This window comes from Micromonospora sp. WMMA1923, assembly GCF_049179195.1.
GTDB lineage: Bacteria > Actinomycetota > Actinomycetes > Mycobacteriales > Micromonosporaceae > Micromonospora > Micromonospora yangpuensis.
Genome location: NZ_JBMHLZ010000001.1, coordinates 4,687,245 through 4,802,587 on the forward strand (window position 1 = coordinate 4,687,245; position 115,343 = coordinate 4,802,587).

97 protein-coding genes and 5 pseudogenes are annotated in these 115,343 nt (G+C 71.8%); 45 read left to right on the forward strand and 57 right to left on the reverse strand.

The window, feature by feature from the left end:
* Nucleotides 1-21: 21 nt before the first annotated feature.
* From ACN28G_RS21175 to ACN28G_RS21190, 4 genes are all read left to right on the forward strand, one after another.
* Nucleotides 22-279, forward strand: coding sequence for a hypothetical protein (locus tag ACN28G_RS21175; RefSeq protein ID WP_421480183.1), 258 nt, complete (start codon nucleotides 22-24; stop codon nucleotides 277-279).
* 43 nt (nucleotides 280-322) lie between these two features.
* Nucleotides 323-925, forward strand: coding sequence for a hypothetical protein (locus tag ACN28G_RS21180; protein ID WP_421480184.1), 603 nt, complete (start codon nucleotides 323-325; stop codon nucleotides 923-925).
* A gap of 29 nt (nucleotides 926-954) precedes the next feature.
* Nucleotides 955-1,539: a hypothetical protein gene (locus ACN28G_RS21185; protein ID WP_421480185.1), complete on the forward strand. Its 585-nt coding sequence runs from the start codon at nucleotides 955-957 to the stop codon at nucleotides 1,537-1,539.
* A 338-nt stretch (nucleotides 1,540-1,877) separates the two neighbouring features.
* A complete protein-coding gene (locus ACN28G_RS21190) occupies nucleotides 1,878-2,177 on the forward strand; it encodes a hypothetical protein (RefSeq protein WP_229688688.1) in 300 nt (99 codons plus the stop codon).
* Between the two features lie 178 nt (nucleotides 2,178-2,355).
* On the opposite strand, the gene ACN28G_RS21195 is transcribed toward ACN28G_RS21190, so the two are convergent.
* From ACN28G_RS21195 to ACN28G_RS21235, 9 genes are all read right to left on the reverse strand, one after another.
* Nucleotides 2,356-3,645, reverse strand: coding sequence for a hypothetical protein (locus tag ACN28G_RS21195; RefSeq protein ID WP_421480186.1), 1,290 nt, complete (start codon nucleotides 3,643-3,645; stop codon nucleotides 2,356-2,358).
* 133 nt (nucleotides 3,646-3,778) lie between these two features.
* Nucleotides 3,779-3,934, reverse strand: coding sequence for a hypothetical protein (locus ACN28G_RS21200; RefSeq protein ID WP_175440649.1), 156 nt, complete (start codon nucleotides 3,932-3,934; stop codon nucleotides 3,779-3,781).
* Nucleotides 3,935-3,953: 19 nt separating this feature from the next.
* Nucleotides 3,954-5,528, reverse strand: coding sequence for a hypothetical protein (locus ACN28G_RS21205; protein WP_421480187.1), 1,575 nt, complete (start codon nucleotides 5,526-5,528; stop codon nucleotides 3,954-3,956).
* A gap of 291 nt (nucleotides 5,529-5,819) precedes the next feature.
* Entirely contained in the window at nucleotides 5,820-7,403 is a 1,584-nt protein-coding gene (locus ACN28G_RS21210) for a hypothetical protein (protein ID WP_421480188.1), read from the reverse strand.
* A 132-nt stretch (nucleotides 7,404-7,535) separates the two neighbouring features.
* Nucleotides 7,536-7,691: a hypothetical protein gene (locus tag ACN28G_RS21215; protein ID WP_175440650.1), complete on the reverse strand. Its 156-nt coding sequence runs from the start codon at nucleotides 7,689-7,691 to the stop codon at nucleotides 7,536-7,538.
* Between the two features lie 19 nt (nucleotides 7,692-7,710).
* On the reverse strand, nucleotides 7,711-8,994 hold the full coding sequence (locus ACN28G_RS21220) for a hypothetical protein (RefSeq protein ID WP_421480189.1): 1,284 nt from the start codon (nucleotides 8,992-8,994) through the stop codon (nucleotides 7,711-7,713).
* A 132-nt stretch (nucleotides 8,995-9,126) separates the two neighbouring features.
* Nucleotides 9,127-10,140, reverse strand: coding sequence for an NAD(+) diphosphatase (gene nudC, locus ACN28G_RS21225; RefSeq protein WP_421480190.1), 1,014 nt, complete (start codon nucleotides 10,138-10,140; stop codon nucleotides 9,127-9,129).
* A complete protein-coding gene (locus ACN28G_RS21230; protein WP_421480191.1) occupies nucleotides 10,137-11,471 on the reverse strand; it encodes a M16 family metallopeptidase in 1,335 nt (444 codons plus the stop codon). Before ACN28G_RS21230 ends, nudC begins: the two co-directional genes overlap by 4 nt.
* Entirely contained in the window at nucleotides 11,468-12,760 is a 1,293-nt protein-coding gene (locus tag ACN28G_RS21235; RefSeq protein WP_091443383.1) for a M16 family metallopeptidase, read from the reverse strand. The genes ACN28G_RS21230 and ACN28G_RS21235 overlap by 4 nt, the downstream gene beginning before the upstream one ends.
* A gap of 274 nt (nucleotides 12,761-13,034) precedes the next feature.
* Between ACN28G_RS21235 and ACN28G_RS21240 the strand changes: the two genes are divergently transcribed.
* Genes ACN28G_RS21240 through ACN28G_RS21255 form a run of 4 tightly spaced genes read left to right on the forward strand, consistent with a single transcriptional unit; the run spans nucleotide 13,035 to nucleotide 16,341 of the window.
* Entirely contained in the window at nucleotides 13,035-13,487 is a 453-nt protein-coding gene (locus ACN28G_RS21240) for an RrF2 family transcriptional regulator (protein ID WP_091443387.1), read from the forward strand.
* Between the two features lie 52 nt (nucleotides 13,488-13,539).
* Entirely contained in the window at nucleotides 13,540-14,634 is a 1,095-nt protein-coding gene (locus tag ACN28G_RS21245; RefSeq protein WP_091443390.1) for an ABC transporter substrate-binding protein, read from the forward strand.
* Nucleotides 14,631-15,425 carry an ABC transporter ATP-binding protein gene (locus tag ACN28G_RS21250; RefSeq protein WP_373868447.1) on the forward strand — a complete coding sequence of 265 codons (795 nt, stop codon included), beginning with the start codon at nucleotides 14,631-14,633 and terminating at the stop codon, nucleotides 15,423-15,425. The genes ACN28G_RS21245 and ACN28G_RS21250 overlap by 4 nt, the downstream gene beginning before the upstream one ends.
* Entirely contained in the window at nucleotides 15,415-16,341 is a 927-nt protein-coding gene (locus ACN28G_RS21255) for an ABC transporter permease (RefSeq protein WP_091443393.1), read from the forward strand. Before ACN28G_RS21250 ends, ACN28G_RS21255 begins: the two co-directional genes overlap by 11 nt.
* A gap of 73 nt (nucleotides 16,342-16,414) precedes the next feature.
* Here ACN28G_RS21255 and ACN28G_RS21260 read toward each other — a convergent pair whose 3' ends face one another.
* From ACN28G_RS21260 to ACN28G_RS21280, 5 genes are all read right to left on the reverse strand, one after another.
* Nucleotides 16,415-17,719, reverse strand: a complete 1,305-nt coding sequence (locus ACN28G_RS21260) for a DEAD/DEAH box helicase (protein ID WP_091443397.1) — start codon at nucleotides 17,717-17,719, stop codon at nucleotides 16,415-16,417.
* 211 nt (nucleotides 17,720-17,930) lie between these two features.
* A complete protein-coding gene (locus ACN28G_RS21265; protein WP_091443400.1) occupies nucleotides 17,931-18,134 on the reverse strand; it encodes a cold-shock protein in 204 nt (67 codons plus the stop codon).
* A 200-nt stretch (nucleotides 18,135-18,334) separates the two neighbouring features.
* Nucleotides 18,335-21,790 (reverse strand): UvrD-helicase domain-containing protein, encoded by a 3,456-nt coding sequence (locus tag ACN28G_RS21270; RefSeq protein WP_421480192.1) that lies wholly within the window; start codon nucleotides 21,788-21,790, stop codon nucleotides 18,335-18,337.
* A 35-nt stretch (nucleotides 21,791-21,825) separates the two neighbouring features.
* On the reverse strand, nucleotides 21,826-25,545 hold the full coding sequence (locus ACN28G_RS21275; RefSeq protein WP_421480193.1) for an ATP-dependent helicase: 3,720 nt from the start codon (nucleotides 25,543-25,545) through the stop codon (nucleotides 21,826-21,828).
* Between the two features lie 519 nt (nucleotides 25,546-26,064).
* Nucleotides 26,065-26,910 carry a TIGR00730 family Rossman fold protein gene (locus tag ACN28G_RS21280; protein ID WP_091443411.1) on the reverse strand — a complete coding sequence of 282 codons (846 nt, stop codon included), beginning with the start codon at nucleotides 26,908-26,910 and terminating at the stop codon, nucleotides 26,065-26,067.
* Between the two features lie 153 nt (nucleotides 26,911-27,063).
* On the opposite strand from ACN28G_RS21280, the gene ACN28G_RS21285 reads away from it, so the two are divergent.
* The gene (locus tag ACN28G_RS21285) at nucleotides 27,064-27,231 is read left to right on the forward strand and encodes a hypothetical protein (protein WP_175440385.1); all 168 of its coding nucleotides are present in this window, start codon (nucleotides 27,064-27,066) and stop codon (nucleotides 27,229-27,231) included.
* Nucleotides 27,232-27,273: 42 nt separating this feature from the next.
* Here ACN28G_RS21285 and dapE read toward each other — a convergent pair whose 3' ends face one another.
* The gene (dapE, locus tag ACN28G_RS21290; protein ID WP_091443415.1) at nucleotides 27,274-28,347 is read right to left on the reverse strand and encodes a succinyl-diaminopimelate desuccinylase; all 1,074 of its coding nucleotides are present in this window, start codon (nucleotides 28,345-28,347) and stop codon (nucleotides 27,274-27,276) included.
* A gap of 142 nt (nucleotides 28,348-28,489) precedes the next feature.
* Between dapE and dapD the strand changes: the two genes are divergently transcribed.
* The gene (dapD, locus tag ACN28G_RS21295; protein WP_421480194.1) at nucleotides 28,490-29,449 is read left to right on the forward strand and encodes a 2,3,4,5-tetrahydropyridine-2,6-dicarboxylate N-succinyltransferase; all 960 of its coding nucleotides are present in this window, start codon (nucleotides 28,490-28,492) and stop codon (nucleotides 29,447-29,449) included.
* A gap of 118 nt (nucleotides 29,450-29,567) precedes the next feature.
* On the opposite strand, the gene ACN28G_RS21300 is transcribed toward dapD, so the two are convergent.
* On the reverse strand, nucleotides 29,568-32,966 hold the full coding sequence (locus ACN28G_RS21300) for a S8 family serine peptidase (protein WP_421480195.1): 3,399 nt from the start codon (nucleotides 32,964-32,966) through the stop codon (nucleotides 29,568-29,570).
* A gap of 137 nt (nucleotides 32,967-33,103) precedes the next feature.
* On the opposite strand from ACN28G_RS21300, the gene ACN28G_RS21305 reads away from it, so the two are divergent.
* Together ACN28G_RS21305 and ACN28G_RS21310 are read left to right on the forward strand one after the other, a co-directional pair.
* Entirely contained in the window at nucleotides 33,104-33,640 is a 537-nt protein-coding gene (locus ACN28G_RS21305) for a sugar O-acetyltransferase (protein ID WP_091443422.1), read from the forward strand.
* Between the two features lie 101 nt (nucleotides 33,641-33,741).
* Nucleotides 33,742-36,399: a hypothetical protein gene (locus tag ACN28G_RS21310; RefSeq protein WP_421480196.1), complete on the forward strand. Its 2,658-nt coding sequence runs from the start codon at nucleotides 33,742-33,744 to the stop codon at nucleotides 36,397-36,399.
* Between the two features lie 108 nt (nucleotides 36,400-36,507).
* Here ACN28G_RS21310 and ACN28G_RS21315 read toward each other — a convergent pair whose 3' ends face one another.
* From ACN28G_RS21315 to ACN28G_RS21330, 4 genes are all read right to left on the reverse strand, one after another.
* A complete protein-coding gene (locus ACN28G_RS21315) occupies nucleotides 36,508-37,185 on the reverse strand; it encodes a nucleoside/nucleotide kinase family protein (RefSeq protein WP_091443429.1) in 678 nt (225 codons plus the stop codon).
* Nucleotides 37,185-37,826 carry an SIMPL domain-containing protein gene (locus ACN28G_RS21320; protein ID WP_091443432.1) on the reverse strand — a complete coding sequence of 214 codons (642 nt, stop codon included), beginning with the start codon at nucleotides 37,824-37,826 and terminating at the stop codon, nucleotides 37,185-37,187. Before ACN28G_RS21320 ends, ACN28G_RS21315 begins: the two co-directional genes overlap by 1 nt.
* A 346-nt stretch (nucleotides 37,827-38,172) precedes the next feature.
* The gene (locus ACN28G_RS21325) at nucleotides 38,173-39,240 is read right to left on the reverse strand and encodes a prephenate dehydrogenase (protein WP_421480952.1); all 1,068 of its coding nucleotides are present in this window, start codon (nucleotides 39,238-39,240) and stop codon (nucleotides 38,173-38,175) included.
* A gap of 147 nt (nucleotides 39,241-39,387) precedes the next feature.
* Entirely contained in the window at nucleotides 39,388-40,362 is a 975-nt protein-coding gene (locus ACN28G_RS21330; protein WP_091443438.1) for a hypothetical protein, read from the reverse strand.
* 129 nt (nucleotides 40,363-40,491) lie between these two features.
* Here ACN28G_RS21330 and ACN28G_RS21335 point away from each other — a divergent pair, with 129 nt between their 5' ends.
* Nucleotides 40,492-42,333 carry a M48 family metallopeptidase gene (locus tag ACN28G_RS21335; RefSeq protein ID WP_421480197.1) on the forward strand — a complete coding sequence of 614 codons (1,842 nt, stop codon included), beginning with the start codon at nucleotides 40,492-40,494 and terminating at the stop codon, nucleotides 42,331-42,333.
* A gap of 157 nt (nucleotides 42,334-42,490) precedes the next feature.
* On the opposite strand, the gene dapC is transcribed toward ACN28G_RS21335, so the two are convergent.
* Both dapC and fdxA read right to left on the reverse strand, forming a co-directional pair.
* Nucleotides 42,491-43,597, reverse strand: a complete 1,107-nt coding sequence (gene dapC, locus ACN28G_RS21340; RefSeq protein WP_421480953.1) for a succinyldiaminopimelate transaminase — start codon at nucleotides 43,595-43,597, stop codon at nucleotides 42,491-42,493.
* Nucleotides 43,594-43,920, reverse strand: coding sequence for a ferredoxin (fdxA, locus tag ACN28G_RS21345; RefSeq protein WP_030490464.1), 327 nt, complete (start codon nucleotides 43,918-43,920; stop codon nucleotides 43,594-43,596). Before fdxA ends, dapC begins: the two co-directional genes overlap by 4 nt.
* 79 nt (nucleotides 43,921-43,999) lie before the next feature.
* Here fdxA and ACN28G_RS21350 point away from each other — a divergent pair, with 79 nt between their 5' ends.
* Nucleotides 44,000-44,974 (forward strand): GNAT family N-acetyltransferase, encoded by a 975-nt coding sequence (locus ACN28G_RS21350; protein WP_421480198.1) that lies wholly within the window; start codon nucleotides 44,000-44,002, stop codon nucleotides 44,972-44,974.
* Nucleotides 44,975-45,021: 47 nt separating this feature from the next.
* On the opposite strand, the gene ACN28G_RS21355 is transcribed toward ACN28G_RS21350, so the two are convergent.
* From ACN28G_RS21355 to mshB, 3 genes are all read right to left on the reverse strand, one after another.
* The gene (locus tag ACN28G_RS21355) at nucleotides 45,022-45,489 is read right to left on the reverse strand and encodes a hypothetical protein (protein ID WP_421480199.1); all 468 of its coding nucleotides are present in this window, start codon (nucleotides 45,487-45,489) and stop codon (nucleotides 45,022-45,024) included.
* 100 nt (nucleotides 45,490-45,589) lie between these two features.
* Nucleotides 45,590-46,060 carry a hypothetical protein gene (locus tag ACN28G_RS21360; protein WP_421480954.1) on the reverse strand — a complete coding sequence of 157 codons (471 nt, stop codon included), beginning with the start codon at nucleotides 46,058-46,060 and terminating at the stop codon, nucleotides 45,590-45,592.
* A gap of 17 nt (nucleotides 46,061-46,077) precedes the next feature.
* Nucleotides 46,078-47,046 carry an N-acetyl-1-D-myo-inositol-2-amino-2-deoxy-alpha-D-glucopyranoside deacetylase gene (gene mshB / locus ACN28G_RS21365; protein ID WP_091443454.1) on the reverse strand — a complete coding sequence of 323 codons (969 nt, stop codon included), beginning with the start codon at nucleotides 47,044-47,046 and terminating at the stop codon, nucleotides 46,078-46,080.
* An 85-nt stretch (nucleotides 47,047-47,131) separates the two neighbouring features.
* On the opposite strand from mshB, the gene ACN28G_RS21370 reads away from it, so the two are divergent.
* The 5 genes from ACN28G_RS21370 (at nucleotide 47,132) to ACN28G_RS21390 (ending at nucleotide 54,223) form a co-directional block, all read left to right on the forward strand.
* On the forward strand, nucleotides 47,132-49,273 hold the full coding sequence (locus ACN28G_RS21370) for a prolyl oligopeptidase family serine peptidase (protein ID WP_421480200.1): 2,142 nt from the start codon (nucleotides 47,132-47,134) through the stop codon (nucleotides 49,271-49,273).
* Nucleotides 49,274-49,513: 240 nt separating this feature from the next.
* Complete coding sequence (locus ACN28G_RS21375; RefSeq protein ID WP_421480955.1) at nucleotides 49,514-50,062, forward strand: Uma2 family endonuclease; 549 nt, start codon at nucleotides 49,514-49,516, stop codon at nucleotides 50,060-50,062.
* A 315-nt stretch (nucleotides 50,063-50,377) separates the two neighbouring features.
* Complete coding sequence (locus ACN28G_RS21380; RefSeq protein ID WP_421480201.1) at nucleotides 50,378-51,184, forward strand: hypothetical protein; 807 nt, start codon at nucleotides 50,378-50,380, stop codon at nucleotides 51,182-51,184.
* An 8-nt stretch (nucleotides 51,185-51,192) separates the two neighbouring features.
* Complete coding sequence (locus tag ACN28G_RS21385) at nucleotides 51,193-53,118, forward strand: fumarate reductase/succinate dehydrogenase flavoprotein subunit (RefSeq protein ID WP_421480202.1); 1,926 nt, start codon at nucleotides 51,193-51,195, stop codon at nucleotides 53,116-53,118.
* A 4-nt stretch (nucleotides 53,119-53,122) separates the two neighbouring features.
* Entirely contained in the window at nucleotides 53,123-54,223 is a 1,101-nt protein-coding gene (locus ACN28G_RS21390; protein ID WP_421480203.1) for a succinate dehydrogenase/fumarate reductase iron-sulfur subunit, read from the forward strand.
* 167 nt (nucleotides 54,224-54,390) lie between these two features.
* Here the strand turns inward: ACN28G_RS21390 and ACN28G_RS21395 are convergent, their stop codons facing one another.
* Entirely contained in the window at nucleotides 54,391-54,834 is a 444-nt protein-coding gene (locus ACN28G_RS21395) for a (deoxy)nucleoside triphosphate pyrophosphohydrolase (RefSeq protein WP_091443470.1), read from the reverse strand.
* Nucleotides 54,835-55,017: 183 nt separating this feature from the next.
* On the opposite strand from ACN28G_RS21395, the gene ACN28G_RS21400 reads away from it, so the two are divergent.
* The 3 genes from ACN28G_RS21400 (at nucleotide 55,018) to ACN28G_RS21410 (ending at nucleotide 57,021) form a co-directional block, all read left to right on the forward strand.
* Nucleotides 55,018-55,326 (forward strand): 4a-hydroxytetrahydrobiopterin dehydratase, encoded by a 309-nt coding sequence (locus ACN28G_RS21400; protein WP_421480204.1) that lies wholly within the window; start codon nucleotides 55,018-55,020, stop codon nucleotides 55,324-55,326.
* Between the two features lie 149 nt (nucleotides 55,327-55,475).
* Complete coding sequence (locus tag ACN28G_RS21405) at nucleotides 55,476-55,838, forward strand: PH domain-containing protein (RefSeq protein WP_091443475.1); 363 nt, start codon at nucleotides 55,476-55,478, stop codon at nucleotides 55,836-55,838.
* A gap of 451 nt (nucleotides 55,839-56,289) precedes the next feature.
* Nucleotides 56,290-57,021, forward strand: a complete 732-nt coding sequence (locus ACN28G_RS21410; RefSeq protein ID WP_421480205.1) for a SanA/YdcF family protein — start codon at nucleotides 56,290-56,292, stop codon at nucleotides 57,019-57,021.
* A 108-nt stretch (nucleotides 57,022-57,129) separates the two neighbouring features.
* Here ACN28G_RS21410 and ACN28G_RS21415 read toward each other — a convergent pair whose 3' ends face one another.
* The 4 genes from ACN28G_RS21415 to ACN28G_RS21430 form a co-directional block, all read right to left on the reverse strand.
* Nucleotides 57,130-57,816, reverse strand: coding sequence for a D-Ala-D-Ala carboxypeptidase family metallohydrolase (locus ACN28G_RS21415; RefSeq protein WP_421480206.1), 687 nt, complete (start codon nucleotides 57,814-57,816; stop codon nucleotides 57,130-57,132).
* Between the two features lie 372 nt (nucleotides 57,817-58,188).
* A complete protein-coding gene (locus ACN28G_RS21420; RefSeq protein ID WP_421480207.1) occupies nucleotides 58,189-60,228 on the reverse strand; it encodes a hypothetical protein in 2,040 nt (679 codons plus the stop codon).
* Nucleotides 60,225-60,476 (reverse strand): hypothetical protein, encoded by a 252-nt coding sequence (locus tag ACN28G_RS21425; protein WP_421480208.1) that lies wholly within the window; start codon nucleotides 60,474-60,476, stop codon nucleotides 60,225-60,227. The genes ACN28G_RS21420 and ACN28G_RS21425 overlap by 4 nt, the downstream gene beginning before the upstream one ends.
* Complete coding sequence (locus ACN28G_RS21430; protein WP_421480209.1) at nucleotides 60,476-60,778, reverse strand: DivIVA domain-containing protein; 303 nt, start codon at nucleotides 60,776-60,778, stop codon at nucleotides 60,476-60,478. Before ACN28G_RS21430 ends, ACN28G_RS21425 begins: the two co-directional genes overlap by 1 nt.
* Before the next feature lie 263 nt (nucleotides 60,779-61,041).
* On the opposite strand from ACN28G_RS21430, the gene ACN28G_RS21435 reads away from it, so the two are divergent.
* The 4 genes from ACN28G_RS21435 to ACN28G_RS21450 all read left to right on the forward strand — a co-directional run bounded on the left by ACN28G_RS21435 (nucleotide 61,042) and on the right by ACN28G_RS21450 (nucleotide 63,331).
* Nucleotides 61,042-61,452: a GntR family transcriptional regulator gene (locus ACN28G_RS21435; RefSeq protein WP_091443493.1), complete on the forward strand. Its 411-nt coding sequence runs from the start codon at nucleotides 61,042-61,044 to the stop codon at nucleotides 61,450-61,452.
* Nucleotides 61,453-61,776: 324 nt separating this feature from the next.
* On the forward strand, nucleotides 61,777-62,040 hold the full coding sequence (locus tag ACN28G_RS21440) for a DUF6244 family protein (protein ID WP_091443500.1): 264 nt from the start codon (nucleotides 61,777-61,779) through the stop codon (nucleotides 62,038-62,040).
* A 223-nt stretch (nucleotides 62,041-62,263) separates the two neighbouring features.
* The gene (locus ACN28G_RS21445; protein WP_421480210.1) at nucleotides 62,264-62,851 is read left to right on the forward strand and encodes a DUF6244 family protein; all 588 of its coding nucleotides are present in this window, start codon (nucleotides 62,264-62,266) and stop codon (nucleotides 62,849-62,851) included.
* A gap of 33 nt (nucleotides 62,852-62,884) precedes the next feature.
* The gene (locus ACN28G_RS21450; protein WP_091443509.1) at nucleotides 62,885-63,331 is read left to right on the forward strand and encodes a hypothetical protein; all 447 of its coding nucleotides are present in this window, start codon (nucleotides 62,885-62,887) and stop codon (nucleotides 63,329-63,331) included.
* Here ACN28G_RS21450 and ACN28G_RS21455 read toward each other — a convergent pair.
* Nucleotides 63,328-63,954: a hypothetical protein gene (locus ACN28G_RS21455; protein ID WP_421480211.1), complete on the reverse strand. Its 627-nt coding sequence runs from the start codon at nucleotides 63,952-63,954 to the stop codon at nucleotides 63,328-63,330. The genes ACN28G_RS21450 and ACN28G_RS21455 overlap by 4 nt on opposite strands.
* A gap of 226 nt (nucleotides 63,955-64,180) precedes the next feature.
* Between ACN28G_RS21455 and ACN28G_RS21460 the strand changes: the two genes are divergently transcribed.
* Complete coding sequence (locus ACN28G_RS21460) at nucleotides 64,181-64,483, forward strand: hypothetical protein (protein WP_421480212.1); 303 nt, start codon at nucleotides 64,181-64,183, stop codon at nucleotides 64,481-64,483.
* Between the two features lie 208 nt (nucleotides 64,484-64,691).
* Nucleotides 64,692-64,826 carry a hypothetical protein gene (locus tag ACN28G_RS21465; RefSeq protein WP_421480213.1) on the forward strand — a complete coding sequence of 45 codons (135 nt, stop codon included), beginning with the start codon at nucleotides 64,692-64,694 and terminating at the stop codon, nucleotides 64,824-64,826.
* A gap of 39 nt (nucleotides 64,827-64,865) precedes the next feature.
* Here the strand turns inward: ACN28G_RS21465 and ACN28G_RS21470 are convergent, their stop codons facing one another.
* The 4 genes and pseudogenes from ACN28G_RS21470 to ACN28G_RS21485 all read right to left on the reverse strand — a co-directional run.
* A complete protein-coding gene (locus ACN28G_RS21470; protein ID WP_091443515.1) occupies nucleotides 64,866-65,261 on the reverse strand; it encodes a PIN domain-containing protein in 396 nt (131 codons plus the stop codon).
* Nucleotides 65,258-65,497 (reverse strand): hypothetical protein, encoded by a 240-nt coding sequence (locus tag ACN28G_RS21475; RefSeq protein ID WP_091443518.1) that lies wholly within the window; start codon nucleotides 65,495-65,497, stop codon nucleotides 65,258-65,260. The genes ACN28G_RS21470 and ACN28G_RS21475 overlap by 4 nt, the downstream gene beginning before the upstream one ends.
* Before the next feature lie 51 nt (nucleotides 65,498-65,548).
* On the reverse strand, nucleotides 65,549-66,634 hold the full coding sequence (gene ychF / locus ACN28G_RS21480) for a redox-regulated ATPase YchF (RefSeq protein ID WP_421480214.1): 1,086 nt from the start codon (nucleotides 66,632-66,634) through the stop codon (nucleotides 65,549-65,551).
* Between the two features lie 195 nt (nucleotides 66,635-66,829).
* Nucleotides 66,830-67,252 (reverse strand): annotated as a pseudogene (locus tag ACN28G_RS21485) (hypothetical protein); the annotation flags it as partial.
* A 365-nt stretch (nucleotides 67,253-67,617) separates the two neighbouring features.
* Between ACN28G_RS21485 and ACN28G_RS21490 the strand changes: the two are divergent.
* From ACN28G_RS21490 to valS, 8 genes and pseudogenes are all read left to right on the forward strand, one after another.
* Nucleotides 67,618-68,031: pseudogene (locus ACN28G_RS21490) on the forward strand (Ada metal-binding domain-containing protein); the annotation flags it as partial.
* Nucleotides 68,032-68,157: 126 nt separating this feature from the next.
* A pseudogene (locus tag ACN28G_RS21495) lies at nucleotides 68,158-69,060 on the forward strand (DNA-3-methyladenine glycosylase family protein); the annotation flags it as partial.
* Between the two features lie 11 nt (nucleotides 69,061-69,071).
* Nucleotides 69,072-69,611 (forward strand): methylated-DNA--[protein]-cysteine S-methyltransferase, encoded by a 540-nt coding sequence (locus tag ACN28G_RS21500; RefSeq protein WP_421480956.1) that lies wholly within the window; start codon nucleotides 69,072-69,074, stop codon nucleotides 69,609-69,611.
* Nucleotides 69,612-69,747: 136 nt separating this feature from the next.
* Nucleotides 69,748-71,583, forward strand: a pseudogene (locus tag ACN28G_RS21505) (ABC transporter ATP-binding protein); the annotation flags it as partial.
* 116 nt (nucleotides 71,584-71,699) lie between these two features.
* A complete protein-coding gene (locus tag ACN28G_RS21510) occupies nucleotides 71,700-73,589 on the forward strand; it encodes an ABC transporter ATP-binding protein (protein WP_421480215.1) in 1,890 nt (629 codons plus the stop codon).
* A 107-nt stretch (nucleotides 73,590-73,696) separates the two neighbouring features.
* Nucleotides 73,697-73,996, forward strand: coding sequence for a hypothetical protein (locus ACN28G_RS21515; protein WP_091443539.1), 300 nt, complete (start codon nucleotides 73,697-73,699; stop codon nucleotides 73,994-73,996).
* The gene (locus ACN28G_RS21520) at nucleotides 73,996-75,636 is read left to right on the forward strand and encodes an amidase (RefSeq protein WP_229688557.1); all 1,641 of its coding nucleotides are present in this window, start codon (nucleotides 73,996-73,998) and stop codon (nucleotides 75,634-75,636) included. The genes ACN28G_RS21515 and ACN28G_RS21520 overlap by 1 nt, the downstream gene beginning before the upstream one ends.
* A 251-nt stretch (nucleotides 75,637-75,887) precedes the next feature.
* Nucleotides 75,888-78,590, forward strand: coding sequence for a valine--tRNA ligase (valS, locus tag ACN28G_RS21525; protein ID WP_421480216.1), 2,703 nt, complete (start codon nucleotides 75,888-75,890; stop codon nucleotides 78,588-78,590).
* Nucleotides 78,591-78,694: 104 nt separating this feature from the next.
* On the opposite strand, the gene ACN28G_RS21530 is transcribed toward valS, so the two are convergent.
* Genes ACN28G_RS21530 through ACN28G_RS21545 form a run of 4 tightly spaced genes read right to left on the reverse strand, consistent with a single transcriptional unit; the run spans nucleotide 78,695 to nucleotide 82,164 of the window.
* Nucleotides 78,695-79,405, reverse strand: coding sequence for an ABC transporter permease (locus tag ACN28G_RS21530; protein ID WP_421480217.1), 711 nt, complete (start codon nucleotides 79,403-79,405; stop codon nucleotides 78,695-78,697).
* A 5-nt stretch (nucleotides 79,406-79,410) separates the two neighbouring features.
* Nucleotides 79,411-80,379, reverse strand: a complete 969-nt coding sequence (locus ACN28G_RS21535) for an ABC transporter ATP-binding protein (RefSeq protein WP_421480218.1) — start codon at nucleotides 80,377-80,379, stop codon at nucleotides 79,411-79,413.
* Nucleotides 80,376-81,257: an ABC transporter permease subunit gene (locus ACN28G_RS21540; RefSeq protein WP_091443553.1), complete on the reverse strand. Its 882-nt coding sequence runs from the start codon at nucleotides 81,255-81,257 to the stop codon at nucleotides 80,376-80,378. The genes ACN28G_RS21535 and ACN28G_RS21540 overlap by 4 nt, the downstream gene beginning before the upstream one ends.
* Nucleotides 81,250-82,164: an ABC transporter ATP-binding protein gene (locus ACN28G_RS21545; protein WP_091443557.1), complete on the reverse strand. Its 915-nt coding sequence runs from the start codon at nucleotides 82,162-82,164 to the stop codon at nucleotides 81,250-81,252. The genes ACN28G_RS21540 and ACN28G_RS21545 overlap by 8 nt, the downstream gene beginning before the upstream one ends.
* A 241-nt stretch (nucleotides 82,165-82,405) precedes the next feature.
* Between ACN28G_RS21545 and cysC the strand changes: the two genes are divergently transcribed.
* A complete protein-coding gene (gene cysC, locus ACN28G_RS21550; RefSeq protein WP_091443560.1) occupies nucleotides 82,406-83,935 on the forward strand; it encodes an adenylyl-sulfate kinase in 1,530 nt (509 codons plus the stop codon).
* A gap of 29 nt (nucleotides 83,936-83,964) precedes the next feature.
* Nucleotides 83,965-85,038 (forward strand): galactose-1-phosphate uridylyltransferase, encoded by a 1,074-nt coding sequence (gene galT, locus ACN28G_RS21555; RefSeq protein WP_091443563.1) that lies wholly within the window; start codon nucleotides 83,965-83,967, stop codon nucleotides 85,036-85,038.
* Nucleotides 85,039-85,790: 752 nt separating this feature from the next.
* Here the strand turns inward: galT and ACN28G_RS21560 are convergent.
* From ACN28G_RS21560 to purN, 5 genes are all read right to left on the reverse strand, one after another.
* Nucleotides 85,791-87,005 (reverse strand): NADP-dependent isocitrate dehydrogenase, encoded by a 1,215-nt coding sequence (locus ACN28G_RS21560; protein WP_091443566.1) that lies wholly within the window; start codon nucleotides 87,003-87,005, stop codon nucleotides 85,791-85,793.
* Nucleotides 87,006-87,149: 144 nt separating this feature from the next.
* Nucleotides 87,150-88,100 (reverse strand): malate dehydrogenase, encoded by a 951-nt coding sequence (locus tag ACN28G_RS21565; RefSeq protein WP_091443568.1) that lies wholly within the window; start codon nucleotides 88,098-88,100, stop codon nucleotides 87,150-87,152.
* Between the two features lie 160 nt (nucleotides 88,101-88,260).
* Nucleotides 88,261-89,118, reverse strand: coding sequence for a bifunctional methylenetetrahydrofolate dehydrogenase/methenyltetrahydrofolate cyclohydrolase (locus tag ACN28G_RS21570; RefSeq protein WP_091443571.1), 858 nt, complete (start codon nucleotides 89,116-89,118; stop codon nucleotides 88,261-88,263).
* Between the two features lie 149 nt (nucleotides 89,119-89,267).
* Nucleotides 89,268-90,839: a bifunctional phosphoribosylaminoimidazolecarboxamide formyltransferase/IMP cyclohydrolase gene (gene purH / locus ACN28G_RS21575; RefSeq protein ID WP_421480219.1), complete on the reverse strand. Its 1,572-nt coding sequence runs from the start codon at nucleotides 90,837-90,839 to the stop codon at nucleotides 89,268-89,270.
* Complete coding sequence (gene purN / locus ACN28G_RS21580; RefSeq protein ID WP_091447327.1) at nucleotides 90,836-91,456, reverse strand: phosphoribosylglycinamide formyltransferase; 621 nt, start codon at nucleotides 91,454-91,456, stop codon at nucleotides 90,836-90,838. The genes purH and purN overlap by 4 nt, the downstream gene beginning before the upstream one ends.
* 308 nt (nucleotides 91,457-91,764) lie before the next feature.
* Here purN and ACN28G_RS21585 point away from each other — a divergent pair, with 308 nt between their 5' ends.
* Nucleotides 91,765-92,277: a hypothetical protein gene (locus ACN28G_RS21585; protein WP_421480220.1), complete on the forward strand. Its 513-nt coding sequence runs from the start codon at nucleotides 91,765-91,767 to the stop codon at nucleotides 92,275-92,277.
* A 56-nt stretch (nucleotides 92,278-92,333) separates the two neighbouring features.
* Here the strand turns inward: ACN28G_RS21585 and ACN28G_RS21590 are convergent, their stop codons facing one another.
* Entirely contained in the window at nucleotides 92,334-93,836 is a 1,503-nt protein-coding gene (locus ACN28G_RS21590; protein ID WP_421480221.1) for a DUF6350 family protein, read from the reverse strand.
* Nucleotides 93,837-94,032: 196 nt separating this feature from the next.
* On the opposite strand from ACN28G_RS21590, the gene ACN28G_RS21595 reads away from it, so the two are divergent.
* On the forward strand, nucleotides 94,033-94,293 hold the full coding sequence (locus tag ACN28G_RS21595) for a hypothetical protein (protein WP_091443582.1): 261 nt from the start codon (nucleotides 94,033-94,035) through the stop codon (nucleotides 94,291-94,293).
* A gap of 40 nt (nucleotides 94,294-94,333) precedes the next feature.
* Here ACN28G_RS21595 and sucD read toward each other — a convergent pair whose 3' ends face one another.
* The 3 genes from sucD to ACN28G_RS21610 form a co-directional block, all read right to left on the reverse strand.
* On the reverse strand, nucleotides 94,334-95,221 hold the full coding sequence (gene sucD / locus ACN28G_RS21600; protein ID WP_421480222.1) for a succinate--CoA ligase subunit alpha: 888 nt from the start codon (nucleotides 95,219-95,221) through the stop codon (nucleotides 94,334-94,336).
* Nucleotides 95,222-95,223: 2 nt separating this feature from the next.
* Nucleotides 95,224-96,402, reverse strand: coding sequence for an ADP-forming succinate--CoA ligase subunit beta (gene sucC, locus ACN28G_RS21605; RefSeq protein WP_091443589.1), 1,179 nt, complete (start codon nucleotides 96,400-96,402; stop codon nucleotides 95,224-95,226).
* 408 nt (nucleotides 96,403-96,810) lie between these two features.
* The gene (locus tag ACN28G_RS21610; RefSeq protein ID WP_091443594.1) at nucleotides 96,811-97,215 is read right to left on the reverse strand and encodes a cobalamin B12-binding domain-containing protein; all 405 of its coding nucleotides are present in this window, start codon (nucleotides 97,213-97,215) and stop codon (nucleotides 96,811-96,813) included.
* Between the two features lie 436 nt (nucleotides 97,216-97,651).
* Here ACN28G_RS21610 and ACN28G_RS21615 point away from each other — a divergent pair, with 436 nt between their 5' ends.
* Together ACN28G_RS21615 and ACN28G_RS21620 are read left to right on the forward strand one after the other, a co-directional pair.
* A complete protein-coding gene (locus tag ACN28G_RS21615; protein ID WP_091443597.1) occupies nucleotides 97,652-98,368 on the forward strand; it encodes a M23 family metallopeptidase in 717 nt (238 codons plus the stop codon).
* A gap of 274 nt (nucleotides 98,369-98,642) precedes the next feature.
* Complete coding sequence (locus ACN28G_RS21620; protein ID WP_091443601.1) at nucleotides 98,643-99,476, forward strand: M23 family metallopeptidase; 834 nt, start codon at nucleotides 98,643-98,645, stop codon at nucleotides 99,474-99,476.
* A gap of 30 nt (nucleotides 99,477-99,506) precedes the next feature.
* Here ACN28G_RS21620 and pcrA read toward each other — a convergent pair whose 3' ends face one another.
* Entirely contained in the window at nucleotides 99,507-101,942 is a 2,436-nt protein-coding gene (pcrA, locus tag ACN28G_RS21625) for a DNA helicase PcrA (protein WP_091443604.1), read from the reverse strand.
* Between the two features lie 323 nt (nucleotides 101,943-102,265).
* Here pcrA and ACN28G_RS21630 point away from each other — a divergent pair, with 323 nt between their 5' ends.
* Nucleotides 102,266-102,628, forward strand: coding sequence for a chorismate mutase (locus tag ACN28G_RS21630; RefSeq protein ID WP_091443607.1), 363 nt, complete (start codon nucleotides 102,266-102,268; stop codon nucleotides 102,626-102,628).
* Nucleotides 102,629-102,914: 286 nt separating this feature from the next.
* On the opposite strand, the gene ACN28G_RS21635 is transcribed toward ACN28G_RS21630, so the two are convergent.
* From ACN28G_RS21635 to ACN28G_RS21670, 8 genes are all read right to left on the reverse strand, one after another.
* The gene (locus ACN28G_RS21635; protein ID WP_421480223.1) at nucleotides 102,915-103,928 is read right to left on the reverse strand and encodes an ABC transporter ATP-binding protein; all 1,014 of its coding nucleotides are present in this window, start codon (nucleotides 103,926-103,928) and stop codon (nucleotides 102,915-102,917) included.
* The gene (locus ACN28G_RS21640) at nucleotides 103,921-104,943 is read right to left on the reverse strand and encodes an ABC transporter ATP-binding protein (protein ID WP_091443616.1); all 1,023 of its coding nucleotides are present in this window, start codon (nucleotides 104,941-104,943) and stop codon (nucleotides 103,921-103,923) included. The genes ACN28G_RS21635 and ACN28G_RS21640 overlap by 8 nt, the downstream gene beginning before the upstream one ends.
* Before the next feature lie 26 nt (nucleotides 104,944-104,969).
* Nucleotides 104,970-105,953, reverse strand: coding sequence for an ABC transporter permease (locus ACN28G_RS21645; RefSeq protein ID WP_421480224.1), 984 nt, complete (start codon nucleotides 105,951-105,953; stop codon nucleotides 104,970-104,972).
* 63 nt (nucleotides 105,954-106,016) lie between these two features.
* Entirely contained in the window at nucleotides 106,017-106,943 is a 927-nt protein-coding gene (locus tag ACN28G_RS21650; protein WP_091443692.1) for an ABC transporter permease, read from the reverse strand.
* Nucleotides 106,944-107,087: 144 nt separating this feature from the next.
* The gene (locus ACN28G_RS21655; protein WP_421480225.1) at nucleotides 107,088-108,725 is read right to left on the reverse strand and encodes a peptide ABC transporter substrate-binding protein; all 1,638 of its coding nucleotides are present in this window, start codon (nucleotides 108,723-108,725) and stop codon (nucleotides 107,088-107,090) included.
* Nucleotides 108,726-109,521: 796 nt separating this feature from the next.
* Entirely contained in the window at nucleotides 109,522-110,733 is a 1,212-nt protein-coding gene (locus tag ACN28G_RS21660) for a thioester domain-containing protein (protein ID WP_175440652.1), read from the reverse strand.
* A gap of 182 nt (nucleotides 110,734-110,915) precedes the next feature.
* Nucleotides 110,916-111,602, reverse strand: a complete 687-nt coding sequence (locus tag ACN28G_RS21665; RefSeq protein ID WP_091443703.1) for a response regulator — start codon at nucleotides 111,600-111,602, stop codon at nucleotides 110,916-110,918.
* A gap of 2 nt (nucleotides 111,603-111,604) precedes the next feature.
* Nucleotides 111,605-112,843: a PspC domain-containing protein gene (locus tag ACN28G_RS21670; RefSeq protein WP_373868396.1), complete on the reverse strand. Its 1,239-nt coding sequence runs from the start codon at nucleotides 112,841-112,843 to the stop codon at nucleotides 111,605-111,607.
* 185 nt (nucleotides 112,844-113,028) lie between these two features.
* Here ACN28G_RS21670 and ACN28G_RS21675 point away from each other — a divergent pair, with 185 nt between their 5' ends.
* Entirely contained in the window at nucleotides 113,029-114,942 is a 1,914-nt protein-coding gene (locus tag ACN28G_RS21675; protein WP_091443709.1) for a PspC domain-containing protein, read from the forward strand.
* Nucleotides 114,939-115,196 (forward strand): annotated as a pseudogene (locus ACN28G_RS21680) (hypothetical protein); the annotation flags it as partial. The gene ACN28G_RS21675 and the pseudogene ACN28G_RS21680, both read left to right, overlap by 4 nt.
* Between the last annotated feature and the right edge of the window lie 147 nt (nucleotides 115,197-115,343).

A 115,343-nucleotide genomic window follows, 5' to 3' on the forward strand; every position in this document is an offset into this window, starting at 1 on the left:
TACCGGATCGGCCGGCTGATCATGGTCGGTGAGCCGGTCACCGGCACGTCGGCCGATTTCGTGACCTACGCGGCCTGGATGCGTGAAGTGCCCAAGGCGCAGTGGCGTCGTATGGTCGAGGACGCGATGGAGATGGTCGACCTGGCTGATCAACGTCGAATGCGGATCCGCCAGAGGCTGCAGTTCCGAAAAATCATCTCGGGGCTCGGAGAGACAGTGGTGGTCCTCAGCACACATCTCAGCAACAACTGTGAGCGGGCTCTGGCTACACGTTCGTAACTCCCCGATCCGTTGGGCCCTTCCCCTGCTTGTCGTACTCGACGTGGCCGTGGTGTTTCTCCGGAACCGGCACTGGATCGGCGTCTGGCCGGAGACCGGTGCCGCAGCACAGGTGCCCGCGTACCTCCTGGGAGTGGTCGGTGCTGGTGCTGCCGCCTGGGCGGCGAGCGCCCCGGGACGGCACGGGGTCGAGGAACAACTCGGTGCGGCGAAGGTTCAGCCCTCGCAGGTCGAGGCCCATCGACTCACCGCCACTCTCCTCGTTCTGCTGATTCCGTACCTGGTAGGCCAGGCCATCGCTTTCGCCGTGACCGCCCGCACGTTTCCGCCGGGTGTACATCTCTGGTTGGGCTACGTCGTTGTCGGCCTGTTCGTGATCCTGTTGTCGGTCGCAATAGGCTGGACCTGCGGACGGCTCCTAGGGCCAGTCTTCTCCGCGCTCACCGCCGCACTGGGATTCCTGTTCTTGACTGTGTTACTGGACCGCGTCGGATTCGTTGTGGTCTCCGGACGGCCGGATGTGGCGGTCGATCCCGTGCCGGTCGCCCTGCGGCTGGCTGTGGTCATCGTCTTGCTACTGGCCCTTGTGTGGGCCGCGGGCACCGGTGCGGATCGGTCCGCAAAAAACGAAGAGCTGCCGCACTGATCCCCGCTGCGCTACTGCTTCTTCTCGTCATGGCAACGACCAATGTGATCACCGACCGCAGGCCTCCGGGCAACAGAGTTGCCTGCCTCGACGGTTCGACAAGACTGCGCGCCTGGCCCGAACACGAAAAGTACCTGCCGCAGCTGCGGGAGGTCAGTGCTCGGGTGGACGCCCTACCCGAGGTCTTCACTCGTCCGCCGCTCTTCAACGAGGTCGGCTTCACCAAAGAATTCGGCCCGGACGGCGTCCAATACCTCGGCGACTCGGGTCCACCCTCCTTCAACATCCTGGAAGGAAGCCCCTGGTCGTACGCGGCCGACATCGGCAAGGCGATCACCAGCAGCACCTTCGGCTTCATGGACCTGCAGAACTGCGACTGGATGTCGATCACCCAAACTGATCAGGAACGACTCGCGGCTGTCGACAAATGGCTGGAATCCTACCTCGTCGGCGGAGGTACCCCGGATTACCTCACCAACGCTCCGGAAGAGTTGCAACGGGCGTGGGCCAAGGGGCGCGCCGTCGCGGCGGACAACACCCGCAACGAACAGTTCCGCTGGGTCGAAGGCGAGGTGACCGAGCTCAGTGGACGTTACTGCCAGCCAGGAGACTGAGCGACACCCCGCGAGCGGCGACCCGCTGCGGCTGTATCTCGCCGCCAGACCGACCGGAGCCGTCCTGGCCGGTACGGTGCTACTCGGCGCGCTCACCGCCTGGTTCGGTCTGGTCAACACACCGATTCCCATGGCCGCTGGTTCGGACGGCACCACGATTCCCCTGTGGCGGATGATCGTCCTGGGTGCCGCCGTCCTGCCGATCCTCGCGCTGCACAGCTCGCTGGCCGATCTGGAACAGGTAGCGACGCGGCGACTGCGGTCCATGCAGCGCCGCTATCTTACCGGGCTGGTCATCGATATTCCTGGCGATCTGCGCGACTGTGTTGCGCCCCGCCGTGCTCGCCGTCATTGCCCGGTCCTGGCTGGCCTGGCTCGGGCTTGCGCTGCTCGCGGGGGCGATCCTGGGCTGGCGACTGGCCTGGACACTTCCGGCCGCGACCGCCGTCGTGCTCTGGTACTGGGGATACAGCGGCAACCAGGAGTACCGGTGGTGGGAGTTCAGCGCCCGACCGCACGACGACCTACCCAGCTTCCTGCTGAGCGTGGCACTCCTTGCCGTCGGCCTCACCGCCTATGCGGCGACCCCTTGGCGTCTTCGACGTTGGAAGTCGATGGCCGCCACCGGCCGCCGGTAGGCGTTCACGTGGCCGGTTGGACCAACCAGCCTCGGATCAGGAAGTGGGCGATGGAGCTGGCCATCGGCAGGGTCACCCCTCTCGGGTGAAACCGGCCAGGCAGGAGAAGCGCAACCGGCAGACCTGCCGGGGCCAGGCGGCGTCATTCCGTGCCGTCACGGCGAAGGGTTCGTCGCCGTCATCGGGGCGGTGAGAACGCCCTGGACGGCGTCGTCGGGAACGCGATGGAAGGAGACTGCGCCGAGCGCCCCCACAACTGTGGTGAGGTTCCCGGTGAGGTCAGGGCCGCGAGAAGGGAGACCTCCCGTGGATCGCCGTAGGCGCTACTGGACTCCGCTCCGACACCCGCCGTGAAGCCACCCGACGGCGCCTCCGACAGCATCGCCAAATAGTGGGGGCGACCTTTCACACCTTCCGGAAAGACGACCGAAGCCCAGCCGCCCGACAACGCCGAGAGAGCTCCGGCCTCCTCCGGCGAAATCTTGCAAACACCGTTCCGGAGATGTGCCAGGCGGGCATAGGTGGCTTCGTGTCCGACCGCCAGGGCCGCTCTCTGGCTGTTGGGTGGCGCGCCGCTGACGCGGGTGTGGTAATCGACGATACGATCCGCCCACTCCCGGGCACCACGGTGATGATGACTCTGCCGGGGCCGAGGCACCTCTGGTAAGCCTTCCAACGCCCGCAGATACTGAGGGCGACCTTTCGCATCTTCCGGAAAGACGACCGAAACCCAGCCGCCCGACAACGCCGACAGGACTCCGGCCTCCTCCGGCGAAATCTTGGTGCGACCGTTCCGGAGATGTACCAGGCGGTCATAGGTGGCTTCGTGTCCGACCGCCCGGGCCGCTTTCCGACTGTCGGGTAGCGCCCCGCTGACGCGGGTGTGGTAATCGACGATACGATCCGCCCACTCCCGGGCACCACGGTGATGATGACTCTGCCGGGGCCGAGGCACCTCTGGTAAGCCTGCCAACGCCCGCAGATACTGAGGGCGACCTTCTGCACCTTCCGGAAAGACGTCGGAAGCCCAGTCGCCCGACAACGCCGACAGGACTCCGGCCTCCTCCGGCGAAATCTTGCCATTACCGTTCCGGAGATTTACCAGGTGGTTATAGGTGGCTTCGTGTCCGACTGCCAGGGCCGCTTTCCGACTGTTGGGTAGCGCCCCACCGACGAGGGTGTGGTATTCGACGATACTTTCCGCCCACTCCTGGGCGCCACGGTAGTGACGACCTTCGTGCTGCCGGGGCCGGGGCACCTGCGACGGACCCGACAGTGCCACCTCGTTGTGGCCGTGACCCGCCGAGCCTTCGGACACGGCCGCTTCCTGCGGGCCGAATATTCCTTCGAGCCACTCCTCATCGAACGCGGCGTCTCCCAACCCTACAGCTGGGAAATCCTGGTCGCTGAACTGCCAGAAGGGGCCATCTGGCCCCGGCATATCCGCCGGACCCCACTCATCAGTCATGCTGCTGCTCCATCCCGGACGACTCAGCCTCACTACGTACGTCAACCGGACCGGGTTCAACCGAGCAGCGCATCGACTATGGCCCCGAACACACTCATGCCGCGTTCACCGACGGGGTGAAGCCGGTCGAGGGCTACGCCAACCAGTGCTCGATCAGGAAGTGAGCGATGGAGCTGGCCATCGGCAGAGTCACCCGGCGGCCGTCGCCCGCGTCGACCAGCCGGTCGACCAGCACGGCGGCAATCTCTGCACGGGTGAACCAGCGCGCGGTGGCGATCCCGGCCGTCACGGCGAAGGGTTCGTCGCCGTCATCGGGGCGGTGAGAACGCCCTGGACGGCGTCGTCGGGAACGCCGTGGAAGGAGACTGCGCCGAGCGCCCCCACAACTGTGGTGAGGTTCCCGGTGAGGTCAGGGCCGCGAGAAGGGAGACCTCCCGTGGATCGCCGTAGGCGCTACTGGACTCCGCTCCGACACCCGCCGTGAAGCCACCCGACGGTGCCTCCGACAGCATCGCCAAATAGTGGGGGCGACCTTTCGCACCTTCCGGAAAGACGACCGAAGCCCAGCCGCCCGACAACGCCGACAGGACTCCGGCCTCCTCCGGCGAAATCTTGCTTGTACCGTGCCGGAGCTTTCTCAGGCGATCATAGGTGGCTTCGTGTCCGACCGCCAGGGCCGCTTTCCGACTGTCGGGTAGCGCGCCGCCGACGAGGGTGTGGTATTCGACGATACGATCCGCCCACTCCCGGGCACCACGGAGATGCCTCTGCTGGGGCCGAGGCACCTCTGGTAAGCCTGCCAACGCCCGCAGATACTGAGGGCGACCTTTCGCACCTTCCGGAAAGACGACCGAAGCCCAGCCGCCCGACAACGCCGACAGGACTCCGGCCTCCTCCGGCGAAATCTTGCTAACACCGTTCCGGAAATGTGCCAGGCGGGCATAGGTGGCTTCGTGTCCGACCGCCAGGGCCGCTCTCTGGCTGTTGGGTAGCGCGCCGCCGACGAGGGTGTGGTATTCGACGATACGATCCGCCCACTCCCGGGCACCACGGAGATGCTGGCTCTGCCGGGGCCGAGGCACCTCTGGTAAGCCTGCCAACGCCCGCAGATACTGAGGGCGACCTTTCGCACCTTCCGGAAAGACGACCGAAGCCCAGCCGCCCGACAACGCCGACAGGACTCCGGCCTCCTCCGGCGAAATCTTGCTAACACCGTTCCGGAAATGTGCCAGGCGGGCATAGGTGGCTTCGTGTCCGACCGCCAGGGCCGCTCTCTGGCTGTTGGGTAGCGCGCCGCCGACGAGGGTGTGGTATTCGACGATACGATCCGCCCACTCCCGGGCACCACGGAGATGCTGGCTCTGCCGGGGCCGAGGCACCTCTGGTAAGCCTGCCAACGCCCGCAGATACTGAGGGCGACCTTCTGCACCTTCCGGAAAGACATCGGAAGCCCAGTCGCCCGACAACGCCGACAGGACTCCGGCCTCCTCCGGCGAAATCTTGGTGTGACCGTTCCGGAGACTTACCAGGTGCTTATAGGTGGCTTCGTGTCCGACCGCCCGGGCCGCTTTCCGACTGTCAGGTAGCGCCCCACCGACGAGGGTGTGGTATTCGACGATACGATCCGCCCACTCCCGGGCACCACGGTAGTGGCGACTCTGCCGGGGCCGGGGCACCTGCGACGGACCCGACAGTGCCACCTCGTCGTGGCGGCCCGCCGAGCCTTCGGACACGGCCGCTTCCTGCGGGCCAAATATTCCTTCGAGCCACTCCTCATCGAACGCGGCGTCTCCCAACCCTACAGCTGGGAAATCCTGGTCGCTGAACTGCCAGAAAGGATCATCTGGCCCCGGCAAATCCGCCAGACCCCACTCATCAGTCATGCTGCTCCATCCCAGACGACTCAGCCTCACTACGTACGTCAACCGGACCGGGTTCAACCGAGCAGCGCATCGACTACGGCCCCGAACACACTCATGCCGCGTTCACCGACAGAGCGGTGCCGGCCGAGGACTACGCCAACCAGTGCTCGATCAGGAAGCGGGCGATGGAGCTGGCCATCGGCAGGGCCACCCGCCTCGACGAAACCGGCCAGGCAGGAGAAGCGCAACCGGCAGACCTGCCGGGGCCAGACGGCTTCACCCCGTGCCGCCACGGCGAAGGGTTCGTGGCCGTCATCGGGGCGGTGAGAACGCCCTGGACGGCGTCGTCGGGAACGCGATGGAAGGAGACTGCGCCGAGCGCCCCCACAACTGTGGTGAGGTTCCCGGTGAGGTCAGGGCCGCGAGAAGGGAGACCTCCCGTGGATCGCCGTAGGCGCTACTGGACTCCGCTCCGACACCCGCCGTGAAGCCACCCGACGGTGCCTCCGACAGCATCGCCAAATAGTGGGGGCGACCTTTCGCACCTTCCGGAAAGACGACCGAAGCCCAGCCGCCCGACAACGCCGACAGGACTCCGGCCTCCTCCGGCGAAATCTTGCCATTACCGTTCCGGAGACTTACCAGGTGGTTATAGGTGGCTTCGTGTCCGACCGCCAGGGCCGCTTTCCGACTGTCGGGTAGCGCCCCACCGACGAGGGTGTGGTAATCGACGATACGATCCGCCCACTCCCGGGCACCACGGAGATGCTGGCTCTGCCGGGGCCGAGGCACCTCTGGTAAGCCTGCCAACGCCCGCAGATACTGAGGGCGACCTTTCGCACCTTCCGGAAAGACGACCGAAGCCCAGCCGCCCGACAACGCCGACAGGACTCCGGCCTCCTCCGGCGAAATCTTGCCATAACCGCTCCGGAAATGTGCCAGGCGGGCATAGGTGGCTTCGTGTCCGACCGCCAGGGCCGCTCTCGGACTGTCGGGTGGCGCCCCGCTGACGAGGGTGTGGTATTCGACGATACGATCCGCCCACTCCCGGGCACCACGGAGATGCTGGCTCTGCCGGGGCCGAGGCACCTCTGGTAAGCCTGCCAACGCCCGCAGATACTGAGGGCGACCTTCTGCACCTTCCGGAAAGACGACCGAAGCCCAGCCGCCCGACAACGCCGACAGGACTCCGGCCTCCTCCGGCGAAATCTTGCCATTACCGTTCCGGAGATTTACCAGGTGGTTATAGGTGGCTTCGTGTCCGACTGCCAGGGCCGCTTTCCGACTGTCGGGTAGCGCCCCACCGACGAGGGTGTGGTATTCGACGATACGATCCGCCCACTCCCGGGCACCACGGAGATGCTGGCTCTGCCGGAGCCGAGGCACCTCTGGTAAGCCTGCCAACGCCCGCAGATACTGAGGGCGACCTTCTGCACCTTCCGGAAAGACGACCGAAGCCCAGCCGCCCGACAACGCCGACAGGACTCCGGCCTCCTCCGGCGAAATCTTGCCATTACCGTTCCGGAGACTTACCAGGCGGGCATAGGTGGCTTCGTGTCCGACCGCCCGGGCCGCTTTCCGACTGTCAGGTAGCGCCCCACCGACGAGGGTGTGGTATTCGACGATACGATCCGCCCACTCCTGGGCGGCAGGGTAGCGACGACCTTCGTACTGCCGGGGCCGGGGCACCTGCGACGGACCCGACAGTGCCACCTCGTCGTGGCGGCCCGCCGAGCCTTCGGACACGGCCGCTTCCTGCGGGCCAAATATTCCTTCGAGCCACTCCTCATCGAACGCGGCGTCTCCCAACCCTACAGCTGGGAAATCCTGGTCGCTGAACTGCCAGAAAGGATCATCTGGCCCCGGCAAATCCGCCAGACCCCACTCATCAGTCATGCTGCTCCATCCCAGACGACTCAGCCTCACTACGTACCTCAGCCGGACCCGGTTCAAGCCAAGCAGAGCCTCGACTATGGTCCCCGAACACACCCGTGCCACCTCCACCGACAGAGCGGTGCCGGCCGAGGACTACGCCAACCAGCCCCGGATCAGGAAGTGAGCGATGGAGCTGGCCATCGGCAGAGTCACCCGGCGGCCGTCGCCCGCGTCGACCAGCCGGTCGACCAGCACGGCGGCAATCTCTGCACGGGTGAACCAGCGCGCGGTGGCGATCCCGGCCGTCACGGCGAAGGGTTCGTCGCCGTCATCGGGGCGGTGAGAACGCCCTGGACGGCGTCGTCGGGAACGCCGTGGAAGGAGACTGCGCCGAGCGCCCCCACAACTGTGGTGAGGTTCCCGGTGAGGTCAGGGCCGCGAGAAGGGAGACCTCCCGTGGATCGCCGTAGGCGCTACTGGACTCCGCTCCGACACCCGCCGTGAAGCCACCCGACGGTGCCTCCGACAGCATCGCCAAATAGTGGGGGCGACCTTTCGCACCTTCCGGAAAGACGACCGAAGCCCAGCCGCCCGACAACGCCGACAGGACTCCGGCCTCCTCCGGCGAAATCTTGCCATTACCGTTCCGGAGATTTACCAGGTGGTTATAGGTGGCTTCGTGTCCGACCGCCAGGGCCGCTTTCCGACTATTGGGTAGCGCGCCGCCGACGAGGGTGTGGTATTCGACGATACGATCCGCCCACTCCCGGGCACCACGGTGATGATGGCTCTGCTGGGGCCGAGGCACCTCTGGTAAGCCTGCCAACGCCCGCAGATACTGAGGGCGACCTTCTGCACCTTCCGGAAAGACGTCGGAAGCCCAGTCGCCGGACAACGTCGAGAGGACTCCGGCCTCCTCGGGCGAAATCTTGGTGTGACCGTTCCGGAGATTTGCCAGGCGATTATAGGTGGCTTCGTGTCCGACCGTCTGGGCCGCTCTCTGGCTGTTGGGTAGCGCGCCGCCAACGAGGGTGTGGTAATCGACGATACGATCCGCCCACTCCCGGGCACCACGGTGATGCCTCTGCCGGGGCCGAGGCACCTCTGGTCGGCCTTTCAGCGCCTGCAGGTAGTGAGGGCGACCTTTTGCGCCTTCCGGAAAGACGACGGAAACCCAGTCGCCGGACAACGTCGAGAGGACTCGGGCCTCCTCCGGCGAGATCTTGGTGTGACCGTTCCGGAGATGTGCCAGGCGGTCATAGGTGGCTTCGTGTCCGACCGCCCGGGCCGCTCCTTTACTGGAGGGCGGCGCACCATTGACGAGGGTGTGGTATGCGACGATACGGTCCGCCCACTCCTGGGCGGCAGGGTAGCGACGACCTTCGTACTGCCGGGGCCGGGGCACCTGCGACGGACCCGACAGTGCCACCTCGTCGTGGCGGCCCGCCGAGCCTTCGGACACGGCCGCTTCCTGCGGGCCAAATATTCCTTCGAGCCACTCCTCATCGAACGCGGCGTCTCCCAACCCTACAGCTGGGAAATCCTGGTCGCTGAACTGCCAGAAAGGATCATCTGGCCCCGGCAAATCCGCCAGACCCCACTCATCAGTCATGCTGCTCCATCCCAGACGACTCAGCCTCACTACGTACGTCAACCGGACCCGGTTCAAGCCAAGCAGAGCCTCGACTATGGTCCCCGAACACACCCGTGCCACCTTCACCGACAGAGCGGTGCCGGCCGAGGACTACGCCAACCAGCCCCGGATCAGGAAGTGAGCGATGGAGCTGGCCATCGGCAGAGTCACCCGGCGGCCGTCGCCCGCGTCGACCAGCCGGTCGACCAGCACGGCGGCAATCTCTGCACGGGTGAACCAGCGCGCGGTGGTGATCTCGGTGGGGTCGACGCGTACCGGCTGGGTGGCGTCGGCGCGGGCCAGGAAGCCGAGCATCAGCGAGCCGGGGAACGGCCAGGACTGGCTGCCGGCGTACCTGATGTCGTCGACGGTGACGCCGACCTCCTCGCGGACCTCGCGGAGCACGGCCGCCTCGGCCGACTCGCCCGCCTCGACGAAGCCGGCCAGGCAGGAGAAGCGCAACCGGCCGTCCTGCCGGGGCCAGGCGGCGTTGTTGCCGAGCAGGCAGCGTCCCGCCGGGCCGGGCACCCCGTCGTGGACCAGCACGATCATCGCCGGATCGGTGCGGGGCCAGGCCCGGCGGCCGGTCGGGTCGACCCGGGACCAGCCGGCCTCGTCCGGCTCGGTGGGCCGACCGGTGGTCGAGGAGTACCCGTGTCGCAGGTGCCAGTTGGTGAGCGCGACGGCGGTGGTGAGGATCCCCGCGTCCCGGTCGGCGAGCAGGTGACCCACGTCGCGCAGGTTGACCGGGCGGGTGCCGGCCAGGTCCGGCAGCGGCGCGTCCACCGCGAATACCGCCACCCCGTCCGGCTCGACCCCCAGGAAGAGCGGACTGACCTGCCCGTTCGCTGTGGGAGGCAGGTCGTCGGGGGTGAGCAGCACCAACTGCGGCGGGTCGCCGCTGACCAGGGCCCGACCGTCGGCGGCGGAGTCGAGCACCAGCACCCGCGAGCGCGGCCAGGCCTCGGCGAGCCACTGCTTGTCGGTACGCCGGTGCGCGGCCCGGTCCAGCGTGGTCCGGGCCAACGGCGGCGGCTCCCACGACAACGCACCCGCGCAGGCCGGGCCGGCGGCGTCGCCGGCCGCGCCGACCGGACCGGAGTCACCCGCGCCGGGGGTGGTCATGGTGTGGCGGTCTGGACCGGGGTGAGCACGTCGAGTTGGCTGCGGATCCGGGCGGCGTCGCCGAGCACCACCACCACGCCCCGGGCGGGGGCCAGGTAGCGGGCGCCGGCCTCGGCCACGTCGTCCACGGTGGCCTTGGCGAGTCGGGCCGCGTGCTCGGCCAGGAAGTCCAACCGCAGCCCGTTGCCGGCGTACGCGCTGGTCAGCGAGGCCAGCCCGGCCTGGGTGGACATGCCGAGCTGGAGGGTGCCCAGGGCGTACTGGCGGGCCTGCTCCAGCTCGTCGGGCTTCGGCGGCACCGAGGCCAACCGACCCAGCTCGTAGGTGGTCTCCAGCAGCGCCGGGCCGGTCACCTCGGTGGCCACGTCGGCGGCGGCGACCAGCACCGAACCGGCCACCGAGTGCTCCACCATCGAGTACGGACCGTACGTGTAGCCCTTGTCCTCCCGGATGTTCTCCGTCCAGCGGGAGGAGAAGTAGCCGCCGAAGATCAGGTTGGCGAGCTGCAACGCGGCGTGGTCCGGGTGGGTGCGCCCCACCGCCGGCAGCGCGATCCGCAGCGAGGACTGCACCGCGTCGGGACGGTCCACCAGCAGCAGCGGCCCCGGTTCCAGGGGCGGCGCGGGCGGCAGTTCGGCCCGGTGGCCCGCGCCCTGCCAGTCGCCCAGCGCCCGCTCGGCGGAGTCGAGCACCCGCTCCGGCTGGACGTCGCCGACAAGCACCAGGACCGCCTCGGCCGGATGCACCCGCTCGGCGTGCAGCCGGCGCAGCGCCGCGGGGCGTACCGCCCGGATCTGCTCCGGCTCGGGGGTCTGCACCGCGTACGGGTGCCGGCCGTAGATCCGCTTGAGCAACGCGGTCCGGGCCAGGTGGGCGGGTTGGCTCTGGGCCACCTGCACCCGGTCGATCAGCCGGTCCCGTTCGGTGGCCACCTCGGCGCTCGGATAGCTCGCCGAGGTGAGCACCGCGGCGAGGATCTCCAGCATCCGGTCCAGCCCGGTGACCAGGCCGGCACCGGAGACCATCAGCCGGTCCGGGTCGTGCCCGGCGGAGAACCCACCGCCGACCTTCTGCAGCTCGGCGGCGATCTGCACGCTGGACATGGTGTCGGTGCCGGAGAGCATGGTCTGCGACAGCAGCGCCGCCCGGGCCAGGTGGGGCCGCCCGAACGGCATCCAGAGCCGTACCTCGACCAGCGGGACGGCCGGCCGGCGGACCGCGATCACGGTCAGCCCGTTCGGCAACGTCCGTTCGGCCTGGCTGGGCAGCTTGAGCCGACGGTTCGGCCGCAGCGGCGGCAGCGTACGGTCGGCGGTCGCGACGGCGGTCACCTGGCACCTCCCGGAACGATCTCGATCGACGCCCGGCGGTGTGGCCGGAGCGTCGCGGCGGCGGCCCGGACCTGCTCCTCGGTGACCTCGCCGACCAGCCGGGGCAGCTCGTTGAGCAGGCCCGGCTCGCCGCGCTGCTGCTCCAGCACGGCCATCCGCAGCGCCCGGCCGAGCACCGCGTCGACGTCGCGCAGCAGGTGGGTCGCCATCCGGGCCTGGGTACGGGCCAGCTCCGAGTCGGTGAGCCCGTCGGTGGCCAGCCGGTCCAGCTCCTCGTCGACGGTGCGCAGCACCTTGTCCACGTCCCCGCCCGGCGGCAGGTGGGCGTCGAGCAGCAGCGCGGTGGGGTCCCGGACGTCGAAGGGGTCGCCCATGAAGCCGAGGTACCCGCCCAGGCCGGTGACCGTCCGGTCCCGCTGGATGAGCCGCTCGACCAGCCGGGACGCCTCCCCGTCGGTGAGCACCTCGGCCAGCACCACGTACGGCAGGTAGCCGGCGAAGTCGCCGATCGGGTCCGGTACCCGCCAGGCCGCGGAGACCGCCGGCAGCGGTGCCAACTTGTCGACGTACGACTGTCGTCGTTCGGCGGTCAGGTCCGGCTCGCCGAAGTCGGGCCGGACCGGGGCGGGTCGGGCCGGCACGTCGCCGAAGTGCCGTTCGATCAGGCCGGTGGCCTCGGCCACGTCGAGGTCCCCGCTGACCGCGAGGACGGCGTTGCCGCTTGCGTAGTAGCGCTGGAAGAAGTCGGTGGCCTCGGCGACGGTGGCCGACTCCAGGTCGGTGAAGGAGCCGTACCCGTCGTGGGCGTTGGGGAAGGTGTCGAACATGACCGGCGGCAGGGTGAGCCAGGGGAACCCGCCGTAGGGCCGGTTCAGCACGTTTACCCGGATCTCCTCCTTGACCACGTCGACCTGGTTGCGGAGGTTCTCCTCGGTCAGCCGGGGGCCGCGCATCCGGTCGGCCTCCAGGAACAGCGCCCGTTCCAGGGCGTTGCTCGGCAGGGTCATGTAGTAGTCGGTGTAGTCCAGGTGGGTGGTGCCGTTGAAGGTGCCACCGGCGCCCTGCACGTGCCGGAAGTGGGCCAGCTTCTCCAGGTTCTCCGAGCCCTGGAACATCAGGTGCTCGAAGAGGTGGGCGAAGCCGCTGCGCCCCTCGGGCTCGGAGCGGATGCCGACGTCGTAGACCACCGCGACCCCGATCACCGGGGCACTGCGGTCCGGGGCCAACACCACCCGCAGGCCGTTGTCGAGGGTGAACCGCTCGACCGGGTACCGGGTCGCCGGAATCACGGGCCGCCCCCCGGTGCCGTTGGCTGCCGACCTGGTTCCGGATCTCTGCGCCGCCACGGTGACGACCCTAGCGCGTCGGGATCCCGACTGTGCCGTCTCCCCTCGCGGTGTTCGTACTGGTCGGCACGTTCTGGTCGGGGCGCTTCCGCCCACCATCCGAACGGATGGTTGACCGCCAGCCGCCCATGCTCCACTATTCCCATCATTCAGGTAGGAGAACTCCGGTTTTCCTGCCGGTGGACCCGCGTCCGCCGGCACCCAGAGAGGACGGGACATGTACATCCTGGCTCGCGGCGACTACGCGCTCCGGGCCATGCTGGCCATCACCGCGGCCCGGGGCGAGTTGGTCAAGGCGGCCACCCTCGCCGCCGACCAGCACATCCCGCCCAGCTTCCTGCAGGACATCCTGCTGGAACTGCGCCGGGCCGACCTGCTCCTGAGCCACCGGGGCGTCGAGGGCGGCTACGCCCTCGCCCGACCCGCCACCGAGATCTCCGTCGGGGACGTCCTGCGCGCGGTCAGCGGCGTCCTCACCGTGGTCCGCGGCCTGCCCGCCGACACCACCCGATACCAGGGCCCCGCCGCCCGGCTGCGGGACGTCTGGCTGGCCGTGCAGCACGCGATCGGCGACATCGTCGACCGCACCAGCCTCGCCGACCTGCTCAACGACGACATCGGCACCTCGACCGGTTCCCCGGAGGCCGTCCGCAGCACGCCGGCCTCCTGACCCCTTTCCCCACACGATCACGGGTCCTCCCCTCACCCTTGGAGAAGACAGCATGAACTCGCGAACTCTGCGCGTACTGCGGGAACGCGGTGCCCGTACCCTCGCCGCGACCGTGGCCGCGCTGCTGGCGGTCACCGTCCTGGCCGCCTGCGGCGAGGACGAGGCGGCCGGCGGCGGCGCCGGCGGCGAGGCCACCGAACTGCGTCTCGGCCTCTTCCCGAACATCACCCACGCGCCGGCCCTGGTCGGGGTGCAGAACGGCATCTTCGCCGAGAAGCTGGGCGGCGACGTCAAGCTCAGCACCACCCCGTTCAACGCCGGACCGTCGGCCATCGAGGCGCTGTTCAACGGGGCCATCGACGCCACCTACATCGGCCCGAACCCGGCGATCAACGGCTGGGCGCAGTCCAAGGGCACCGCGCTGCACATCATCGCCGGCAGCACCTCGGGCGGGGCCGCGCTGGTCGTCAAGCCCGGCATCAACGGCGTACCGGACCTGCGCGGCAAGAAGATCGCCACCCCGCAGCTCGGCAACACCCAGGACGTGGCGCTGCGGTACTGGCTCAAGCAGCAGGGCCTGAAGACCGACACCAACGGCGGCGGCGACGTCTCGGTCCTGCCCACCCCCAACTCGGAGATCATCACCGCCTTCGGCAGCGGCGCGCTGGACGGCGCCTGGGTGCCCGAGCCGCACCTGAGCCGGCTGATCATCGAGCACGGGGCCAAGGTGCTCAAGGACGAGAAGGACGAGTGGCCCGGCGGACAGTTCGTCACCACCCACCTGATCGTGCGCAAGGAGTTCCTCGACAAGAACCCCGGGCTGGTCAAGAAGCTGCTGGAGGGGCACGTCGCCGCCGTCGACTTCGTCAACGGCAACCGGGAGGCCGCCGCGAAGGCCGCCAACGAGCAGCTCAAGGCGCTCAGCGGCAACACGTTGAAGGACGAGATCCTGACCGCCTCGTTCGCCAACCTGACCTTCACCGTCGACCCGATCGCGCCCTCGCTCTACGGCAGCGCCAAGCACGCCGAGGAGGTCGACCTGCTCGACCCGGTCGACCTGAACGGCATCTACCAGCTCGGCCCGCTCAACGAGATCCTCAAGGCCGCCGGCAAGCCCGAGGTCAGCGCCGAGGGTGGTAGCTCGTGAGTCTGCTCGACGCAGACGTCGCCGGGGCGGCCGGGTCCGGGAAGCGTCCCGGTCCGGTCCGCCTCGACGGCGTCTCCAAGGCCTACGGGCGGGGTCGGACCGCCCTGCTCGCCCTAGACCGGGTCTCGCTCGACGTACGACCTGGCGAGTTCGTCTGTCTGCTCGGCGCCTCCGGCTGCGGCAAGAGCACCCTGCTCTCGCTGGTCGCCGGGCTCGACCCGGTCACCGGGGGCAGCATCGACACCGGGGGCCACCGGGTGTCGATGATGTTCCAGGAGCCGGCCCTGTTCCCCTGGCTGACCGTGGCCCGCAACGTGGAGATCGCGATGCGGTTGCGGGGCGTGGGGCGCGAGGAACGCCGGGCCTCCGCCGCCGCGCTGCTGGAGACCGTCCGGTTGACCGGCTTCGGCCACAAGCGACCGCACGAACTTTCCGGCGGGATGCGGCAACGGGTGGCGCTGGCCCGCGCCCTGGCCCAGGACGCCGACCTGCTGCTGATGGACGAGCCGTTCGGCGCGCTGGACGCGATGACCCGCGACATCCTGCACGACGAGTTGGAACGCATCTGGCGGGAACGGTCGCTGACCGTGCTCTTCGTCACCCACAACGTGCGGGAGGCCGTCCGGCTGGGCGACCGGGTGATCCTGCTCAGCAGCCGGCCCGGCCGGATCATCGAGGAGTTCGGCGTCGACCAGCCCCGGCCGCGTCGGATCGACTCCACCGAGGTCGCCGGACTCGCCGCCACCATCACCGACCGGCTCCGTACGGAGGTGTCCCGCCATGCCCAGTGAGTCGAAGACCAGCCGCCCGGTGCTGACCGCGCCGGACGGCGGTGCCGAACGGCCGGACCGTACCGCCGCCGACGAGGTCACCGGCCTGGACGCCCTGGAACTCGGGCCGGCCCGCCAGGACGGCCGGGCCGGTGACCTCGGCCGGGCGGCGTGGCGCAACACCTGGCCGAAGCTGCTGGCCATCGCCCTGGTGATCGCCGGCTGGCAGCTGCTGTACCTGAGCGAGTGGAAACCGCCGTTCGCCCTGCCCTCCCCCGCGACCGTCCTCACCGACCTGCGGGAGCTGGTGGTCAGCCCGGACTTCCCCACCGCGCTGGCGATCACCGCCCAGCGGGCGCTCACCGGCTTCCTGCTGGCGGTGGTCATCGGTACGGTGATCGGCGCGGCGGTGGCCCGGTTCCGGCCGCTGCGCGCCGCGATCGGCTCGCTGATCACCGGCCTGCAGACCATGCCGTCGATCATCTGGTTCCCGTTCGCGATCCTGCTGTTCCAGATCAGCGAGACCGCGATCCTCTTCGTGGTGGTGATCGGCGCGGCACCGTCGATCGCCAACGGGCTGATCGGCGGGATCGACTACGTGCCGCCCACCTGGTTGCGGGTCGGCAAGGTGCTCGGCATGCGCGGCCTGTCGCTCTACCGGTTCCTGATCCTGCCCGCCTCGCTGCCGTCGTTCATCTCCGGACTCAAGCAGGGCTGGGCGTTCGCCTGGCGCAGCCTGATGGCCGGCGAACTGCTGGTGATCGTGGCCGGGCAGGGTTCCATCGGCTCGCTGATGCAGGGCGCGCGGGAGTTCAACAACGCGCCCCGGCTGCTCTCCTGGATCATCATCGTGCTGGTGCTCGGCATCCTGGTGGACATCCTGTTCAACGCCGCCGACAACGCGCTACGCCGCCGGTGGGGGCTCCAGCAGTCCTGACCCAGCAGCGGAAACGACGCCCGCCACCGCCGGAGAACGGCGGTGGCGGGCGTCGACTGTCAGCAGGTGCGGCTCAGGCGGTACGCGGGCGGCGCGGACGCCGGGACCGGCCGGAGGCCCGGTGCGAGGTACGTCCCGCACCGGCACCCGCACCGGTCGCGGCACGGGCCGGGGTGGCCGGCGGGGCGACGATGGTCACCGGCACACCGGAGGGCTCCCGGGCGCCGGTCACCCGGGCCAGCGCCTCGTCACCGGGGCGTACCTGGGTGGAGTGCGGCTTGATGCCGGCGACGCTCATCAGCTTGGAGACGTCCCGGCGCTGCTCGGGCAGGACCAGGGTGACCACGGTGCCGGACTCGCCGGCCCGGGCGGTCCGGCCGCCCCGGTGCAGGTAGTCCTTGGCCTCGGTCGGCGGGTCGACGTTGACCACCAGGTCGAGGCCGTCCACGTGGATGCCCCGGGCCGCCACGTCGGTGGCGACCAACGCGGTCACCTGCCCGTTGCGGAACTGCTCCAGGATCCGGGTGCGCTGCGGCTGCGACTTGCCACCGTGCAGCGCGGCGGCGCGTACCCCCTTGGACAGCAACTGCCGGGCCACCCGGTCGGCGCGGTGCTTGGTGCCCATGAACAGGATGGTCCGCCCCTCGCGGGCGGCGATCTGGGTGAGCGCGGCGGGCTTGTCCACCGCGTCGACGTGCAGCACGTGGTGGGCCATCGCGGTCACCGTGGCGGTGCCCGGGTCGACCGAGTGGGTGACCGGGTTCGACAGGTACCGGCGGACCAGCCGGTCCACGCCCCGGTCCAGGGTGGCCGAGAAGAGCATCCGCTGCCCGCCCCGGGCGACCTGCTCCAGCAGCTTGGTGACCTGCGGCAGGAAGCCCATGTCGGCCATCTGGTCGGCCTCGTCGAGGACGGTGATCGCCACCTGGTCCAGCCGGGCGTCACCCCGGTCGATCAGGTCGTGCAGCCGGCCGGGGGTGGCCACGACCACCTCGGCGCCGGCGCGCAGGGCGTCGGCCTGACGCTGCAGCGAGAGGCCGCCCACCACGGTGGCGATACGCAGTCCGACCGCGCGGGCGTACGGGGTGAGCGCGGTGGTGACCTGCTGGGCCAGCTCCCGGGTCGGCACCAGCACCAGCGCGAGCGGGCGGCCGGGCCGGGCCCGCTGACCGGCCGTACGGTGCAGCAGCGCGAGTCCGAAGGCGAGGGTCTTGCCGGAGCCGGTCCGACCCCGGCCGAGCACGTCCCGGCCGGCGAGCGAGTCCGGGAGGGTGGCCGACTGGATCGGGAACGGCTCGGCGATGCCCTGCGCGGTCAGGGCGGTCAGCAGCGCCGGGTCCAGCCCGGTGGTGCCGAACGAAGGAATGACAGTGGTCATGGTGAAGCCTCTCCTCGACGCGGCACGTGTCGAGGAGGGCGCCGGAGGGCGCTGCCACCGGGGCCTGGGCGCCGGTGGTCACAAGCACGAACCGAATGGGTACGGGCGGCCCACCCGCGCCGCGCCCGACGTCGGTCGGGCGCGGCACGGCGGACCTGCCACGTCACCGCCTCCTGGCGGAGGTGGTGGATGTCGCTGGTGGTGCGGTGAATCAGATCGGGCGGATGTTCTCCGCCTGCGGGCCCTTCTGGCCCTGGGTCACCTCGAACTCGACGCGCTGGTTCTCGTCCAGGCTCCGGTAGCCAGAAGTCTGGATGGCCGAGAAGTGGGCGAAGACGTCGGCTCCGCCGCCGTCCGGGGTGATGAAGCCGAAGCCCTTGTCAGCGTTGAACCACTTGACGGTACCAATTGCCATGTGTTTCGTCTCCTTGACGGAACGTGCTCACCCGCAACTGTTGCGGGCCGAGTGGGAGCGTCCCGCGCATCGCTGCGCGGGTCGCACGTCGCTGCTGGTCGCCCCGCCCGGAGAACTCCGGACACGACAAAATGCGCCTGGGCCACAATCCGCCAGGCGCACACAGAGTCTCTGGTAACCAAAACTGCAACCCGCACAGCCTAACACGGATCAGCCAACATGCAGCCCCCCGCCGAGATTTCCGGCAGCGCGGTGATCAACGCGGTCAGACCGGCGGCGTCCAGCAGGTCGGCCGGGCGCACGGTGACCCCGTCCCGGACGTGGTGGAACGCCGCACCCACCTGCTCGACCGGGACGCCGGCCAGCTCCGCCCAGGCCAGCCGGTAGACGGCCAACTGCACCGCGGCGGCCTGCGCGTCGTCGCCGGTGGGCTGCCGCCCGGTCTTCCAGTCGACCACGTCGAAGCGCCCACCCGGCCGGGCGAAGACCGCGTCCATCCGCCCCCGGACCACCACACCGGCGACGACGGTGGCGAAGGGCACCTCCACCTCGATCGGCACCCGGTCGGCCCACTCGCTGGCCAGGAAGCGCTCCTGCAACTCCACCAGGGCCTCGTCCGGCGCGGCCTCGGCGTCGGCGGCACCGGGCAGCTCGTCCAGGTCGAGCAGCCGGTCCGCGCCGAACCGCTGCTCCAGCCAGGTGTGGAAGGCGGTCCCCCGCCGGGCGTACGGGTTGGGCGCGCTGGGCATCGGCCGGCGCAACGTGCGGGCCAGCGCCTCCGGGTCCCGCCGCAGGGCCACCAACTGGGTCACCGACAGCTGCTCGGGCAGGACCACCTCGACCGCCGCCGCCCGCCGGAGCAACTCGGCCCGCTCGGCCAGCAGCAGGTCGGCCTCCCACCGCCACCGGGCCACCTCCGGATCGTCACCACCGGCGGGCGGACCGCCGCCCGGTGCCGCGCCGCCCGGTGCCGCGCCGCCGTCGGGCGGGTCACCAGCGCCGGCGGGGTCGCCGGGCGGACCGGCCGGGTCGGTCAGGAAGCGCCGGACCAGCGCGGCGGCCTCGGTCAACGCCGGCCGCCGCCCACCCAACGGATCGGCCGGCCACTCGGCGCGCAGCACCACCTCCGTGGTCGGGTTGACCGCGTCACCCGCCGGCTCCGGCGCCCACTCGTCGACCAGGAAGCCGGCCCCGCCGGCCAGGCAGGCGTCGTGCACCTCACGGAGGAACACCGACGGGCCCCGGGGACGCTTCGTCTGCTCCCCCCACCAGTACCCGGAACAGAGCAGCAGCCGGCGCGGCCGGGTCACCGCGACGTACGCCAGCCGGCGCTCCTCCCGCTCGTCGTGGGCCCGCCAGGCGTCGGTGAAGTCGGCAAAGGCCCGGGCCACCCCACGTTGGTCCTCCGCGTCGTCCAGGGAGAACTCCGGCAGGCCGTCGGCGTCCCCGCGCAACGGGAACGGCAGCACCCCCAGCCCACCGAGCCAGTGGTCGGAGTTGCGGACCACCCCCGGCCAGCCGCCCCGGGTCAGCCCGGCCACCGCCACCACGTCCCACTCCAGGCCCTTGGCGGCGTGTGCGGTGAGGATCTGCACCGCGCCCTCCACCACCTCCACCTCGCCGGGGGTCAGCCCCCGCTCGGAGTCCTCGGCGGCGGTGAGGAAGGCCAGGAAACCGGCGAGCGTCGCGCCCGGGGTCTCGCCGCTGAACCGGGCCGCGGTGTCACCGAGCGCGTCCAGGTGGCCCCGGGCCAGCCCGGCGTCGCCGGTGCCGTCCCGACCGGCCCGGACCGCGACCTCCACGTCCAGGCCGATAGTCCGCTCGACGTCCGCGATCAGCTCCGGCAGGCTCTGGTCCATCCGGTACCGCAACAACGCCAGCTCCCGGGAGTACGCGCGCAGCCGCGCGAACCCCTCCGCCGAGTACGCCTGCGCCGGCCCCAGGTCGGCCAGCGCCTCGACGAGCGTCGCCTCGTCCAACCGGTCGACGGTGATCTCCGGATCGTCGGCGCCGGTCAGCTGCTGCCGGGCGGTGGCCAGGGTCCGGGCCCGCCGGTGCAGCGCCACCAGGTCCCGTGGCCCGATCCGCCAACGGGCCCCGGTCAGCAGCCGCAGCAGCGCGGCACCGTCGGTCGGGTCGGCCAGCACCCGCAGCGTGCACACCACGTCCCGGACCTCCGGGGTGTCCAGCAGCCCGCCCAACCCGACCACCTCGACCGGCAGCCCCCGGTCCCGTAGGGCCGCCTCGATGGCCGGGATCTGGCTACGCAGCCGGACCAGCACGGCCGTGGTCGGCCGCCGCTCCACCGGAATGTGTTCCGGCGACGCGTCCGGTTGCCGGGCCGCACCCCGCCAGGCCGCGAGCACGCTGTCGGCGATCCAGGCGGCCTCGTCGACGTAGGTGGGCAGCAGCGCGCAGTGCAGCGTGCCCCCGGCGGCACCACGCGGACTGCGGTGCGCGACCGGCTCGGCCACGCTCATCGCCGCCCGCAGCTCGGGCACCCGGGCCCCGGCCGCCCGCAGCGGCGTGGCCAGGGCGTTGGCCACCGAGAGGATCTCCGGCCGGTTACGCCAGCTCGTGGTCAGGCCCAACACCCGCGCCGGTACGCCCACCGAGTCGACGAAGTCGCCGGGGAACCGGTCCAGGGTGCCCGCGCTCGCCCCCCGCCAGCCGTAGATGGACTGGCACGGGTCACCCACCGCGGTCACCGGATGGCCACCACCGAAGAGCGAGTGCAGCAGGACCACCTGCGCATGGCTGGTGTCCTGGTACTCGTCCAGCAGCACCACCCGGAACCGGTCCCGCTCGATCTCACCCACCCCGGGATGGTCCCGGGCCACCCGGGCCGCCCGGGCCAACTGGTCGGCGAAGTCCATCGCCTCGAAGTCGTCCTTGCGTCGGGCGTACGCCCGCACCAGCGGCAGCAGCCGCAGCCGGGTCTGCTGACGGGCCAACGCCCGGCGCACGTCGGCGTAGATCCGCCCCGGACGCGACTGCACCTCGGCGAAGAACCGGCCGGTCCAGGCGGCCAGGGTGTCCGGGTCCACCAGGTGCTCGTCCAACTCGCCGGCGAGCGCCAACACCGCGTCGGTGATGGTGCTCGGCATCCGCTCCACCTCGGACATGTCCCCGTCGTAGTTGCGCACCAGCAGGTCCACCAACTGCCAACGGGACGCCTCGGTGAGCAGCCGGGTGGCCGGCTCGTACCCGGCGCGCAGGCCGTGCTCGGTGACGATCCGGGCGGCGTACGAGTGGTACGTCGACACGGTCGGCTCACCGGCGAACGGATCGTCGAGCGGGTCCCGGCTGCGCCGGCCCAGCCGCCGGACCAGCTGGTCCAACCGGGTACGCACCCGGTGCCCCAGCTCACCGGCGGCCTTACGGGTGAAGGTGAGCCCGAGGACGTGCTCGGGCCGGACGTACGAGTTGGCCACCAGCCAGACCACCCGGGCGGCCATCGTCTCGGTCTTGCCCGACCCGGCGCCCGCGACCACCAGCAGCGGTTGCACCGGCGCGGCGATGATCGCCGCCTGTTCCCGGGTCGGTGCCGGCAGCCGGAGCAGCTTCGCCAGCTCGACCGGGGTGTACCGGGGACCGGCGTCGGCCGACCGGGGCGCCGGTGCCGGGGCGGCGGGGAAGAGCGCGGGCTGCGTCACCGGGGGGCCTCAGCTCGCACGGTCACTCCTCGCGGTCATGCCGGACCCGCAGACGTCGGAGGTTCGACCACCTGTCGGCCCTGGCCGGAGATCGGGCAGCTGGTGCGTACCGGGCAGACCCGGCACTTCGAGTTGGCGACCGCGGCGAACGTCGCCGCGGCCATCGTATCGGCGGTCCGCCTGACCAGCGCGGTCGCCCAGCCGGCCGCGGGCCCCTCACCGGCCGGGGCCTGGCTCTGCTCCCGGGCGTCCTGCCCGCCGGTGCCGAGCTGCACCAGGGCCGCCCCGCCGGAGGTCTCACCGAACTCGGCGAACGCCCCCGCCTCGACCGCCGCCTGGTACGCGCCCAGCTGCGGATGCTCGGCCAGGTCGGTCGCGTTGACCGCGGTGGACTTGCCGGTCTTCAGGTCGACCACGACGAGCCGGCCGTCCGCGTCGACCTCCAGCCGGTCCACCCGGCCATTCAGCTCGACCGGCCGGTCCGGGTCATCCAGGCGTACCGCGAACTCGTGTTCGATGGCGAGCAGTCGGCGCGGGTTGCCGGCCAGCCACCGCAGCAGCTTGTCCACCATGGCCTCGGCGCGGGCCTGCTCCGGCCCGGCCATCCAGCGGGCGGCCAGCTCGATGGCGTCGAACCGGGCGGTGACGTACTCCAGCAGGGCCGACCGGTCGACGCTGGCGTCCTCGGCGAGCATCGCCGCGGCGTGCACCAGGTTGCCGACGCCCTGCGCGGTACTGGCCGGCCCGCTGCCGCCGTGCCGTTCCAGCAGCCAACGCAGACTGCACCGCAGCGCGCTCTCCATCCCCGACGGGGTGACCCGCACCGGCTCGCCCTCGTCGACCAGCGGCCGGTCGTCGGAGAGCCCGCGCAACCCCCACCAGTCGTCCGGATGCGCGCCGGGCACCCCGGCGGCGGCGAGCCGGGCCAGCTCACCCGCCGCCGCCCGCCGCCGGGCCGCCGACGCCGAGGGGTCGGTGACCGCGGTACGCAGCTCCGCGACCAGGGCGGACAGGGTCAACGCCCGGGGCGGCCGCCCCACCGGCAGGACGGTCCCCGCCGGTCCCGCGTCGTCCGGTCCCGGCTGGTCGGGTGGTACGGCGTCGTCCGGGCCTGGCGGGGTCAGGCCGCCGGGGTCGTCCGGGTCGGTCGGTCCGGTGCTGGGGCCGAGTTCGTGGAGGAACCGGCTGGGCTGCTCCTCGTGGTCGTCCCCGCCGACCGAGGCCGAGGCGACGGCGCTGACCAGCAACCGTCGGCGGGCCCGGGTGACCGCCACGTGGAAGAGCCGCCGCTCCTCGTCCAGCATCGCCGAGGTCTGCCCGACCAGGCTGGCCAACCGGCCGGTCCCGGCGGCCCGGCCGGACAGCACGTCGACCAGGCGTTCCGAGCCGAGCAAACTGCCGCGCAGACGCAGGTCCGGCCAGACGCCCTCCTGCACCCCGACGACGGCGACCAGGTCCCACTCCAGGCCCTTCGCGGCGTGCGCGGTGAGCAGCCGGACCGCCTCACCCCGGTCGGCCCCGGCGGCCAGGGTGTCCGCCGGCAGATCCTGACCCAGGACGTGGTCGAGGAAGACCTCGGCCCGCGCGCCGGGCAGTCGGTCGGTGAACCGCGCCGCCGCGTCGAAGAGCACCAGTACCGCGTCCAGGTCCCGATCGGCCGCCTCGGCCCGCCAGCGCCGCGCGGTCTCGTGCTCACCGGTGGCCGTCCGACCCGCGACGATCGCACCGCCCCAGCGTTCGGCCAGGCCGCTGGCGTCCCAGGCCGCCCAGAGCACGTCCTCGACGGTGGCACCGGGCCGGTCGGCGGCCTCCCGGGTGACGGCCAGCAGCCCAGCCACGGTCTGCGCCGGCTCGGCCCACCGCCGGTCGATGGCGGCCAGCTCCTCTGGATCCCGCAGCGCGTCGACGATCAGCTCACCGGAGGGGCGACGGTCCCCCACGGCCAGCGCCAGGGCCCGCAGCCCCTGCCGCAGCCGCCGCTCGGCCAACGGATCGGCCCCGCCCAGCGGCGAGTGCAGCAACGCCACCGCGGCCTCCTCGTCCAGCCGCTCCGGCTCCAACGCGCACCGCAGCAGGAGCAGCAGCGGCGCGACGGCCGGCTGCAGGTGCAACGGCAGGTCCTCGCCGTGCACCACGGTCGGCACCCCGGCCGCGTGCAGCGCCCGCCGCAGCGACGGCAACTGCCGGGCGGTCGACCGGACCAGGACCGCCATCCTCGACCACGGCACCCCGTCGAGCAGGTGCGCCGCGCGCAGGGCGTGGGCCAGCCAGGCCGACTCACTGGTGGTGGAACGGAACGTCCGGACCTCGACCGTGCCGGCCGGGGTGTCGGGCAGCGGCGTCAACCGGCGGTGTGCCGCCGGACCACGCAGCCGGCGGGCCAACCGGCCGGCCGCGGTCACCAGCCCGGCCCCCGACCGGTACGAGGTGGTCAGCACCACCCGGGCCGCCGGTGCCCCCGAGGCGGTCCGGAACCGGTGCCCGAAGGAGCTCACCACCTGCGGATCGGCCCCCCGAAAGGCGTACGTCGACGAATCCGGGTCACCGAAGGCGACCAGGGGCTTGCCGCCGCCGGCGATCACCTCCAGCAGGTCCACCTGGGCGGGGTCGGTGTCGGCGAGCTCGTCGACGTACACGTACGACAACCGTCGGCGCTCGGCGGCCAGCAACTCCGGGTCGTCCAACAGCAACCCACGCGCCGCCCGAACCAGCTCGGCCGGGTCGTAGGCGACCGAGCCCCGGTTGGCCACGTCGCGCAGGGCGAGCACCGCGACGTACTCACGCAGGAAGCGCGCGGCCGCCGGCCAGTCGGCCCGGCCCAGCTGCTCACCCAGCCGGGCCAGCTCCGCCGGACCGACCCCGCGCTCCGCCGCCCGCATCAGCAGGTCCCGCAGCTGGGCCGCGAACGCCCGGGTACGCAACGCCGGCCAGAGGTCCTCCGGCCAACCGACCGGATCCACCAGCCCGTCCCCACCGGACGCACCACCCACCGGACCGCCCCCCAGGCCGGCCGCCGAACCCCCCGGACCAGACGCCGAACCCACCGGGCCAGACGCCGAACCAGCCGCCGGGCCGGACGCATCATCCGTCGGGCCACCGGACCGACCGCCCGCCGTCCCGCCGGCGCCATCCGACGCCTCGTGGTCACGGACGGTCGGTGCCCCGGTGGTCGGCGCGGCCCGTACCAGGTCGGCTCGGGCCCGGGCGGTCCGCGTGTCCGGGCCGGCCGCCGGCTCGCCCTCGGGGCTGCCGGCCGGCCCGTCACCTACCAGGTCGAGCAGCTCCCGGATGATCAGATCCTGCTCGGGCCCGGTGAGCAGCCTCGGCGACGGCTCACCCCGCTCGGCCGCGGCCCGCCGGAGCAGACCGAAGGCGTACGCCGGGAAGCTGCGGACCAGCGGCTCCCGCAGCACCAGACGGCCGTCCCGGGCGATGCGCGCCTCGATCCGGCGACGCAGGTCGGTGGCGCCCCGGCGGCCGAAGGTGAGCACCAGGATCCGTTCCGGGTCGACGCCCTCGGCCACCCGCGCGGCAACCGCCTCGATCAGGGTGCTGGTCTTGCCGGTACCCGGCCCTCCGACCACCAGCATCGGCCCGCCGATGTGCCCCACGACCTCGGCCTGCAACGGATCGTCGACCCGTCGTCGCCCATCCCCGCCGGCTGCGGACCGGGCGCCGATCCCGGCCTGCCCGACGGACGACTCCCGCTCGTCGCCGGCCGGCCCGGACGACCCACCGGCCTGCCCGGACCACACGCCGGCCGGCCCGGACGACCCACCGGCCTGCCCGGACCACACGCCGGCCGGCCCGGACGACCCACCGGCCTGCCCGGACCACACGCCGGCCGGCCCGGACGACCCGCCCGACTGCCCGGACCACGCGCCGGACTGCCCGGACCATGTGCCGGACTGGCCGGACCTTTCGCCGGACTGGCCGGGCGACGATTCGGGCCGGTCGCCGGCCGGCCCGGACGATGTGCCAGGCCGGTCGCTGAGCTGCCCGGACGACGGCTCCCGGCCGCCGGCCGCACCGGGACCTACCGACGGTGCGGCGGCACCCGGCTCACCCGGGGGTGCCACCGGGTCCGTCGTGCCCGCCGGTCGCACCAGCCGATAGACCTGCATGTCCCCATCCCACCATCCGGCTGTGACACCTGCTCCGCAGGACACCGGGGAGCGCCCACGGGCTGGCCGACTCCGGACGCGCCGGCCGGACAACCCGTGTGGTTAGAGGGGTTCCCTGCTATACCGAAAGCGTTAACAGGGGGCCCTTCCTTACCGGGAGGGGTCGGCGGCTTCTTGTTGGTCGGCGGCGGTGCGGGCGACGCTCTCGGCGCGTACCGCCTCCTGCTCGGCGGAGAGGGCGGCCTCGGCCTCCACGATGTGCCGTACCGCGGCGTGCACGTCGTCGGTGAGGCAGATCAGTTCCAGGTCGACCGGGCCGATCTTGCCATCGGCGGCCATCGTGTCACGCAGCCAGTCGAGCAGTCCGCGCCAGTACGCGGTGCCCATCAGCACCACCGGGAAGCGGGTGACCTTGCCGGTCTGGACCAGGGTGAGCGCCTCGAACAGCTCGTCCATGGTGCCGAAGCCACCGGGCAGCACCACGAACGCCTGGGCGTACTTGACGAACATGGTCTTGCGGGCGAAGAAGTAGCGGAAGTCGATGGCCAGGTCGACCCACTCGTTGATGCCCTGCTCGAAGGGGAGTTCGATGCCGAGTCCGACGGAGAGCCCGCCGGCCTCGCTGGCCCCCCGGTTGGCCGCCTCCATCACGCCCGGTCCACCGCCGGTGATGACCGCGTACCCGGCGTCGGCCAGGGCCGCGCCCAGCGACTCGGCCAACTGGCACTCGGGGCTGTCCGGCTTGCTGCGGGCGGAGCCGAAGACGCTGACCGCCGGCGGCAGGTCGGCCAGCGTGTCGAAGCCCTCCACGAACTCCGACAGGATGCGCAGCGCCCGCCAGGCGTCCTTGGTCTTCCAGTCGCTGCGTTCCCGGGAGTCCAGCAGGCGCTGATCGGCGGTACTGTTCGGAATGGCACCGCGACGCAGGGTGACGGCACCCCGGTGTCGTTCCCGACCGGGCCCCCGGCGTGCGTCGCGCCTGTCGCTGTTACTCATGGCAGCAACCGTAGTGGAGCAGCACCTTTGGGGTACGCGTGCCGGACATCCGACAAAGTTTTCGCGATCTTGGGCAACTAATTCGGTGGCCGGTACGTCTTACTATTCACATACCGGGTATGCCCGGCGCGCGCTTCGGGGGAGGAGCAGAGCGTGATCAGTAACAGCGAGATGCTCAGGATCAGGCGACAGATGCAGCGGCGGATCCGCGACGTGGTGGCCGAGCGCCGCCGCGCCCGCCTGATCGAGCACGCCGTCGCCGACGAACCGGCGGCTGCCCCGGCGGCCACCGACCCGGCCACCCTGACCCGTACCTCCTGACGACCGCCGCCCCACCCGGACGGGCGGGGCGGCGGCGACCGGTCAGGCCGGGGCCAGCCAGCGGTGCAGGGTGGCGGCACCGTCGCGGATCTTGCCGATCTCGACGTGCTCGTCCGGGTGGTGGGCCAGGTTGGGGTCACCCGGTCCGAAGTTGAGCGCCGGCACGCCCATGGCCGCGAAACGGGCCACGTCCGTCCAGCCCAGCTTGCCGATCGGCGCCGCGCCGACCGCCGCCACGAACTCCTTCGCCGGGGCCGCCTCCAGGCCGGGCAGGGCACCGGCCGCCGAGTCGGTCACGGTCAACTCGAACCCGGCGAAGACCTCCCGCAGGTGCGCCTCGGCGTCGGCCGGCGTCCGGTCCGGGGCGAACCGGTAGTTGACCTCGATCTCGCAGTGGTCCGGGACCACGTTGCCGGCCACCCCGCCGGAGATCCGGACCGCGTTCATCCCCTCCCGGTAGTCGCAGCCGTCGATGGTGACCCGCCGGGCCTCGTACGTCTGCAACCGGCGCAGCACCTCACCGGCGCCGTGGATGGCGTTCACCCCGTGCCAGGAACGCGCCGAGTGGGCGCGTACCCCGGTGGTGGTGACCCGGGCCCGCATCGTCCCCTGGCAGCCGGCCTCGACGATGCCGTACGTCGGCTCCAGCAGCAGCGCGAAGTCCGCCGTCAACCACTCCGGGTGCGCCTCGGCGACCAGGAAGAGCCCGTTGTACGTCGACTCGATCTCCTCCGCCTCGTAGAAGAAGTACGTCACGTCGTAGCGCGGCTCGGGCACGGTGACCGCCAGGTGCAGCGCGTACGCCACCCCGGACTTCATGTCGGAGGTGCCGCAGCCGTACATCAGGTCGCCCCGCAGGGTGGACGGGAAGTTGTTGTTCAACGGAACCGTGTCCAGGTGCCCGGCGAGCACCACCCGCTGGGCCCGACCCAGTTCGGTACGGGCCATCACCGTGTTGCCGTACCGGTGGGTGCTCAGGTGCCCGACCTTGCGCAGCACCTCCTCCACACAGTCGGCGATCGCCTTCTCGTTGCGGGAGACGGACTCTATGTCGACCAGGGCGCGGGTCAGGGCCACCGGATCGGCGAGGACCTCGGGGGTAAGCGGGTTCTCCATGATTGGCACGGTACCGTCAGATCCGGTGTGCGTGAGCAGCGAGCGTGCCGCGCGACGACCGCGTGGAGATCCGCCCGCCGCGCCCCGGCCACGGCGCTCCGTGCGTGGCCGCGCCACCGTCGACGAGGAGAAAGGTGCAGCAGTGACCTCCGCAGAACCCGCCTGGGGCATCGGCCTGGCCACCGTCACCGCCGAGGGACAGGTGCTCGACACCTGGTACCCGACCGGCAAGCTGGGGCTCGGCGAGTTGCCGTTGGTCCCCGGTGAGGACCAGGGCGACGTGCTCGACCTGCCACCGGGCGCGATCGGTGACCGGGTGCTGCCCGGTCTGCGTACCGTCGAGGTGGTGACCGTGATCGGGTCGCTGGAGGACCCGATCAAGGACACCTCCGACGCGTACCTGAGGTTGCACCTGCTCTCCCACCGCCTGGTCCGGCCCAACGAGCTGAACCTCGACGGCATCTTCGGCAAGCTGGCGAACGTGGCCTGGACCTCGGCCGGGCCGTGCCCGCCGGAGCGGGTCGACGAGCTGCGGGTGATCGAGCGGGCCGCCGGCCGCCACCTGGCCGTGTACGGGGTGGACAAGTTCCCCCGGATGACCGACTACGTAATCCCCTCCGGGGTCCGGATCGCCGACGCCGACCGGGTCCGGCTCGGCGCGTACCTCGCCCCCGGCACCACGGTCATGCACGAGGGCTTCGTGAACTTCAACGGCGGCACGCTGGGCACCTCGATGGTCGAGGGGCGCATCGTGCAGGGCGTGGTGGTGGGTGACGGCTCCGACATCGGCGGCGGCGCGTCGATCATGGGCACCCTCTCCGGCGGCGGCACCGACCGGGTACGCATCGGCGAGCGGAGCCTGATCGGCGCCAACGCGGGCGTCGGCATCTCGCTCGGTGACGACTGCGTGGTGGAGGCCGGCTGCTACATCACCGCCCCCTCCAAAATCAAGCTTCCGGACGGCAAGGTGGTCAAGGCCCGGGACCTCTCCGGGGTCGACGGCCTGCTCTTCTGGCGCAACTCGGTGACCGGCGCGCTGGAGGCCAAGCCCCGCACCGGCCAGGGCATCACCCTCAACGCCGCCCTGCACGCCAACGACTGACGTGCAAGGAAGGGCCCCTTCCTAACGCTTTCTGTATAGGAAGGGGCCCTTCCAAACGCTTCTGGCGCCCCGGTGGTCCCGGTGGTCCCGGCCGTCACGCCGGGACCACCGGGGAGGTTCACCGCAGGCGGTACGCCTGGATGATCTCCTGGGTCACCGTGTTGCCGGCGGTGTCCCGGGCGGTGGCCCGCAGCGAGGCGTACCCCTTGCCGGCGGGGTGGTGTGCCGCGACCATCCACTGCTTGCCTACCTGGTACACCCGCGCCGTGCGCCAGTGCTTCCCGCCGTCGTACGACAGCTCCACGCTCAGCGACTTGACCTTCGCCGCCGGCGCGCCGGGCTGGCGCTCCACCTCGACCGGGATGAGGAACGGCTTGCCGGCCGCCGCGCTGTTGTCGGCGCGCAGCGGCGGCTGGAAGCGGACCGCCATGGCGGGCAATCCGACCGGTTCGTCTCCCGGCACGTGCGTGGAGACGAAGGTCCACGCGGCGTCGACCCGGGTGCTCAGGTCGGTGAAGCCGCGGGTCGTGGACACCTCCAGCCGGTACGTGGCGCCACCGGCGGGCACGGGGAACTCGGCCCACCCCGCGTCGGAGGTCTCGTCGACCAGCTTGCCGTCGCGGTACAGCGCCACCCGGGCGGTGTCGGTGAGCGAGTAGCCCCGGTGGCCCGCCTGGTCGCTGTAGAGCGACAGGTCGACCAGGATGGTGTCACCGATGCGGCTCACCCCCTGCCCCGGCCAGCGTGGCTTCGCCAGTGACGGCCCGTACGGCGCGACGTTCCAGGTGTCCCGGTAGGTCCGACCGGCCCGGTAGGCGGTCGGGGCGGACTCCAGCATCGAGTGGGCGTCCAGCCAGCCATCCTCGGTCGGCTTCCCGAAGGACAGCACGGACGACCACTGCACCCCGTTGGTGTTGTGGTACTCGGTCCGCTCCCCCGGCACCGCGACGGGCAGGACGACCGCGGACGAGCCGACCGGGTACTTCGCGGACTCGCCGAAGGTCACCCGTTCGACGTCCAGCCCCGGGTCGGGACCCCGGAACCGGTGCACCGCCGTGGCCAGGTCCCGCTTGCGGTAGTCCTTGGTGAATCCGGTCGGGAAGCGACCCGGGACCGCCTCGGTGACCGCGTACAGGTAGGGAGTGCTCGACACGTCCGGGTCGGTCCACTGGGCGGCGACCGTGGCGACGAAGCGCTCGGCAGGCACCCGGGCACCGAGGTTGGCGGACCGCAGGCCGGTGAAGTCGTCGGTACCCAGGCCGAAGCCGAAGCCGTAGTCGTCGCCGAGCCAGTTCGCACCCAGGTCGACCATCACGGGGACGGCGGAGGGCTCCGGCACCGACATCCGGACCGGCTTCGCCTTGCGCGCGTCGATGGTCAACTCGGTCGGCCCGTCGACTGTCAACTCCGGCTGCACCAGGGCGCTCACCCCGGCCAACTCCTCGCCGTCGATCTCCAGGAGGTAGCTGACCAGCCCGTACCGGCCCTTGGGCAGCCGGGCCGTGGCGGTGCCGTCCTCGGCGTACAGGTCGTGGTAGGCGGGCCGGTCCAGGCCCACCAGGGTGGTCCACGGCTCGGCCGCCGGCGCCCCGGTGGAGTCCAGGTGCCGGACGGTCACCGGGTAGCTCTCCACCTCGCGGTGCACGGCCAACGCGGTGACCGCCCGGACCGTGCCGGAGCTGGCGACGATCCGGCCGGTGTAGTAGCCGTCCGGGCCGGTGACGCTGGTGTCGGCGGTGACGTCGGCCTTGGCCGTACCGCCGGCCGGCACGGTGACCCGGGTGGTGGAGAGGGTGACCGCACCCGCCGGGGCCGGCTCGCCGTCCGGGCCGGTGACCTCGGCGGCCAGGTCGAGGGTCAGCGCCGTGCTGCCGGCGTTGTGCCAGGTCACGGTCCGGTTGATCGGCTCGTCGTCGTCGTGCGGCCACTCGGTACGGCCGAACGAGACGCTTACCGGGTCGCTGGTGACCACCTGGGTGATCGCCTTGGCCACGTCGACCCGGCCAGCGCCCTGCTGGTACGCGGTCAACTCCGGGTGGGGCTTGGCCGAGGCGGTCAGGGTCGCCTTGAGCTGGCCGGCCTGCCAGTCCGGGTGCTGCTGGGCGAGCAGCGCCACCGAGCCGGCCACGTGCGGGGTGGCCATCGAGGTGCCGGAGGCGGCCACGTACTGGCCGGCGACCACGTCGCCCATGGTGGTGCCGCTGGCCCGGGCGGCCACGATGTCCACGCCGGGCGCGGTGATGTCCGGTTTGAGGGCGTCGTCACCGACCCGGGGGCCACGGCTGGAGAACTCGGCCAACTCGTCGTCGCGGTCCACCGCGCCGACGGTGAGCGCCGCGTCCGCCGAGCCGGGCGAGCCGACCGAGCCGTCGCTGCCGTCGTTGCCGGCGGCGATCACGAAGAGGGTGCCGGTCTCGGCGGTCAGGGTGTTGACCGCCTCCTCCAGCGGGTCGATCTCCGGGCCGTCCCACCCGCCGAGGCTCAGGTTGACCACGGTGGCCTGCTTCTCCTGGGCGGCCCACTGCATGCCGGCCAGGATCGCCGATTCGGTGCAGAAGGTGGACTCGCAGACCTTCCCGCTGAGCAGCGTCGCGTCCGGGGCGACGCCGCGGTACTTCCCGCCGGAGGCCGCGCCGCTGCCGGCGATGGTCGAGGCGACGTGCGTGCCGTGTCCGACGGTGTCGCCGGTCTCGGTCACCTCGCTGAAGTTGCGGCTCTCGGCGACCCGGCCGACGAGGTCGGGGTGGGCGGCGTCGATGCCGGTGTCCAGCACGGCGACGGTCACCCCCCGGCCGGTCCAGCCGGCCTGGTGGGCGGCCGGGACACCGATCTGGGCCACGCTGTGGTCGAGGGTGAGCTGTCGTTTGCCGTCCAACCAGATCCGGTCGACACCCCCCGCTGTGTCGGTACGGGCCCGGCTGGAGCCGGCGGTCAACGCCGACCAGACCGCTGCGGTCCGGGCCTTGGGCGCCGTGACCGCCGCCCCCTCGATGGCCGGCAGGTCACGGGTCACCCGGACCCCGCCGAGCGCGGGTGCGCCGCGCCGGGCCGGACCGCCCGGGGCGTACCCGAGCAGTAGCGGCACGTCGTCCCGCCGGGCGTCGTCGTAGCCGGCGGCGACCAGCCCGGTGACGTCGAAGAGCCGGTGGTCAAGCTTGCCGGCGCGGATCAGCGGCAGCGCGTCCTGGGGCAGCACGCTCACCCGCCCCTGGTCCCGGCGGGTCAGGAACCGCATGCCGGCCCGTCCCTCGCCGCGTCGGACGGCGACGTCACCGGCGGCGGTCAGGGTCACCCGGTCCCCGGTGATCAGGGTGACGGTGGCCGTCCGCGCCCCGCCGGGCGGTGCCGACGGCACGGTCCGGGTCGGCCCGGGGTGCTCCGGCTGCCCGGCCGGCGCGGCCGAGGCCGCCGCCGGAACCCCGAACACCAGACCGAGTACGAGACCGAGCGCGATCGATTTTCTACTTCCGTGCAACGGTGCCTCCTCCTGAAGCGTTGTTACTGTCGGGAGTCGCATCGACACCACGGTCGCATCGACACCGGCCAGAATTGCATACCGAGTAGGTATCAGGGAAGACAGAAACATGACCAGTTAGGTACAAAGTGGAGTCATCACCAGGCAACGGGCGGCCGCCGACCTCGATGCGGGAGCGCATGTTGGCAGGTGAGGCGTACCAGGCCGACGACCCGGAGATCACCGCCGACCAGGAGCGTGCCGCCCGACTGATGGAACGCTTCAACGCCAGCCGGGCCGACGACCCGGCCGGGCGACTGGCCGCGCTGCGCGAACTGCTCGGCTCGGTCGGCGACCAGAGCTGGGTCCGGCCGCCGCTGTACTGCGACTACGGCTACCGCATCCACCTCGGACCGCGCAGCTTCGTCAACTACCACGCGGTCCTGCTGGACGTCGCCCCGATCACCATCGGCGCGGACGTCCAACTGGGATCGAACGTCCAACTGCTCACCCCCACCCACCCGGTGGAACCCGGACCCCGCCGGGACAAGTGGGAGGGTTCGGCACCGATCACCATCGGCGACAACGTCTGGCTCGGCAGCGGGGTCATCGTGCTCGCCGGGGTCACCATCGGCGCGAACACGGTGGTCGGCGCCGGCACCGTGGTGACCCGCGACCTGCCGGCGAACGTGGTCGCGGTGGGTAATCCGGCCCGGGTGATCCGCACCTTCGACTGAGGCGATCACGGCATTCACCTGCGAAAACCACTCGATCAGGGGTGGTCGACACGAGCAAAGAGGTGCACTCTGGGTAGCGATACCGTCACCGGGAGGTAGCCATGGCCGGCCGGGTCCTCGAACTACGCGTACACGGGGTGTCCAACACACCCCCGGACCAGATCCTCGGCCTGCAGCCCGAACCCGGTGGTGACGGCCCCCGCCCCTGGTTGGTCGCCGGCGACGAGGTGACCGGCTTCTACCGGTCCACCGCCGCCGGTGCCGCCGACCCACCCACCGCCACACCGCCCGTCGTCGAGGCGTACAGCTGGGGGCAGTTGACCTCCGGCGCGCGGACCGCGCACGACGTCTACCGGGCCTTCTGGACGCTGGTGTTGCCCTTCGCCCTGGCCAACGTCGCACTGCACGCCCGACCGGGCATCCCGCCCGACCCGGACCAGGAACGCTGGGGCAGCCGCTCCGGGATCACCGCCTGGCTGCTGCGGCTGTTCTGCCTGAGCCTGACCGGCACCCTGGCACTGGCCGCCACCGGCATCGGCGTCGACCTGGTCGGCTGGCAGTGCGTCGACGAGGCCTGCCTCGGCCGCATCCCCGGCCCGTGGGAGTTCCTCGGCCACGGCTGGTGGAGCGAGGGCAGCCACCCGCTCGCCGTCGGACTGCTGCTCCCGATCGGCCTGCTGGTCGTCCTCGGCCTGCTGACCTGGCGGACCTACCAGTACGAGGCTCAGATGCCGGCCCAGCCCGCCGTGCCGTCCGGGGAGGACGCCGGCACCACCGCCACCGGCACCACCGCCACCGGGCCGGCACCATCGGACCAGCGACTGGACAACCCGTTGCAGGACCCCACCTTCTGGTGCGGGGAGGGGCAGCTGCGCCGGGCCGCGGTCCTGCACCTGTGCACCGGTACGGCGACCGCCGCGGCGGTGCCGCTCGGCGCGGTGCTCGCGATGGACCCGCCGCACGGGGCGAAAGCCGCCGTCGCCTGGCCCTCGGTTCTGCTCTTCGTCGCCGTGGCGGTCATCGCCGTGGTGGCCCTGGGCCGGCCGTGGCTGAGCCGACGCGCCGGCGCCACCCCGCTCGGGCGGTGGAGCCTGGCGGTCATCGTGCTCACCGGCGTCGGACTGGCCGGCACGGTGCTGTTCCTGCTGCTACCGGAGGGGCCGGCCGGCTCCGCACTGGCCGCGCTGCGCCCGCCGGCCGGCTGCGCCGAGAACCCCCGGCTGGCCGGCTGCCAGGCCGACCGGTCCCTGCCCGGGTACGACTGGATCATCTCCTGGTTCGGCACCGGGCAGGTGCTGCTGCTGATCACGATCGGGGTGGTGAGCCGCTCCGGCCGACGTGCACTGGCCGCTCCGGTCACCGCGGTCCTGCTGCTCGCGGCGGGGGTCGCGTGGATCTCCGGTTGGCTGCCCGGTGTCGCGCCGGCCCCACCGGGGCTGGCGATCTGGATGCTCGCCGTCCCGGCGGGTCTGCTCGCCGGGACCGGGCTGCTGCTGCCCCGTACCGGGCCGGCCAGCACGGCCGTTCCCCCGGCCGGCCACACCGACCTGGCCTGGGGTGGCCGGGGTGCGGCGCTCATCGCCGGCTTCGGCTGGCTGCTCATGATCGCCTACTGCGCCGGCGTCCTCTACTGGGCCGCCGACCGGCTGAACAACGGGGCCACCCCCAGCGGCCGGTCCGCTGTCGTCCCACCGATCCCGGTGATGTGGGCCGGACTGGCCTTCGCGATCGCGCTGCTGACGTTGCTGGTCGTCGTGGTCCACGGCGCGGTCCTGTTCAGCCGGATCCGCTGCCGGGAGTATGCCGGCCTGGTCCCGCCCGGCAACACGCTCTCCGCCCACGAGATCCGTCGCTGCCGGGACGTCAGCACCTACCGGGCGTTGCACCGGCTCGTCGGTGAGCACGGAATCCGGCTCGTCGGCCGGTACGGGGTGGTCGCTGCCCTGCTCGCCGTCAGCGGGTGTGCCGCCGCCCTGTCCCACACCCGCCCCCACCCCATGTCGGTGACCGGCTGGTCGGTGGTGGTCAAGGCGGTCTCCGACATCGGTGACTCCCTGCTCGGCTGGCTACCGGTGGCGATCGCCGGGCTGGGCCTGCTGGTCTACCGCAACGAGACGGTCCGCCGCAGCGTCGGGGTGATCTGGGACATCGCCACCTTCTGGCCCCGGGCCGCGCACCCGCTCGCGCCGCCCAGCTACGCCGAACGGGCGGTGCCGGAACTCCAGACCCGCGCCGCCGGCCTGCTGGCGCTGCCCGAGAACGACCCACGCCGGATGGACGGGATCATCCTCTCCGGCCACAGTCAGGGGACCGTGCTCTGCGCGGCGATGCTCCTGCAACTGCCGGCCCGCTGGCGGCAGCGGATCTGGTTCTTCTCCTACGGATGCCAGCTCACCCGCCTCTACGGGCGGATCTTCCCGGCGTACTTCGGACCGGACCGGCTGCCGGTCCTGGCCGACGCGCTGACCAGACCCGACGCACTGACCGAAGCTGGCGCGCGGACCGAAGCTGGCGCGCGGACCGGCTGGACGAACTTCTGGCGGGAGACCGACCCGCTCGGCTGGCCGGTCGGTGCCGGCGGGCAGGACCTGCCGGTACGCGACCCGGAGGCGCTGCACCCCAGCGACGGGGAGGTCGCCGACCCGCCGATCCGCAGCCACAGCGGCTACCCGGAGGCCGCCGAGTACCGCCGGGAACGGGCCCGGGTCACCTGGCTGCTCCGCCGGCCGGTCCCCGCCCCACGCCAGGGCGTCGACTGAGCAGCCCGCCGCCGGGGTCCGGCAACGCCCGGCAGCCGGACGCCGGCCGGGTCCGTTCCGGTGACCGGGCCGACCGGGCTCAGTCCGGGTCCGTTCCGGTGGCCGGGCTCAGTCCGGTGGCGGGTCGGTCAGCCGGACCACCAGGTCGGCGCGGTCGGCGGTGCCGGCCACCCGGGCCGCGTTGGCCTCGTCGCTGCCCAACGCCCAGGCCCGCGCCTGCTCCGGCGACTGCCCGTACCCCAGGCGTCGGTCGATCAGCCGACGGTGCCGTACCTCGGCGTCCAGGTCGAGGAACCACGCCTCGTGCAGCAGCGACCGCACCTCGTCCCACGGCGGATCGGAGAGCAGCAGGTAGTTGCCCTCGGTGACCACCAACCGGACCTCCGGCGGCACCTCGATCGCCCCGGCGACCGGCTCCTCCAGGTCACGGCGGAAGGTCGGGGCGTACACCGCGGTCATCTCCAGGCGGCGGAGTCGGCGCAGCAGCGAGACGTACCCGTTGGCGTCGAAGGTGTCCGCCGCGCCCTTGCGTTCGGCTCGGCCGAGCCGCCGCAGCTCGACCTGGGCCAGGTGGAAGCCGTCCATCGGCACCAGCCGGGCGGTCGGGCCCAGCTCGGCAACGATCCGCTCGGCCAGGGTGGACTTGCCCGCCCCGGGGGCGCCGGCGATGCCGAGCAACTGACGGGGACCGGCCTCGGCGAGGGCCCGGGCCCGACCGACCAGCTCGGCGACGGTGTACGAGGGCGTCGGTGGCGGTGGCGGTGGCGGCGACGGAGGTGGCGGCATCAGTTCAGGACCGGCTCGCTGATGGTGAACCGGGCCTCCACGCTGGCCTGCACGGACTGCGGCTGCGGATCGAGATCCAGCTCCGGCCGGCCGTCCTCGACGGCACCACCCATGGTGAACGCCGCGCGGGTCATCATCGGCTGCGGGTTCAGCCCGCTGTCGGCCAGCTCGACCAGGGCGGTCACCCGCGCGCCGAGCGCCTCGGCGTACTCCCGGGCGCGGACCAGGGCGTCGGTGATCGCGGCGTGCCGGGCCTGCCGGTACACCGGGCTGTCCGGCCGCAGTGACCACCACGGGCCGGCCACCTCGATCTGGTCCTGGTCGGCCAGGCGCAACATCAGCTCACCGAGGGCGGTGAAGTCGGTGACCGTCACCGTCGTGGTGACCCGCCCCTGGTAGGCCACCACCCGCTCACCGGAGCGTTTCGTCAGCGGGTACACCTGCACCTCACCGGTCTCCCGGCGGTCGACGTCGGCCGAGTCGAGCAGCGCCCGCACGGCGGCGGCCCGCTCGGCGAGCCGGGTCAGGGTGGTCTCCCGGTCGCGGTCCCGGGCCGACGCGGTCACCCGGAACCGGGCCAACTCCGGAGCCACCTCCCGGTACGCCTCGCCGCGCACCGCCACCACCGGTCCATCCACCATCCCCCCACCCTAGGTGAAAGGAAGGGCCCCCTGTTAACGCCTTTGGTAGAGCGGGGAACCCTTCTCACACCCCGACACCGCCACCACAGTGGAGCCGGCGCACGCCGGGGGAAGCCGGCGCACCCCGTGGGAAGCCGGCGCACCCCGTGGGAAGCCGGCGCACCCCGTGGGAAGCCGGCGCCACCCCGTGGGAAGCCGGCGCCACGCCGTGGGAAGCCGGGGCCACGCCGTGGGAAGCCGGCGCACGCCGGGGGAAGCCGGCACGCCCGGGAGGTCAGGCCGTGGGAGCCGGTGCCACGCCGTCGGGAGCCGGCGCACGCCGGGGAAAGCCAGCACGCCCGGGAGGTCAGGCCGGCTGCGGCAGCCGGGCGTCGTAGGTCACCAGCGCGGCCTCGACCCGGCAGCCGGTGAGGTGCCCGCCCGCCGCACCCAGGCCGGTCAGGTAGGATAGCTCGGCGACCGGGTCGGCGTCGACCGGGAACTCCCGCCGCTGGCCGGTGAACGGGCAACCGGCCAGGGTCGTCCGGGCCGCCCGGGCCTCGTCGTACCGGGCGGTGAGGGTGCCGGCGTCCCCGGCGGTCAGCGCGTCGGCGAGCTCGTCGAGGAAGGCCCGGACGGCGGCCAGCTCGGCCAGTACCCGCTCCCGGTTGCCGAGCAGCATGTTCGCCGTCCGCCCGGGTGGGCTGCCGGCCACCCGGGTGCCGTCGCGGAAGCTGCCGGCGGCCAGCGCGAGCACCGCGTCGCCCAGCTCTGCCCGGTGCGCCGCACCCGCCAGCGCGCCGGCCACCAGATGGGGTACGTGCGAGCAGAGCGCCACCACCGAGTCGTGCTGCCCCGCCGTCATCGGCACCACCCGGGACCGGAACACGTCCCGCAGCAGCCCGGCGAGCCACCGGAACGCCGGCAGTCCCGGGCCCGTCGGGCAGAGCACCCAGGCGGCGTCGGCGAACAACCCGGGTACGGCCGAGGTGAGCCCGGCCCGGTCGGTACCGGCCATCGGATGCCCGGCCACGAACCGGTGCCCCAGCGCGTGCCGCTCGGCGAAGTCCGCCAGCTCCGCCTTGGTGCTGCCGACGTCGGTGAGCACGCAGCGGTCGCCGGCCACCCGGGCCACCCGCAGCAGGGTGTCGGCGAGGGTGGGCAGCGGCCCGCAGAGGAAGACCACGTCGCGGTCGACCACCGCCTCGTCGAGCCGGTCGGGGCAGACCACCCCCTGCGTACGGAGCTGCTCCCGGGTCGCCGGGTCCGGATCCCAACCGGCCACGTCGAGACCGGCATGGCCCAGCCCGAGCAGGACCGAGCCGCCGATCAGCCCGGTACCGACAACCGCCGCCCGGACCGGACCGTCAGACGGTTGCGTACCGTGATGTGCCGCTCGGCGCGGGGGCGATGATCCCGGCTCGTCCACCGGCAGAGGATATCTCCCTCGGTAGGGCTCCTCCCCGCCCAGCCGCGAGCCAGCCGCCCAGCCGCGAGCCCGCAGGCCGGCCGCTAGCCCGCAGGCCCCGCGAGCCCGCAGGCCCCGCGAGCCCGCCTCCAGCCGGGAGCCCGACGGGCGCGGTCAGTCCTCCGCGCCCACCCGGTCCCGCTGGGCGAGGAACGAGCCGACCGGATCGCTGGAGTGGTACTGCCACGGGAAGGGCGTCACCAGGTCGCCGATCACCTCGAACTGCTCGGCGGCCGAGGAGAGGTCACCGGCCATGGCGAAGGCCATCGCGAAGGCGTTGTGCACGTTGGGCCAGCCGGGCCGGCGCCGGTAGTCGGGGTGCCGCACGGAGTGGTCGGCGGCCGCATTCAACTCAGCCAGCACCTCCGGCTGGCCGATGTAGTCGGCGTCCTCGCCGATCGGCAGGTCGACCCACATCTCCAGGTGCGCGACCATGACCAGCTTGCCCAGGGTGGAGCCGGCGGGCGCCTTCGCCGCCGCGCCTCGGGCGAACTCGAACATCTCCTCGTGGCTGCCGGACCACTTGCGGCAGAGGTACTGCAGCATCGCCTCGTGGGCGACCCGGTGCCACGGGTACCGTTCGACCACCGCGTCGAAGCGCCGCCGAGCCTCCGCCGGATCGACCTGCCGGCCCCGGGCCGACTGGACCAGGAGGGCTCGGGCGGTGACGTCCTCCGGATCCCGGTCGACCACCTCGTCCAGGCAGTTCTCGGCGAACTTGAGCCCCTTGTGAAACTCGCGGAACTGCTCCTGGCTGGTCTGCGCCGCTCGGGCCGAACCCCGGGCCTGGCCGGCCCGGTGCAACGCGTGTGCCCCCTTGACCAGCATCGGCAGGGTCGACCGGGGCTCGGCGTCGATCCACTCGCCGATCCAGTCCTGCACCCCGTCGACCTGGGCGACGACCCCGAGGCAGAACGCCCGGTCATCCGGGTCGGTGACCGGGGTGAGCAGGTCCCGGGCGGTGGGCCAGTCCCGCAGCTCGAAGGCCGCGATCAACGCCTCGGCGGTCGGATCGCCCTGGGCCGGATCGATCGACAACGCGGGGCTCTCCTGCTGCTCCTGCCGGGCCCGGCGCCGGAACGGCCACATGGTTCGTCCTCTCCACCATCGGTCGGTGGTCTCCGATCGACTGAACGGAGGGTTGCCGACAAAAGATCCACATCGTACTGTCCGTCAGCCATCCGCAGGAACCGGGTGGATCACGGGGAAGGACAACACATGGCTGCGACGTACCGGGCGCTCGCCTCCGTACTGATGCTTGTCGGTTTCTATCTGGTCGCGCTGCTGCAACTCGCGGTCGTCGTGGCCGCTTTCGGGTGGCTGACCCGGGAGCGCTCCGGCCTCTTCGCCACCAACGTGCTGTGGCCGCTGATCGCCGCGCTGGGTGCGGTGGTCGTCGGCCTGTGGCGGTCCCTGCGGACCAGGGACGAGCCCCTGCCCGGACTGGTCCTGACCGAGCAGGACGCGCCGCAGCTCTGGGCGACCGTGCGGGAGCTGGCCGACGCGGTGGCCACCCGGGCGCCCGACGAGATCCGGCTGGTGCCCGAGGTGAACGCGGCGGTCACCGAGCAGACCCGACTGTTGGGGCTCGTCGGTGGCCGGCGGACCCTGCTGGTGGGTATGCCGCTGCTCCAGGCCATGCGGGTCGACCAGCTTCGCTCGGTGCTCGCCCACGAGCTGGGTCACTTCTCCGGCCGGCACACCCGTCTGGGCGGGGTGGCGTACCGGGGACGGTTGGCCATCGGGACGACCATCAACCGGATCGGCCGGTGGAACCCGATCGGCATGGTCTTCCGGGGGTACGCCCGGCTCTACCTGCTGGTCGACAACGCCGCCTCGCGGCGTCAGGAGCTGGAAGCCGACCGGGCCTCGGTGCTGCTGGCCGGGCCGGAGGCGGCGACCTCCGCGCTGCGCAGCCTGCCGGCGATCGACGCCGCCTGGTCGTTCTACACGCAACGGTACGTTGAGTCGGGCTGGTCGGCCGGGCTCGCCCCGGACGACCTCTTCGGCGGCTTCGGGCAGTTGCTCGCCGCCCGGCAGGAGGAGATCGACCGGCTGCGGGAGGAGGCCCCGGAGGGCTCCGCCTCCCGGTGGGACACCCACCCGCCGATCGGCATCCGGGTCGCGGCCATGGCCGACGCCCCGGCCGGCGGGGCCGCGCCGGACGACCGCCCCGCCGGGGTACTGCTCGCCGACGTCGACGCGGCGGGTCGGGCCCTGCAGGCGGCGGTGGTCGAGCACGGCGACCGCACCCTGCTGCCCTGGCCGGAGTTCATCGCCGCGACGCTGGCCGCCTCGGTGCAGCACCGGGCCGACACCTTCTACCGGGCCGCCGGTCGGTTCACCGGCACCACGGAGCCCGGTCTGCCGACCGTGCTGGAGCTGGTCCGTGAGAACCGGCTCGGCGAGTTCGCCGAGCAGTTCTTCGACGACGCCACCCGCAAGGAGGCGGCACAGCGGTTCGCCGGTCCGCTGGAGACGCTGCTGATCAACGCCGCGATCCGCTCCGGGCGGGCCCGCTGGCAGCTGTCGTGGAGCGCCCCGGCCGAACTGGTCGGGGTCGACGGCGAGCCGCTGGACCTCGCCGAGGCCGCCAAGCTGGCGGTGTCGCCGCAGACCCTGGACGAGGCGTTGGCCCGGCTGACGGCACTCGGCATCGACCCAAGCGCGGCGACGGTGGTGCAGACCCGGGCCACCGGACGCAATGCCGGCCTGATCGGCGGGATGGCCAACGTCAAGTTGGACGGGCAGAAGCACGACCTGCTGATCCTCGACCGTGGTCTGGTTCTGGTCGGTAACCCGGGTTCGTCCGACGAGGGCAAGGAACGCCTGCGACGGCTGGCCGGTTCGACGACGTTGGAGGAGCTGGCCCAGAGCCACACCTTCGTACCGTTCGAGGAGGTCACCGGGGTCGAGGTGACCCGGGAGGTGCCGCTGAAGGCCACCCTGACGCTGCACGACGGACGGGCCGTGACGCTGCACGAGTCCTTCACCGGCGACCTGTTGGAGCCGAAGAGCCGGGACACCCTGCTGGAGGTCTTCAGGTCGCTCGACGACTGACCGCCCCCGCCGGTGGTGGCCCGGTCGGCGAACCGACCGGGCCACCACCGGTCACGAAGACGTCCCCGCCGGCATCCGGCTGGGCTGGCCCCCGCCGGCATCCGGCTGGTTAGCAGGGGACCCCTCTCGACCGTATGCGTTAAGAGGGGGCCCTTCCTTACCCGCTGAGGCGGTTGGTGACGGCGGCGACGTGCGCGTCGGAGGCGGTCAGCGCAACCCGGACGTGCTGGTTGCCCCCTGGGCCGTAGAACGCCCCGGCGGCGACCAGGATGCCCCGTCGGGCCAGCCAGTCGACGGTCTGCCAGCAGTCCTCACCCCGGGTCAGCCAGAGGTAGAGGCCGGCCTCGGAGTGCTCGATGGTGAAGCCGGCGGCGGTGAACGCGGCGGCCAGCGTCTCCCGGCGGGCCCGGTACCGCTCGCGCTGCTCGTCGGCGTGGGCCTGGTCACCGAGGGCGGCGACCATGGCGGCCTGCACCGGCGCGGGCACGATCATGCCGGCGTGCTTGCGCACCTTGAGCAGCTCGGCGACGAGCGCCGGGTCACCGGCGACCAGTCCGGCCCGGTAGCCGGCCAGGTTGGAACGCTTGGACAGCGAGTGCACCGCGAGGATGCCCTCGTACGACCCGCCGCAGACCTCCGGCGAGAGCACCGACACCGGCTCGGCCGTCCAGCCCAGCGGCAGGTAGCACTCGTCGCTGGCCACCACGGCACCGCGCTCCCGGGCCCAGTCGACCACCTTGCGCAGGTGGGCCGCCGGCAGCACCTGACCGGTCGGGTTGGCTGGCGAGTTCACCCAGACCAGACGTACCCGGCTGGTGGGCCCGACCGAGGTCAGCGAGTCGGCCCGCACGCTGGTGGCCCCGGCCAGCCGCACCCCGTCGTCGTACGTCGGGTAGCAGACCGAGGGGATCACCACGACGTCGCCGGGCCCGATCCCGAGCAGGGTCGGCAGCCAGGCCACCAACTCCTTCGAGCCGATGGTGGGCAGCACGCCGAGACCGTCGACACCGGCCCCGCAGGACCGGGCCACCCAGGCCGACATGGCCTGGCGCAGCCCGACGGTGCCGGCGGTCAACGGGTACCCGGGGGCGTCGGACGCGTCGGCCAGCGCCTGCCGGATCACCGGGGGCACCGGGTCGACCGGCGTACCCATGGAGAGGTTGATCGGCCCCCCGGGATACGCCGCGGCCAGGCTGGCCGCGGCGTCCAGGGTGTCCCAGGTGAACTCGGGCAGCCGCGCCGACAGCGGCGTGGGCCGGCTCAGTGGCCCTCTCCACGTGGCGGCTGGGCGGCGACGAAGGTGGCGTCCTTCTCCACCTTGCCGACCTTCGAGGCGCCGCCGGGCGAGCCGAGGTCCTCGAAGAACTCGTAGTTCGCCCCGGTGTAGTCCTTCCACTGCTCCGGTACGTCATCCTCGTAGAAGATCGCCTCCACCGGGCAGACCGGCTCACAGGCACCGCAGTCGACGCACTCGTCAGGGTGGATGTAGAGCATCCGGTTTCCCTCGTAGATGCAGTCGACCGGGCATTCTTCGATGCATGCCTTGTCGAGCACATCCACGCAGGGCTCGGCGATGATGTAGGTCACCGGTCTTCTCCTCCGCAAGACACGCCGCGATCACCCGCGACGGTTAGAGCCTAGTATCTCGCCGGGGAGGGGGTCGATCGTGCTCCGACAGCAGGATGTGGGATACCGGATCGTGGTCCGCCGGATTGTGGGGATTCGCGAGGGCCGGCCGCTCTTCTCCGACGCGCTCGGCGACCTGGTCGAGCTGACCGAGACCCATCTCACGATGACCACCGCCCGGGGCCGGCTGCGGATCCCGCTCACCGAGGTGCACCGGGCCAAACGGGTGCCGCCGACCCGCCGGCCGACCGCCGCCGCCGTGGTCGCCCTGGAACTCGCCGCCGACGAGGCCTGGCCGGCACCGGTACGCGGGCGGCTCGGCGACTGGCTGCTGCGCAGCGCCGACGGTTGGAGCGGGCGGGCCAACTCCGCGCTGCCGGTCGGCGACCCGGACCGTCCGCTACCGGCCGCCGTCGACGCGGTCGAACACTGGTACGCCCAGCGGGGCCGGCCGGCGCTTGTCAACACGCCGCTGCCGCTGGCCGCGCCGGTCGCCGCCGAGCTGGACGCCCGGGGCTGGACGGCCCGCCCGCCGGTGCTGGTGCAGACCGCCGAGCTGGCCCCCGGCCCGCCCTGGACGGCGCCGGCCGGGCAGCGGGACCGGCCGCCGGTGGAGTTGACCGGGACGCCGTCGGACGACTGGCTCGCCGTCGCCACCGACCGCAAGGGCGGCCTGCCACCGGCCGCCCGGCACGTGCTCACCGCCGTGGACCAGGTCCGCTTCGCCCACGGGTACGCCGACGGCACGCTGGTCGCGATCGGCCGGGGCACGATCACCGGTTCGGGCCGGTGGCTGGGGCTCAGTCTGATCGAGGTACTGCCCTCGGCCCGTCGGCAGGGGCTGGCCGGCCAGGTGATCCGGGCGTTCGCCGACTGGGCCCGGGCCAGCCGGGCGACGCACGCCTTCCTCCAGGTCGAGCAGCACAACGCGGCGGCGGTGAACCTCTACCGGCAGTTCGGGTTCACCACCCACCACACCTACCTGACCCGCGTCGCTCCCGCCCTCGGCGGCTAGCCGGGTGGGTCAGCGGCGCTCCCGCCCTCGGCGGCTGGCCGGGTGGGTCAGCGGCGGACGACCCGGCGGGGTTTGGCGTTGCCCCGCTCGGCGTACCGCTTGAGCTGCTGGGAACGGTGGTCCCGGCCCAGTGCGGTGAGCACCAGGTAGCCGACCAGCGTCCCGGCGCCGCTGGCGGCCAGGTAGAGCCAGATCTGCGCGAAGAACGTGCCGGCCCCGTTGGCGAACGGGTTGTTGCCGACCAGCAGCGGACCGACCAGGACGGTCAACAGCAGGGCGACCAGTACGGCAGCGGCCAGGTCGGCACCCCACCGGGCCACCGGACGGTCCCGGCCCCAGTGGAAGGCCAGCCCGGCGAGGATCACCCCGATCACCAGGAACATGCCCAGCGAGACGCGGTCGGCGGCGGCGCTCTGGTCACCGTCGACGCCGAACTCGATCACCAGCCGGGCGACCACGTTGACCGCGAACAGGGTTCCCGCGAGCGCACCGACTGTGCGCCACCGCTCGTTCATCGCACGCCTCCAGTCGTATCACCCGCCCGGTGGCGGGTTCCTGGCTGGAATGTCTACCACCTGGGCCGGGCTCCCGTCAGCACCTCGCCGCCCGCTCGGCTCAGCGCGGTGCGGCCGGGGCCGACGGCGGTGGCGGAGCCGAGGGCGGCGGTGGGGCGAGGATCTGCCGGAAACCCATCACCGCGAACGTCATCGCACCCGCCACGATCATCGCCAGGCCGACCCAGTTCTCCGCGGCCAGCAGCAGGTCACCCTCGGCGGTCCGGACCGCCGCCACCGACATGATCACGAACCACGGGGTCGCGGGCAGCACCACCGCCCAACGCCGGCCGACGGTGTCGTGGGCGAACCAGCTCAGCGCGATGTTGGCCGCGATGGCCACCAGCACCGACACCCCGATCAGGTGACCACCCACCCGAACCGCCGAGAGCAGCAGCTCCAGGATCGCGGTGAGCACCGCGGCGACCACCGCGACCGTCCCGCCCGCCACCCGCAGCGCGAGGTCGGCCCGCCGCGCCCAGCGGCCGGGTGGGGGCGGCGGGGCGGTGTCGTCCTGGTCGGTGGGGGCCATCGGCGCGGCGGGCAGGGTCACCGTTGGCCGACCGCCGGCACCACGGCGGACTCGGCGTCGTCCGGCCCGCGCTGCGCGCCGGCCTCCGTCGGGCCGGCCGCGTCGTCCGGGGCCAGGCCGGCGAAGAGATCGTCCTCCCAGCCGTACCGGCCGGTGCCCGACCCCTTCTCCCCCACCGCCAGGGTGAAGTACTCCACGCCCATGAACTCGGCGCCGAAGTTCCCGGCGATCGAGTAGAGCCAGGAGGTGGCCGGGATCTGGGTGGCGTGCGCCCGCATCGCCGCCTCCTTCGCGGCGTGCTGCTCGGTGGCGTCGACGCAGGCGGCGATCTGCTGGTCCGGAGTACCGAAGGGCAGCTCGGAGAGGTCGGTGATGCCGGCGAACGGGTTGTCCGACGCCTCGGCGAAGTGGGTCAGCCCGGCCTCCAGCACGCTGCGCGGCATCGCCGTCCAGTACACCTTCGCCGGGGCGATGCCCTCGGCGGCGGCCAGCTCGTGGGCGCGCATCGCGACCCGGTGCGCCTGGATGTGGTCCGGGTGCCCGTAGAAGCCGTTCTCGTCATAGGTGATCATGACCTGGGGGCGTACCTCGCGGATGATCTCCAGCAGGTGGCCGGCGGCGACGTCGAGGTCTGCCTGCCAGAAGGCCCGGGGGTGCTCGTTGGTCTCCAGGCCCATCATCCCGGAGTCGCGGTAGCGGCCCGCGCCGCCGAGGAACCGGTGGTCGGTGACGCCGAGCGCCGCGCAGGCCCCGGCCAGCTCCCCGATCCGGTACCCGCCGAGCTGGTCGGCCCGGTCGGCGGCGAGCTCGGCCAGCTCCGGCACGTGGATCTCACCCTCCTCGCCGAGGGTGCAGGTCACGAGGGTGACGTGCGCCCCGGTCGCGGCGTAGTGCGCCATCGTCGCGCCCGTACCGATGGACTCGTCGTCGGGATGCGCGTGGACCAGCAGGAGCCGGCGGGCGGGCAGCGTCGTCACGACGGTCACTCTAACCGGCGGTTCCGGGCCACCGTCGGGACGCGTCCGTCGCAGGTCCGCCACATCACCGCCGGGGCGGCTCTACGATCGCCCTGTGGACTATCCGGAGCTGGCCGCCCGTACCCGTAGCTTCAGCAACGGTGCGCCGCGGGCCGTCTCGGTGACCGGCGACGGCGCCCGGGTGGTCTTCCTGCGCTCGGCCGGCCCGGAGGATCCCGCCGACGCCCTCTGGCTGCTCGACGTCGACTCGGGCACGGAACGGCTGGTGGCCGAGCCGGCGCGGTTGCTCGGTCCGGACGCCGATCTCGGACAGATCTCCCCGGGCGAGCGGGCGATGCGGGAACGGCGGCGTCTCGACGCCGCCGGCATCGGCTCGTACGCGCTGGACAACGCCGGCCGGGTGGCCGCCTTCGCCCTCGCCGGTCGGCTGTTCCGGGCCGACCTGGTGCACGGCGACGTGGTCGAGGTGGCCACCGCCGGCCCGGTGCTCGACCCGCGCCCCGACCCCACCGGACAACGACTGGCGTACGTCACCGACGCCGCCGACGGGGTCCGCCGGGGCGAGCTGCGGGTGGTCGAGACCGACGGCACGGACGTCCTGCTGGCCGGCGAGGACGCCGGGGTGACCTGGGGGTTGGCCGAGCACATCGGCGCCGAGGAGTTCCACCGGTTCCGGGGCTACTGGTGGAGCCCGGACGGCCGGTCGATGCTCGCCGCCCGGGTCGACGAATCCCGGCTGCCCCGCTGGTACCTGCACGACCCCGCCCACCCGCAGACCCCGCCGACCCCGGTCGCGTACCCGGTCTCGGGTGGCCGCAACGCCGAGGTGAGTCTGCACCTGCTCGACCTCGACGGGGGCTGGGTGGACGTGCACTGGGACCGGGAGACCTACCCGTACCTGACCTCGGTGGTCTGGGCCGACGGCGGACCGCTGCTCACCGTGCTGCGCCGTACCCAGCAACACGGTCTGGTGCTCGCCGTCGACCCGCGTACCGGCGAGACCCAGGTGCACGCGGAGCTGGCCGACCCACGCTGGGTGGAGCCGATCCCGGGCACCCCGGCCCACCTGCCCGACGGGCGGGTGCTGGTCGGTGGCGAGCTGGCCCACGACGGGTACGACGCCCGGTGCCTCTTCGCCGACGGCACCCTGCTCACCCCGCCCTCGCTCTACGTACGCCGGGTGGTGGGGCGGCTGCCCGGCGAACACGCCCCACCTGACCTGCTGGTCGAGGCGAGCGACTCCGAGCCGAGCCAGCGGCACCTGTACCGGGTCCGGACGGTGATCGGCGGCGGGGTGGACGCCCGCCGGATCACCACCGACCCGGGCTGGCACAGCGCGGTCGTCGGCGGGAACGTGCTGGTGGTCGGGGCCACCGGGCTGGACCATCCGGGCACCCGCTGGACGGTGTGGCAGGGCGACCGGGAAGTCGCGGTGCTGCGGTCGTCGGCCGCCACGCCGCCGTACGCGCCCCGCCCGGTGCTGGAGCGGGTGACCGACCGGCGGCTACCCACCGCGGTGCTCTACCCGGGCTCGCACGTGGCCGGCCGCCGGCTCCCGGTGCTGCTCGACGTCTACGGCGGGCCGGGACACCAGGAGGTGGTCGCCGCCCGGGCGGCCTGGCTGGAGCGGCAGTGGTGGGCCGACGCCGGCTTCGCAGTGGTCACCGTGGACAACCGGGGTACGCCGGGCGTGGCCCCCTCGTTCGAGAAGGCGGTCCACCGACGGCTCGCCGACGTGGTCCTCACCGACCAGGTCGACGCGCTCACCGCCCTCGCCGGCAAGCACCCCGACCTGGACCTGGACCGGGTGGCGGTGCGCGGCTGGTCGTTCGGGGGCTGGCTGGCCGCCCTGGCGGTGCTGCGGCACCCGGAGCTGTTCCGGTGCGGGATCGTGGGCGCGCCGGTGACCGACTGGGCGCTGTACAACACCGCGTACACCGAGCGGTACCTGGGCCCGCCCGAGGACGGCCCAGACGTGTACGCCCACCACTCGCTGGTGGAGCTGGCCGCCGACCCGGTCGGCGACCCGGCCGAGGCCCGGCCGCTGCTGCTGATCCACGGACTGGCCGACGACAACGTGGTGGCCGCACACACCCTGCGGCTCTCCGCCGCCCTGCTGGCCACCGGCCGGCCGCACGCGGTGCTGCCACTGCCCGGCGCCACCCACCAGGCCGCCGGCGGACTCACCCAACGCCTGCTCCACCAGGAACTCACCTTCCTCCACACCCACCTGTAAGGAAGGGCCCCCTGTTAACGCTTTCGGTAGAGAAGGGTCCCCTTCTTACCGACCGGCCAGCGCGGGGCGGGCCAGCGCGGGGCGGGCCAGCGCGGCGTGGGGTGGGGTGGGGCGGCGCGGGGTGGGGTGGGGTGGGGCGGCGTGGGGTGGGGCGGCGCGGGGCGGGGTGGCCGCATGTGGGGTGCGACGATCGGGGTGGTCGGGCCGGGAACATCTCGCGGGACCGAGGAGGGGGTGACCATGAACGTGGCGGCGTACGAGCACGACGGACCGTGGACCGATGAGGAGTACATCGCCCTCGGCGAGACGTCGCAACGCGTCGAACTCTTCGACGGGAGCCTCCACGTGACCCCAGCCCCCACCCCCCGCCACCAGCGGATCTCCCGAAAGCTCGGGAACCTGCTGGAGGCTGCCGCCGAGCCCGCCGGCCTGGATCTGCTGGAGGCGGTGAACGTCCGGTTACGTCCCGGCCGGGTGGTCATCCCCGACCTGGTGATGGCCCGCATCATCGACTTCGACGAGGTGTACGTCGAGGCGGCTGACGTACGGCTGGTGTGCGAGATCGTCGCACCCGGCAACGCGACCACCGACCGGGTGCTCAAGATGCACTACCACGCCGCCGCGGGCATCGACTGGTACCTGCTGGTCGAGCAGGCGACCGGGGTGCTGCGGCTGTACCGCCGGCGCAACCGGCACTTCGTCGAGGACTCGACAGGCAAGCCGGGCGACCCGCTGACCCTGGTCGATCCGGTACGGGTGAGCGTCGACCCGGCGGATCTGCTCCCGTAAATACCCGCCGGGCTTCGTTTCTGCCCCTACGGAGGCCCCGGTTCGGCGTAACGTAGGTCACTACTTGGCTGGTGGTCGATGCAGGCCCCGGCACGACTTGGCGTGCACACACCAGGGCGGTTCGGTGTGCGTACACCAGGGCGGTTGGGTGGGTGCGGACCGGCGCGGCCTGGTCCGCGTGGACCGGGGCGGCCTGCGTGGAACGAGGCGGCCTGGTGTGTGCAGGAACGCGGCAGCGGGTGCGGGTTTCCGGGTCCGGCTGTCCGGCAGGGACGTGATCCGTTGCCCGCGAGGGCCCCGTCAGGGAGAGACACGATGACTTCGACGGCAACGAGACCGCGGGGGGCGCGGGCCCGCGCCGCCATCGCGGCCCGCACGTTGCGGACCGACCGCTGGTGGTTCCCACCGCTGATCACCGTGGTCCTGCTCAGCGCCTGGCTGGCGTACGGGACCGTGCGGATCTTCATGCACAAGTGGTACTGGGTGGCGGAGTACCACTACCTCACGCCGTTCTACTCGCCCTGCATCACCGACCGGTGCGTGCCGGAGGCCTCGCACTTCGGGCAGTTCCTCCCCGGCTGGTGGATCATCCCGGACGCCGCGCTGACCCTGCCGCTGCTGCTGCTGTTCCGGTTGACCTGCTACTACTACCGTAAGGCGTACTACCGGTCGTTCTGGTTGTCGCCACCGGCCTGCGCGGTGCCGGACGGGCACCAGAGCTACTCCGGTGAGACCCGCTTCCCGCTGCTCGGCCAGAACGCGCACCGGTACTTCTTCTACATCGCCGTGCTGATCTCGTTGATCAACACCTGGGACGCCGTGCTGGCCTTCCACTCCCCCGAGGGCTTCGGGTTCGGCCTGGGCAACCTCATCCTGGTCGGCAACGTGACCATGCTCTGGGCGTACACGATCTCCTGCCACTCATGCCGGCACATCGTCGGCGGCCGGTTGAGGCACTTCTCGAAGCATCCGGTGCGGTACAAGGCGTGGACCGGGGTGTCCTGGCTGAACGTACGGCACATGCAGCTCGCCTGGATCACCCTCGGCACCCTGGTGGTGACCGATTTCTACATCATGGCGCTGGCTGCCGGCTGGTTCTCCGACCTGCGGTTCATCAACTAGAGGGCGACATGACCACTACCGACACCAGCACCACTCGCATCGAACGACACCACTACGACGTCGTGGTCATCGGGGCCGGCGGGGCCGGGCTGCGCGCGGCGATCGAGGCCCGGCTGGCCGGCCGGAAGACCGCGATCATCTCGAAGTCGCTCTTCGGCAAGGCGCACACCGTGATGGCCGAGGGCGGCGCGGCGGCGGCGATGGGGAACGTGAACAGCCGGGACAGCTGGCAGGTGCACTTCCGCGACACCATGCGCGGCGGCAAGTTCCTCAACAACTTCCGGATGGCCGAGCTGCACGCCAAGGAGTCGCCGCAGCGGATCTGGGAGCTGGAGACGTACGGCGCGCTCTTCGACCGGACGAAGGACGGCAAGATCTCCCAGCGTAACTTCGGCGGGCACGAGTACCCGCGACTGGCGCACGTGGGCGACCGGACGGGCCTGGAGCTGATCCGTACCCTCCAGCAGAAGATCGTCTCGCTGCAGCAGGAGGACCGGCGGCAGTTCGGCAGCTACGACGCCCGGATCAAGGTCTTCTCCGAGACCACCGTCACCGAGCTGCTGCTCGACGGCGACCGGATCGCCGGGGCGTTCGGCTACTACCGGGAGTCCGGCGAGTTCGTCCTCTTCGAGGCCCCGGCGGTGGTGCTGGCCACCGGCGGCGTCGGCCGGTCCTACAAGGTCACCTCGAACTCCTGGGAGTACACCGGCGACGGGCACGCCCTGGCGCTGCGGGCCGGGGCGACGCTGATCAACATGGAGTTCCTGCAGTTCCATCCGACCGGCATGGTCTGGCCGCCGTCGGTGAAGGGCATCCTGGTCACCGAGAGCGTCCGGGGCGACGGCGGGGTCCTGAAGAACTCCGACGGCAGGCGGTTCATGTTCGACTACGTCCCCGACGTCTTCCGCAAGCAGTACGCGGAGACCGAGCAGGAGGCGGACCGCTGGTACACCGACCCGGACAACAACCGGCGTCCGCCCGAGCTGCTCCCCCGCGACGAGGTCGCCCGCGCGATCAACAGCGAGGTCAAGGCCGGCCGGGGTACGCCCGCCGGCGGCGTCTTCCTGGACATCGCCTCCCGGCGTCCGGCCGAGGAGATCCGTCGCCGCCTGCCGTCGATGTACCACCAGTTCAAGGAGCTGGCCGACGTCGACATCACCGCCGAGCCGATGGAGGTCGGGCCGACCTGTCACTACGTGATGGGTGGCGTCGAGGTGGACCCGGACACGGCCGCCGCGTACGGGCAGGTACGCGGGCTCTTCGCCGCCGGTGAGGTCTCCGGCGGGATGCACGGGTCGAACCGGCTGGGCGGCAACTCCCTGTCGGACCTGTTGGTCTTCGGCAAGCGGGCGGGCGGACACGCGGCCTCGTACGTCGAGGGTCTGGGAGCCCGGCCGAAGATCGCGGTGAGCGCGGTCGAGGTCGCGGTGGAGACGGCGTTGGCGCCGTTGCAGCGCGACACCGGGGAGAGCCCGTACACCCTGCAGCAGGACCTGCAGGCGGTGATGGGTGACCTGGTGGGGATCATCCGCCGGGAGCACGAGCTGGAGGACGCCCTGCGCCGGCTGGGCGAGCTGCGGGAGCGGGTGGCCAAGGTCAGCGCGGTCGGCGGCCGGCGCTACAACCCCGGCTGGCACCTGGCGCTGGACCTGCGCAACATGCTGGTGGTCTCGGAGTGCACCGCGCTGGCGGCGTTGGAACGCCGGGAGTCCCGGGGCGGGCACACCCGGGAGGACTTCCCGACGATGGAGCCGGCCTGGCGTCGGGTGAACCTGGTCTGCTCGCTCGACGGCGACACGGTACGGCTGGTGCACAAGCCGTTGCCGGCGATGCGGCCGGAGCTGGTCGACCTCTTCGACCCCGCCGAGCTGGCCAAGTACCTGACCGACGAGGAGTTGGCCGACGTCGACGCCCGCGCGGAGAAGGAGAGCTGACGACATGGGCGAACAGAACTCCCCCACCACCGGTACGCCGGGCGGGAAGCGACAGTTCCGGATCTGGCGGGGTGACGCCGGCGGCGGCGAGCTGACCGACTACCAGGTGGAGGTGAACGAGGGCGAGGTGGTCCTCGACGTGATCCACCGCCTGCAGGCCACCGACGCGCCGGATCTGGCCTGCCGGTGGAACTGCAAGGCCGGCAAGTGCGGTTCCTGCTCGATGGAGATCAACGGCAAGCCGCGGCTGGGCTGCATGACCCGGATGTCGACGTTCGGCGACGACGAGACCGTCACGGTCACCCCGTTGCGGACCTTCCCGATCATCCGGGACCTGGTCACCGACGTGTCGTTCAACTACGACAAGGCCCGGGAGACGCCGGCCTTCGCGCCGCCGGCCGACGTGGCTCCGGGTGACTACCGGATGCAGCAGGTGGACGTGGAGCGCTCGCAGGAGTTCCGCAAGTGCATCGAGTGCTTCCTGTGCCAGACGGTCTGCCACGTGATCCGCGACCACGAGGAGAACAAGCACGCCTTCGCCGGGCCCCGGTACTTCATCCGCGCCGCCGAGCTGGACATGCACCCCCTGGACACCCTGGGTGACCGCAAGGAGTACGCGCAGGCGGAGCAGGGCCTCGGCTTCTGCAACATCACCAAGTGCTGCACCGAGGTCTGCCCCGAGCACATCAAGATCACCGACAACGCGATCATCCCCATGAAGGAACGGGTCGTCGATCGCAGGTACGATCCCCTCGTATGGCTCGGTAACAAGATCTTTCGGAGGGGTCAGGTGCCTCAGACCAGCGTGACCAGCTCACCGCACGGCGGTGCCGTCCACTCCAGCGCGGAGCACGGCGGCGTGCACTCGCACGCGGGGGGCTCGCACGACCCGCAGGCCGAGGCGCAGGCGCAGCAGGGCGTCAACTGGCACCGCGAGGTGCCCCGACCGACCGCCCCGCCGGTCGACGACAACGGCAAGCTGCCGCTGACCGAGCTCACCTTCGACCGGGCCGCCGCGCCGTCGCCGTTCGGTGACGACGTAACGTTCCCGATCCCGCCGGAGCACCTCAACTTCGCCCACCCGAAGCAGGACGAACAGTACTGATCCGGACAACCCGGGGGCCGCGGCACACGCCGTCGGCCCCCGTGCCGTTTGCGGCCGGCAGCCTCGTGCCGTTTGTGGCCGGGCAGCTGGCAGCCTCGTGCCGTTTTCGGTCGCGAGGCGCGGTTCTGCGGTCGAGAGGCGCGGATTGACGGCCGAGCGGCCGGCGGTCAGCGGCCGGTCGCCAGGAGTGGGCGGAGGGCTTCGACGATGGGGGCATCGGCGGGCAGCCAGGTGACCGTGTCCAGCTCGGCGGCGGAGAGCCAGCGCATCGCCGAGTGCTCCAGCGCCTTCGGTTCGTCGCCGTACAACAGGCGGGCGGCATACACTTTCAGTACGCTCCGACCGTGGGCCATCCGGACGTTCCGACCCACCCGGTCGCCGATCTCGACCCGTACGGCGAGCTCCTCGGCGCACTCGCGGACCAGCGCCGCGGTCTCGCTCTCGCCCGGCTCGACCTTGCCACCGGGAAACTCCCACATCCCGGCGACCTCGGGCGGCGCGGTGCGGGCACAGGCGAGCACCCGCCCGTCGTGGATGATCGCCGCACCCACGACGACCTTCGGGCTCCGCCGCTCGGGCTGGCCGCTCGCACTGATCCGTTCGGTCCGCACGGGCGTCCAGCGTGCCAGATCAATAGGCGGTTTGGGTACCGTAGCCAGCCGCTCGTTCAGTAGATGAGGCAATTGTGGGCGTGGACACACCCGCCAAACGACGACAGACTAGTAGGCACAGACAAGACACGGGTGGGCGACGATTTGGCCACAAGCCGGCAACGACGCCTGGGAGGTGCGGTGATGCGTGTGCTGTTCAGCGGCCGGGCGAAGCGCGACTACCTCAGTGACGCGCTCACCCTGCTGTCCGGGTGGACCCGCGAGGGTGAGCAGATCCGCCGCACGCTGGTGATGGACGACGCCCAGCACGCGGCCCTGACCGAGCGGGTCAAGGTCGTCTCGGACGCGCTGCACCTGCGTCCGGAGATCAGCCGCCGGGCCGACGAGACGCAGATCTGCGTCGGGCACCCCGACGACCAGCCGTTGTCCGAGGGTGAGGTCCTGCTGGCCGCCCGCATCGAGGACGCGTACCGCGCCGTCACCGCGCCCTGAGCATCCACCTGCTCCCGCCTCCCCGGCTGGATCCGACCTGCCCCGTCAGGCTAGGACCTCAGGCCGCGCCACGCTGTCCCGGTGCCGACTCCCACCACCGGGTACGCCATGACTGGCCGCGTTGGCATGCCCCCTTTACCGTCGAAGACATGGCAAACGCGACGTACGACCGCAAGGAGCAGTTCCAGCAGATCCAGAGCGGGCTGCTCGACGGGGAACAGATCATCGCCGTCTACGACGCGGTGGGCACCGGGACCGGATTCATCGGCCTCACCGACCGGCGCGTGATCATCCAGGACCGCTCCTTCGTCGGGAAGCGGTACGCGATCACCAGCATCCCGTACTCGAAGATCACCAGCGTGAGCGTGGTGAGCAACAAGTCCTGGGGCGGCTCGTTCTTCTCCAGCGGGTCGATCGCCATCCACGTCGGTACCCACACCTACGAGGTGGAGTTCCGGGGCGACCAGAAGAGCCACCACGTACACAACGTAATCCTCCACTACATCTCCTGAGGTGTAAGGAAGGGCCCCCTGTTAACGCTTTCGGTAGAGAGGGGTTCCCCGCTCACCCCCGAGCCGGCGACCCGGCCCGACGGGCGCCACGGAGCCAGCACGGAGAGTGATTGGTGCAGCGCCTACGGCCCGGACCGACGGGCGGCGGCCCCGACCCGACGGACGCGGCACAAGCGGCCCGACCCGACGGACGCGGCACAAGCGGCCCGACCCGACGGACGCGGCACAAGCGGCCCGACCCGACGGACGCGGCACAAGCGGCCCGACCCGACGGACGCGGCACAAGCGGCCCGACCCGACGGACGCGGCACAAGCGGCCCGACCCGACGGACGCGGCACAAGCGGCCCGACCCGACGGACGCGGCACAAGCGGCCCGACCCGACGGACGCGGCGGAGGCAGCGCGGGGACGGTGACGTAGCGGGGTGGGCGGCGCTTGGGATACTCGACGTATGCGGAAGTGGATCTCCAGAACGTGGTCGGGTGCGTGGACGTTCTGGCGGTCCGACGGGCATCCGGTCCGGCGTCGCCTGCTCCGGGCCGGTCTCGCCCTCGCCCTGGCCGCCGGTCTCGGCGTGGGCGCGGTGGTGGCCAGCACCGGTTGGATCCGCACCGGCGCCGACGGGCACCTCTACGCCGAGCACGACGTCCCCGAGGCGCCGGTCGCGCTGGTGCTCGGCACCAGGGTGTACCCGGACGGGACGCCGTCGCCGTTTCTCGCCGGTCGGTTGGCGGTCGCCCAACGGCTGCTGGAAACCGGGAAGGTCCGGGCCATCCTGGTCTCCGGCGACAACATGAACCACGACTACAACGAGCCCGAGGCAATGCGGCGCTGGCTGGTCGAGCAGGGCGTACCCGCCGAGAAGGTGGTGCTCGACTACGCCGGTTACGACACGTACGACTCATGTGCCCGGGCCAAGCGGATCTTCGGCGTACAGCAGGCGACCGTGGTCACCCAGACCTTCCACCTGCCCCGCGCGGTGACGGTGTGCCGCCGGCTCGGCATCGACGCCGTCGGGGTCGGCGACGAGAGCGCCCGGACCTACGAGCGGACCTGGCGGATCAGCTCCAGCCGGGAGTACGGTGCCGCCCTCAAGGCCGCCGTCGACGTGCTCTCCGGCCGTGACCCGAGCCGCCTCGGCCCCAGCGAGAGCACCCTGGACGACGCGCTGCGCACCAGCTGACCAGCGGCCGAGCACCGCTCGGGCGGTCCGCCCCTCGGGTCCTCGGCCGCCCGGGTCCTCGGCCGCTCGGGCGGCCAGCAGAACAGCCGGTCGGCCCCGCTCGGGCGGTCAGCAGTTCGGGGCCCGCCAGAACTGGGTGTCCCGGTTGGCGACGTGGACGTGGTCGTCGTGGCCGGGATATCCGGGGCCGAGGATCTCCCGGAAGCCGCAGGTCCGGGCCGTCCGCCACAGTTGGCACTGGCTGGGCCGGCTGGCCAGCCCCAGGTCGGCCGCCTTGCCGAAGGTGTGCAGGCTGTTCGTGGCACCGCCGACCCGGCTGTTGCAGGAGACGCTCCGGAAGCCGGAGGTGATGACGATCGGCCGGTCGCCGAGCTTGTGGCGCAACGCCTCCAACTGCCACATCACCAACAGCAGATTCTGCCGTACGACACTGGCCGGAACCGCCCCACCTGAGAAGCCCGTCTCACCGCAACCGCCGGTGAATTCCGGGTACGAGAAATGCGTCGGCGTACAGTCCTGTTTTTGTAGGGAATAAATGATGTTGAACGTTTCCGGGCCGGCGGTCCCGGTGGTGTTCTGCAGCCCGTAGCCGGCCTTGAACCGGCGCACCGCCGCCGCCGTGGCCGGGCCGTAGACGCCGTCGACCGCGAGCGTCTCACCCTGCTCGACCCAGCCGGAGATGCGGATCTGCAACTGGGTGACGTCCGGGCCGGTAGCACCTTGCGACAGGGTGCGGGCCCAGGTGAAACAGGCGTCGCTCGGGCCGACCGCCGCGCTGGTGGCCGACTCCCCCACGGCGCTTCCTGAGGTACGGTCCGCAGCGGACGAACCCAGCGCACAATTGACTGAAAGCATTCTGAAGACACCATCGAACATGACCGACTCCAAGCGGTTGGGAACACGCCGTCCGAGGCTGCCAGCAGTGAGTCGACTGCACTGGAAAGCCGCCCTGAGTCCAGAATGCCGCGCCCTTTCGGCCATATCAAACAATTTCGCCTGCCGCAGGTCAACCGCAATTTTGACGCACCCGTGACGCATCGTGTGCCATTCTGTCGCCGGCCCTGCGGCGATCGCCTGACCGGGGACCGACAACCCCGGCAACCACCACACCGGACACCGAAAGGCGTCCGACCAGAAAGGCGTCCGACCAGGACCGAACGCGCCCCGTCAGCCGCTCAGGCCGAGGGCGGCGAGGGCGGCGGTGAGGCCGGCAGCCCGGACGACCGGGTTCCAGCCGTCGCGCTCGCGGAGCCCGACCACGCATCCGCCGGCCGCGAGGCGGACCCGGATGAACTGGTCCGGATAGCGGCGGGCCAGCCGCAACAACGCCGCCACCGGGTCGACGGCACCACCCGGCTCCGGGCCGGGCACCGGCACCTGCGGCACCGCGAGCGGCACCATCAGATCGGTCGGCACGGCGGCGTGCGCCGCGCCGTCCAGCATCCGCAGGCAGAACCCGACGGCCGCCTCGACCGAGGGCAGCCCGGGTGGGCTGATCCGCTCGTCCGGCGTACCCGGGGCCACCAACTCCACCGACCACCAGCAGCCACCTTCCCGCAGCGGCTGGTCGGGGTCGTACCGCTGGTCGGTGACGCTGACCGCCGCGTCGAGGCCGAGGCCGGCGGCGAGCCGGAGCAGCGCAGACAGCGGTGGGGCCGACGGTCGGACGGCCGCGACCATCAGCCGGGCGGCGGGCCGGCCCGCCGCCGCGTCGCGGACGAATCGGGTAAGCGCCGGATCGGTTGTCCCATCCCCGACGACCAGGCCTTCGCGCAGGTCACGGTGGATCGGCAGGCCACCGTCGGCGTCGGTCAGGTCGACCGGGCGTACGCCGAAGGCCGCCGCCCGATCCGCCAACCGGTACTGGTCACCGAGGCGCAGTACCGGCGGACCACCCGGCCACCCACCGACAGGTACGCCCGGGGCAAGGTCGTCGGCCGACCACAGCTCGTGGGTGGCGGCCCCGCTCAGGTCGGTCACGGTGACCACCGCCGCCTCGTGTACCCGGCCGCTGTCGCCGCAGCTCACGCAGGTGACGTCGGACGCCTCCAGGCCGGTGCCGGCACAGTGCTCGCAGTCGGGTCCGCCGTCGGCGTCGCAGCGGCAGCGGCGTAGCCGGGTGCCCGGCACACAGTCGGGACACCGGCGGTGGCCGATCGGCTGCCCCTGCCAGGACGGTGCCGGCGGTTCGCCGGCCCGGACCAGGGTGTCCCGTCGCGACCAGGTCACCTGCCCGGTGTCGGTGGCGTGGATCTCGTCGACCGGTGGGCCGGCCCGCAGCCGGACGTACCGCCACCGGCCGTCCCGCCACACGGCCTGCGCACCGGGTGCGCGGCGCAGCAACATCCGCAGCCACCACGCCGTCCAGCGCGGCCCGGCCGCCGTCCGGTCCGGTTCGACCGCAGTCCGAGGCGGTCCGGCACGCCTCGGGGTGATCGCGTAGGCCGGGGCGTCCCGGCCTCGCTCCCGCAGCCCGGCGAGGGCGGCGAACGGACCGGTGCCGGCGAGCGCCGCTGCCAGGTCGTCGAAGCCGCCGTCGGGCAGGTCGGGCACCCGTCCACCGGGCACCTCGAACCGGACGTACCAGCGCGGGCCGCCCGGCCCTCGGCGGGCCTCCACGACCAGGTCGAGGCAGAGCAGGTCGGCGAGCCCACGCAGCCGAGCCAACGCCCGCGCCGGCTCCGGGTCCGCCGGCCCGCCCGGGGTGCGCCCGACGAAGATCCGCCACGGCCGGTACGACCGCCACGCGATCGCCCTCGCCACCAGCGCGTCCCGCCGCTCTGCCGGCAGGTCCGGCCGGTACTCGTGGTGCAGTGGCAGCACCAGCGAGAACGGCTCGACCTGCGGCGGCGGCACCCCGACCTCGGCGGCCAACCCGGCGAGCAGCGGTCGCAGCGTCACCTGCCAGCCACCGGTACCGTCCGGGGTCGGCGCGATGCTGCCCGCCACCACACTGGCCGAGGCGACCGCGCCGGTGTCCAGGTTGGCCACCGTCAACACGAGCTGCGCCCGCCGCCGCCCCACCCCGTCGCAGTCGGCGCAGGCCCGCACCACGGTGCCGACCCCGGTGCAGCGCCGACAGTCCCGGTACGCCTCGCCGGCGAACTCCCCCGACCGGTAGACCAACCGGTCGCCGCCGATCCGGCACAGGCAGGGCAGCACGCTGAAGGTCAGCCCTTCGCAGGCCAGACACTCGACCACGTTCACCTGGGCACACTCCGGGCGCACGGCCCGTCGTGGCCGACCCGCAACGCGCAGCGCCGGCCGCCGCCCAGCCGGGCGTCACAGAAGACCCGATGGCGTACGCCCTGCTCGTCCTCGTACGACACGGTGATCTCCCCCGGGTCGGTCTGCGCCAGCACGGTCGACCAGCGGGCCACCACCCGGGCCAGCCGGACCGCGCCGGGCAGGTCCCCGGCGACCACCGGCAGGTGGATCACGAACCGGTCGGCCATCAGTACGCCCGCTGGTTCGTCTCGCGCCGGGCGTACTCGGACTGCCAGTCCCGCAGCGCGTCCCGGACCCGCCCGGCCTCCTCCCGACTGGAGTCCAGCCGGTCGTAGAGCACCGCCAGGTCGTCAGCGACCTGCCGCAGAAACTCGTGTACGTCGACCGGGTCGAGCCCCCGCCGGAACAACCCGACCGTCCGGAACCGCCGCCACCGCACCTGCCACGGCCGCACCGGCGCGTACCTCGACCGGTACACCCCCGGCCGCTCGGGCTGATCTCCCCACCAGCTCCTGAGCCCCTTACCCATCCCGCTCCCGCCTCTCCATCAGCACCTGGAGGGGCGGCCCGCCCGGTCCCGACGGGCCACCCCGGCCCTGTCCCCGCAGCCCAACCAGCAGTACGCAGACAGGACCCGCCTATGCGATCGCTTTGTCTCGTCCGAGGGACACCTGACTTCGTTACGGTCCGCAATCGCACGGTTGACTATAGGCACAGACGTGCAGGGGTGCAAGCCCCTAGACGGCTAGGGGCACAGGGGTGCCTTCCTGAAGGGGTCGCGAGGCTATCGGCATGACGATCGATCCGCGCTCGCATACGCCGGTCTACGTGCAGCTCGCCGACCTGCTACGCGAGCAGATCGAATCCGGAGAACTCGCCCCGGGGTCGACGCTCGCCAGCGAGAACCGCCTGACCCAGGAGTACGGCATCGGCCGCGAGGCCGTGCGAATGGCGATGGCAGCCCTACGCGCCGAGGGCCTCGTCAAAACGATCAAGGGACAGGGAACACTGGTCCGCGAACGACTACAGCGCCACGATGTCGAGTTGGGGCCGGGCGGCTCGGTCATCGCCCGCATGCCCACCGGCACTGAACGCCGCGAGATGGATCTCGACGAGGGCGTACCAATCCTGGAGATCCACAGCCCAACCGGTGAAGTCCAGATCCTCCCCGCCGACCAGACCCGGGTCACCCGAGCGAAGTAGGCCCGACATAAGGCCGCATATCGGGCCACCAGCCGGCTTGATCCACTCGGTTGTGCCGAAATGGCGGTATCCAGCGCCTCTGGATACCGCCATTTCCGCCCAACCGTGTTGATCGAGCGGATCCGGCACCCGTTGGCGCCGTGGGGAAGCGGTCAGGTCGGGGCGAAGGGCCGCCCGGGAGCACCCTTCGGGGCAACCCGCCCCTCAACGTCACCCAGGGTAGGTGCATGGTCGCGCATTGCTGTGACTTGCCGTACCCTCCCTTGTGTTCGCAAGCAGGTGGGCCGTACGACCAGGAACCGCGAGAACGAGCAGGGAGGTTCGATGAGCGCTGGGCAGGTTCTTGCCAGGCTGGCCGCAGCAGCACAGAAACTGGACGAGGCGAAGGCCAAGACCGTTGCCGCCGTCCAGGACGTCGAGGAGGCCCGGAATCTCACGGCCGGCGCGCTCGAAGGAATCGGCGGCGCACAACTCATCGGCATCATCGACGCCTGCCGGCAGGCACTCGGCCAGGCCGCTCAGGCCGCCGACCCCGCCAAGCAGCACGTCCAGGAGACCATGACCCGGGTGCAGGCCCTGGGCAGTTGAGCCGGGGCAGACTTCCCGGACGCACCATCCCACGACAAAGGAACGCTCGGACTTCTCCTCGTGGCCGGCCGCACCGAGCGTCCGCCTGAGTTTCGATCAGCACGAAACCAAGGAAGCCACTGTCGTCTATTTATCTTTCGGTGATCCAATAGTCGCTTTGCGTGCGGCAGCTCGAATACCCTCCCTCTGCCGGTGCCACTGACTGGGTCGCCCACGGTGACTCATGGACGAACCGGGAGGCTTGGTGAGCGTTGCTCAGATACTGGCCGGGCTGGCAGGGGCGTTACGGAAGCTCAACGACGCCCGAGCCAAGATCAGCGCCGCGGCTGAGGACACGGAGCAGGCCCGTACCCACACCGCGGCCGCCCTCGAAGGCGTGACCAGTGGGCGGCCGATGAGCGCCGTCACGGCGTACCAGATGGCTTTGACCGAGGCCGCCGAGAGCATCTCGCCGGCCATCCAGCACGTCGAGAAGACGGTGGGCCAGGTGTACGCCCTGGGAAACCACTCGGGGGTGGCGGTGGCGCGAACGGTCGTCCACCCCCCACGATCCGGCCGTCCGCACCGTACCCGGGCGATGTTGACCTTCCCGGTCAGGGCGAACGGCGGGCCGCGCGCTCTCGCGAGGAACAGGGCGCACCCGCGCCGAGACGGCGCCGGAAGGCCGTCGACTCCCAGCAACTCACGGTCGGCGCGTCGGTGGCGGCCTGGGGCTGGGGCAGCTTCTCCGAGTACCTGTCGGCCCACCCCAAGACATTCTTCAACATCATCATGGGCGGGGTCGTGGCCTGGGCGTCTGTCAAGGCGTTGAAGGAGAGCCGGGAGGCGAACAGGGGGGACCCCGATGGAGATCGACGACCAGGTTGAGGAGAAGGTCCGAGACACGCTCCACTGGGCGGTGAAGCGCCAGGACCGCGATTTCGACGCGGCACTGGCCCGCTTCTCGACCCGCGCCGAACGATCAGCGGCCCTGGAGTTGCTGGTCGCGATCAGCCGGTTCGTGACGTACGACCTCTGCGCCGGCACCCCGTCCCCGGGCCAGGTGGCGGCGCTGGCGGCCGAGATTGCGGTCGCGGAGTCCTGGTCGGGTCTGTCGAGCGACGAGGTGGGTTCCTATCTCGACCTGGTGACCCGGGGTGACCTGGCCCAGGACCAGCTCACCGGGGAGGCCTTCGTCGTCCTGTCCTTCGTCGTCAGCGCCAGCCTGTTGGCGATGCGCCCCAAGCAGGAGGGCGAGTGGTGGTTCGACTACCTCGACCGGGTGGAGTCGGCTCTCGAAGCAGCCGGCTAGCGCCGGCCGGGTGCCGGCTGCGGGGCCGTCGTCCCGCCCGGTCCCTGGTGCCGCGGGTCGCCGTGGGTGGCGGGTGCCCGGTAGCTGGTGGTGTCCACCGTGGATCCCGTGCCTGCACCTGCGCCTGCGCCGCCGTGCCGCAATCCGGCGACCGCCGCCGTACTGGGTGAGAGCGGCAGATCCTCGATCCGTACCCGTTTGGGTGCGGGCTGCTCCAGCAGATCCTCGATCCGTACCCGTTTGGGTGCGGGCTGCTCCAGCAGATCCTCGATCCGTACCCGTTTGGGTGCGGGCTGCGGGGTGCCGGTCCCAGCCTGCGGGTGGGGCTGCTGTGGGCCCCGCAGACTCGCCGCAGCCGCCGTGTCGACGGCCGTCTGCTGGCGGTTCATCGCCTCGTCGGCGGCCTGCATCGCAGCGGTGAGGCTGTTCGCGTACCTGAAAAGGTTCTGCGCGAACGCGTCGTACTTCGGGTTCTCTCCCGCTCGTTCGAGTTGCGGCAGACGCCAGCCCAGCTGCTTGTCCCAGCTGGCGAGCCTCCGCTCCATCTCAGCCCAGACCTGCGGATCCGCGAGGTTGCCGTACCTGGGGTGGTTGATCGGGTCGGTGATGTCCTTGCGGTCCATCGATCCTCCGCGAGCTGTCTTGATCCGCTCCGAACCCTCGCGAGCCTACCGGTCGAGCGCTTCACCTGCCCGGACGCGACGGACCAGACCACCGTTACCGATCATGCTCGACCTGGACCGGCTGGTCCTCGGGCCGGACGAGCTGACAGGCGTCCAACCCCTCCGGTTGCCCTGAGAAGTCGCCGTACGTGGGGTGGCTTCGGCCCGGATCCAACAGTGCCGCCGCGTGGCGCGCTGCATGTGCACGCCCGCATCATGCACCGACGAGAATAGTTGCAATGACCTTGACAAATGGATGCTATCCGACAGATCGCAATATCAGGGCTGCCTGCCGCCCCTGCCGATCGATACGTTTATTTGGCGCGCAAGGCAGCCGGGGACCCGAAATCCGTTCACCAGAGAATCGGGGAAAGTCATGCAGTCAAAGACCAAGAACTACTCACGATTCGCCATCGTGATCGCCGCGATGCTGGCCGCCGTATTCGGATTCAGCTCGAACACTGGAAACAACAACCAGAACTGGAGCTGACCCGTCCGCCGATACGCCGGTTGCCCCGCCATGCAGGGGCAACCGGTATATCAGGCCGAACAGTTGCCCACCGGCATCGAGGTCGAACGGGAGATGACGATCCGGCTCGACGAGCGAAACGTCCGATCGAACCGTCAAACTACGCAAGTACGCGGAAGCCGGTATCGCCTACTACTGGCGCGTCGAGGACGAGGACGAGTTACCGGTCGTGCACGCGTACGAACTCGACGCACCCACCCGGTGCTACGCGCCGACCGGGATCCACCGCCGCGAGCTGCGCAGCGCCACCCCGTTCCCGATCACGCTCGACCTGGACAGACTGGTCCCCGGCCGGCCGATCTGAACGCGGGCCGCCGCCACGAACCGGCTCCGGCCGCCCCGGTCACAGCCCGATAATCCGAACCCGCTGCCCGCAAAGCTTGACCATGTCGTCCCCATCAGAGGTCAAGACCACCACCGGCCCGGGAAGCCGCAGCGCCACCTCGGCGACCATGGCGTCGATGGCGTACTTGTGCCCGTGTAGCCCCGCTTCCCTCAGGAGGCTGGCGCTGCGATGGACAGTTTCCTTCGTCACCGGCTCCACCCGCATCCGGGACAAAAGCCAACCCAGCCGTGCGATGTCCACACCGCCATACGACACCTCGACGATGGTGGCAGCCGACATGGCGAGATCAACCCCGTCGCGCTCTGCCTGCTCCAAAAGCCGCATCACCTTGCGGTCCCGATCGATCCACGAAGAGAAGCCCTGCGAATCGAGCACCAGCGACTCGATGCTCACGCCGCGTGCCTCATCCCCTCGGTGCCATGCAGCAGCGCCTGGGCCTCGGCCATCTCCTGATCGGTGAAGGCGCCGAACTCACCTTGGTAGGCGTCCAGTTCCTCTCGCAGAAGCCTGCGCCGCTCGGCGCGCTCGGCCAACTCGGTCAGGTAACCGGAGACGTTGTCGGTGTGCGTCTTCATGCTCTCCAACAGCTCCGCCGGCAGCGTGATCGTGACCTTCTTCGTCCTCGCCATTCAGTGACCACACCATGGTGTTACCGCTGGAAATCGGCCATCAAGCTCAGCTCAGACGTTGAAGCGGAACTCCACCACGTCGCCGTCCTGCATGACGTACTCCTTGCCCTCGATGCGGACCTTGCCCGCCGACTTGGCCGCCGCCATCGAACCGGCCGCGACCAGATCGTCGTAGGAGACCACCTCGGCCTTGATGAAGCCGCGCTGGAAATCGGAGTGGATCACCCCGGCGGCCTCGGGGGCGGTCGCGCCGACCGGCACGGTCCAGGCCCGCGCCTCCTTCGGCCCCGCAGTGAGGTACGTCTGAAGGCCGAGCGTGCGGAAGCCGACCCGGACGAGCTGGTCCAGGCCCGGCTCGGACTGGCCGATCGACTCCAGCAGCTCGCGGGCCTCGTCCTCGGGCAGGTCCACCAGCTCCGACTCGATCTTGGCGTCCATGAAGACCGCCTCGGCCGGGGCGACCAGGGCCCGCAGTTCGTCGAGGAACTCGGCGTTGCCCAGTTCGGCCTCGTCGACGTTGAAGACGTACAGGAAGGGTTTGGTGGTGAGCAGGTGCAGCTCGCGCAGGTGCTCCAGCTCGATCTTGGCGGCGGCGGCACCCGCGTACAGGGTGGTGCCCCCGTCGAGCAGCTCGACCGCCTGCTTGGCGGCGGTCACCGCGGCGGCCCGGTCCTTGCGGAGCTTGGCCTCCTTCTCCAACCGGGGCAGCGCCTTCTCCAGGGTCTGCAGGTCGGCGAGGATCAGCTCGGTGTTGATCGTCTCGATGTCGTCGGCCGGGGAGACCTTGCCGTCGACGTGCACCACGTTCGGGTCGGAGAAGGCCCGGACCACCTGGCAGATCGCCGAGGCGTCCCGGATGTTGGCCAGGAAGGCGTTGCCCCGGCCCTGCCCCTTCGACGCGCCCCGGACCAGGCCGGCGATGTCGACGAACGACACCGGGGCCGGGAGCACCTTCTGCGAGGAGAAGATCTCGGCCAGCTTGCCCAACCGGTCGTCCGGCAGCCCGACCACGCCGACGTTGGGCTCGATGGTGGCGAACGGATAGTTCGCCGCGAGCACGTCATTCTTGGTCAACGCGTTGAACAGGGTGCTCTTGCCGACGTTGGGCAGGCCGACGATGCCGATGGTGAGACTCACGACGGGTCAGTCTACGCGTCGCCCCACCCCGGCCCCGTCCAGCACGGTCGGCCCGGCCGCCGGCAGCCCGCGCGGGACGGTCCTCGGCGGTTCCCGATGCTCGCTCGACGGCAACTCCCGGGGCCCGGTCGGCAACTCCCGCGGCGCAGTCGACAGCAGCTCCCGCGGCGCGGCGGTCGACAACTCCCCCAGGGCGACCGAAGGCAGCTCCCGCAGGGCAGCCGAAGGCAGTTCACGCAGAGCGGCGGTGGGCAGGGTGAAACGCTGGTCGGCGGCCGGATGGGCGGCGTACGACTCGCCGAGCAGCCAGCGGATCTCGTCGGTCGTCCAGCCCAGCCCGGAGCGGGCGGCGATCTCCCGCACCAACCGGCGGCCCGCCCGGGTGTCGTCGTCATAGAAGCGAAGGCACCAGTGGTGGGCCCACATGCCGAGGGCGCGCAGCCCGTCGGCCTCCAACGACGCGGCGAGCCGGCCGCAGGCGGTGTCGGGGAACGCCCGCGCCGGGTCAGCCGTCCGGTCCCGCTCCATCGCCCCGTACGCCGCCGGGGCGACCGCCCGCATCCGGTCGTAGAAGCCTTGGAGTACGGCGCGGTCCAGTCGCGTCGAATCGGATCGCATCAGCGGACACCTCGCCCGGCCACGCTCGCCATCACCCGCACCCTTCTTCAGTTTGGTGGCGGGACCGTACCCTCCCCGACCGACACTTTCCTGCCCGGCCGTCCCGTTCCGGCCGATGCTCTACTGCCCGGCCGTCCCGTTCCGGCCCGGCGTCGCCCGGCTGAGCTGCACGGTCGACCAGGTGAGAAGGGGACCCTGCTATACCGAAAGCGTTAACAGGGGGCCCTTCCTTCAGGTCTGAAAGCCGCGAGCGGGGGGTGGGGCGCAGGAGGGAGGATCGGGGGGTGCAGGAGTTGGACTTCGAGCGGTGCTACCGGGCCGTGGACAGCCGGGACCAGCGGTTCGACGGCTGCTTCTACACCGGGGTGACCTCGACCGGGATCTACTGCCGGCCGTCCTGCCCGGCGGTCACCCCGCGACGGCGCAACGTCCGCTTCTTCCCGTCCGCCGCCGCCGCGCAGGGGGCCGGGTTGCGGGCCTGTCGGCGGTGCCGGCCGGACGCCGCGCCCGGCTCGCCGCAGTGGGACGCCCGGGCCGACGTGGTGGGGCGGGCGGTGCGGCTGATCGCCGACGGGGTGGTGGACCGGGCCGGGGTGCCGGGGCTGGCCAGTCGGCTCGGTTACACCGAGCGGCACCTGCACCGGATGCTCCGCGCCGAGCTGGGGGCCGGGCCGCTCGCGTTGGCCCGCGCCCAGCGCGCGCAGACCGCCCGGATCCTGATCACCACGACCGGGCTGGGGATGGCCGAGGCGGCGTTCGCGGCCGGGTTCGGCAGCGTCCGGCAGTTCAACGACACCATCCGCGCGGTGTACGGGCTCGCCCCGTCGCAGCTGCGGGCCGATGGCGGCACCGGAACGCCAGGCACCGGAACGCCGGGCACCAGAGCACCGGGGATCGGAACGCCCGGCACCGGCGGCATCACGCTGCGGTTGGCGTACCGGCCGCCGTTGCACGCGGAGTCGTTGCTGGACTTCCTCGCGGTGCGGGCGCTGCCCGGCCTGGAGGAGGTACGCGACGGCACGTACCGCCGGGGGTTGCGGCTGCCGCACGGCGCGGCCGAGGTGGCGCTGACGCCCGCCGACGGGCACGTGTCGGCCACCCTGCGCCTGGCGGACCTGCGCGACCTGGCCCCGGCGGTGGCCCGCTGCCGTCGCCTGCTCGACCTGGACGCGGACCCGGTCGCCGCCGACGCCACCCTGGCCGCCGACCCCGCCCTGGCCGCGTCGGTGGCGGCCGAACCGGGGGTACGCCTGCCGCGCGCCGTGGACGGCTTCGAGATCCTGCTGCGCGCCCTGGTCACCCAGCAGATCTCGCTGCCCGCCGCCCGGACCACCCTGGCCCGGCTGCTCACCGCCGTCCCCGCCGCCGGTCCACCGGCCTTCCCGACGACCGAGGCCGGTCCACCGGTCTTTCCGACGGCCGAAGCCGGTCCACCGGTCTTTCCGACGGCCGAACAGGTGGCCGCACTGCCGGACGCGGCGTTCGGGATGCCGGTGCGCCGGCGGGAGACGATCCGGGCGGCGGCCCGGGCGGTGGCCGCCGGGGAACTCGACCTCGATCCGGGCGGCGACCGGGCGGAGACCCTCCGGCGGCTCAGCGAGCTGCCCGGCATCGGGCCGTGGACGGCCGGCTACGTGGCGATGCGCGCGCTCGGCGACCCGGACGTCTTCCTCCCCACCGACCTCGGGGTACGCCGGGGGGCCGCCGCCCTCGGCCTACCCGACGACCCGAAGACCCTCGACGCGTACGCCGAACGCTGGCGCCCCTGGCGGTCGTACGCGGTGATCCGACTATGGAGAGCAGCATGACCACGAGCAGCATGACCACGGGCAGCACAACCACGGGCAGGACGGCCACGGGCAGCACCATCGACTTCGCCGTGCGGGACACCCCGGTCGGCCCGCTCGGCATCCTGGTCGGGCCGGACGGGGCGGTCCGGGCGGCCGGCTTCACCAGCGACCCGCAGACCCTGCTGCCGCTGGTGCACCCGGGTCTACGTGGGCCGGTGCGGCACCGTGCGGACCTCGGTCCGGTCACCGCCGCCGTCAGCGCGTACCTCGACGGCGACCTGACCGCAATCGACGCCGTACCGGTCGAGCAGCACAGCGGCGGGGCGTTCCTGGGGCACGCCTGGCGGGTGCTGCGCGAGGTGAAGCCGGGTGAGCCGGTGACGTACACCGGGTTCGCCGGGCTGGCCGGTCGTCCGCTGGCGGTCCGCGCCGCCGCGACGGCCTGCGCCCGCAACGCCGCCGCGCTCTTCGTGCCCTGCCACCGGGTGTTGCGCACCGACGGGACGCTCGGCGGGTACCGCTGGGGGCTGGCCGTGAAGGAATGGCTGCTCACCCACGAACGCCGCTGACGCCGGGCCGGGAGCAGCGGCCGGCACCCGGCCGGTAGCAACGGCCGGGCACCCAGCCCGGGAGCACGGGCGGGAGCGGTCTCGCTGACGGCAAGCTGACAGCCGCAACTGTCACATTTGCCGATACCGTCAGGAGGTGCCTGCGGAGCGCGACCGCGAGCCGGCCCCGAGGGCGAGTGCCGGTCGGATTCCGCCGGCCCGGGGTACGGGCGCCGGTCGACGGCTGGCCAACCTGTGGCGGCTGCGTCGTTACCTGCGCCCGTACGCCGTCCAGTTCGCTTGGTTGCTGGTCGCGGCGTTGACGGCGACCGCCGCGGGGCTGGCCGTACCCCTGGTGGTGCAGCGGGTGGTGGACGGCCCGGTGGCCCGGCAGGAGCCGGGCGGACTGCTCCGGCTCGGCGCGCTGGTGCTGCTGCTCGGCCTGGTCGAGGCGGCGTTGATCTTCATACGGCGGTGGATGCAGGCGGAGTCGTCGGTAGGCATGGAGACGGCGCTGCGCGCCGACCTCTACGCCCACCTGCTGCGGCTGCCGACCAGCTTCCACGACCGTTGGCACTCGGGTCAGCTGCTCTCCCGGGCCGTCAGCGACCTGTCGGTGCTGCGCCGGTTCCTCTCCTTCGGACTCTTCTTCCTGGTGCTCAACCTGGTCACCTACGCCGCGGTGGTGGTGCTGCTGGTCCGGCTGCACCGGCCGCTGGGGCTGCTGGTGGCGGCGAGCGCGGTGCCGCTGTTCCTGATCAGCCGCCGGTTCGCCCGGCACTACCACGCCGCGTCCCGCCGGATGCAGGACCAGCAGGGCGACGTGGCCACCCTGGTCGAGGAGACCGCCCTCGGCCTGCGCACGATGAAGGCGTACGGCCGGGGACCGCAGCTGTCGGCCCGGTTCGGCGCGGGCGCGCGGGCGCTGCACGACATCGGCATCGGCAAGGCCCGGCTGTTGGCCCGCACCTCGGCCCAGTTCGACCTGGTGCCCAACCTGACCCTCGGCGGGGTGCTGGTGGCCGGGACGGTGCTGGTGGCCGACGGCCGGCTCACCGTGGGGGCGCTGGTCGCCTTCGTCAGCCTGCAACTGATGCTGATCTGGCCGGTCCAGTCGCTGGGTTGGATCATCGCCAACGGGCAGGAGGCCGCCACCGCCGCCGACCGGATCCAGGAGGTGCTGGACACCCGGCCGACCATCGTGGACGCCCCCGGCGCGATCGGCCTCCGGCGGACCGAGGTACGCGGCCGGCTGGTCTTCGACCGGGTCTCCTTCCGGTACCCGCAGAGCGCTGCGCCGGTGCTGCGCGAGGTGGAGCTGACCGTCGAGCCGGGCGAGACCCTCGCCCTGGTCGGGGCGACCGGCTGCGGCAAGAGCACCCTGTTGTCGCTGGTCCCCCGGCTGCACGAGGTCACCGGCGGGCGGATCACGCTGGACGGGCACGACCTGCGGGAGCTGCGCCTGGCCACGCTGCGGCGACTGGTGGGGGTGGCTTTCGAGGAGCCGACACTCTTCTCGATGTCGGTCTGGGAGAACCTCACCCTGGGTCGGCCGGAGGCCGACGAGGCGGAGGTCCGCGCGGCGCTGGTGCTGGCCCAGGCCGAGTTCGCGTACGACCTGCCGTGGGGGCTGGCCACCCGGGTCGGCGAGCAGGGGCTCTCGCTCTCCGGTGGGCAGCGCCAGCGGCTGGCGTTGGCCCGGGCGGTGCTCGGCCGGCCGGCGCTGTTGGTCCTCGACGATCCGCTCTCCGCGCTCGACGTGCACACCGAGGCGCTGGTGGAACGGGCGTTGCGCCGGGTGCTGCGCGACACCACCGCGCTGCTGGTGGTGCACCGGCCCTCGACAGTCGCGCTGGCCGACCGGGTGGCGTTGCTGGAGCGGGGCCGGATCACCGCCGTCGGCACCCACTCGGAGCTGCTGGCCACCGTCCCGGCGTACCGGGCGTTACTCTCCGCCGAGCCGACACCGACACCGACCTCGGCACCGACGCCGACCCCGGCACCGACGCGGGCCTCGACACCGACCCCGACGTCGGTGCCGGCCTCGACGCCGACGGCCGGCCGGTCGGTCGGGGCGACGCCGACGGCCGGGCGTGGGTTGGTGTCGTCGTGACCGCCGCGCACCGCGCCGCCGGGGCGGCCAGCGGGGCGGTCGGCCCGGCGGCACCGGCGCGGTGGCGGGGCATCGCCACCGATCCCGACGCCGACCGCAGCCACGCCGAGGAGGACAGTCCCGAGGCGGTGGCCCGGCTCCGGGCCCGTAGCCGGGTGCTGCTGCGTGACCTGCTGCGCCCGTACCGGGGTCGGCTCGCGGTGGCGGTGGTCCTGCTGCTGGCCCAGAACGCCGCCGCGATGTCCGGGCCGTACCTGGTGATGCTCGGCATCGACCGGGCCGTGCCGCCGCTGCGGGCCGGCGACCCGGGGCCGCTGACCGCCGTCGCCGTCGCGTTCGTGGTCGCCGCCGGGATCGAGTACGCGGCCCGGCGCGGCTTCCTCACCCTGTCCGCCCGGATCGGCCAGGGTGTCCTGCTGGACCTGCGGCAACGCGTGTACGCCCACTTCCTGCGGCTCTCCGTGGCGTTCCACGAGCGGTACACCTCGGGCCGGATGGTCGCCCGGCTCACCAGCGACCTGGACTCGATAGGTGAGCTGGTCGACGGCGGGATCGACAGCCTGGTCCTGGCCGGGCTCAGCGTGGTGTCGGTCGCCGGGATCCTGCTCTGGCTGGACCTGCCGCTGGCCGCCGTGACGCTGCTCGCCTTCCCGGCGTTGTTCTGGCTGTCCCGCTGGTTCGCCCGCGCCTCGGCGGTGGCGTACCGCCGGACCCGGGAGGCGGTGGCGCTGGTCATCGTGCACTTCGTGGAGTCGTTGCGGGGCATCCGCGCGGTGCAGGCGTTCCGTCGGGAGCGCCGCAACGAGGAGATCTTCGCCGACGTCAACGACGAGTACCGGGTGGCCAGCCGGGACGCGTTCCGGCTGATCGCCGTCTACTCGCCGGGCATCCGGGTGATCGGCAACGTCACCGTGGCGGTGGTGCTCTGCTACGGGGGCCTGCGGGTGCTGGACGGGGCGACCGGGGTGGGGGTGCTCGCCGCCTTCCTGCTCTACCTGCGGCGTTTCTTCGAGCCGATGCAGGAGCTGAGCCAGTTCTACAACTCGTTGCAGTCGGCGACGGCGGCCCTGGAGAAGCTCGCCGGGGTGCTCGACGAACGGCCGTCGGTGCCCGAGCCGGCCCGGCCGACACCGCTGCCGACCGGCCCCGGCCGGGGCGCGGTGGACTTCCGGTCGGTCACCTTCGGGTACCGGCCACAGTCGCCGATCCTCACCGGGCTGACCCTGTCGGTGCCGGCCGGGCAGACCGTCGCCCTGGTAGGTGCGACCGGGGCGGGCAAGTCGACGCTGGCGAAGCTGCTGGCCCGCTTCCACGACCCGGTCACCGGCGAGGTCCGTCTGGACGGCGTCGACCTGCGCGAGGTGGCCGACGCCGAGCTGCGCGCCGCGGTGGTCCTGGTCACCCAGGAGAACCACCTGGTCACCGGCACGGTCGCGGAGAACATCCGGTACGGCCGCCCGGACGCCGACGACGCCGCGGTCCGGGCCGCCGCCCGCGCGATCGGCGGGCACGACTTCATCACCGCACTACCTGAGGGGTACGACACCCAGGTGCACCGGCGCGGCGGCCGGCTGTCGGCCGGTCAGCGGCAACTCGTGGCGTTCGCGCGGGCCTTCCTGGCCGACCCGGCGGTGCTGATCCTGGACGAGGCCACCTCGTCGCTGGACGTGCCGACCGAGCGGCTGGTGCAGCACGCCCTGGCCACCGTGCTCGCCGAGCGTACCGCCCTGGTCATCGCGCACCGGCTGTCCACCGTGGAGACCGCCGACCGGGTGCTGGTCCTCGACGGCGGCCGGATCGTCGAGGACGGTCCACCCGGGCAACTGGTCACCGCCGGTGGCCGGTACGCGACCCTGCACCGACAATGGCGGAACTCCCTGGTCTGAGGGCCCGCCGACCGGTGCCGGTTCACAGCCTGGTGACGCCAAGGTCATCGCCAGGACATCACCGAAGCTGACAGTGGGGCCACGTTTTCGCAGCTCAGAGGAGAACGATGGCACCTGTACCGCCGACCGACGCGGAACTCGACACCTTCATCCGCGCCCGGCTCGCATCCCTCGGCATCGACCTCGACCAACTCCCCGCCGGCAGCGTCGCCGACCCGGTCACCGGCTCCCCCGGCCGGGACTCCGTCCTGGCCTCGCTGCGTTCCTTCGTCCGCTCGACGGTCACCGCGCTGGCCGCGTACCAGCTGCCGGCACCGGCCGGCACCGACCCGACGCTGGCGATGGCGCTCTCCCAGCAGCCCGCACCGATGCTCTACCCCTCGATCAGCACAGAATGGCGGGCCTGATGAGCGCCGAACCGATCGACCGGACCATCGACCGGCGCGCCTTCCTGGCCCGTACCGCCGCCGTCGCCGCCGCCTCGGCGGTCGGCGCCACGATGACCCTGCCCGGCATCGCCCAGGCCGCGCCGGTGCCCCCGCCGAACACGAAGGTCAAGTGGAACCCGGCGCTGGACGTGCCGAACGCCTTCGTCAAGCCCCGGCCCGAGGCGGTCGCCGACCCCACCGAGCTGACCATCGCCGAGGCCGCCTGGCTGATCCGCAACGGCAAGCTCACCCCGCAGCAGCTCGTCGAGGCGTACCTGGCCCGGATCGAGCGCTACGAGGGCACCTACAAGGCGTTCAACCTGGTGGTCGCCGAGGCGGCGGTGAAGGCCGCCCGCCAGGCGGCCAACCGACCCAACCGGGGCGCGCTGCACGGTATCCCGCTGGCCGTCAAGGACAACTACTGGACCGCCGGGGTACGCACCACCGCCAGCTCCTTCCTCTTCGCCGACTTCGTACCGCCCTACGACGCCACCTCGGTGGCGAAGCTGACCGTCAACGGGGCGATCGTGCTGGGCAAGACGCAGATGGGTCCGCTGGCCACCTCCCGGGCCACCACCCCCGACGGGGTGGTCACCACGGTCAACGCCTGGACCCCGAACGACATCTCGGTCAACCCGGGCGGCTCCTCCACCGGCAGCGCCACCGCCGTCGCCGGCCGGCTCGCCACCAGCAGCACCGGCACCCAGACCGGCGGGTCGATCACCGGCCCGTCCAACGCGCAGAACCTGACCGGCCTCAAGCCGACCATGGGCCGGGTCTCGCTGGCCGGGATCATCCCGCTCAGCTACACCCGGGACCACCCCGGCCCGCTGGCCCGGGACGCCAAGGACGCGGCGATCATGCTGACCGCGATGGCCGGCGAGGACGCCGCCGACCCGCGCAGCCAGGGCCTGCCGCCGCTGCCCAACCTGATCAACGCGGCCACCCCGAAGCGCACCGGCAACACCGTGGTGATGCGCTGGAAGACCCGGATCGGGGTGCTGCCCGGCTTCACCGCCGGCACCTCGGCCACCGCCCTGGCCCGGCAGGCCTACCTGGACAAACTCGCCAGCATCCCGGACGCCACCGTGGTGCAGGTGCCGCTGCCGGCGGAGTGGGACCTGCTCACCGGCACCCCCTTCAACAACGTCCGGCTGCCCGAGCGCAGCGAGCCGTTCCTGCCGTACCTGCGCAAGGACCTCAAGGGCTTCGGGGTCTCGGTGACCAGCTGGTTGCAGGGCACGCTGCTGGGCGGCACCGAGTTCATCACCGGCCAGCGCGCCAAACTGCTGCTGATGGAGCGGGTGCTGGACGAACTCTTCGCCTCCTGCGACGTGGTGGTGCAGACCGGCCCGGTGCCCTTCGACATCCTCGGCCTGCCGGAGATCGCCTTCCCGATCGGCTTCGACGCCGCCGGGGTGCCGATCGGCACCATCCTCGGTGGCCTGCCGTACGGCGAGGACCGGCTGCTGTCGGTCGTGGCCGCGTACCAGGCGGTCACCGACTGGCACTGGCGTCGCCCGCCGGACCCGGCACCGGCTCCCCCGGCGACGGCCCGCGCCGCCGCACCGGCCGCGCTGCGGCTGACCGCCGAAGAGGTCGCCGAACTAACCCAGTGACCGACGTCGCGGGCGTCGCGGGCGTCGCGGGCGTCGCGGGAAGTGAATCTTGGACACTTACCGTTCTATTTGGACGGTAAGTGTCCAAGATCTACCTGGCGAACGGGTGCCCGCGATACGCCGCGAGGGGACCGATGGTTCGGTTTTCCGGTCGGACTTGCAGACCGCCGGGGTCAGGTCCCCGGCGGTGCCGGGCCGGGTGGTCGGGAAGGCCTGTGCGGGGCCCGACGTGGCGGCTCTACGATCGGGCGATGACCGATTCGGCAAGGGCGGCCCGCGGTGGCGTGCCCGAGCGTCCCACCCTGGACGGCATCGAGCAGCGCTGGGCCCAACGCTGGCAGGACGACGACACCTACGCCTTCGACCGGTCGGCGGTGGCCGGCCGCGCCAAGGCAGCGGTAGCCGGTCGCGCCGAGGCAACGGGCCCGGGGACGACAGCCGACCAAGGCGCGGCCGGCCGCAACGTCACCCCGGGTGGCGGCCGTGGCGCCGCTCCGGGCAGCGGCCGCAGTGCCCGGGACGACGTGTACGCCATCGACACGCCGCCGCCGACGGTCTCCGGTGAGCTGCACATGGGGCACGTCTTCTCGTACACCCACACCGACATCGTGGCCCGGTTCCAGCGGATGCGCGGCAAGGCCGTGTTCTACCCGATGGGCTGGGACGACAACGGCCTGCCCACCGAGCGCCGGGTGCAGAACGTCTACGGGGTGCGCTGCGACCCGTCGCTGCCGTACGACCCGGAGTGGACCCCGCCGCAGGCACCGGTCACCGAGGCGGCCCGCAAGGACCCGACGCCGATCTCGCGGCGCAACTTCGTCGAGCTGTGCCAGACCCTGACCGCCGCCGACGAGCAGGTCTTCGAGGCGCTGTGGCGGCGGCTCGGGTTGTCGGTGGACTGGTCGCTGACGTACACCACGATCGGTGCCGCCGCCCGGGCCACCTCGCAGCGGGCGTTCCTGCGCAACCTGGCCCGAAACGAGGCGTACCAGGCGGAGGCGCCGACGTTGTGGGACGTGGGCTACGCCACCGCCGTCGCCCAGGCCGAGCTGGAGGACCGGGAGCGCCCCGGGGCGTACCACCGGCTTCGGTTCACCGGGGCCGACGGGCGGGAGGTGCTGATCGACACCACCCGGCCGGAGCTGCTGCCGGCCTGCGTCGCGCTGGTCTGCCACCCGGACGACGAGCGGTACGCCGATCTGGTCGGCTCCTCGGTGCGTACCCCGGTGTTCGGGGTCGAGGTGCCGGTGCGCGCGCACCCGCTGGCGGACCCGGCCAAGGGCACCGGCATCGCGATGGTCTGCACCTTCGGTGACCTGACCGACGTGACCTGGTGGCGGGAGCTGGCGCTGGAGACCCGGGTGGTGATCGGCCGGGACGGCCGGCTGCTGGCCGAGCCGCCGGCCGGCGTGCCGGCGGGGCCGTACGCGGCGCTGGCCGGGCAGAGCGTCAACGCCGCCCGGCGGGCCGTGGTGGAGCTGCTGACCACGGCGGGTGACCTGGTCGGCGAGGTGCGTCCGATCACCCACCCGGTGAAGTTCTACGAGCGCGGCGACCGGCCGCTGGAGATCGTCTCGACCCGGCAGTGGTACCTGCGCAACGGTGGCCGCGACCCGCAGCTGCGGGCGGAGCTGCTGGCCCGGGGTACGGAGCTGACCTGGGTGCCGGCGCACATGCGGCACCGCTACGAGCACTGGGTGGGCGGCCTCACCGGTGACTGGCTGGTCAGCCGGCAGCGGTTCTTCGGCGTGCCGGTGCCGGTGTGGTACCGGCTCGACGACGCTGGCGAGCCGGACCACTCCCAGCCTCTCACGCCTCCGGAGGTGATGTTGCCGGTTGACCCGTCCAGCGAACCCCCGCCCGGGTACGACGAGTCACAGCGCGGCCGGCCGGGCGGATTCGTGGGCGATCCGGACGTCCTGGACACCTGGGCCACCTCGTCGCTGACCCCGCAGATCGTCGGCGGCTGGGAGACCGACCCGGAGCTGTTCGCCATGGTCTTCCCGATGGACCTGCGCCCGCAGGGGCAGGAGATCATCCGGACCTGGCTCTTCTCCAGCGTGGTCCGCGCCCACCTGGAGCACGGGTTGCTGCCCTGGCGGGACACCGTGCTCTCCGGCTGGATCCTCGACCCGGACCGCAAGAAGATGTCCAAGTCCAAGGGGAACGTGGTCACCCCGATGGCGCTGCTGGAACAGCACGGCTCCGACGCGGTGCGGTACTGGGCGGCCAACGGGCGGCCCGGCATGGACCTGGCCTTCGACCCCGCGCAGATCAAGGTCGGCCGGCGGCTGGCCACCAAGCTGCTCAACGCCTCGAAGTTCGCGCTCGGGCTGGGCGCGGCCGACGCGCTGCGCGCCCCGGTGACCGAGCCACTGGACACCGCGATGCTCGCCGAGCTGCGGAGCGTGGTCGGCGAGGCGACCGCCGCCCTCGACCGGTACGACCACACCGCCGCGTTGCAGGTCACCGAGGCGTTCTTCTGGCGGTTCTGCGACGACTACATCGAGTTGGTCAAGGAACGCGCCTACGGCACCGGGCCGGGGGCCGACTCGGCGCGGGCCGCGCTGGCCACCGCCCTCTCGGTGCAGCTGCGGCTCTTCGCCCCGGTGCTGCCGTACGTGACCGAGGAGGTCTGGTCCTGGTGGCGGTACGGCTCGGTGCACCGGGCCACCTGGCCGACCAGCTACGAGGTGGACCAGGCGATCACCGGCACCGGTGACCCGGCCCTGCTGCGGCTGGCCGCCGACGCGCTGAGCCAGGTCCGCCGGGCCAAGTCGGAACGGAAGCTGTCGATGAAGGCGGAGGTCCCGCTGGCCGAGGCGCTCGGGCCGGCCGCCCTGCTCGACCAGCTCACCCTGGTCGCCGACGACCTGCGCGCGGCCGGCCGGATCGGCAAACTCGACAGGCTGCCGGACCGCACCGACGAACTCGTCATCGCCTGCGCCTTCTGACCTCCGTGAAAGGAAGGGCCCCTTGTTAACGCTTTCGGTAGAGAGGGTCACCCCGCTCACCGCAGCCCGTTAACAAGGGGCCCTTCCTTGCAGAGGGGGCGGGGTCAGCTGGTTTCGCCGGCGACGCTGAAGGAGCGCAGCCGGTCCACCGCCAGCACCGTGAAGCCCACGCTGACCAGGGCGGTCATCACCGCCGCCACCGGTACGGAGACGGTGGTGGAGAGCAGTTCGGTGGGGGCCAGCCGGTCGGCCAGGGCGATCACCCAGTGCTGCACCGAGAGCACCCGGGTGCCGGTGACCACGTTGCCGAGCAGCCCCTCCCAGATCAGCACGTAGACCAGGCCGAGCAGCACCGGCCGGCGGGTGACCAGGCTCAACGCCAGGAACAACGCCGAGTACGCCAGCGCGCCGAGCGCCGCCGCGGCGACCAGCCCCAGGCCGAGGCGTACCGAGTGGGCGAGCACCCCCGCGACGTAGAGCGGCACGGCGACGGTGGCCGCGCTGACCCCGGTGGCCACCGCCAGCTTCGGCAGCACGATCTGCCAGCGGGGCAGCGGCTTGGTGAGGATGTGCACCACCGTGCCGTCGTCGATCTCGGCGCCGAGCACGCCGGTGCCGACGATCAGGGCGACCACCGGCAGCACCACGGCCAGGCCGAGGCCGACCAGCACCGGCGGACCCCACTGGCCCGGGTCCACCTTGAGCACCCGGGAGATGATGGCGAGCGTCACCACCAGCAGGGGCAGGGGCAACAGCAGCAGGAAACGACGCCGGCCGAACAGCCCGCGTACGGTGATCCAGGAAACGGTCGACACGACTCTCAGGCCTCCACCAGGTAGGAGAAGACGCTCTCCAGGGACTCGTCCTCGGGCAGCAACGCCCGGACCCGGACCCCCCGGTCCAGGGCGATCTTCGGCAGTACGCGGGTGAACGCGCCGTAGTCGCCGGCCCGCACGGTCAGTCCGGTACGGTCCAGCTCGACGCCGGTGACCGACGGCTCGGCCATCAACGCCACGGCCAGCGCCCGGTCGTCGGTGGAGCGGATGACGAAGACGTGCGGACGGTTGGTCATCAGCCGGCGGATGGTCCGGAAGTCCCCGGAGGCGGCCAGCCGGCCGGCGACCATCACCTGCACCGTGCCGGAGACCTGCTCGACCTCCTCCAGGATGTGCGAGCTGAACAGGATCGTCCGGCCGGCGTCACCGAGGCGGTGCAGCAGCTGCATCATGTGCAGGCGCTGCCGGGGGTCCATCCCGTTGAACGGCTCGTCCAGCAGCAGCACCTGCGGGTCGTGCACCAACGCGGCGGCGACCCGGGCCCGTTGCCGCATGCCCTTGGAGTACGTGCCGATCCGCCGGTCCTGCGCGCCGGCCAGCTCGACCAGGTCGATCGCCCGTCGGGCGGCGGCGGCCGGATCGGGCAGCCCGTGCAGCTTGGCGCTGGCCAGCACGAACTCGGACGCGGTGAGGAAGGTGTGCACCGCCTCCCGTTCGCTGACCAGCCCGAGCCGCCGGTAGACCTCCGGGTTGCGCCAGGTAGGCGCCCCGTCGAGGGTCAACGTGCCGCGCGACGGGGCGAGGAAGCCGGCCATCATGTGCAGCAGGGTGGTCTTGCCCGCCCCGTTGGGGCCGAGCAGTCCGGTCACCCCCGGCCCGAGGCTCATCGTGACGTCGTTGACGGCGACCACGTTGCCGTACCAGCGGGAGACCCCGGCGAGGTCCAGGGTGCTCACCCTGGTCGCCGGTGGGGTCTCGGCGCTGGTCGTCCCGACCGCGCTGGTCGTGCTCATCGGCTGGCCACCTTCCGGTATCGCGTCAGGAGCAGGGCGACGGCGGCGGCCACCAGCGCGACCGCGGCGACGGCGTAGACCGGGCCGAAGTCGCCGATCGGCGGGCCGCCCTGCCCCGGCGGGAAGAGCAGGTCGCCCAGGGCCCAGGCACCGGTTCCGGAGACCAGGGTCGACGGCGAGGCGAGCAGGGCCAACTCGTTCACCGTCTGCGACGGCATGATCGACAGGATGCCGACGACCGGGGTGGTCATCAGGAAGACCGCCACGATCCCACCGGCGGCGAAGGCCCGCTTGCTGGTCAGCGAGGCCACCAGCAGCCCGATCGAGGCGAACACCGCCGCCCAGAGCCCGGCGTAGAGCAGGCCGGGCAGCAGGTCGAGCAGCTCGTTCCAGACCCCGCGCATCCCCTCGCCGGTGGTGAAGGCCGCGCCGAGGAACATCAGCAGCTGCGGCCCGCCGAGCAACAGCCAGAGCGCGGTGGCCAGGGCCAGCAGCTTCGCCAGCGCGTAGTCCGAGCGGGGCAGTGGGCGGGAGAAGTACAGCGGCAGCACGCCGCTGCCCAGGTCGCGGGAGACCAGCTCGGGGGCGACCACCGCCACGAAGAAGATGACCAGCCAGCTCATCGAGTCGGCGAACTGCGCGTAGGTCATCACCACCTCGCCGAGCTGGGACCGGATCGCGGTGAGCCCGGCGGCGACGACCGTCACCGCCCCGACCACCAGCCAGGGGAAGATCTTGGCCTTGGCGCTGCGGCCCAGCCCGAACGCCGTACGCAGGCCGTGCAGGTAGAGCGCGCCGAAGACGTGCCGGCGACCCAGTCGGGGGCCGGTGTACCGCTGGTAGCCGATGTCGTGGATGACGCCGGTCGGCTCAGACATGGCTGGGCTCCCTCGGGGCGAACAGCTCGGCCACCCGGTGCCGGCGCTGGTCCAGCCGGTGCAGTGGCAGGTCCAGCTCGGCGACCGTGCCGAGGATGAGGTCGTAGGTGCGCTCGTCGGTGAGCGGGACCAGCAGCATCCGGCCGTCCCGGGTCACCGTCAGGTCGAGTTCGGCCAGGCGGGCGGCCAGGTTCTCGGTGCCCTCGCTGACCTCGACCGCGAGCACGTCGGTGGCCGAGGTCATCGCGGTGATGTGATCGGCGCGCAGCAGCCGACCGCCGTCGATGGCGATCAGCGTGTCGCAGATCCGTTCCACCTCACCCAGCAGGTGCGAGCAGACCAGCACCGAGATGCCGAACTCGGTGCCGATCCGGTGGATCAGGGCGAGCATGGCGTCCCGGCCGGCCGGGTCGAGGCCGTTGGTCGGCTCGTCGAGCAGCAGCAGGTCCGGGTCGTGCACCAGGGCCTGGGCGAGCTTGACCCGCTGTTTCATGCCGGTGGAGTAGCCGCCGACCGGGCGGTACCGCTCCTCGTAGAGGCCGACGTGGCGCAGCGCCTCGGAGGCCCGTTCCCGGGCGACCGTGCGCGGCAGGCCGCTGATCCGGCCGAGGTGGGTGACCAGCTCGGCGGCGGTGAGGTCCGGCGGCAGGGCGTCGTGTTCGGGCATGTAGCCGACCCGGGCCCGTACCGCGGCCGGGTCGGTGGTCGGGTCGCGGCCCAGCACCCGGACCTGCCCGCTGGTGGGTTCGAGCAGGCCGAGCAGGATCTTGATCAGGGTGGACTTGCCGGCGCCGTTGGCGCCGACCAGGCCGATGATCCCCGGCTCGACCGCGACGGTCAGGTCGGCCAACGCGGTGACCCGGCCCCCGTACGTCTTGGTCAGCGACTCGGTCGCGATCAGTGTCACGCCGCTCAGCCTAGGAAGTCGATGCCTTGGTCGGTATCGGGAACACGATCGGGGATGCCCCTGATTCTTCCAGGGGTACCGGCCCCGGGGGACGATTCCGCCCGGCCGCACGTCGGGCGGTGCCGGTGACCTGCCAGGATCACCCAGGTCGGCCACGCACGGGTCGGCCGGGCGATGCTGCTCTCGACCGATCGCCGGTCGGCTGAGAAACTGTGTGCCGGTCAGGGAGTGAGGGGTGCGGATGAGCAACGGGTGGGTGCTGCCCGACGAGGTGCTTCGGGACGCGCCGGCGTACACGCCGCGTCCGGGGGAGCTGGCGGACCTGGAGTTGTTGCTCACCGGGGCCTACGCACCGCTGACCGGCTTCATGACCCGGGCCGACCTGGTCTCGTTGAGCCGCCGGGGCCGGCTCGCCGACGGCACGTCGTGGCCGGTGCCGGTGACGTTGCAGATCCCGGCGGCGCTCGCCGCGGGGCTGGACGGCGTCGACCCGGCGCACCGCGCACTGGTGCTCACCGACGCCGAGGGCGCGCCGGTCGCGGCGCTGGACGTCACCGACGTCTGGACGGTACGCGACCAGGTGGCCGGCGTCGGCGGCACCGTGCGTCGGCTCGGCGACGGCGGCAGCGGCCCGTTCCAGCGGCTGCGCCGCAACCCCGAGGAGGTACGCGGACTGCTGCCCCCGGGCCGGGTGCTGGGGGTGGTCGCCGACCGGCCGCTGCACCGGCCCCAGTTGGCCCAGATCGCCCACGCCGCGCGGACCCTCGGCGCGCACCTGCTGGTGCTGATCCCGGTCAACGAGCAGCTCACCGGCGGTCTGCCCCCGGAGGCGCTGGTGCGCAGCATCTTCGCCGCCCGGGACCGGATGCCACCGGCGACGCTGATCGCGGTGCCGCTGGCCCGCCGCCGCGACGAGATCAGCGACGCCCTGCTGCGGGCCCGGGTGGCCGCCGCGTACGGCGTCACCCACCTGCTCTCCACCGGCGAGTCGCTCTCCGGCGCCGGGCTGCGGGTGCTGGTGCCCCGGGAGCTGGCCTACGACAACCGGGACGGACAGTGGCGGTGGCGCGACGACATCCCGCCCCGCAACCGTCGACTGGCGTTGAGCCAGCAGGAGATCGACGACCTGCTGGACCGGGGTTTCCCGCTACCGGAATGGCACACCCCGCCGGCGGTGGCCAAGGAGCTGGTCCGGGCCCGCCCGCCGCGCCGGCACCGGGGGCTGGTGGTCTTCTTCACCGGCTTCTCCGGCTCCGGCAAGTCCACGATCGCCCGGGGCCTGGCCGATGCGCTGCGCGAGCAGGGCGACCGGACGGTGACCCTGCTGGACGGGGACGTGGTGCGCCGGGAACTGTCCGCCGGGCTGACCTTCAGCAAGGCCGACCGGGATCTCAACGTACGCCGGATCGGCTGGGTGGCCGCGGAGATCGCCCGGCACCGGGGGGTGGCGATCTGCTGCCCGATCGCCCCGTACGAGCAGGCTCGCGCCACCGCCCGGGAGATGGCCCTGACCGCCGGCGCGGGTTTCCTGTTGATCCACGTCGCCACCCCGCTGGAGGTCTGCGAGCAACGCGACCGCAAGGGTCTGTACGCCCGGGCCCGGGCCGGTTTGCTCACCGGGATGACCGGCATCGACGACCCGTACGAGCCGCCGACCGACGCCGAACTGGTCCTCGACACCTCCAACGGGACGGTGGAGGACGCGGTGCAGGCGGTCATGCACCTGCTGACCGAGACCGGTTGGGTGGAGCCCCGCCTGCAACCGGCCTGATCCCCGACCACGACGCAAGGGACAACTGAGTGAGGCGTACGAGCATCGAACTGGCCGATGGCCGGGAGCTGATCTACTTCGACGAGCGGGACGACGCGGTCCGGGACCAGCCGGACCGGCGGGAGCTGCCCGCTGTCCCGCCCGCCGCCCAACTCCGCCACGACCCGCTGACCGACGAGTGGGTGGCCATCGCCGCACACCGACAGAGCCGCACCTTCCTACCCCCGGCCGACCAGTGTCCGCTCTGCCCCTCCACGCCCGAGCGGCTCAGCGAGATCCCGGCACCGGCGTACGACGTGGCGGTCTTCGAGAACCGCTTCCCGGCCTTCGGTCAGCGGGTGGCCGACGAGCCCGCCGAGATCACCGCGTTCACCCCGGTCCGGCCGGGTCGGGGGCGGTGCGAGGTGGTCTGCTTCACCGACGACCACCAGATGTCCTTCGCCGAGTTGTCACCGGGACGGGTCCGGACCGTCCTGGACGCCCTCGCCGACCGGACCACCGTCCTGGGTGCGCTGCCCGGGGTGGAGCAGGTGTTCTGCTTCGAGAACCGGGGGGTGGAGATCGGCGTCACCCTGCACCACCCGCACGGGCAGATCTACGGCTACCCGTTCCTGCCGCCGCGTACCCGGTCCCTGCTGGCCGCCGCGCGTCGGCACGCCGAGCGCACCGGTGGCGGCAACCTCTACGCCGACGTGCTCGCCGCGGAACGCGCCGCCGGCGACCGGGTGGTCGCCGCCAACGACCACTGGACCGCGTACGTCCCGGCGGCGGCCCGGTGGCCGTTCGAGGTGCACGTCGCGCCGCACCGGGCGGTACCGGACCTACCGGCGCTGAGCGACGCCGAGCGGGACGCCTTCGGGCCGCTCTACCTGGAGCTGCTGGGCCGCCTCGACCGGCTCTTCGACCGGCCCATGCCGTACATCTCGGCCTGGCACCAGGCTCCCGTACACGAGGGGCGGGAGCTGGCGCACCTGCACCTGCAGCTGTTCAGCAACCGGCGGGCGGCGGACAAACTCAAGTACCTGGCCGGCTCCGAGTCGGCGATGGGCGTCTTCCTCAACGACATCACCCCCGAACAAGCCGCCACCCTCCTCCGCGGGTAAGGAAGGGCCCCCTGTTAACGCATACGGTCGAGAAGGGTCCCCTTCTCACCGCAGCGGCCACCGCCAGCGGCCACCGCCAGCGGCCACCGCGGCCAGCGTCACGGGCGGGCAGGGGCGCACGGGCGGACACGGGCGGACAGGGGCCGCACGGGCGGGGGGCAGGCCGGGAACAGGGCGCGGGGGGCCCGGGACAGGGCCCCCCGCAGGGAAGGGACGGCTGGCTGTACTCGACAGCCGGGAAGGCTGGCTGTTCGGCACGCACGCCGTGCGGCGACCGCGGTAACCTTCCTGGACGCGACTGGCATCACGTCCATCCCGCTCAACGACCTACCGCCAGCACGGTGACGCCGGCGGCATCCCGCCGGCAGCGCCGACATCGTCCGCCAGCGGATCGGCCCGACCCGCAGAAGCGTCGACCGCGTCCGCCGGAACGGCGACCAGCCTGCCGGAGGCCGGCCGACCGTCACACCCAGAGGCCGGCCGACCGTCACACCCAGAGGCCGGCCGACCGTCACGCCCAGAGGCCGGCTGACCGTCACGTCCGGGGGCCGGCCGACCGTCACACCCAGAGGCCGGCCGACCGTCACACCCAGAGGCCGGCTGACCGTCACGTCCGGGGGCCGGCTGAGGTTGCCGGAGCCGGCCATCGGCACGACGCCCCCGCCCCGCGCGCCGTCACCATCGGACCCCGCGACGAACAGGAGCCCGCCGGCAGCGTGCCGACGGGCTCCGGGAACGAGCGGTACGGGAGATCAGGCGAGCCGACGGGCCAGGTTCTCGTCGAGCGCGTTCATGAACTCGTCGGTGGTCAGCCACGGGGCGTCCCGGGAGATGAGCAGCGCCAGGTCCTTGGTCATCTGGCCGCCCTCGACGGTGTCGACGATCACCTGCTCCAGGGTGTCGGCGAACTCGGTGACCGCCGGGGTGCCGTCCAGCTTGCCCCGGTGGGCCAGGCCCCGGGTCCAGGCGTAGATCGAGGCGATCGGGTTGGTCGAGGTCTTCTCGCCCTTCTGGTACTGCCGGTAGTGCCGGGTGACGGTGCCGTGGGCGGCCTCGGCCTCGACGGTACGGCCGTCCGGGGAGAGCAGGACCGAGGTCATCAGGCCGAGCGAGCCGAAGCCCTGGGCGACCGTGTCGGACTGCACGTCACCGTCGTAGTTCTTGCAGGCCCAGACGTACCCGCCCTCCCACTTGAGCGCGGCGGCGACCATGTCGTCGATCAGCCGGTGCTCGTAGGTGATGCCGGCGGCGTCGAACTCGCTCTTGAACTCGCTCTCGAACACCTCGGCGAAGAGATCCTTGAACCGACCGTCGTACGCCTTGAGGATGGTGTTCTTGGTCGACAGGTAGACCGGGTAGCCCCGGTCGAGGCCGTACCGGAACGAGGCACGGGCGAAGTCCCGGATCGACTCGTCGTAGTTGTACATGCCCATCGCGATGCCGCCACCGGGGAAGTTGGCGACCTCCATCTCGACCGGCGCGGAACCGTCGGCCGGGGTGTAGGTGATGGTCACCGTGCCCGGGCCGGGAACGACGAAGTCGCTGGCCTTGTACTGGTCACCGTGGGCGTGCCGGCCGATAATGATCGGCTTGGTCCAGCCCGGGACGAGCCTCGGTACGTTGGACATGATGATCGGCTCGCGGAAGACGACGCCGCCGAGGATGTTACGGATGGTGCCGTTCGGCGACCGCCACATCTTCTTCAGGCCGAACTCCTCCACCCGGGCCTCGTCCGGGGTGATGGTGGCGCACTTGACGCCGACGCCGTGCTCCTTGATGGCGTTGGCGGCGTCGACGGTGACCTGGTCGTCGGTGGCGTCGCGGTGCTGGATCGAGAGGTCGTAGTAGTGCAGGTCGACGTCGAGGTAGGGCAGGATCAGCTGCTCCCGGATCTGCTTCCAGATGATCCGGGTCATCTCGTCGCCGTCGAGCTCCACGACCGGGTTGTTTACCTTGATCTTCGCCATCGACCGGCGCTCCTCTCGGGGGTCACGTGCTCTAGCAGTACGAGCGTACTGGAAGTTGTCCGGGACCACCGAGCGGGCCTCGCCCCGGAGGAGAAGAGGGGCGACCGGCATCGCCGATCGCCCCTTTCGCAACTGGTGCCCAGGTCACATGTTGGCGACGTCACCCTGCTTGGCACGGACCGCCTCGGCGGCCTCCTTCAGGCTGGCCAGCTCGTCGGCGTCCAGGTCGGTCTCGACGACCCGCTTGACGCCCTCGGCCCCGATCGCCGCCTCGACGCCCAGGTAGACGCCGGAGATGCCGTACTCGCCGTCGACCCAGGCGCAGACCGGCATGACCTCGCCGGAGTCCTCCGCGACCGCCTTGGCCATCCGGGCGGCGGCGGCCGACGGGGCGTAGTACGCCGAGCCGGTCTTGAGCAGCGCCACCACCTCGGCGCCGCCGTTGCGGGTCTTGACGACCAGCTCCTCGATCTGCTCGGCCGGCATCGCCTCACGCAGCGGCCTGCCGTTCACGGTGCTCTTCGACGGCACCGGCACCATGGTGTCGCCGTGCGAACCGAGGGTCAGCGTCTTCACCGACTTCACCGGTACGTCCAGCGCCTCGGCGACGAAGTTGCTGAACCGGGCGGTGTCCAGCATGCCGGCCTGCCCGAGCACCCGGTTGCGCGGGAACTGGGTGGCCAGCTGGGCCAGCGCGGTCATCTCGTCGAGCGGGTTCGACACCACGATGACGACGGCGTTCGGTGCGTACTTGGCGACGTTCTCGGAGACCTGCCGCACAATCTTGGCGTTGGTCTCCAGCAGGTCCATCCGGCTCATGCCCGGCTTACGCGGCAGGCCGGCGGTGATCACCACCACGTCCGAGCCCTCGATGGCCTCGTACCCCTCGCCGTTGGGGCCGGTGGTGGCGCCGACCAGCTTGGTCTCGAAACCCTCGATCGCCCGCGACTGGTTGAGGTCCAGTGCGAGACCGGCGGGCTTGCCCTCCACGATGTCGGTGATCACGACGGTGTCGAAGACGTCGTACTCGGCCAGGCGCTGTGCGGTGGTGGAGCCGTAGAATCCTGCCCCGACGACAGTGACCTTCTTACCCATGGGTCGTCCCACTCCCTGTTACCAGTCGGTTTTCCGGACCGTATCAGTCATCGTGGCACCCAGCAGGCCGGGGCGGACGCAAACGAGATCGTCGGCACCGGCCAGCGTGGGTTAACAAGGGGCCCTTCCTATACCAAAAGCGTTAAGAAGGGGCCCTTCCTTACCGCTCGGCGCGTTCTACGACGTTGGTGAGGAGCATGGCGCGGGTCATCGGGCCGACGCCGCCGGGCATCGGCACCACCGCGGCGGCGGTCTGGGCCACCTCCGGGTCCACGTCGCCGGTGTAGCGGCCCTTGCCGTCCGAGCCGATCACCCGGGTGATGCCGACGTCGACCACCACCGCGTCCGGGTTGATCATGTCCGAGGTGAGCAGGCCGGGCACACCGGCCGCCACGACGACCACGTCCGCCGCCCGGGTGTGCGCGGCGAGGTCCAGGGTGCCGGTGTGGCAGAGGGTCACCGTGGCGTTCTCGCTGCGCCGGGTGAGCAGCAGCCCGAGCGGCCGGCCGACGGTGTTGCCCCGGCCGACCACCGCCACGTTCGCACCCCGCAGCGGTACGTCGTACCGGCGCAGCAGCTCGACGACGCCGCGTGGGGTGCAGGGCAGCGGGCCGTCGTACCCGAGCACCAGCCGCCCCAGGTTGACCGGGTGCAGCCCGTCGGCGTCCTTGTCCGGGTCGATCGACTCCAGCACCCGCTGGGTGTCCAGGTGAGCCGGGAGCGGAAGCTGGACGATGTAGCCGTGGCAGGCCGGGTCGGCGTTCAGCTCGGCCACCACCGCGTCGACCTGCTCCTGGGTGGCGTCGGCGGGCAACTCCCGGCGGATCGAGGCGATGCCCACCTCGGCGCAGTCCCGGTGCTTGCCGTCGACGTACGCCTGGGAGCCCGGATCCGCGCCGACCAGGACCGTACCCAGTCCGGGGGTGATGCCGCGTTCGGCGAGCGCCTTCACCCGCGTCCGCAGCTCGTCCTTGATCGTCGCCGCTGTGGCCTTGCCGTCCAGTACCTTCGCCGTCACGTCCCGATCGTCTCACGTCCGGTGGGCCGCGCCGCGCGGACCCGGACCCACCACCGGGTGCCACGCACCCGGGACTGACCGCCGCCGGCAGGAGCAGGCGGCGACGGCCCGGGGCGGAATCCGCCCCGGGCCGTCGACACCGGTCGAGGTCAGTGGAAGAAGTGCCGGGTGCCGGTGAGGTACATGGTGAGGCCGGCCTCCTTCGCGGCGGCCACCACCTCCTCGTCGCGGATCGAGCCGCCGGGCTGCACCACCGCACGGACCCCGGCGTCGGCGAGGATCTTCAGCCCGTCGGCGAACGGAAAGAAGGCGTCCGAGGCGGCCACCGAACCGCGGGCCCGCTCGGCCCCGGCCCGGCTGACCGCCAGGTGTGCCGAGTCGACCCGGTTGACCTGGCCCATGCCCACCCCGACGGTTGCCCCGTCGGCGGCGAGCAGGATCGCGTTGCTCTTCACCGACCGCACCGCCCGCCAGGCGAAGACGAGGTCACGCAGCAGCGCCTCGTCGGCCGCCTCGCCGGTGGCCAGCCGCCAGCTCGCCGGGTCGTCGCCGGGGGCGTCCACCCGGTCGGCCAGCTGCACCAGCAGCCCGCCGCTCACCTGCCGCCACTCGGCCGCCGGCGGTTGCCAGGCCGGGGCGCGCAGCAGCCGCAGGTTCTTCTTGGCCCGCAGTACGTCGACCGCCTCGGGAGCGAACTCCGGGGCCACCACGACCTCGGTGAAGATCTCCGAGATCTGCTCGGCCAGCTCGACGGTGACCGCCCGGTTCACCGCGATCACCCCGCCGAAGGCGCTCAGCGGGTCGCAGGCGTGCGCCTTGCGGTGCGCCTCGGCCACGTCCGCGCCGACCGCGATGCCGCACGGGTTGGCGTGCTTGATGATCGCCACCGCCGGCTGGTCGGCGAAGTCGTTCGCCGCCCGCCAGGCCGCGTCGGCGTCGACGTAGTTGTTGTACGACATCTCCTTGCCGTGCAGCTGCTCGGCCTGGGCCAGCCCGGCCGGAGCGTCCGGGTCGGTGTAGAGCGCCGCCGCCTGGTGCGGGTTCTCCCCGTAGCGCAGGGTCCGGTCGGCGTGCAGCCCCAGCCCGGTGAAGGCGGGCCACTCCTGCTCGGCCGGGGCCAGCTGCGCCGCGCACCAGTTCGCCACCGCGATGTCGTACTCGGCGATGTCGGCGAAGGCGCGGGCGGCCAGCGCCCGGCGCTGGGTCAGGGTGAAGCCACCGTCGCCGAGCGCGGCCAGCACCGCCGGGTACGCCGACGGGTCGGTGACCACCGCGACCGAGGCGTGGTTCTTGGCCGCGGCCCGGACCATCGCCGGACCACCGATGTCGATCTGCTCGACACACTCCTCCACGCTGGCCCCGGAGGCGACCGTGGCCTGGAACGGGTAGAGGTTGGAGACCAGCAGGTCGATCCCGGTGATGCCGTGCTCGTCGAGCTGACCTGCGTGGCTGGGCTTGCGCAGGTCGGCGAGGAGCCCGCCGTGGATCTTCGGGTGCAGGGTCTTCACCCGCCCGTCGAGGATCTCCGGGAAGCCGGTCACCGTCTCCACGGCGGTCACCGGTACGCCGGCGGCCGAGATCGTCGCCGCGGTGCTGCCGGTCGAGACGAGCTCCACCCCCGCGTCGTGCAGGGCGCGGGCCAGCTCCACCAACCCGGACTTGTCGTAGACGCTTACCAGCGCCCGCCGAAGGGGGCGGCGTTCGTCCGCAGTGGCACTCACGGCACAGTGACCTTTCTTCCGGTGATCGTCCAACCATCACGGACCAGCCGACCGACCTGTTCGACGAGCTGGCGCCGTTCGGCTTCCTTGATGCGCTCGGTGAGCGTCTCCTCGTCGTCGTCGTCGAGCACCGGCACCGCGACCTGGGCGACGATCGGACCGGTGTCCATGCCGGCGTCGACGAAGAAGAGGGTGGCCCCGGTGACCTTGACGCCGTAGGCGAGGGCGTCCCGGGGGCCGTGGATGCCGGGGAACGCCGGCAGCAGGGTATTGTGCGTGTTCAGGTAGCGGTCGCCGAAGGCGGCCAGGAACCGCGGGCCGACCAGCTTGAGGAAACCGGCCGAGACGACCAGGTCGGGGCGGTGCCGGGCGACCTGGTCGGTGAGCGCGGCGTCCCAGTCCTCACGGGTGGGGTGGTCCTTCACCCGCTCGACGAAGCTCGGCACCCCGGCCGTGGCGGCCCGGTCCAGGCCGGCGATGCCGTCCCGGTCGGCGCCGACGGCGACCACCCGGGCGCCGTACGCCGGGTCGGCTCCCGCGTCCAGCAGCGCCTGCAGGTTGCTGCCGGAACCGGAGACGAGGACGACGACGCGGGCGGCGGAGCCGGGGTCGGTCACGCGGGCGGCGAACGCGGGGGCGGTCGCCCGGGGGGCGGACGCGGGGTCGGTCACGCGGCCACCCTATCGGTCCGGCGAGCAGGTCCATCAGCTGGGCGGTGTCCGGTTCGTGGCCGGTGAATGTCGCCCCCACCAGGTACGCTGCCGCTCGCCCGGTCTTCGACAAGCGCCCGGTCACCTGCCGGGCGGCGGCCCCGGCGGCCCGGCACGATCAGGAGTCAGCGCACGGTCATGTTTTCCCGGTCGATCGGGTACTGACAGATCGGTTCCACCGACCGACAGCGATCCAGCCAAGGAGCGAATCCGACATGCAGCCCGGCAACCCCGGCCAGGACCCGTACGGCCAGCAGCCCAGCTCGGGCCAGCCGTACGGTCAACAGCCCACCTCGGGCCAGCCCTACGGCCAGCAGCCCACCTCGGGCCAGCCCTATGGCCAGCAGCCCGATCCGTACGCGCCGCCGCCGCAGGCCCCCTACGGTCAGCAGGACCCGTACGGCCAGCAGCCCCCGTACGGCCCGGGCCCCACCCACCCCAACGCCGGGTACCCGCAGCCGTCGGGGCAGAACAACACCCTGGGTCTGATCGCGATGATCCTCGGTATCGCCTCGATCCCGCTGGCCTGCTGCTACCTGGGCATCCCGCTGGGCATCGCCGGCCTGGTCACCGGTTTCCTCGGCAAGCAGAAGGCCGACCAGGGCCAGGCCAGCAACGGCGGCCAGGCCAAGACCGGTCTGATCTGCGGTGGGGTCGGTGTCGTGCTGGGCATCCTGCAGATCATCGCGATCGTGGTGCTCAACGTGAACCCGACGAGCGGGGTCTGAGCGTCCGACACCCGCGGGGGCGTTTCCGGCTGGCCCGGGGGCGCCCCTGCGTCGTACTAACGGGTAAGGGTGCGGGCCGCGGCGGCACCGAGCAGGGCACCGACCGCGACGACCGCCGTGGTCACCGCGGCCACCTGCCACGGCACCGGCCCGATCTCGGCCAACCTGCCGCCGCCCAACGAGCCGCCGGAGGCCACCGCGGCCAGGCCGAGCAGCGCCCCCGCCACCGGGCCGGCGAGCGCCGCCGGGCCGAGCAACGCCAGCCAACCGACCGGGGTACGGTCGTCGGCCGCCGCCCGCAGCACCCGGCGGGCCAGCAGCCAGCCAGCGGCCATCGCGGCGAGCACCGGCACCGCGAGCAACCCGGCCGCGAATCCGTCGACCGGCCCGCGCGGCAGCCCGGCCAGCAACGGTACGGCCGGCAGCGCGCCGACGGAGACCTCGCTGGTCCGCACGGCGGTGTCGGTGCCGACGGCGAACCCGGGACCGAGCAGGTAGCTGGTGGACCAGACCGTGGCGTTGGGCGCGTAGGCGAGGCTGACCAGGGTCACCCCGGCCTGCCCGGCCACCCCGGTCCGGTACGCCCCGATCATGTCGGCGGCGTCCCCACCACCGGTGGCCACGGCCAGGCCGCCCGCCCCGGCCCCCGCGCCGAGCAGCAGCACCCCGGCCACCAGGCCGGTCCGGATCCCGTCGCGCAGCACCGGGTGGGCCCGTTCGGCGAGCAGCGCGACGACGGCCGTGGTGCGTACCGCGCCGGCCAGGGCGGCCAGCGTGCCGAAGACGGCCAGGGTGCCGCCGGCCCGTACCGGCGACACGGTGAGCCCACCGGTGCCGGCGAGCAGCGCGGCGAGCACGCCCAGCAGGCCGTACCAGCTGCCCACCGCGACCGCCGCGGTGAGCGCCTGCCCCGGCGCGCGGGCGTTGCGGGCGCCGATCGCCCGGCTGGTGTGTACGCCCGCCCGGGCCAGCCGCCAGACCGCCAGCACGGTCAACGCCAGCGGGACCAGGCGCAGCGAACCGGTACCGGTCTCCAGGGGCACCCCGTGGCCGAGCAGCCAGCCGGCGAGCCCGGCGGAGAGCGCCTTGGTGACTGCGGCGGCGTCCTCGCTGAGCTGGGCCAGCCCGAGCACCAGCGCGACCGGCAGGTACGAGGTGAGCGCCGCCCAGCCGGCGGCGACCCCGGCGGCGACGACGAGCGGTGCCCGCCGTGGCCGCCCGCCAGCGGAACCGGATCCACCGGACCGGCCCGCCCCGCTCCTCGACGGCGCTCCGGCGGACCGGGGTGCCACGCCGGACCGGGCCCGGTCACCGGCACGGGGTACGCCACCGGAACGGGCGGCACCGGAACGGGCCGCGTCGGAACGGGCCGCATCGGAACGGGCGGCGTCGGAACGGGCGGCGTCGGAACGGGCGGCGTCGGAACGGGTGGCGTCGGAACGGGTGGCGTCGGAGCGGGCGGCCGGCACCTGTCGGCCCCGACCGGCACGCTCGGTCGGCCGGGCACCGGCACCGGAGCCGGCGGGGCGGCGTGGCTGATCAGGGGGGACGGAGGACATCGCGTCTACTCTGGCATGCCGCGCCCGTACTGGCAGTCCGGTATCTCGGTGCGACGGTGGCGAGTTCCGGCGGGACCGGCCGGTACGGGGACGGTGGCGAGTTCGGCGAACCACCGGTACGGCGTACCGGATCCGGTTTAGCCTCGGCCCAGGACGCGACCGTCACCGTCGCGGCACCGACCGCTCGGAGGAAGCCGTGAACGCTCCGTACGCACCGCCACCGCCGGCCCCCGCAGGCCGCGACCGTACGATGCTCTATGGGATCCTGGGGATCGTCCTCGGCCTCATCTGCTGCGGCATCCTCGGCATCGTCCTCGGTTACCTCTCGATCCGCGACGCCAAGCGGTTCGGTCAGTCCCCGGTGCTCGGCTACCTGGCAATCGCCTTCGGCGTGATCAACATCATCGGCAGCGGCATCCTCCGGGCCACCGGGAACTACCCGTTCTGGAACGACTGAGGGAGCCGACCGCCGGTCGGCTCCCTCAGATGTCGTCCGGTCAGCGGGCGGACATGATCTCCCGCATCAGCTTGGCGGTCTCGGTAGGCGTCTTGCCGACCTTGACGCCGACCGCCTCCAGCGCCTCCTTCTTGGCGTCGGCGGTGCCCGCCGAGCCGGAGATGATCGCGCCGGCGTGCCCCATGGTCTTGCCGGGGGGCGCGGTGAAGCCGGCGATGTAGCCGACCACCGGCTTGGTCACGTTGGCCTTGATGAACTCGGCGGCCCGCTCCTCGGCGTCGCCGCCGATCTCACCGATCATCACGATGGCGTCGGTCTCCGGGTCGGCCTCGAAGGCCGCCAACGCGTCGATGTGGGTGGTCCCGATGATCGGGTCACCGCCGATGCCGACGCAGGTGGAGAAGCCGATGTCCCGCAGCTCGTACATCATCTGGTAGGTGAGCGTGCCGCTCTTGCTGACCAGGCCGATGCGGCCGGCCGGCGTGATGTCGGCCGGGATGATGCCGGCGTTGGAGGCGCCCGGCGAGGCGATGCCGGGGCAGTTCGGACCGATGATCCGGGTCTGCTCGCCCTTGGCGACGTTGTACGCCCAGAAGGCGGCGGTGTCGTGCACCGGCACCCCCTCGGTGATCACCACGGCCAGGTCGATGCCGGCGTCGATCGCCTCGACCACCGCGGCCTTGGTGAACTGCGGCGGCACGAAGATGACCGTGACGTCGGCCCCGGTCTCCTTCATCGCGTCCGCGACGGAGGCGAAGACCGGCAGCTCGGTGCCGTCGAAGTCGACCGTGGTGCCGGCCTTGCGCGGGTTGACGCCGCCGACGACGGTGGTGCCCGCGGCGAGCATCCGCCGGGTGTGCTTGGAACCCTCGGAACCGGTCATCCCCTGCACGATGACCTTCGAGTCCTTGGTCAGCCAGATAGCCATTGTCAGACCCCCGCAGCTGCCAGCTCGGCGGCCCGCTCGGCCGCGCCGTCCATGGTGTCGACCCGCTGGATCAGCGGGTTGTTCGCGTCGTCGAGGATCGCCCGACCGGCCTCGGCGTTGTTGCCGTCGAGGCGGACCACGAGCGGCTTGGTCGCCTTCTCGCCCCGCTGCTCCAGCAGGGCCAGCGCCTGCACGATGCCGTTGGCCACCGCGTCGCACGCGGTGATGCCGCCGAAGACGTTGACGAAGACGCTCTTCACGGCGGGGTCGGAGAGCACGATCTCCAGGCCGTTGGCCATCACCTCGGCGCTCGCGCCACCGCCGATGTCGAGGAAGTTGGCCGGCTTGACGTTGCCGTGCCGCTCTCCGGCGTACGCGACCACGTCGAGCGTGGACATGACCAGCCCGGCGCCGTTGCCGATGATGCCGACCTCACCGTCGAGCTTGACGTAGTTGAGGTGCTTCTCCTTGGCGGCCTGCTCCAGCGGGTCCACCGCGGCCTGGTCGACCAGGGCCTCGTGGTCCGGGTGCCGGAAGGCGGCGTTCTCGTCCAGGGTGATCTTGGCGTCCAGCAGCAGCAGCTTGCCGTCCTTGGTGGTGGCCAGCGGGTTGACCTCGACCAGCGTGGCGTCCTCGGCGACGAAGGCCTTCCACAGCCCCACCGCGACCTCGACGACCTGGTCGGCGACCTCGGCCGGGAAGCCGGCGGCGGTGACGATCTCGCGCGCCTTGGCCTCGTCCACGCCCTTGACGGCGTCGATCGGGGCCTTCACCACCTTGTCCGGGGTGTCGGCCGCGACCTGCTCGATGTCCATCCCGCCGGCGACGCTGGCGATGCACAGGAAGGTGCGGTTCGCCCGGTCGAGCAGGTACGAGAAGTAGTACTCCTCGGCCACGTCCGCGGTCACGGTGATCATGACCTTGTGGACCGTGTGGCCCTTGATGTCCATGCCGAGGATGTCGGTGGACCGGTCCACCGTCTCCTGGGCGCCCTCGGCCAGCTTCACGCCGCCGGCCTTACCCCGGCCGCCGACCTTCACCTGCGCCTTGACGACCACGCGACCGCCGAGGCGTTCGGCGATCGCGTGGGCCTCTTCGGGGGTCGTGGCTACGCCGCCGGCGAGCACGGGCAACCCGTGCCGCTCGAACAGGTCCCGCCCCTGGTACTCGTACAGGTCCACGATTGCGCGTCCCGTCCCGTCTCCGCGGCGCGCCGTCGCGCCGCCACCAGCGTTGTGGAAAACATCTTGACGCCTGTCATCAGTTGAAACAGGCCATTGGGCGCAGCCTAGCGAGATGGACGACGTCGGCAACCGAGCGGGTACGCGTTGTGCCCTACTGCACACCGGCGTTGTTCGGCGTGGGTGCGTAACCCCTGATCGGGGGCGTCGTTGAGTCAGATGTCAGAACGCTGGAGCTCACCGAATTTCGGGGTTCACCGAACGGCGGTGCTCAGCGGGACGACGGGTGACGGCCGATGCCCTGTCGGTCGAGGGGTGGCGGCGGGGCATCGTGCATAGAGGGGCCGGGCGTGTGAGGGGTGCGCTCGGCCCCTCCCCCATGCGCTTTTCCAGGTCGGGGCCGATGGCTCAGCCGACCGGTTGGGCGACGTTCTGCCGGACCCACTCGACGATCGACGCGGTGGTCGCGCCCGGGGTGAAGATCTTGGCCACGCCGAGCCGCTCCAGCTCGGGCAGGTCGGCCTCCGGGATGATGCCGCCACCGAAGACGACGATGTCGCGCGCGTCGCGGGCGTCGAGCAACTCCAGCACCCGCCGGAAGAGCGTCATGTGCGCGCCGGAGAGGACGGAGAGGCCGACCGCGTCGGCGTCCTCCTGGATCGCGGTCTCCACGATCTGCTCCGGCGTCTGGTGCAGGCCGGTGTAGATGACCTCCATGCCGGCGTCCCGCAGGGCCCGGGCGACGACCTTGGCCCCCCGGTCGTGGCCGTCGAGGCCCGGCTTGGCGACGACGACCCGGATACGAGAGCTCATCAGCGCACACCTTTCACCGGTTCCGCGGCACTCACCTTAACGAACGGTAACCCGAGGGCCCCGGACCAGGAAATCCGGGCGGCCGACCGACCGTCCGGCGGGACGGCCGAGGTGGTGGCCGACCGGGCGGTCGATCCTCGCATTGCCCCGGGTGACGGCGAAAGAGACAAAGGGGTGGTGACGGTCACGCTGTGCGACAGACGGCGGCAACGAGGGCGGTTGGTAAAGGTGACGAGATACCACACTAGCGGACGAATATGGACAGAAACCACCAAGGATTTCGGCGCTCCCGCTTGTGACTCCTCTGGCGGTTGGCTACCGTGTCCACGGTTGTCATCAGGTCTTAGGACGGGTGACGACGCGGAGCACCGACGTTCACGAGCCCCCGCTCGATCGCCGGTCGACCGCTTCGGATCCCCGACAACGGAGGGTGTGCGTGCGCCAGCGCCTGTCGTCTGAGCCCGATAGATATCGCGGTCGTCGCCGCGTACCCACCCCCCCACGCAGCCGCTACGCGGCCGTCGTCACCACCGCCTTCGTCGGCGCCGGTGTGGTGGCCCTCGGCGCGAGCGCGCTGCCGGACGCCAAGAGCGTCAGCCCGTCCGTGCTGGACGAGCTTCGTCAGTCCTCCGCCCTCAGTGAGGACCTGGCCGCCCGTGGTGAGTCCGCCGAGCGGGCCTCCCGGGACAGCGGCCGCGGCGGTGCCGACCAGGCCGCCGAGGAGGAGGTCTGGCTCCTGCCCCTGCAGGGCTACGACTTCAACTCCCCGTACGGCGTGCGCTGGGGCAAGCTGCACACCGGGGTGGACCTGGTCGCCCCCGAGGGCACCCCGTACGTCGCCATCCACGCCGGCAAGGTCACCAAGGCCGGCTGGTTCGGCGGGTACGGCCACGCGGTGATCGTCCAGCACGCCGACGGCAGCGAGGCGATCTACGGTCACTCCTCGGCGGTGAGCGTCAAGGAGGGCCAGCAGGTCAAGGCGGGCGACCAGCTCGGCCTGGTCGGCAACACCGGCCACTCCTACGGCTCCCACCTGCACCTGGAGGTGCATGTCAAGGGCGAGCCGCTCGACCCGGTGCCGTGGCTGCTGGAGCGCGGAGTGGACATCAAGCTGCAAATCGAGGCGTTCTACAGCGACGTGGCGAACTCCTGACGCTGCGTATCGACCGATGACCGCCCGGATCCGCGGATCCGGGCGGTTTTTCGTGGCCCGCAACCGAGCGATGTGTTCCCGGTCACTACGCCGAATGTGAGCAGCGACACGGTAACCCATGATCACTTATCGGGGCAGAAGCGTATTCACTCGGACATAGCCGGACGGCGACCGCTTACCCCCCGCCACTTCTCCCCCGCCCCGTACCCGGGACCGCTCCGCCCCAACCCCCAGTATTTCCCGGTCCACGCCCCCGACCGGGAAGGTCACCGCCATGCCGGAAGACACCCCCGTCCCGCACGACCAGCTCGACATCAACCCGGCCCGGCACCGGCGGCCCCGGTGGCATCCCGGTAACCGCTGGCTGATCACCGGAGCGGCCGCCCTGGTCGGCCTCGGCCTGACCGGCGTCGCGGTCACCGCCAACCGCGCCGACGAGCCGCAGCAGCCCACCGCAGTCGTGCTCGACGCCGACGCCCGCGCCGAGGCCGACGCCCGCGCCGACCGATCGGTACGCGAATCCGCTCCACCGGCCAGTCCCACGCCCAGCCCCACCACGGCCAGCCCGTCCCCGAGCGCCACGACGGCCGCCCCCTCGGCCAGCGCCAGCACCCCGGCCCCCACCCGCAAGGCCACCCGGAAGGCCACCGCCACGGCGAAGCCCAAGCCGGAGCCGACCCGGGCGAAGACCGCCAGCGCGCCGAAGCCCAGCTGGGTCAACCCGATGCCCGGGGCCTCCGTCACCTCCTGCTACGGACCGCGGTGGGGCGTCCTGCACGCCGGCATCGACCTGGCCGCGCCGGCCGGCACCCCGGTCCGGGCCGCCGCCGCCGGCACGGTCGTCAACGCCGGCTGGGACTTCGCCGGGTACGGCATCTCGGTGGTCCTCGACCACGGCAACGGCTACCTGACCCACTACGCCCACCTCAGCGAGGCGACGGTCGCCGTGGGAGCCTCGGTCGACGCCGGCCAGCGGATCGGCAGCGAGGGCTCGACCGGCGACTCCACCGGCCCGCACCTGCACTTCGAGGTACACCAGGGACAGCTGTGGAACCAGCTCGACCCCGCCCCGTTCATGCGCGAACGCGGCGTGGACCTCGGCTGCTGACCGTCGCGGGCCCGGCCCTCGACGGAGCGGTCAGAGCTTGTCGATCGGCGCGTGCCGGAGCACCAGCCAGATCTTCTGGTCCCCGAAGTCGATCTGGGCTCGGGCGCCCGCGCCGTGCCCCTCGACGGCGAGCACCCGGCCCAGGCCGTACCGCTGGTGGTTCACCCGGTCCCCGGTCGCGACCTTGGGGCCCTGGGGCAGCTCGCTGGCCGTGGCCAGCCGGCTGCCGTCGACCCCGAGCCGCTTGGCCAGCTGCGCCGCCTTCGGGGTGCCCCCGGCGAAGCCGCCGGTGCGCTCGCCGAAGCCGCCGGGGCGGTCCGCCCGGCCGCCGACCCCACCGCCGCCACCACCCCAGGCGGTGTACGACCCCTCGGTACGCTCCCAGCGGACCAGCTCCGGCGGCAGCTCCTCCAGGAACCTCGACGGCGGGTTGTAGGCCGGCTGACCCCAGGCCGACCGGGTCACCGCCCGGGACAGGTAGAGCCGCTGCCGGGCCCGGGTGATGCCGACGTACGCCAGCCGGCGCTCCTCCTCCAACTCCCGGGTGTCGCCCAGCGAGCGCAGGTGCGGGAAGACGCCGTCCTCCAGCCCGGTCAGGAAGACCACCGGGAACTCCAGCCCCTTGGCGGTGTGCAGGGTCATCAGGGTGACCACACCCTGGTGGGGGGTGTCGTCGTCGGCCTCGGTGCCCTCGGGCGGCTTGGGGATCTGGTCGGCGTCGGCGACCAGGGCGACCTGCTCCAGGAAACCGGCCAGGGTGGCCCGCTCGTCCTCGGCGCCGCTGGCCTCGACCCGCTCGGTGTACTCCCGGGCGACGCTCACCAGCTCCTGGAGGTTGTCCACCCGGCCGGCGTCCTGCGGGTCCAGGCTCTCCTCCAGCTCGGTCAGATAGCCCGAACGGGTGAGCACCGACTCCAGCACCTCCTCCGGGGTGCCGGTCTCGGCCAACTCCCGGGCGGCGTCGAGCAGGGCGACGAAGTCGGCGATGCCGTTGGCGGCCCGGCTGGAGATCCCCGGTGCCTCCCGGGCCCGGCGCAGCGCCGCGCCGAAGGAGATCCGGTCCCGGCCGGACAGCGCCTCCACGCACGCCTCGGCCCGGTCACCGATGCCCCGGCGTGGGGTGTTGAGCACCCGGCGCAGACTCACCGTGTCGTCGTCGTTGACCACCGCACGCAGGTACGCCAGCGCGTCGCGGACCTCCTTGCGCTCGTAGAAGCGCACCCCGCCGACCACCTTGTACGGCAGGCCGACCCGGATGAACACCTCCTCGAAGACCCGCGACTGGGCGTTGGTGCGGTAGAAGACGGCCACGTCACCGGGGCGGGCGGCGTGCTCGTCGACCAGTCGGTCGACCTCCCGCCCGACCCAGTCCGCCTCGGCGTGTTCGGTGTCGGCGACGTACCCGACGATCTGCTCGCCGGCCCCGGCGTCGCTCCACAGGCGCTTGGGCTTGCGGGAGGTGTTCCGGTCGATCACCGCGTTGGCCGCGCTCAGGATGGTCTGGGTGGAGCGGTAGTTCTGCTCCAGCAGGATCGTCCGGGCGTCGGTGAAGTCCCGCTCGAACTCCAGGATGTTGCGGATCGTCGCACCCCGGAACGCGTAGATCGACTGGTCGGCGTCGCCGACCACGCAGAGCTCGGCCGGCTCGATCCCCTCGGTGCCGGCGACCAGCTCCTTGATCAGGGTGTACTGGGCGTGGTTGGTGTCCTGGTACTCGTCGACCAGGACGTGCCGGAAACGGCGGCGGTAGCCCTCCGCGACGTGCGGGTGCGACTGGAGCAGGTGCACCGTCGTCATGATCAGATCGTCGAAGTCCAGCGCGTGCGCCTCACGCAGTCGCCGCTGGTAGAGCGTGTACGCCTCGGCGAGAGCCCGCTCGTTGGGGCCCTTGGCCCGCCCGGCGAACTCCTCCGGATCGACCAGCTCGTTCTTGAGATTGGAGACCTGGGCGGCCAGCCCGCGCGCCGGGTAACGCTTCGGGTCGAGATCCAACTCGCGGGTGACCAACTGCATCAGCCGCCGGGAGTCGTCGGCGTCGTAGATCGAGAAGGTCGACTTCAGGCCGGCGTGCTGGTGCTCGGCGCGCAGGATGCGTACGCAGGCGGAGTGGAAGGTGGAGACCCACATCAGCCGGGCGCGCGGGCCGACCAGGTCGGTGACCCGTTCCTTCATCTCGCCGGCGGCCTTGTTGGTGAAGGTGATCGCGATGATCTCGCCGGGATGCACCTGGCGCGCGGCGAGCAGGTACGCGATCCGGTGGGTGAGCACCCGGGTCTTGCCCGACCCGGCCCCGGCCACGATCAACAGCGGTGAGCCGGCGTGCGTGACCGCGTCACGCTGGGGCCCGTTGAGGCCCTCGACCAGGGCCTGTGGATCAAGCCGGGCGGGCGGCCCGGACCGGCGCGGCGGCATGGGCTCGGGCGCTGGCGCGGACGGGGACGCGGGAATGTCGAAGAGAGGATGCATCGCACGGCGAGTCTATGCCGACCCCCGGACACTTCCCGGACAAGGCGGCTGCCACCGCCCGGCGACGCCACCGCGGCAGTACCCGGGCCGCCCGCGTCCCGGCTGGTGGACCGGGTCGGGGGCTGCTTGCGCCGGACCGGCGGCGACGGCATACTCGACGACGTGTTGGGTCAGCGCTTCTACTTTTACTACGGCACCGGGAGTCCGGCAGCCGTGGGTCGCGCCTGATCAACCAGACCTACGAAAAGCCCCGGGCTCACAGGAGCCCGGGGCTTTTTGTTCCGGGATCCGGACACCGGGCCCGACGTCCGAGGGGTACGACGATGATGACAGACGTGGTGGAGCAGAACGGCGGCGTGGCACGCGCGGCGGCTGACACGCCGGACGCGGCACCGACGCAGACCGATCCGGCGAGCCCGGGCACCGGCACCGACGAGCCGGCGGCCGCAGCCCGGATCGTCGAGATCCGGGAACGGATCGACCAGATCGACCGGACCCTGATCGAGCTGTGGCAGGAGCGGGCCGGCCTGTCGCAGCAGGTCGGCGCGACCCGGATCGCCTCCGGCGGCACCCGGCTGGTGCTCTCCCGCGAGCGGGAGATCCTGGAGCGCTTCCGGCTCGCCCTCGGCGCCGACGGCACCCAACTCGCCCTGCTCCTGCTCCGCGCCGGCCGCGGCCCCCTGTAAGGAAGGGCCCCCTGTTAACGCTTTCGGTATAGAAGGGCCCCCTTCTAACCGACCCCGCACCGGCGGGGCGAGGCGGGCAGGGGCCGACGGCCGGGCGACGTGAATAAGGCGGTGCCGACGCGGGCCGGGCGGACGATGTGGGCCGGGCGGACGACGCGGGCCGGGCGGGCCGGGCGGACGACACAGGCCGGGCGGGCCACGGGGGCCGGGTCGGAAACGGGCGAGCCGCCGTCCGGGCGTCAGGGGTGACGTCGGACGGCGGCTCGACAGACGGCCGTGGCGTGGGTCACGCCTCGTGGCTGGCCACGATCTCGCGCTTCTCGGCGAAGTGGCAGGCGCTCGGATGGTCCGAGCCGTCCCGGACCTCCAGCGCCGGCACCTGCTCGGCGCAGATCTCCTGCGCCTTCCAGCAGCGGGTCCGGAACCGGCAACCCGACGGCGGGCTGATCGGCGAGGGTACGTCGCCGGTCAGCCGGATGATCGCCTTGCTCGATCGCAGGGTCGGGTCCGGCACCGGCACCGCGGAGAGCAACGCCTGGGTGTACGGGTGGGTCGGCCGCTCGTAGATCTCGTCCTCGGTGCCGATCTCCACGATCTTGCCGAGGTACATCACCGCGACCCGGTCGGAGAGGTGCCGCACCACCGACAGGTCGTGGGCGATGAAGACGTACGACAGGCCCAGCTCGTCCTGGAGCTTCTCCAGCAGGTTCATCACCTGGGCCTGGATCGACACGTCCAGCGCCGACACCGGCTCGTCGCAGACGATGATCTCGGGCCGCAGGGCGAGCGCCCGGGCGATGCCGATCCGCTGCCGCTGGCCGCCGGAGAACTGGTGCGGGTACCGGTTGATGTGCTCCGGGTTGAGGCCGACCAGGTCCAGCAGTTCCTTGACCTTGTCCCGGCGGCTGCCCTTCGGCGCGACGTCCGAGTGGATCTCGAACGGCTCGCCGATCAGGTCACCGACGGTCATCCGGGGGTTCAGCGAGGTGTACGGGTCCTGCATGACCAGCTGGATCTGCCGCCGCAGCCGGCGCAGCGCGCCGCCGGAGAAGGTGGAGATGTCCTGGCCCTTGTAGAACACCCCGCCGGCGGTCGGCTTCTCCAGGTTCATCAGCACCCGGGCCAGCGTCGACTTGCCGCAGCCCGACTCGCCGACCAGGCCGAGGGTCTCCCCGGCCTTCAGCTCGAAGGAGACCCCGTCGACGGCCTTGACCTGGCCGATGGTCTTCTTGAAGACGATTCCACGGGTGACCGGGTAGTGCTTGACCAGGTCCCGGATCTCCAGGATGTTCTCAGTCACGGCTCACCAGCTCCTCGGCGAAGTGGCAGGCGCTGGCCCGGGTCGGGCCGAGCTGCAGCAGCGGCGGGACCTTCTCCCGGCACACCGGCTGCACCATCGGGCAGCGCGGGTTGAACGGGCAGCCCGGCGGGATGTTCATCAGGTTCGGCGGAAGACCCTTGATCGTACGGAGCTGCTGGCCCCGTTCGTCCATCCGCGGGATGGAGTCGAGCAGGCCGAGGGTGTACGGGTGCGCCGGCTTGGCGTACAGCTCGTACACGTCGGCTTCCTCGACGATCCGGCCCGCGTACATGACGGCGATCCGGTCGGCGACGTCGGCGACCACGCCGAGGTCGTGGGTGATCAGGATCAGGCCCATCTGCCGTTCCCGCTGGAGTTCGGCGAGCAGGTCCATGATCTGGGCCTGCACGGTCACGTCCAGCGCGGTGGTCGGCTCGTCGGCGATCAGCACCTCCGGGTCCAGCGCCAGCGACATCGCGATCATCGCGCGCTGCCGCATGCCGCCGGAGAACTGGTGGGGGTACTGGTTGAACCGGCTCGCCGCATTCGGGATCTTGACCTGGTCGAGCATCTCGATGGCGCGCTTCTTGGCGTCGCCGCGGCTCATGCCCCGGCGGAACCGGAACTGCTCGGCGATCTGGAACCCGACGGTGAAGACCGGGTTCAGCGCGGAGAGCGCGTCCTGGAAGATCATGGCGATGCCCTCGCCACGGATCTTCCGGCGCTCCTCGAAGGACATGGCCAGCATGTCCTTGCCGTGGAAGCGGGCCTGACCGCCGGTGACGAAGCCGGGCGGGGTGTCGAGGATGCCCATGACGGCCTGCGCGGTGACGCTCTTGCCGGAGCCGGACTCGCCGAGCACGGCGAGGGTCTCCCCCGCGTCGACGTGGTACGTCACCCCGTTGATGACCTTGGCAACGCCGTCCCGGGTACGGAATTCCACCCGCAGGTCTTCGACCTCCAGGAGGCGGCCCGACGGGCGCTCGCCGGCTCCCGGCGTGGACTGCTCGGACACGAGAATGTCGGACAACTCAACCTCCCCTAGCGGAGTTTCGGATCGAAGGCCTCACGGACCGCCTCGCCGAGCATCACGAAGCTCAGTACGGCGGTGACGAGGAACCCGGCGGGGAAGAAGAGCAGGAACGGTGAGACCCGAAGGTAGTTCTGCGCCTCACTGATCATGATTCCCCAGGAGACCACCGGACTCTTCAGGCCGACGCCGAGGAAGGAGAGGGTGGCCTCGGCACCGATGAAGGAGCCGACCATGATCGTCCCGTAGACCAGCAGCGGGGCGAGACAGTTCGGCAGCAGGTGCTTGAAGATGATCCGTCCGGTGCTCGCGCCGAGGGCGCGGGCCGCGACGATGTAGTCCGCCTCCTTGGTGGCCAGCACCGAGGAGCGCATCAGCCGCATGGAGACCGGCCAGCTCAGCACCACCAGGGAGATGGTCACCAGCCCCATGATCTCCCACTTGCCGTTCTCCGAGCCCACCCCGTTGAAGGTGGTCAGGATGACGATCGCACCGAGCACGAACGGCAGGCCGAAGAAGACGTCGGCGATCCGGGAGAGCACGGCGTCCACCCAGCCACCGAGGTAGCCGGCGACCATGCCCATCATCCCGCCGAGCAGCAGGGTGCCGGCCACCGCGCTCAACGCCACGATGATCGAGGCGCGGGCACCGTAGATCACCCGGGCGTAGACGTCCCGGCCCTGCACGTCGTAGCCGAACCAGGCGTCGCCCGACGGCGGCACCAGGCTGTTGCTCAGCGCGCCGTTGACCGCGTCCTTCGAGGTGAACAGCCAGGGGAAGGCCGCGAGTACCAGGAAGAAGACGATAAGCGTCGAGGAGATCCAGAAGATCGGCTTGCGGCGCAGGTCGCGCCAGGCGTCACCGAACAGCCCGCGCGGCTTGTTCTTGCGGGCGTTCTCCGGCAGGCCGGCGTCGGTCGGAGAACCGGAGCCGGCCTCCGTCGGGGCGGTCGACGGCGGGGTGGAGACGATGGGTGCGGAGTGCGGGTCGCTCATGCCGCCACCTCACTGCGCTCGGCGTCGGCACGGGGCCCGACGACGACGGTTCGTTCGCGGAACTCACTCATAGCGGATCCTCGGGTCCAGGGCTGCGTAGAGCAGGTCCACCAGCAGGTTCATCACCAGGTAGATGACCACCAGGACGACCACGATGGAGACCACGGTGGCACTCTCCTTGGTGGTGATCGCCCGGTAGACCTGCCGGCCGATGCCGTTGACGTTGAAGATGCCCTCGGTGACGATGGCACCGCCCATCAGCGCACCGAGGTCGGTGCCGAGCAGGGTGACCACCGGGATGAGCGAGTTGCGCAGCAGGTGCACACCGACCACCCGGCGCATCGGCAGGCCCTTGGCGATGGCGGTCCGCACGTAGTCGGCCCGGCGGTTCTCCGCGATGCTGGTGCGGGCCAGCCGGGCCACGTACGCCATGGAGGCGCTGCCGAGCACGAAGCCCGGCACGATGAGCTCGGAGAACTTCACCTCGGACGAGACCGTGGTGCTGATGAGTTTCAGCTGGAACCCGAGCACCCACTGCAGCACGAAACCGATGACGAAGATCGGCAGGGCGATCAGGAACATGGTGGAGACCAGGACCAGGTTGTCCAGGAAGCCGTTGCGGCGCAGACCGGTCAGCACGCCGGCGACGAGGCCGATGACCGCCTCGATCGCCAGGGCGACGAGCGCCAACTTCAGCGTGTTCGGGTACGCCGTGGCGATGATGTCGTTCACCGACCGACCACTGAAGGTCTCCCCGAAGTCGCCCGTGAGCAGGTTGCGCATGTAGTTCGCGTACTGCACCAGGAGCGGCTGGTCGAGATGGAACTTCTCGGTCATGTAGGTGACGTACTGCTCGGGGCAGCGCCGTTCGCCGCACTTGCCGGCGAACGGGTCGCCGGGCACGGACCAGACGAGCCAGTAGATCAGGAACGTCGTCCCGATGAAGACCGGTACGAGTTGGAGCAGCCGCCTCACCAGATAACGGCCCATGGGGTGGTCCTCCAAGGAAGGAACGCGTCGGACGGCCGACACGGGTGGTGACAACGCGCGGGAGCGGGATGGTGTCCCGCGCGGAACGGCCCCGGGCCGGGCTCACGGATATGTGAGCCCGACCCGGGGCTTGAGGTGCTGGGATCAGAGCTCGACCGAGGTGATGTCGAGTTCACCGACCGCGGTGACCTCGAGCTTCTTGATCTTCTCGGAGTGCCCGCCCTGGTTGGCGTAGTAGTAGATCGGCAGGCTCGGCACGTCCTGGTCGATCAGCTTGACGGCCTCGGCGAACTTGGCGTGCGAGGCGTTGATGTCGGCCTGACCGCCCGCCTCCTTGGCCAGCGCGTCGACCTGCGGGTTGCTGTAGCCACCGTCGTTCGAGGAACCACCGGTCACGAAGAGCGGGTTGATCCAGTTCTCGATGTCCGGGTAGTCCTGCTGCCACGCGGCGCGGTACGGGCCCTTCATCTGCTTGGCGTTGATCGCCTGGCGGAAGACCGCGAAGGTCGGCATGCCCTCGGCCCGGGCCTCGATGCCCAGGGTGGTCTTGACCTGCTGGGCGACGGCCTCCATCCACTCCTTGTGGCTGGAGTCGGCGTTGTAGTAGAAGACCATCTCGCCCTCGAAGCCGCTGGAGGCGGCGAAGAGCCGCTTGGCCTCGTCGGGGTTGTAGTCGCAGACGGTGCAGTTGCCGTCAACGGTGCCCGGGGCGAGCGGGTTGGCCCAGCTCTTCGCCGGCGGCCGGGTGCCGAAGAAGATCTTGTCGACGATCTCCTGGCGGTTGATCGAGAGCGAGACCGCCTTGCGGAGGTTGACGTCCTTGTACCGCGCGTCGTAGATCGGGAAGGCGATGAACGCGGTGATCGGGGTGGTGGTGGTGATGGCCCGCTCGCCGAGGTCGCCCTTCCACTTGTCGCCCGCCAGCGCGGAGACCGGGACCTGCTCGGTCCAGTCGAGGTTGCCCGAGACCAGGTCGGCGTAGGCGCTGTCCTCGCTCTGGTAGAGCTTGACGTCGACGTCCTTGATCTTCATCTTGTCGCGCAGGTTGTAGTCGTCGAAGCGCGTCAGCTTGATCAGGACGTCGTCTTCCCAGGACACGAACTTGACCGGGCCGTTGCCGATCGGCTTGCGTCCGAAGTCCTCGGCCTTCTGGGTGAAGAAGGCGTCCGGCAGCGGCATGTACGCCGAGTAGCCGAGCTTGGTCGGCCAGACGGCGGTCGGCGCGGCCAGGGTGACCTCGAAGGTCCAGTCGTCGACGACCTTCAGGCCGGACATCGTCTCGGCGGTCGGCTCGGGGGCCTTCTGCGGGCCCTCGCCGTCCGGGTCCTGCTTGTTGACGTCGTCGAAGCCCTGGATGTCGGCGAAGAACGAGCCGTTCTGGGCGCCGTTGGGCGAGTACGCGGCCCAGTTCCAGGCGTCGACGAAGTTCTTGGCCTTGACCACGGTGCCGTCGTGGAACTTGGTGTCCTGCTTGATCTTGACCGTGTAGACCTTGGAGTCGGTGGTGTCGATCGACTCGGCCACGGCGTTACGCGGGGCGCTGCCGTCGTTCGGGTACTCCACCAGGCCGGTCCAGAGCCAGTCGACGACCTTGCCGCCGCCGGTCTCGGTGGTGTTCGACGGCACCAGCGGGTTCTCCGGCTGGACGCCGTGGATGGTGATCGCGCCGTCGGCGCTGTTGCCGCCCTCGCCGCTATCGCTGTCGCTGGAGCAGCCGGACGCGACGAGCGCGAAAGCCGCGCCCACCGCGACCACGCTGCTCGCCCGCTTCGAGACTCTCATTCGGAGGGGCCTCCTCTTTCTGACCTGGTGCCGTCGTGGGTTTCACGCACGTTGTGGGGGGTATACCGCCCGGCGATCCCATACCACACCGGTCGCCGGTTTTCCGCTGGAAATCGGGACACCCCTGATGCTCCGATCCGCCGGGCCACTGCCCCCGTTCACGGTCGACGCCGCACAGGACAGACGGCCACGAAGCGCTTCGATCAGGAGCGTTCCGCGGCCGGCATGCCGAGTGAGGCGCCTCGCGCAAGGGGGCCGAGGTGTTGCAACTGTGACACCCACCTGCCGCTTCCGTGAAGGTGCCGTTATCAAGACGTTAGTTGGTCGGCACGCGTCCGATACTTGAAAAAAGATCATGAAACCCCCTAAGACACCCCCTCTGAGCTGGGAAAACTCGGTCAGATCGGACCGCCTCAGCGGGTCGCCAAGCGGCACCGAAGGGTGACCTACTCCTCAGTACGAGGCCTCCTCAGCCGCCGCCGAGCCAGGAATTAATGTCCGTCCGGTGGAGCAACGACGCGCCGAGCGGTCATGGTCGACTCACCGGCAGAGGGATAGGGGTGGCGGCCGATGGTGCCGCTGGGCGGAACTACCGGAACTCGGGCGGCCACGCTGAGCGACAGCACCTCCGGCAAGACCACCGTCGCCCCCCGCCCGCCCCGACCTCGGCCGCATCGACAGGCGTGGAACGGGTCCGGCCCCGGCATCCACGTGCGGATGCCGGGGCCGGAGGCCGTCGGACGGTACGACGGTGGTTGACCGCCGCCAGGCGGTACTACAGGTACTACAGCCGCCGTCAGGCGGTGAAGCGCAGCTTGCGACGACGCAGCAGCAGGACGGTGAGCCCGCCCACCGCGAGCAGCAGCACCCCGGCGCTGGCCGCCACCGCGATCGGCGAACCGGTAAGCGGCAGGTCACTGCCGCCGCTCACCGGCGAGGTCGACGGGGCCGGGCTCGCCACCGGGGCCGAGGGGGACGCGGACTCCGACGGCGAGGCCGAGGTCGACTCCGACGGGGTCGGCGACGGGACCGGCGACTCCGACGGCGACTCGCTCGGCGTCGGAGAGGGCGACTCCGACGGCGCGGCGGTGAAGGTCGCCTCCGCCTTGGCGGTGATCTTCGAGCCGGCGCTGCCGCCGAGGATCAACTTCTGGTGCTTGTTCTTGTCACCGGGGAAGAGGAACACCCGGCCGAAGGAGACCGACTCGTCGGCGGAGGCGGTGACGGAGACCTTCCCGGCGTCGTCGCGGGTCAGCCAGAACTGACCCTCGTTGGCCACCGAGGTGACCGGCTTGCCCTCGGCGTCCACGGCGGTGCCGCCGTCGACCGCGAGCGTGATGTCACCGGCCGGACCACGCACCGTGAACGGACCCGCCTTCGCTCCGGCGGTCGCCTCGGCGTCCTTCGGGTCGATGCTCAGCTCGGCCTTCGGCTCGGGCTGGTCGGTGGCGTTGGTGATCAGGTAGTCGTAGATCTTCTTGATCGCGGTGTACTCGATCGGCCGGGTCAGCTCCGGACGGTTGGCCCGGTTGGCCAGCCGGATGCCGTCACTGAAGTGCCAGACGGCGGTCTGGGTGCCGAAGTACAGCACCGTCTGGCGACGTACCGGGCTGAGGTCGGCGGGCAGTTCGGCGCCGGCCGCCGCGAGCAGCGCGTCGGCGTCGGCGTTCGGGTAGCCGTGGGTGAGCACCCACTGCACCTTGCCGAGGTTCTTCACCTGGGACTCGTCCCAGGTGCCCTCCTCGTAGTTCTTGTTCAGGGCGACCGGGGTGTGGAAGTCGATGCAGAAGACCGGGACCGTCTGCTCCCCGATCTTCAGCTCCAGCGCGGAGGTGGTCTCCGGCTTGCTGTTGAGCTGGAGGGTGACCTCGGTGCGGGGTACCTGCTTGGCCTTGCCGGTGACCGGCTCCTCGGCGGCGGCGGGGCTGGCCGCGCCGAGCGCGAGCGCACTGCCGACGACGGTCGCGGCGGCGACCCGCGCCCAGCGCAGTCCTCGTTGTCCGAACATCAGATTCGTGTACCTCTCCCGCAGGGGTGACCCGCTCGGGCGGGTTGAGCGACGCCGCCGTCCCCGCGGGGATGCACCCGCACGCGAGAACGCGACGGGGCATTATCGACCGCCCGAGGGACGCTTGTCAGCCCCGGAAGTAGAGGTATCTCACCTTTGCCCGGATCGTACGCCAAAAACGATCACACGAGACGCCGGTCGGCGGCCCATCGTGACAGCTCGTAGCGGTTCGACATCTGGAGTTTGCGCAGCACGTTCGACACGTGCGTCTCCACCGTCTTGATCGAGATGAACAACTCCTTGGCGATCTCCTTGTACGCGTACCCCCGGGCCAGCAGCCGCAGCACCTCGCGCTCCCGGTTGGTGAGCTGGTCCAGCTCGGGGTCGGCGACCGGGGCGTCCGGCCGGGCGGCGAAGGCGTCCAGCACGAAACCGGCCAGCCGGGGGCTGAACACCGCGTCACCGTCGGCCACCCGACGGATCGCGGCGGTCAACTCGTCCGGCGAGATGGTCTTGGTGACGTACCCCCGCGCCCCGGCCCGGATCAGACCGATCACGTCCTCGGCGGCGTCCGAGACGCTCAACGCCAGGAAACGCACCTGGGGATGGGTACGGCGCATCGCCTCCAGCACGGCCCGGCCACCACCGTCGGGCATGTGCACGTCGAGCAGGACCACGTCCGGCGCGGTGGCCGCGATCCGGCTGACCGCCTCGGCGACCGTGCTGGCCTCTCCGACCACCTCGACGTGCACGCCCAGCTCGGCCCGGACACCGGCCCGGAACATCGCGTGGTCGTCGACCAGGAAGACCCGTAGCCGCTCGGGGCGGGCCTCCGCCTGCTCGACCGGTTCCATCGGCTGATCCGCCATGGTCAACTGTCCCTCTCCGCTGGTGACGAGTCCCGGGACATCGGCATGATCAACCGGACCTCGGTGCCTTCTCCCGGCCCGGTACGGATCTCCGCCCGGCCGCCGTGCCGCTTCATCCGTCCGATGATCGAACCCCGGACCCCGTGCCGATGATTCTCCACGCCGTCGAGGTCGAAGCCCGCGCCCCGGTCCCGGACGAAGGCGCTCACCTGCTCCGGCTCCACCTCGGCGTAGAGCGAGACGGTCTGCACCCCGGCGTGCCGGGCGGCGTTAACCAACGCCTCCCGGGCCGCCGCCACCAGCGCCGCCACCTTCTCGTCGGTCGCCCGGTCCCCCACCACCACCGTCTCCACGGTGATCGCGAAGGTGTCCTCCACCTCGGCGGCGGCCTGTTCCAGGGCGGCGGCGAACCGTTCGCTCGGCGACGCCGTCGGCTTGTAGAGCCAGCTGCGCAGGGACCGCTCCTGCCCGCGGGCCAACCGCTGCACCATCTTGGTGTCGGTGGCGTTGCGCTGGATCAACGCCAGCGTGTGCAGTACCTGGTCGTGCACCATGGCGGCCAGCTCGGCGCGTTCCTGCTCCCGGATCCGGCCCTCGCGCTCGGAGCGCAGCTGGTTGAACGTACGCCAGAGCACCGGCGCCGCCACCACGCCGACCCCGGCCAGCCCGACCAGGGCGAAGATCACGCCGTTGAGCACCGCGTCGAAGTTCTGCGCCGGGGAGTAGACCGCGGCCACCCCGATGATGCCCACCGCGACCAGGACCCCGCCGCCGATGAAGCGCAACACGAAGGCCCGCCGGTCGGTCTCCTCCACCACCGCGCCCAACCACGGCACCGGCATCGAATCGCCCCACTGGCGGCGTCGCTCCGGGGCGGACTGGTGCCAGATCACCCCGGCCCCGACCGCGATGATCGCCACCAGCCAGCCGGCGGTGCCGGCCGCGCCGACCGAGTCGAAGACGAACACCTGGACCATCAGGACCAACAGGCCGATCAGTACGAACGGCAGGAGCTGGTGGAGGTCGCGTCGAGCCGGTACGGCGGTGTCACCGGGCCGCAGCGGCACCACCGCCCAGAAGGCGGCGTAGAGCAGCAGGCCGAGCCCGCTCAGCCCGAGCAGCAGCATGAACGCGATCCGGACCCGCAGCACCGAGATGCCGAGGTGGTCGGCGAGGCCGGCGGCCACCCCGGCGGCCATCCGGTGCTCCGGTGCCCGGTACAGGCGCGGTGGCTGGGTCACGGTAGTGATCGGAAACTCCCTGGTCACGGGTACGCCGTCCGAGCGGCGCGTGCTCCGATCGTCACACGCCCGGACGACCGGCTACCACGGGGACGTCCCCGACATTCGCCCTCGGCGGATATCAGGGTGGGGTCAGGGTCGCCACCGGAGGCCGCCCGGCCTCCCCGGCGAGCAGGATCGTGGCTATGACCGAGGAAGCCGCTCCGTCCTCCCACCCCGGGACGACACCGCCGCCCGGCCCGCCGCCGTCACCCGGCCCACCGCCACCCGGGTACGGCGCGCCGGGGCCCGGCGACGACCGGTCCGTCCCCCCGTTCGGCACTGCCGGCTTCACCTCCCGGTACGGCCTGGTCCGCCCGCACGACGGGCGTTACCTGGCCGGGGTCTGTGCGGCGGTCGGCCGGGCCACCAACACCGACCCGGTGCTCTGGCGGGTACTGCTGGCGGTGCTCGGCTTCTTCGGCGGCATCGGCATCCTGATCTACGTCGCGGCCTGGTTGGTCATCCCGGGCGAGGGCGACACCGCCAGTCCGGTCGAGTCGATGCTGGGCCGCGGCCGCTCCGCGATGTCCCCGGTCACCGTGATCGTGTTGAGCATCCTGGTCGCGGTGAGTTTCGGGTACATCGTCACCGACGCGTTCCGGGCCGTGCTGCTCGGCGCGACGATCCTGGTCGGCGGGGCGCTGCTGCTCAACCGGGACCGACGCGGGGCCGCCCCGCCGGAGTACCCGGTGGGTCACCCGGCACCGTTCGCCCCGGCGACGACCGCCCCGGGCCCACTGCCCCGGCACACCCCCGTGCCCACCGGCGACCCGACCGCCTTTCCCACGAGCGGGTCGCACCCACTGCCCCCAGGCGGAGCCGCCATGCCCTCGACAGGTCCTGCGCACCCCTTCGGCCAGCCCGCCGGCACGGCGCCGGCATGGCCACCGCGGCCACCGGCACGTGGCCGTCCGGGAACTCCACCGCTGCCGCAACCGGGGGGTTGGTCGGCATCTCCGGGTGGTTATCCGCCACCGCCGCACCCGCCGGCCGGGCACCGGCCGTCGCTGCCGGGTGCGTACGGTCCGGCGGCGTACCCCTCGCCACCGCCGGCCGATGGTCCTGGTCGCCCACCACTGCCAGCGGCCGTCGGCTCCGGAGCGCCCTCACCTGCCGGCGGTTCCGGATCAGCGCTGCCGGCTTCCGGCGGCCACGGACCAGCGGTGCCCGCCGGCGGTTCCGGATCAGCGCTGCTGGCTCCCGGTGGTCAGGGACCAGCGGTGCCCGCCGGCGGCTACGGGCCACCGCCACCTCCCGGTGGCTACGGACCACCATCGTCTCCCGGTGGCTACGGACCACCACCGCCACCTTCCGGTGGCTACGGGCCACCACCGCCACCTTCCGGTGGCTACCGGCCGCCGTTCGCGCCGCACGGGCCGTACGCCGGGCCGTACCCGGGGGCACCCCGACCCGCCGCACCACCGCCCCGCCGGCCGAAACGGCCCCGGGAACGGTCCCGGCTGGGCGCCGCCACCTTCTCGCTGATCTTCCTCGCGTTGGGTGTGGTGGGTGTGCTCGACCTGGCCGGGGCCATCGAGGTCGGCGCGTCGGCGTACTTCGCGGCCGCCCTGACCACCATCGGCGGCGGCCTGCTGGTCGGCACCTGGTTCGGCCGGGCCCGCTGGCTGATCGCTCTCGGGCTGGTCACCGCGGCAGCGCTCGGCTTCGTCACCCTCGCCGAGTCCTACGACCGGATCCGCGGTGTCGACGGGAACGTCACCTGGTCGCCCGCCGACCACCGCGAGCTGGCCAACCGGTACGAGAACAGCTTCGGCGACGCCGTGCTGGACCTACGCGCGATCGACTTCGAGGGGCGGGACACGGAGGTCACCATGTCGATCAATTTCGGTGAGGCCACGGTGGTGGTGCCACCGGAGGTGGACGTCACGGTGGTGGCCGACGTGAAGGCCGGGGACGCCGTCGTCTTCGGGCAGCGCTCCGCCGGGGTGAACGGCCGCCCCCGGGAGACGACCGACCTCGGCGGGGACGGCGCGGGCGGCGGCACGCTGCGCCTCTACGTGCACGTCAACGCCGGCAATCTGGAGGTGACCCGGTGAAGGCACACCGTACCGATCTGATCAGTCTCGCCTTCGGGCTGATCTTCCTGGGTGTCGCGGCCTGGTGGCTGCTCGCCCAGCTGCTCGGCTTCGCGGTACCGGCGATCGGTTGGTTCCTGGCCGGGGCGTTGCTGCTGATCGGCGTGCTCGGCCTGATCGGGGCGCTGCGCTCGGGGCGCCCCCAGGCAGCCCCACCGGCTCCGGCCTCTCCGGCGGCGCCTGGAGTCGAGGACGGGGCCGACCCGACGGAGGGCGGTGACGCCACCGGACCGACGGGGGTCGGTGACGGCACCGGACCGACGGCGGACGGCGGACCGACGGCAGACGGTGATCCAGTGGCGGACGGTGATCCGGTCGCGGACGGTGATCCGGTCGCGGCCGTAACCGCCGATCCGTCCACC

Coding starts and splice junctions, on each gene's coding strand:
- ACN28G_RS21175 (WP_421480183.1), top strand. CDS start 22: ATGGTCGGTGAGCCGGTCACCGGCACGTCGGCCGATTTCGTGACCTAC.
- ACN28G_RS21185 (WP_421480185.1), top strand. CDS start 955: ATGGCAACGACCAATGTGATCACCGACCGCAGGCCTCCGGGCAACAGA.
- ACN28G_RS21195 (WP_421480186.1), bottom strand. CDS start 3,645: ATGACTGATGAGTGGGGTCCGGCGGATATGCCGGGGCCAGATGGCCCC.
- ACN28G_RS21205 (WP_421480187.1), bottom strand. CDS start 5,528: ATGACTGATGAGTGGGGTCTGGCGGATTTGCCGGGGCCAGATGATCCT.
- ACN28G_RS21210 (WP_421480188.1), bottom strand. CDS start 7,403: ATGACTGATGAGTGGGGTCTGGCGGATTTGCCGGGGCCAGATGATCCT.
- ACN28G_RS21220 (WP_421480189.1), bottom strand. CDS start 8,994: ATGACTGATGAGTGGGGTCTGGCGGATTTGCCGGGGCCAGATGATCCT.
- nudC (WP_421480190.1), bottom strand. CDS start 10,140: ATGACCACCCCCGGCGCGGGTGACTCCGGTCCGGTCGGCGCGGCCGGC.
- ACN28G_RS21240 (WP_091443387.1), top strand. CDS start 13,035: ATGTACATCCTGGCTCGCGGCGACTACGCGCTCCGGGCCATGCTGGCC.
- ACN28G_RS21245 (WP_091443390.1), top strand. CDS start 13,540: ATGAACTCGCGAACTCTGCGCGTACTGCGGGAACGCGGTGCCCGTACC.
- ACN28G_RS21255 (WP_091443393.1), top strand. CDS start 15,415: ATGCCCAGTGAGTCGAAGACCAGCCGCCCGGTGCTGACCGCGCCGGAC.
- ACN28G_RS21260 (WP_091443397.1), bottom strand. CDS start 17,719: ATGACCACTGTCATTCCTTCGTTCGGCACCACCGGGCTGGACCCGGCG.
- ACN28G_RS21265 (WP_091443400.1), bottom strand. CDS start 18,134: ATGGCAATTGGTACCGTCAAGTGGTTCAACGCTGACAAGGGCTTCGGC.
- ACN28G_RS21280 (WP_091443411.1), bottom strand. CDS start 26,910: ATGAGTAACAGCGACAGGCGCGACGCACGCCGGGGGCCCGGTCGGGAA.
- dapE (WP_091443415.1), bottom strand. CDS start 28,347: ATGGAGAACCCGCTTACCCCCGAGGTCCTCGCCGATCCGGTGGCCCTG.
- ACN28G_RS21300 (WP_421480195.1), bottom strand. CDS start 32,966: ATGCGACTCCCGACAGTAACAACGCTTCAGGAGGAGGCACCGTTGCAC.
- ACN28G_RS21305 (WP_091443422.1), top strand. CDS start 33,104: ATGTTGGCAGGTGAGGCGTACCAGGCCGACGACCCGGAGATCACCGCC.
- ACN28G_RS21310 (WP_421480196.1), top strand. CDS start 33,742: ATGGCCGGCCGGGTCCTCGAACTACGCGTACACGGGGTGTCCAACACA.
- ACN28G_RS21315 (WP_091443429.1), bottom strand. CDS start 37,185: ATGCCGCCACCTCCGTCGCCGCCACCGCCACCGCCACCGACGCCCTCG.
- ACN28G_RS21320 (WP_091443432.1), bottom strand. CDS start 37,826: ATGGTGGATGGACCGGTGGTGGCGGTGCGCGGCGAGGCGTACCGGGAG.
- ACN28G_RS21330 (WP_091443438.1), bottom strand. CDS start 40,362: ATGTGGCCGTTCCGGCGCCGGGCCCGGCAGGAGCAGCAGGAGAGCCCC.
- ACN28G_RS21335 (WP_421480197.1), top strand. CDS start 40,492: ATGGCTGCGACGTACCGGGCGCTCGCCTCCGTACTGATGCTTGTCGGT.
- ACN28G_RS21355 (WP_421480199.1), bottom strand. CDS start 45,489: ATGAACGAGCGGTGGCGCACAGTCGGTGCGCTCGCGGGAACCCTGTTC.
- ACN28G_RS21360 (WP_421480954.1), bottom strand. CDS start 46,060: ATGGCCCCCACCGACCAGGACGACACCGCCCCGCCGCCCCCACCCGGC.
- ACN28G_RS21375 (WP_421480955.1), top strand. CDS start 49,514: ATGAACGTGGCGGCGTACGAGCACGACGGACCGTGGACCGATGAGGAG.
- ACN28G_RS21380 (WP_421480201.1), top strand. CDS start 50,378: ATGACTTCGACGGCAACGAGACCGCGGGGGGCGCGGGCCCGCGCCGCC.
- ACN28G_RS21385 (WP_421480202.1), top strand. CDS start 51,193: ATGACCACTACCGACACCAGCACCACTCGCATCGAACGACACCACTAC.
- ACN28G_RS21390 (WP_421480203.1), top strand. CDS start 53,123: ATGGGCGAACAGAACTCCCCCACCACCGGTACGCCGGGCGGGAAGCGA.
- ACN28G_RS21400 (WP_421480204.1), top strand. CDS start 55,018: ATGCGTGTGCTGTTCAGCGGCCGGGCGAAGCGCGACTACCTCAGTGAC.
- ACN28G_RS21405 (WP_091443475.1), top strand. CDS start 55,476: ATGGCAAACGCGACGTACGACCGCAAGGAGCAGTTCCAGCAGATCCAG.
- ACN28G_RS21410 (WP_421480205.1), top strand. CDS start 56,290: ATGCGGAAGTGGATCTCCAGAACGTGGTCGGGTGCGTGGACGTTCTGG.
- ACN28G_RS21425 (WP_421480208.1), bottom strand. CDS start 60,476: ATGGCCGACCGGTTCGTGATCCACCTGCCGGTGGTCGCCGGGGACCTG.
- ACN28G_RS21430 (WP_421480209.1), bottom strand. CDS start 60,778: ATGGGTAAGGGGCTCAGGAGCTGGTGGGGAGATCAGCCCGAGCGGCCG.
- ACN28G_RS21435 (WP_091443493.1), top strand. CDS start 61,042: ATGACGATCGATCCGCGCTCGCATACGCCGGTCTACGTGCAGCTCGCC.
- ACN28G_RS21440 (WP_091443500.1), top strand. CDS start 61,777: ATGAGCGCTGGGCAGGTTCTTGCCAGGCTGGCCGCAGCAGCACAGAAA.
- ACN28G_RS21445 (WP_421480210.1), top strand. CDS start 62,264: ATGGACGAACCGGGAGGCTTGGTGAGCGTTGCTCAGATACTGGCCGGG.
- ACN28G_RS21450 (WP_091443509.1), top strand. CDS start 62,885: ATGGAGATCGACGACCAGGTTGAGGAGAAGGTCCGAGACACGCTCCAC.
- ACN28G_RS21455 (WP_421480211.1), bottom strand. CDS start 63,954: ATGGACCGCAAGGACATCACCGACCCGATCAACCACCCCAGGTACGGC.
- ACN28G_RS21475 (WP_091443518.1), bottom strand. CDS start 65,497: ATGGCGAGGACGAAGAAGGTCACGATCACGCTGCCGGCGGAGCTGTTG.
- ACN28G_RS21500 (WP_421480956.1), top strand. CDS start 69,072: ATGACCACGGGCAGCACAACCACGGGCAGGACGGCCACGGGCAGCACC.
- ACN28G_RS21515 (WP_091443539.1), top strand. CDS start 73,697: ATGGCACCTGTACCGCCGACCGACGCGGAACTCGACACCTTCATCCGC.
- ACN28G_RS21520 (WP_229688557.1), top strand. CDS start 73,996: ATGAGCGCCGAACCGATCGACCGGACCATCGACCGGCGCGCCTTCCTG.
- valS (WP_421480216.1), top strand. CDS start 75,888: ATGACCGATTCGGCAAGGGCGGCCCGCGGTGGCGTGCCCGAGCGTCCC.
- ACN28G_RS21535 (WP_421480218.1), bottom strand. CDS start 80,379: ATGAGCACGACCAGCGCGGTCGGGACGACCAGCGCCGAGACCCCACCG.
- ACN28G_RS21540 (WP_091443553.1), bottom strand. CDS start 81,257: ATGTCTGAGCCGACCGGCGTCATCCACGACATCGGCTACCAGCGGTAC.
- cysC (WP_091443560.1), top strand. CDS start 82,406: ATGAGCAACGGGTGGGTGCTGCCCGACGAGGTGCTTCGGGACGCGCCG.
- ACN28G_RS21560 (WP_091443566.1), bottom strand. CDS start 87,005: ATGGCGAAGATCAAGGTAAACAACCCGGTCGTGGAGCTCGACGGCGAC.
- ACN28G_RS21565 (WP_091443568.1), bottom strand. CDS start 88,100: ATGGGTAAGAAGGTCACTGTCGTCGGGGCAGGATTCTACGGCTCCACC.
- ACN28G_RS21585 (WP_421480220.1), top strand. CDS start 91,765: ATGCAGCCCGGCAACCCCGGCCAGGACCCGTACGGCCAGCAGCCCAGC.
- ACN28G_RS21590 (WP_421480221.1), bottom strand. CDS start 93,836: ATGTCCTCCGTCCCCCCTGATCAGCCACGCCGCCCCGCCGGCTCCGGT.
- sucD (WP_421480222.1), bottom strand. CDS start 95,221: ATGGCTATCTGGCTGACCAAGGACTCGAAGGTCATCGTGCAGGGGATG.
- ACN28G_RS21610 (WP_091443594.1), bottom strand. CDS start 97,215: ATGAGCTCTCGTATCCGGGTCGTCGTCGCCAAGCCGGGCCTCGACGGC.
- ACN28G_RS21620 (WP_091443601.1), top strand. CDS start 98,643: ATGCCGGAAGACACCCCCGTCCCGCACGACCAGCTCGACATCAACCCG.
- pcrA (WP_091443604.1), bottom strand. CDS start 101,942: ATGCATCCTCTCTTCGACATTCCCGCGTCCCCGTCCGCGCCAGCGCCC.
- ACN28G_RS21630 (WP_091443607.1), top strand. CDS start 102,266: ATGATGACAGACGTGGTGGAGCAGAACGGCGGCGTGGCACGCGCGGCG.
- ACN28G_RS21645 (WP_421480224.1), bottom strand. CDS start 105,953: ATGAGCGACCCGCACTCCGCACCCATCGTCTCCACCCCGCCGTCGACC.
- ACN28G_RS21650 (WP_091443692.1), bottom strand. CDS start 106,943: ATGGGCCGTTATCTGGTGAGGCGGCTGCTCCAACTCGTACCGGTCTTC.
- ACN28G_RS21655 (WP_421480225.1), bottom strand. CDS start 108,725: ATGAGAGTCTCGAAGCGGGCGAGCAGCGTGGTCGCGGTGGGCGCGGCT.
- ACN28G_RS21660 (WP_175440652.1), bottom strand. CDS start 110,733: ATGTTCGGACAACGAGGACTGCGCTGGGCGCGGGTCGCCGCCGCGACC.
- ACN28G_RS21665 (WP_091443703.1), bottom strand. CDS start 111,602: ATGGCGGATCAGCCGATGGAACCGGTCGAGCAGGCGGAGGCCCGCCCC.
- ACN28G_RS21675 (WP_091443709.1), top strand. CDS start 113,029: ATGACCGAGGAAGCCGCTCCGTCCTCCCACCCCGGGACGACACCGCCG.